Source organism: Vreelandella sedimenti (assembly GCF_013416325.1).
Classification (GTDB): domain Bacteria; phylum Pseudomonadota; class Gammaproteobacteria; order Pseudomonadales; family Halomonadaceae; genus Vreelandella; species Vreelandella sedimenti.
Window position 1 is genome coordinate 18,463 of the sequence record NZ_JACCGK010000009.1, and the last position, 112,398, is coordinate 130,860.

General features: G+C 55.3%; 110 protein-coding genes, 4 pseudogenes and 1 riboswitch. Of the genes and pseudogenes, 61 read left to right on the forward strand and 53 right to left on the reverse strand.

The features are described 5' to 3' along the window. Window positions 1-81 precede the first annotated feature (81 nt). Window positions 82-768, forward strand: coding sequence for a deoxyribonuclease V (gene nfi, locus HZU72_RS11210; protein WP_180091916.1), 687 nt, complete (start codon window positions 82-84; stop codon window positions 766-768). Between the two features lie 24 nt (window positions 769-792). On the opposite strand, the gene HZU72_RS11215 is transcribed toward nfi, so the two are convergent. Beyond that, on the reverse strand, window positions 793-1,509 hold the full coding sequence (locus tag HZU72_RS11215) for a glutamine amidotransferase (protein ID WP_180091918.1): 717 nt from the start codon (window positions 1,507-1,509) through the stop codon (window positions 793-795). 135 nt (window positions 1,510-1,644) lie between these two features. On the opposite strand from HZU72_RS11215, the gene tpx reads away from it, so the two are divergent. After that, window positions 1,645-2,145 carry a thiol peroxidase gene (tpx, locus tag HZU72_RS11220; RefSeq protein WP_180091920.1) on the forward strand — a complete coding sequence of 167 codons (501 nt, stop codon included), beginning with the start codon at window positions 1,645-1,647 and terminating at the stop codon, window positions 2,143-2,145. Here the strand turns inward: tpx and HZU72_RS11225 are convergent. Then, entirely contained in the window at window positions 2,142-2,825 is a 684-nt protein-coding gene (locus tag HZU72_RS11225; RefSeq protein ID WP_180091922.1) for a gamma-glutamyl-gamma-aminobutyrate hydrolase family protein, read from the reverse strand. The two genes, tpx and HZU72_RS11225, sit on opposite strands and share 4 nt — an antisense overlap. A gap of 74 nt (window positions 2,826-2,899) precedes the next feature. Continuing rightward, entirely contained in the window at window positions 2,900-3,910 is a 1,011-nt protein-coding gene (locus HZU72_RS11230) for an amidoligase family protein (RefSeq protein ID WP_180091924.1), read from the reverse strand. Between the two features lie 127 nt (window positions 3,911-4,037). On the opposite strand from HZU72_RS11230, the gene HZU72_RS11235 reads away from it, so the two are divergent. After that, window positions 4,038-6,572, forward strand: a complete 2,535-nt coding sequence (locus tag HZU72_RS11235; RefSeq protein ID WP_180091926.1) for a mechanosensitive ion channel family protein — start codon at window positions 4,038-4,040, stop codon at window positions 6,570-6,572. On the opposite strand, the gene HZU72_RS11240 is transcribed toward HZU72_RS11235, so the two are convergent. Beyond that, window positions 6,489-6,920: a hypothetical protein gene (locus tag HZU72_RS11240; RefSeq protein WP_180091928.1), complete on the reverse strand. Its 432-nt coding sequence runs from the start codon at window positions 6,918-6,920 to the stop codon at window positions 6,489-6,491. The genes HZU72_RS11235 and HZU72_RS11240 overlap by 84 nt on opposite strands. Before the next feature lie 59 nt (window positions 6,921-6,979). Beyond that, the gene (locus tag HZU72_RS11245; RefSeq protein WP_180091930.1) at window positions 6,980-8,005 is read right to left on the reverse strand and encodes a J domain-containing protein; all 1,026 of its coding nucleotides are present in this window, start codon (window positions 8,003-8,005) and stop codon (window positions 6,980-6,982) included. Between the two features lie 111 nt (window positions 8,006-8,116). Here HZU72_RS11245 and HZU72_RS11250 point away from each other — a divergent pair, with 111 nt between their 5' ends. Both HZU72_RS11250 and HZU72_RS11255 read left to right on the forward strand, forming a co-directional pair. Then, window positions 8,117-9,547, forward strand: a complete 1,431-nt coding sequence (locus HZU72_RS11250) for a hypothetical protein (RefSeq protein WP_180091931.1) — start codon at window positions 8,117-8,119, stop codon at window positions 9,545-9,547. 165 nt (window positions 9,548-9,712) lie between these two features. Continuing rightward, window positions 9,713-10,402 (forward strand): CBS domain-containing protein, encoded by a 690-nt coding sequence (locus tag HZU72_RS11255; protein ID WP_180091933.1) that lies wholly within the window; start codon window positions 9,713-9,715, stop codon window positions 10,400-10,402. A gap of 246 nt (window positions 10,403-10,648) precedes the next feature. Here the strand turns inward: HZU72_RS11255 and HZU72_RS11260 are convergent, their stop codons facing one another. Then, window positions 10,649-11,773: an aminotransferase class V-fold PLP-dependent enzyme gene (locus HZU72_RS11260; RefSeq protein WP_180091935.1), complete on the reverse strand. Its 1,125-nt coding sequence runs from the start codon at window positions 11,771-11,773 to the stop codon at window positions 10,649-10,651. A 289-nt stretch (window positions 11,774-12,062) separates the two neighbouring features. Here HZU72_RS11260 and HZU72_RS11265 point away from each other — a divergent pair, with 289 nt between their 5' ends. From HZU72_RS11265 to HZU72_RS11280, 4 genes are all read left to right on the forward strand, one after another. Continuing rightward, window positions 12,063-12,842 carry a ThuA domain-containing protein gene (locus tag HZU72_RS11265; protein ID WP_180091937.1) on the forward strand — a complete coding sequence of 260 codons (780 nt, stop codon included), beginning with the start codon at window positions 12,063-12,065 and terminating at the stop codon, window positions 12,840-12,842. Continuing rightward, window positions 12,839-13,888 (forward strand): Gfo/Idh/MocA family protein, encoded by a 1,050-nt coding sequence (locus HZU72_RS11270; protein WP_180091939.1) that lies wholly within the window; start codon window positions 12,839-12,841, stop codon window positions 13,886-13,888. The genes HZU72_RS11265 and HZU72_RS11270 overlap by 4 nt, the downstream gene beginning before the upstream one ends. Before the next feature lie 55 nt (window positions 13,889-13,943). Continuing rightward, window positions 13,944-15,215: an ABC transporter substrate-binding protein gene (locus tag HZU72_RS11275; RefSeq protein ID WP_371829542.1), complete on the forward strand. Its 1,272-nt coding sequence runs from the start codon at window positions 13,944-13,946 to the stop codon at window positions 15,213-15,215. Between the two features lie 72 nt (window positions 15,216-15,287). Next, on the forward strand, window positions 15,288-16,277 hold the full coding sequence (locus HZU72_RS11280; protein ID WP_180091941.1) for a LacI family DNA-binding transcriptional regulator: 990 nt from the start codon (window positions 15,288-15,290) through the stop codon (window positions 16,275-16,277). Here the strand turns inward: HZU72_RS11280 and cdd are convergent. The 7 genes from cdd to HZU72_RS11315 form a co-directional block, all read right to left on the reverse strand. Further along, entirely contained in the window at window positions 16,274-16,681 is a 408-nt protein-coding gene (gene cdd, locus HZU72_RS11285) for a cytidine deaminase (protein ID WP_180091943.1), read from the reverse strand. The genes HZU72_RS11280 and cdd overlap by 4 nt on opposite strands. Before the next feature lie 28 nt (window positions 16,682-16,709). Beyond that, on the reverse strand, window positions 16,710-17,435 hold the full coding sequence (gene deoD, locus HZU72_RS11290; protein ID WP_008957683.1) for a purine-nucleoside phosphorylase: 726 nt from the start codon (window positions 17,433-17,435) through the stop codon (window positions 16,710-16,712). A gap of 29 nt (window positions 17,436-17,464) precedes the next feature. Beyond that, window positions 17,465-18,709, reverse strand: a complete 1,245-nt coding sequence (locus HZU72_RS11295) for a phosphopentomutase (RefSeq protein WP_180091945.1) — start codon at window positions 18,707-18,709, stop codon at window positions 17,465-17,467. Continuing rightward, window positions 18,706-20,061, reverse strand: a complete 1,356-nt coding sequence (gene deoA / locus HZU72_RS11300; RefSeq protein ID WP_180091946.1) for a thymidine phosphorylase — start codon at window positions 20,059-20,061, stop codon at window positions 18,706-18,708. The genes HZU72_RS11295 and deoA overlap by 4 nt, the downstream gene beginning before the upstream one ends. Beyond that, window positions 20,061-20,855, reverse strand: a complete 795-nt coding sequence (gene deoC / locus HZU72_RS11305; RefSeq protein ID WP_180091948.1) for a deoxyribose-phosphate aldolase — start codon at window positions 20,853-20,855, stop codon at window positions 20,061-20,063. Before deoC ends, deoA begins: the two co-directional genes overlap by 1 nt. Before the next feature lie 84 nt (window positions 20,856-20,939). Next, window positions 20,940-22,223 carry a NupC/NupG family nucleoside CNT transporter gene (locus HZU72_RS11310; protein ID WP_180091949.1) on the reverse strand — a complete coding sequence of 428 codons (1,284 nt, stop codon included), beginning with the start codon at window positions 22,221-22,223 and terminating at the stop codon, window positions 20,940-20,942. Between the two features lie 36 nt (window positions 22,224-22,259). Beyond that, on the reverse strand, window positions 22,260-23,105 hold the full coding sequence (locus HZU72_RS11315; protein WP_180091952.1) for an outer membrane protein OmpK: 846 nt from the start codon (window positions 23,103-23,105) through the stop codon (window positions 22,260-22,262). Between the two features lie 310 nt (window positions 23,106-23,415). Between HZU72_RS11315 and HZU72_RS11320 the strand changes: the two genes are divergently transcribed. From HZU72_RS11320 to cyoE, 6 genes are all read left to right on the forward strand, one after another. Further along, entirely contained in the window at window positions 23,416-24,198 is a 783-nt protein-coding gene (locus tag HZU72_RS11320) for a DeoR/GlpR family DNA-binding transcription regulator (RefSeq protein ID WP_180091954.1), read from the forward strand. Window positions 24,199-24,525: 327 nt separating this feature from the next. Then, window positions 24,526-25,533, forward strand: a complete 1,008-nt coding sequence (gene cyoA / locus HZU72_RS11325) for a ubiquinol oxidase subunit II (RefSeq protein WP_180091956.1) — start codon at window positions 24,526-24,528, stop codon at window positions 25,531-25,533. 3 nt (window positions 25,534-25,536) lie between these two features. Continuing rightward, window positions 25,537-27,513, forward strand: a complete 1,977-nt coding sequence (cyoB, locus tag HZU72_RS11330; protein ID WP_180091958.1) for a cytochrome o ubiquinol oxidase subunit I — start codon at window positions 25,537-25,539, stop codon at window positions 27,511-27,513. Then, on the forward strand, window positions 27,513-28,124 hold the full coding sequence (gene cyoC, locus HZU72_RS11335; protein ID WP_180091960.1) for a cytochrome o ubiquinol oxidase subunit III: 612 nt from the start codon (window positions 27,513-27,515) through the stop codon (window positions 28,122-28,124). Before cyoB ends, cyoC begins: the two co-directional genes overlap by 1 nt. A gap of 1 nt (window position 28,125) precedes the next feature. Next, entirely contained in the window at window positions 28,126-28,446 is a 321-nt protein-coding gene (gene cyoD, locus HZU72_RS11340) for a cytochrome o ubiquinol oxidase subunit IV (protein ID WP_022520636.1), read from the forward strand. Then, window positions 28,404-29,327, forward strand: coding sequence for a heme o synthase (gene cyoE, locus HZU72_RS11345; RefSeq protein ID WP_009287204.1), 924 nt, complete (start codon window positions 28,404-28,406; stop codon window positions 29,325-29,327). The genes cyoD and cyoE overlap by 43 nt, the downstream gene beginning before the upstream one ends. Before the next feature lie 276 nt (window positions 29,328-29,603). On the opposite strand, the gene pta is transcribed toward cyoE, so the two are convergent. Both pta and HZU72_RS11355 read right to left on the reverse strand, forming a co-directional pair. Beyond that, the gene (gene pta, locus HZU72_RS11350) at window positions 29,604-31,784 is read right to left on the reverse strand and encodes a phosphate acetyltransferase (RefSeq protein WP_180091962.1); all 2,181 of its coding nucleotides are present in this window, start codon (window positions 31,782-31,784) and stop codon (window positions 29,604-29,606) included. Beyond that, window positions 31,781-32,965 (reverse strand): acetate/propionate family kinase, encoded by a 1,185-nt coding sequence (locus HZU72_RS11355; RefSeq protein ID WP_180091963.1) that lies wholly within the window; start codon window positions 32,963-32,965, stop codon window positions 31,781-31,783. The genes pta and HZU72_RS11355 overlap by 4 nt, the downstream gene beginning before the upstream one ends. A 186-nt stretch (window positions 32,966-33,151) precedes the next feature. On the opposite strand from HZU72_RS11355, the gene HZU72_RS11360 reads away from it, so the two are divergent. The 5 genes from HZU72_RS11360 to HZU72_RS11380 all read left to right on the forward strand — a co-directional run bounded on the left by HZU72_RS11360 (window position 33,152) and on the right by HZU72_RS11380 (window position 37,427). Beyond that, complete coding sequence (locus HZU72_RS11360; RefSeq protein WP_180091964.1) at window positions 33,152-34,072, forward strand: EamA family transporter; 921 nt, start codon at window positions 33,152-33,154, stop codon at window positions 34,070-34,072. A 77-nt stretch (window positions 34,073-34,149) separates the two neighbouring features. Next, complete coding sequence (locus tag HZU72_RS11365) at window positions 34,150-34,662, forward strand: porin family protein (protein WP_180091965.1); 513 nt, start codon at window positions 34,150-34,152, stop codon at window positions 34,660-34,662. A gap of 235 nt (window positions 34,663-34,897) precedes the next feature. Next, a complete protein-coding gene (locus HZU72_RS11370; protein WP_180091966.1) occupies window positions 34,898-35,959 on the forward strand; it encodes an HlyD family secretion protein in 1,062 nt (353 codons plus the stop codon). Then, a complete protein-coding gene (locus HZU72_RS11375) occupies window positions 35,949-37,103 on the forward strand; it encodes a DUF2955 domain-containing protein (RefSeq protein WP_208458048.1) in 1,155 nt (384 codons plus the stop codon). Before HZU72_RS11370 ends, HZU72_RS11375 begins: the two co-directional genes overlap by 11 nt. A 138-nt stretch (window positions 37,104-37,241) precedes the next feature. Next, window positions 37,242-37,427, forward strand: coding sequence for a CsbD family protein (locus tag HZU72_RS11380; protein ID WP_180091967.1), 186 nt, complete (start codon window positions 37,242-37,244; stop codon window positions 37,425-37,427). Between the two features lie 90 nt (window positions 37,428-37,517). Here the strand turns inward: HZU72_RS11380 and thiC are convergent, their stop codons facing one another. After that, on the reverse strand, window positions 37,518-39,422 hold the full coding sequence (gene thiC / locus HZU72_RS11385) for a phosphomethylpyrimidine synthase ThiC (protein ID WP_235976077.1): 1,905 nt from the start codon (window positions 39,420-39,422) through the stop codon (window positions 37,518-37,520). A 31-nt stretch (window positions 39,423-39,453) separates the two neighbouring features. Then, window positions 39,454-40,137, reverse strand: coding sequence for a thiaminase II (gene tenA / locus HZU72_RS11390; RefSeq protein ID WP_180091968.1), 684 nt, complete (start codon window positions 40,135-40,137; stop codon window positions 39,454-39,456). Window positions 40,138-40,215: 78 nt separating this feature from the next. After that, window positions 40,216-40,372, reverse strand: a riboswitch (TPP riboswitch). Between the two features lie 205 nt (window positions 40,373-40,577). Between tenA and HZU72_RS11395 the strand changes: the two genes are divergently transcribed. From HZU72_RS11395 to HZU72_RS11415, 5 genes and pseudogenes are all read left to right on the forward strand, one after another. Continuing rightward, window positions 40,578-40,757: a tautomerase family protein gene (locus tag HZU72_RS11395; RefSeq protein WP_180091969.1), complete on the forward strand. Its 180-nt coding sequence runs from the start codon at window positions 40,578-40,580 to the stop codon at window positions 40,755-40,757. Window positions 40,758-40,950: 193 nt separating this feature from the next. Beyond that, the gene (locus HZU72_RS11400) at window positions 40,951-41,430 is read left to right on the forward strand and encodes a GFA family protein (protein WP_180091970.1); all 480 of its coding nucleotides are present in this window, start codon (window positions 40,951-40,953) and stop codon (window positions 41,428-41,430) included. A 110-nt stretch (window positions 41,431-41,540) separates the two neighbouring features. Further along, window positions 41,541-41,858, forward strand: coding sequence for an antibiotic biosynthesis monooxygenase (locus tag HZU72_RS11405; protein WP_180091972.1), 318 nt, complete (start codon window positions 41,541-41,543; stop codon window positions 41,856-41,858). Window positions 41,859-42,082: 224 nt separating this feature from the next. Next, window positions 42,083-42,154, forward strand: a pseudogene (locus HZU72_RS24300) (transposase); the annotation flags it as partial. A 254-nt stretch (window positions 42,155-42,408) separates the two neighbouring features. Continuing rightward, the gene (locus HZU72_RS11415) at window positions 42,409-42,993 is read left to right on the forward strand and encodes a hypothetical protein (protein ID WP_180091976.1); all 585 of its coding nucleotides are present in this window, start codon (window positions 42,409-42,411) and stop codon (window positions 42,991-42,993) included. A 212-nt stretch (window positions 42,994-43,205) separates the two neighbouring features. Here the strand turns inward: HZU72_RS11415 and HZU72_RS11420 are convergent, their stop codons facing one another. From HZU72_RS11420 to HZU72_RS11435, 4 genes are read right to left on the reverse strand one after another with little or no spacing between them, the layout of a single operon-like run. Continuing rightward, window positions 43,206-43,877 (reverse strand): DUF6064 family protein, encoded by a 672-nt coding sequence (locus HZU72_RS11420; RefSeq protein WP_180091978.1) that lies wholly within the window; start codon window positions 43,875-43,877, stop codon window positions 43,206-43,208. Next, complete coding sequence (locus HZU72_RS11425; RefSeq protein WP_208458049.1) at window positions 43,874-44,821, reverse strand: aldo/keto reductase; 948 nt, start codon at window positions 44,819-44,821, stop codon at window positions 43,874-43,876. The genes HZU72_RS11420 and HZU72_RS11425 overlap by 4 nt, the downstream gene beginning before the upstream one ends. Next, entirely contained in the window at window positions 44,818-45,231 is a 414-nt protein-coding gene (locus HZU72_RS11430) for a hypothetical protein (protein WP_180091980.1), read from the reverse strand. The genes HZU72_RS11425 and HZU72_RS11430 overlap by 4 nt, the downstream gene beginning before the upstream one ends. Before the next feature lie 37 nt (window positions 45,232-45,268). Beyond that, window positions 45,269-46,090 carry an aldo/keto reductase gene (locus HZU72_RS11435; RefSeq protein WP_180091982.1) on the reverse strand — a complete coding sequence of 274 codons (822 nt, stop codon included), beginning with the start codon at window positions 46,088-46,090 and terminating at the stop codon, window positions 45,269-45,271. A gap of 135 nt (window positions 46,091-46,225) precedes the next feature. Here HZU72_RS11435 and HZU72_RS11440 point away from each other — a divergent pair, with 135 nt between their 5' ends. The 3 genes from HZU72_RS11440 to HZU72_RS11450 all read left to right on the forward strand — a co-directional run bounded on the left by HZU72_RS11440 (window position 46,226) and on the right by HZU72_RS11450 (window position 48,687). After that, the gene (locus HZU72_RS11440) at window positions 46,226-47,038 is read left to right on the forward strand and encodes an alpha/beta fold hydrolase (RefSeq protein WP_208458050.1); all 813 of its coding nucleotides are present in this window, start codon (window positions 46,226-46,228) and stop codon (window positions 47,036-47,038) included. Window positions 47,039-47,158: 120 nt separating this feature from the next. After that, window positions 47,159-47,836 (forward strand): TVP38/TMEM64 family protein, encoded by a 678-nt coding sequence (locus HZU72_RS11445; RefSeq protein ID WP_328737005.1) that lies wholly within the window; start codon window positions 47,159-47,161, stop codon window positions 47,834-47,836. A gap of 167 nt (window positions 47,837-48,003) precedes the next feature. Further along, window positions 48,004-48,687, forward strand: coding sequence for a DUF899 domain-containing protein (locus HZU72_RS11450; protein WP_180091984.1), 684 nt, complete (start codon window positions 48,004-48,006; stop codon window positions 48,685-48,687). 255 nt (window positions 48,688-48,942) lie between these two features. On the opposite strand, the gene HZU72_RS11455 is transcribed toward HZU72_RS11450, so the two are convergent. Continuing rightward, the gene (locus HZU72_RS11455) at window positions 48,943-49,866 is read right to left on the reverse strand and encodes a LysR family transcriptional regulator (RefSeq protein ID WP_180091986.1); all 924 of its coding nucleotides are present in this window, start codon (window positions 49,864-49,866) and stop codon (window positions 48,943-48,945) included. Between the two features lie 112 nt (window positions 49,867-49,978). Here HZU72_RS11455 and HZU72_RS11460 point away from each other — a divergent pair, with 112 nt between their 5' ends. Continuing rightward, window positions 49,979-51,190 (forward strand): MFS transporter, encoded by a 1,212-nt coding sequence (locus HZU72_RS11460; RefSeq protein ID WP_180091988.1) that lies wholly within the window; start codon window positions 49,979-49,981, stop codon window positions 51,188-51,190. A 5-nt stretch (window positions 51,191-51,195) separates the two neighbouring features. Next, entirely contained in the window at window positions 51,196-52,227 is a 1,032-nt protein-coding gene (locus HZU72_RS11465; RefSeq protein ID WP_180091990.1) for an aldo/keto reductase, read from the forward strand. A gap of 209 nt (window positions 52,228-52,436) precedes the next feature. Here HZU72_RS11465 and HZU72_RS11470 read toward each other — a convergent pair whose 3' ends face one another. Continuing rightward, window positions 52,437-52,676 carry a hypothetical protein gene (locus HZU72_RS11470; RefSeq protein WP_180091992.1) on the reverse strand — a complete coding sequence of 80 codons (240 nt, stop codon included), beginning with the start codon at window positions 52,674-52,676 and terminating at the stop codon, window positions 52,437-52,439. Window positions 52,677-52,794: 118 nt separating this feature from the next. Here HZU72_RS11470 and HZU72_RS11475 point away from each other — a divergent pair, with 118 nt between their 5' ends. Further along, window positions 52,795-53,754: a LysR family transcriptional regulator gene (locus HZU72_RS11475; RefSeq protein WP_208458052.1), complete on the forward strand. Its 960-nt coding sequence runs from the start codon at window positions 52,795-52,797 to the stop codon at window positions 53,752-53,754. Window positions 53,755-53,941: 187 nt separating this feature from the next. After that, window positions 53,942-54,280, forward strand: a complete 339-nt coding sequence (locus HZU72_RS11480) for a low molecular weight protein tyrosine phosphatase family protein (RefSeq protein WP_180091994.1) — start codon at window positions 53,942-53,944, stop codon at window positions 54,278-54,280. A gap of 163 nt (window positions 54,281-54,443) precedes the next feature. Here the strand turns inward: HZU72_RS11480 and modF are convergent, their stop codons facing one another. Both modF and ilvC read right to left on the reverse strand, forming a co-directional pair. Beyond that, window positions 54,444-55,931: a molybdate ABC transporter ATP-binding protein ModF gene (gene modF / locus HZU72_RS11485; RefSeq protein WP_180091995.1), complete on the reverse strand. Its 1,488-nt coding sequence runs from the start codon at window positions 55,929-55,931 to the stop codon at window positions 54,444-54,446. A 103-nt stretch (window positions 55,932-56,034) separates the two neighbouring features. After that, window positions 56,035-57,507 (reverse strand): ketol-acid reductoisomerase, encoded by a 1,473-nt coding sequence (gene ilvC / locus HZU72_RS11490; protein WP_180091996.1) that lies wholly within the window; start codon window positions 57,505-57,507, stop codon window positions 56,035-56,037. Between the two features lie 243 nt (window positions 57,508-57,750). On the opposite strand from ilvC, the gene ilvY reads away from it, so the two are divergent. Both ilvY and HZU72_RS11500 read left to right on the forward strand, forming a co-directional pair. After that, a complete protein-coding gene (gene ilvY, locus HZU72_RS11495) occupies window positions 57,751-58,629 on the forward strand; it encodes an HTH-type transcriptional activator IlvY (RefSeq protein ID WP_180091997.1) in 879 nt (292 codons plus the stop codon). A gap of 351 nt (window positions 58,630-58,980) precedes the next feature. Continuing rightward, complete coding sequence (locus HZU72_RS11500; RefSeq protein WP_180091998.1) at window positions 58,981-59,625, forward strand: glutathione S-transferase family protein; 645 nt, start codon at window positions 58,981-58,983, stop codon at window positions 59,623-59,625. A 233-nt stretch (window positions 59,626-59,858) separates the two neighbouring features. Here the strand turns inward: HZU72_RS11500 and HZU72_RS23810 are convergent, their stop codons facing one another. Together HZU72_RS23810 and HZU72_RS11505 are read right to left on the reverse strand one after the other, a co-directional pair. Continuing rightward, window positions 59,859-59,990, reverse strand: coding sequence for a putative transporter small subunit (locus HZU72_RS23810; protein ID WP_235976079.1), 132 nt, complete (start codon window positions 59,988-59,990; stop codon window positions 59,859-59,861). Between the two features lie 88 nt (window positions 59,991-60,078). Beyond that, window positions 60,079-61,731, reverse strand: a complete 1,653-nt coding sequence (locus HZU72_RS11505) for a sodium:solute symporter family protein (RefSeq protein ID WP_180091999.1) — start codon at window positions 61,729-61,731, stop codon at window positions 60,079-60,081. Window positions 61,732-62,203: 472 nt separating this feature from the next. On the opposite strand from HZU72_RS11505, the gene HZU72_RS11510 reads away from it, so the two are divergent. Both HZU72_RS11510 and HZU72_RS11515 read left to right on the forward strand, forming a co-directional pair. After that, window positions 62,204-62,551 carry an SDR family NAD(P)-dependent oxidoreductase gene (locus HZU72_RS11510; RefSeq protein ID WP_328737010.1) on the forward strand — a complete coding sequence of 116 codons (348 nt, stop codon included), beginning with the start codon at window positions 62,204-62,206 and terminating at the stop codon, window positions 62,549-62,551. 151 nt (window positions 62,552-62,702) lie between these two features. Next, window positions 62,703-63,239, forward strand: a complete 537-nt coding sequence (locus HZU72_RS11515; RefSeq protein WP_180092000.1) for a YdeI/OmpD-associated family protein — start codon at window positions 62,703-62,705, stop codon at window positions 63,237-63,239. 86 nt (window positions 63,240-63,325) lie between these two features. Here the strand turns inward: HZU72_RS11515 and HZU72_RS11520 are convergent, their stop codons facing one another. Next, the gene (locus HZU72_RS11520; RefSeq protein WP_180092001.1) at window positions 63,326-63,994 is read right to left on the reverse strand and encodes an FMN-dependent NADH-azoreductase; all 669 of its coding nucleotides are present in this window, start codon (window positions 63,992-63,994) and stop codon (window positions 63,326-63,328) included. A gap of 139 nt (window positions 63,995-64,133) precedes the next feature. Here HZU72_RS11520 and HZU72_RS11525 point away from each other — a divergent pair, with 139 nt between their 5' ends. Next, the gene (locus HZU72_RS11525) at window positions 64,134-64,982 is read left to right on the forward strand and encodes a LysR family transcriptional regulator (protein ID WP_180092003.1); all 849 of its coding nucleotides are present in this window, start codon (window positions 64,134-64,136) and stop codon (window positions 64,980-64,982) included. A gap of 409 nt (window positions 64,983-65,391) precedes the next feature. On the opposite strand, the gene HZU72_RS11530 is transcribed toward HZU72_RS11525, so the two are convergent. Beyond that, on the reverse strand, window positions 65,392-66,222 hold the full coding sequence (locus HZU72_RS11530) for an aminotransferase class IV family protein (protein ID WP_180092005.1): 831 nt from the start codon (window positions 66,220-66,222) through the stop codon (window positions 65,392-65,394). Between the two features lie 79 nt (window positions 66,223-66,301). On the opposite strand from HZU72_RS11530, the gene HZU72_RS11535 reads away from it, so the two are divergent. Together HZU72_RS11535 and HZU72_RS11540 are read left to right on the forward strand one after the other, a co-directional pair. Further along, a complete protein-coding gene (locus HZU72_RS11535) occupies window positions 66,302-66,652 on the forward strand; it encodes a MerR family transcriptional regulator (protein ID WP_180092007.1) in 351 nt (116 codons plus the stop codon). 45 nt (window positions 66,653-66,697) lie between these two features. After that, window positions 66,698-66,856, forward strand: a pseudogene (locus tag HZU72_RS11540) (helix-turn-helix domain-containing protein); the annotation flags it as partial. 52 nt (window positions 66,857-66,908) lie between these two features. On the opposite strand, the gene HZU72_RS11545 reads toward HZU72_RS11540, so the two are convergent. Further along, window positions 66,909-67,697, reverse strand: coding sequence for a helix-turn-helix transcriptional regulator (locus HZU72_RS11545; RefSeq protein ID WP_180092008.1), 789 nt, complete (start codon window positions 67,695-67,697; stop codon window positions 66,909-66,911). 93 nt (window positions 67,698-67,790) lie between these two features. On the opposite strand from HZU72_RS11545, the gene HZU72_RS11550 reads away from it, so the two are divergent. After that, complete coding sequence (locus tag HZU72_RS11550; protein WP_180092009.1) at window positions 67,791-69,356, forward strand: MFS transporter; 1,566 nt, start codon at window positions 67,791-67,793, stop codon at window positions 69,354-69,356. A gap of 168 nt (window positions 69,357-69,524) precedes the next feature. On the opposite strand, the gene HZU72_RS11555 is transcribed toward HZU72_RS11550, so the two are convergent. Both HZU72_RS11555 and HZU72_RS11560 read right to left on the reverse strand, forming a co-directional pair. Then, entirely contained in the window at window positions 69,525-70,085 is a 561-nt protein-coding gene (locus HZU72_RS11555; RefSeq protein ID WP_180092010.1) for a manganese efflux pump MntP, read from the reverse strand. Between the two features lie 497 nt (window positions 70,086-70,582). Beyond that, window positions 70,583-71,542, reverse strand: coding sequence for an AraC family transcriptional regulator (locus tag HZU72_RS11560; protein ID WP_180092011.1), 960 nt, complete (start codon window positions 71,540-71,542; stop codon window positions 70,583-70,585). A gap of 507 nt (window positions 71,543-72,049) precedes the next feature. Here HZU72_RS11560 and HZU72_RS11565 point away from each other — a divergent pair. Together HZU72_RS11565 and HZU72_RS11570 are read left to right on the forward strand one after the other, a co-directional pair. After that, a complete protein-coding gene (locus HZU72_RS11565; protein ID WP_180092012.1) occupies window positions 72,050-73,237 on the forward strand; it encodes an efflux RND transporter periplasmic adaptor subunit in 1,188 nt (395 codons plus the stop codon). 6 nt (window positions 73,238-73,243) lie between these two features. Beyond that, entirely contained in the window at window positions 73,244-76,441 is a 3,198-nt protein-coding gene (locus HZU72_RS11570) for an efflux RND transporter permease subunit (RefSeq protein WP_180092013.1), read from the forward strand. Between the two features lie 20 nt (window positions 76,442-76,461). Here HZU72_RS11570 and HZU72_RS11575 read toward each other — a convergent pair whose 3' ends face one another. Continuing rightward, a complete protein-coding gene (locus tag HZU72_RS11575) occupies window positions 76,462-76,836 on the reverse strand; it encodes an aldo/keto reductase (protein WP_235976081.1) in 375 nt (124 codons plus the stop codon). An 11-nt stretch (window positions 76,837-76,847) separates the two neighbouring features. Then, window positions 76,848-76,994: a hypothetical protein gene (locus HZU72_RS23815; RefSeq protein ID WP_235976082.1), complete on the reverse strand. Its 147-nt coding sequence runs from the start codon at window positions 76,992-76,994 to the stop codon at window positions 76,848-76,850. A gap of 36 nt (window positions 76,995-77,030) precedes the next feature. Between HZU72_RS23815 and HZU72_RS23640 the strand changes: the two genes are divergently transcribed. Continuing rightward, the gene (locus HZU72_RS23640; RefSeq protein WP_235976083.1) at window positions 77,031-77,315 is read left to right on the forward strand and encodes a helix-turn-helix domain-containing protein; all 285 of its coding nucleotides are present in this window, start codon (window positions 77,031-77,033) and stop codon (window positions 77,313-77,315) included. On the opposite strand, the gene HZU72_RS11585 is transcribed toward HZU72_RS23640, so the two are convergent. The 6 genes from HZU72_RS11585 to HZU72_RS11610 all read right to left on the reverse strand — a co-directional run bounded on the left by HZU72_RS11585 (window position 77,269) and on the right by HZU72_RS11610 (window position 81,805). Further along, window positions 77,269-77,550, reverse strand: a complete 282-nt coding sequence (locus HZU72_RS11585) for a sodium-dependent bicarbonate transport family permease (protein WP_180092278.1) — start codon at window positions 77,548-77,550, stop codon at window positions 77,269-77,271. The genes HZU72_RS23640 and HZU72_RS11585 overlap by 47 nt on opposite strands. 53 nt (window positions 77,551-77,603) lie before the next feature. Continuing rightward, a complete protein-coding gene (modC, locus tag HZU72_RS11590; RefSeq protein WP_180092014.1) occupies window positions 77,604-78,719 on the reverse strand; it encodes a molybdenum ABC transporter ATP-binding protein in 1,116 nt (371 codons plus the stop codon). Continuing rightward, complete coding sequence (modB, locus tag HZU72_RS11595; protein ID WP_180092015.1) at window positions 78,709-79,410, reverse strand: molybdate ABC transporter permease subunit; 702 nt, start codon at window positions 79,408-79,410, stop codon at window positions 78,709-78,711. Before modB ends, modC begins: the two co-directional genes overlap by 11 nt. Beyond that, a complete protein-coding gene (modA, locus tag HZU72_RS11600; protein ID WP_180092017.1) occupies window positions 79,407-80,195 on the reverse strand; it encodes a molybdate ABC transporter substrate-binding protein in 789 nt (262 codons plus the stop codon). The genes modB and modA overlap by 4 nt, the downstream gene beginning before the upstream one ends. A gap of 124 nt (window positions 80,196-80,319) precedes the next feature. Then, window positions 80,320-80,697 (reverse strand): winged helix-turn-helix domain-containing protein, encoded by a 378-nt coding sequence (locus HZU72_RS23820; protein ID WP_180092019.1) that lies wholly within the window; start codon window positions 80,695-80,697, stop codon window positions 80,320-80,322. Between the two features lie 148 nt (window positions 80,698-80,845). Next, complete coding sequence (locus HZU72_RS11610; protein WP_180092021.1) at window positions 80,846-81,805, reverse strand: sodium-dependent bicarbonate transport family permease; 960 nt, start codon at window positions 81,803-81,805, stop codon at window positions 80,846-80,848. A 109-nt stretch (window positions 81,806-81,914) separates the two neighbouring features. Here HZU72_RS11610 and HZU72_RS11615 point away from each other — a divergent pair, with 109 nt between their 5' ends. Both HZU72_RS11615 and HZU72_RS11620 read left to right on the forward strand, forming a co-directional pair. Next, entirely contained in the window at window positions 81,915-82,874 is a 960-nt protein-coding gene (locus HZU72_RS11615) for a LysR family transcriptional regulator (protein ID WP_235976084.1), read from the forward strand. Between the two features lie 152 nt (window positions 82,875-83,026). After that, complete coding sequence (locus HZU72_RS11620) at window positions 83,027-83,497, forward strand: GFA family protein (protein WP_180092025.1); 471 nt, start codon at window positions 83,027-83,029, stop codon at window positions 83,495-83,497. 76 nt (window positions 83,498-83,573) lie between these two features. Here the strand turns inward: HZU72_RS11620 and HZU72_RS24305 are convergent, their stop codons facing one another. The 5 genes and pseudogenes from HZU72_RS24305 to HZU72_RS11640 form a co-directional block, all read right to left on the reverse strand. Beyond that, on the reverse strand, window positions 83,574-83,981 hold the full coding sequence (locus HZU72_RS24305) for a hypothetical protein (protein ID WP_443089495.1): 408 nt from the start codon (window positions 83,979-83,981) through the stop codon (window positions 83,574-83,576). An 87-nt stretch (window positions 83,982-84,068) separates the two neighbouring features. Then, on the reverse strand, window positions 84,069-84,722 hold the full coding sequence (locus tag HZU72_RS11630) for a phosphoribosyltransferase (RefSeq protein WP_180092030.1): 654 nt from the start codon (window positions 84,720-84,722) through the stop codon (window positions 84,069-84,071). Window positions 84,723-84,749: 27 nt separating this feature from the next. Further along, window positions 84,750-85,422 (reverse strand): annotated as a pseudogene (locus HZU72_RS24200) (erythromycin esterase family protein). A gap of 4 nt (window positions 85,423-85,426) precedes the next feature. After that, window positions 85,427-86,086, reverse strand: coding sequence for an erythromycin esterase family protein (locus HZU72_RS23655; protein ID WP_208458056.1), 660 nt, complete (start codon window positions 86,084-86,086; stop codon window positions 85,427-85,429). Between the two features lie 143 nt (window positions 86,087-86,229). Beyond that, complete coding sequence (locus HZU72_RS11640) at window positions 86,230-86,958, reverse strand: CDP-alcohol phosphatidyltransferase family protein (RefSeq protein ID WP_180092032.1); 729 nt, start codon at window positions 86,956-86,958, stop codon at window positions 86,230-86,232. Between the two features lie 360 nt (window positions 86,959-87,318). Here HZU72_RS11640 and HZU72_RS11645 point away from each other — a divergent pair, with 360 nt between their 5' ends. The 4 genes and pseudogenes from HZU72_RS11645 to HZU72_RS23825 form a co-directional block, all read left to right on the forward strand. Next, window positions 87,319-88,338, forward strand: a complete 1,020-nt coding sequence (locus tag HZU72_RS11645; RefSeq protein ID WP_180092034.1) for a zinc-dependent alcohol dehydrogenase — start codon at window positions 87,319-87,321, stop codon at window positions 88,336-88,338. A 27-nt stretch (window positions 88,339-88,365) separates the two neighbouring features. Then, window positions 88,366-88,764: a 6-pyruvoyl trahydropterin synthase family protein gene (locus tag HZU72_RS11650; protein WP_180092036.1), complete on the forward strand. Its 399-nt coding sequence runs from the start codon at window positions 88,366-88,368 to the stop codon at window positions 88,762-88,764. Continuing rightward, window positions 88,761-90,713, forward strand: a complete 1,953-nt coding sequence (locus HZU72_RS11655) for a glycosyltransferase (protein ID WP_180092038.1) — start codon at window positions 88,761-88,763, stop codon at window positions 90,711-90,713. The genes HZU72_RS11650 and HZU72_RS11655 overlap by 4 nt, the downstream gene beginning before the upstream one ends. 22 nt (window positions 90,714-90,735) lie before the next feature. After that, window positions 90,736-91,641 (forward strand): annotated as a pseudogene (locus HZU72_RS23825) (lysylphosphatidylglycerol synthase transmembrane domain-containing protein); the annotation flags it as partial. A gap of 60 nt (window positions 91,642-91,701) precedes the next feature. Here the strand turns inward: HZU72_RS23825 and HZU72_RS23830 are convergent. Next, window positions 91,702-92,544, reverse strand: a complete 843-nt coding sequence (locus HZU72_RS23830) for a RibD family protein (protein ID WP_328737057.1) — start codon at window positions 92,542-92,544, stop codon at window positions 91,702-91,704. Between the two features lie 148 nt (window positions 92,545-92,692). Here HZU72_RS23830 and ribA point away from each other — a divergent pair, with 148 nt between their 5' ends. Next, a complete protein-coding gene (gene ribA / locus HZU72_RS11665) occupies window positions 92,693-93,796 on the forward strand; it encodes a GTP cyclohydrolase II RibA (protein ID WP_180092042.1) in 1,104 nt (367 codons plus the stop codon). Between the two features lie 18 nt (window positions 93,797-93,814). On the opposite strand, the gene HZU72_RS11670 is transcribed toward ribA, so the two are convergent. The 3 genes from HZU72_RS11670 to HZU72_RS11680 all read right to left on the reverse strand — a co-directional run bounded on the left by HZU72_RS11670 (window position 93,815) and on the right by HZU72_RS11680 (window position 97,057). Continuing rightward, on the reverse strand, window positions 93,815-94,618 hold the full coding sequence (locus HZU72_RS11670; RefSeq protein WP_180092044.1) for a creatininase family protein: 804 nt from the start codon (window positions 94,616-94,618) through the stop codon (window positions 93,815-93,817). A gap of 21 nt (window positions 94,619-94,639) precedes the next feature. Then, on the reverse strand, window positions 94,640-95,422 hold the full coding sequence (locus HZU72_RS11675) for an FkbM family methyltransferase (protein WP_180092046.1): 783 nt from the start codon (window positions 95,420-95,422) through the stop codon (window positions 94,640-94,642). 72 nt (window positions 95,423-95,494) lie between these two features. Beyond that, window positions 95,495-97,057 (reverse strand): OpgD/OpgG family glucan biosynthesis protein, encoded by a 1,563-nt coding sequence (locus HZU72_RS11680; protein WP_235976086.1) that lies wholly within the window; start codon window positions 97,055-97,057, stop codon window positions 95,495-95,497. A 238-nt stretch (window positions 97,058-97,295) separates the two neighbouring features. Between HZU72_RS11680 and HZU72_RS11685 the strand changes: the two genes are divergently transcribed. After that, a complete protein-coding gene (locus HZU72_RS11685) occupies window positions 97,296-98,894 on the forward strand; it encodes an alkaline phosphatase family protein (RefSeq protein ID WP_180092048.1) in 1,599 nt (532 codons plus the stop codon). A 79-nt stretch (window positions 98,895-98,973) separates the two neighbouring features. Then, a complete protein-coding gene (locus HZU72_RS11690; RefSeq protein WP_180092050.1) occupies window positions 98,974-100,383 on the forward strand; it encodes a mannose-1-phosphate guanylyltransferase/mannose-6-phosphate isomerase in 1,410 nt (469 codons plus the stop codon). Between the two features lie 8 nt (window positions 100,384-100,391). Here HZU72_RS11690 and HZU72_RS11695 read toward each other — a convergent pair whose 3' ends face one another. The 4 genes from HZU72_RS11695 to HZU72_RS11710 all read right to left on the reverse strand — a co-directional run bounded on the left by HZU72_RS11695 (window position 100,392) and on the right by HZU72_RS11710 (window position 102,588). After that, a complete protein-coding gene (locus HZU72_RS11695; RefSeq protein WP_180092052.1) occupies window positions 100,392-100,742 on the reverse strand; it encodes a DUF4870 family protein in 351 nt (116 codons plus the stop codon). 19 nt (window positions 100,743-100,761) lie between these two features. Continuing rightward, window positions 100,762-101,697, reverse strand: a complete 936-nt coding sequence (locus HZU72_RS11700) for a lysophospholipid acyltransferase family protein (protein WP_180092054.1) — start codon at window positions 101,695-101,697, stop codon at window positions 100,762-100,764. 2 nt (window positions 101,698-101,699) lie between these two features. Continuing rightward, window positions 101,700-102,089 (reverse strand): DUF4870 family protein, encoded by a 390-nt coding sequence (locus tag HZU72_RS11705; RefSeq protein ID WP_180092056.1) that lies wholly within the window; start codon window positions 102,087-102,089, stop codon window positions 101,700-101,702. A gap of 115 nt (window positions 102,090-102,204) precedes the next feature. Further along, window positions 102,205-102,588, reverse strand: a complete 384-nt coding sequence (locus tag HZU72_RS11710) for a glyoxalase/bleomycin resistance/extradiol dioxygenase family protein (RefSeq protein WP_064234599.1) — start codon at window positions 102,586-102,588, stop codon at window positions 102,205-102,207. Between HZU72_RS11710 and HZU72_RS11715 the strand changes: the two genes are divergently transcribed. The 9 genes from HZU72_RS11715 to HZU72_RS11755 all read left to right on the forward strand — a co-directional run bounded on the left by HZU72_RS11715 (window position 102,587) and on the right by HZU72_RS11755 (window position 112,360). Continuing rightward, complete coding sequence (locus HZU72_RS11715; protein ID WP_235976087.1) at window positions 102,587-103,273, forward strand: class I SAM-dependent methyltransferase; 687 nt, start codon at window positions 102,587-102,589, stop codon at window positions 103,271-103,273. The two genes, HZU72_RS11710 and HZU72_RS11715, sit on opposite strands and share 2 nt — an antisense overlap. 180 nt (window positions 103,274-103,453) lie before the next feature. Further along, complete coding sequence (locus HZU72_RS11720; protein WP_180092058.1) at window positions 103,454-104,827, forward strand: MFS transporter; 1,374 nt, start codon at window positions 103,454-103,456, stop codon at window positions 104,825-104,827. A gap of 123 nt (window positions 104,828-104,950) precedes the next feature. Then, window positions 104,951-106,738, forward strand: coding sequence for an acyl-CoA dehydrogenase (locus tag HZU72_RS11725; RefSeq protein WP_180092060.1), 1,788 nt, complete (start codon window positions 104,951-104,953; stop codon window positions 106,736-106,738). A 131-nt stretch (window positions 106,739-106,869) separates the two neighbouring features. Then, entirely contained in the window at window positions 106,870-108,498 is a 1,629-nt protein-coding gene (locus tag HZU72_RS11730; RefSeq protein WP_180092062.1) for an acyl-CoA synthetase, read from the forward strand. Between the two features lie 40 nt (window positions 108,499-108,538). Further along, window positions 108,539-109,387: a 3-hydroxybutyryl-CoA dehydrogenase gene (locus HZU72_RS11735; protein WP_180092064.1), complete on the forward strand. Its 849-nt coding sequence runs from the start codon at window positions 108,539-108,541 to the stop codon at window positions 109,385-109,387. A gap of 117 nt (window positions 109,388-109,504) precedes the next feature. Continuing rightward, window positions 109,505-110,278, forward strand: coding sequence for an enoyl-CoA hydratase/isomerase family protein (locus tag HZU72_RS11740; protein ID WP_180092065.1), 774 nt, complete (start codon window positions 109,505-109,507; stop codon window positions 110,276-110,278). Between the two features lie 100 nt (window positions 110,279-110,378). Further along, a complete protein-coding gene (locus HZU72_RS11745) occupies window positions 110,379-110,996 on the forward strand; it encodes a LysE family translocator (RefSeq protein WP_180092067.1) in 618 nt (205 codons plus the stop codon). Window positions 110,997-111,049: 53 nt separating this feature from the next. Continuing rightward, the gene (locus HZU72_RS11750; protein ID WP_180092069.1) at window positions 111,050-111,751 is read left to right on the forward strand and encodes a glutathione S-transferase family protein; all 702 of its coding nucleotides are present in this window, start codon (window positions 111,050-111,052) and stop codon (window positions 111,749-111,751) included. A 69-nt stretch (window positions 111,752-111,820) separates the two neighbouring features. Then, the gene (locus tag HZU72_RS11755) at window positions 111,821-112,360 is read left to right on the forward strand and encodes a YaeQ family protein (RefSeq protein ID WP_180092071.1); all 540 of its coding nucleotides are present in this window, start codon (window positions 111,821-111,823) and stop codon (window positions 112,358-112,360) included. The last annotated feature ends 38 nt before the right edge of the window (window positions 112,361-112,398 follow it).

Sequence of the window (112,398 nt, forward strand, 5' to 3'; positions counted from 1 at the left end):
CATTCACCATTCACCATTCACCATTCACCATTCACCATTCACCATTCACCATTCACCATTCACCACTTCAAGGAGGAAGCTATGTTATCACCACTACACGAATGGAGTTTGGCTCCGCGAGAGGCGAGGGTGCTGCAGTCGCAGCTGGCCAAGCGCTTGGAACTTACTGATCGCCTAGCGCCGATAACGCATATCGCTGGGGTGGATATTGGGTTCGAAGAGGGTGGCGAAATCACTCGGGCAGCGGTGGTGGTATTGAAATGGGATCCTGCCACCGCACCCGATTTAAGCGTGGTAGAACAGGTGGTTCATCGTGAGCCCACCCGCATGCCGTACATCCCCGGTTTGCTTTCATTTCGAGAAATCCCCGCCGCGCTAGGCGCGTTTGAAAAACTCAGCGTGATGCCAGAACTAGTGATGGTCGACGGTCAGGGAATTGCACACCCACGCCGGTTAGGCGTGGCGGCTCACTTGGGGCTATGGCTGGATTTGCCCACCATTGGTATTGCCAAGTCGCGCCTATATGGCCAACACGCTGAAGTGGGCGAGCATCGCGGCGACTGGGTGCCGCTCTACGCGGGGCAGGAAACCATTGGTGCCGTTTTGCGCTCCCGCACCAAGGTCAAACCCGTGTATATATCACCAGGCCACCGGATCACTTTAGAAACTTCGCTGACCTGGGTGTTGCGCTGCTTAGGGCGTACCAAGCTACCTGAGCCAACACGGCTAGCAGATCGACTGGCCTCGCGGCGTGATCAGCGCAAGTAGCCTTCGATTGCCAAGGGCTAAGGGCTATACAAACGCCAAAAAACGTCGCAGTAGGCTGGAGGCCTCGTGGCAGTCAGTAGTATTCGCCAACAGGGTGTCGGGCTCTTCGCCTTGGTCGCGTAGGGCGGCTCGTTGGCGTTCAAGGTAGGCGCGCATCACCGGCGACGTAAATTCCGGGTGAAACTGCACGCTCCACTGGCGCGGGCCGTAGCGCAACGCCTGGTGGGCGTCGTGGCTGTTATGAGCTAGCACCGTGCAGCCTTGAGGTGCCTGCATCACCGACTGGGCATGGGTCAGGTGGGCGGCAAAGCTTTCCGGTAGTTGGCTAAACAGCGGGTCTTGCTGGCCCGCTTGGGTGAGTCGCACGGTGCGCGTGCCCGACTCGCGGCCAGCCGGGTGGTAGTCACTCACGCCTCCAAAAGCGGCAGCCATTAACTGGTGACCATAGCAAACGCCTAGCATGGGAATGTCGTTTGCCAGTGCCTCCTGCAGCCACGGCTTCAGTGCTTCGCTCCAGGGGTCGGCCTCGCTGACCATACTGTGCGAACCTGTAATCACAATACATGCGAGTGTATTAAGTTCAGGAGCGCTGGGTTGGCGGGTTGCATCCCACACCTGTAGTTCTAAATGCGCGGGCAGCGCAGTGCTAAGCTGCTTTATAAATAGCGTTTCAAAATCACCATGCTGGTCGACAACTTCCGGAAAAGCGTCGCCGGTTTTAACGATCAATACACAGGCCATATCACTCCCTCGGTATGATGAAACGTAAACATTGAAAAAGGTCTTTCAGGAAGAGCGCAAAGGCGTGAAGATAGCCTACCATGGCTTCTCAGATGGTAAGAACGCATTAATTATTAACGTCATAAGGAGACAATAATGCAACAGATTACCCGCGCAGGCGAACCGCTGGATGTGGCTGGCACACTGCCTGCAAAAGGGCAGGCGGCACCGGCGATGACGCTGACCAACACCGATCTGCAAGACGTTACGCTCGCTACGTACGCAGGAAAGCGTAAAGTGCTCAATATCATCCCCAGTGTGGATACGCCCACCTGTGCTATGTCTACGCGTCACTTTAACGAGCTGGCGTCTAACCTTGCCGACACCGTGGTATTGGTCGTCTCAGCGGATTTACCCTTTGCAGCCAAACGCTTTTGTGGCGCGGAAGGATTGGATAACGTAGAAACGCTGTCTACTTTCCGCCACCCCGAGTTTCGCGAAGCCTGGGGCGTAGCGCTGTGCAACAACCCCATGGAAGGCCTTTGCGCCCGTGCAGTCGTCGTACTGGATGCCGATAACCGCGTGCTGCACAGCGAGCTGGTGAGCGAGTTGAAGAACGAGCCTGATTATGAGGCTGCCTTGGCGGTGCTGAGCTAACTCGTATGTCGTTTAGTATGCCGCTCTGACGCCCTCACCAGCGCGCGAATCAAGCGTTGCTGAGGGCGATTGAAAATCAACCACTCCGGGTGCCACTGCACGCCAATCAAGAAGTCGTGCTCCTGTGACTCAATGCCCTGCACCAAGCCATCCCGGTCGCGTGCAACGATTTCAATTCCTCTGCCCGCCTGGTAAACGGCCTGATGATGCAGGCTGTTAACCCGACACCAGGTAACCCCTAGCAGGCGGTGCAACTTACTTGCCCCCACGATATCAACGGTTTTGCGCGGCAGAACGGTGCGTCGCCGTTTTAGCCCTTCATGGGTGGTGTAGATATCAGGATCCAGGGTGCCGCCAAGATGCACGTTGATTAATTGTGCCCCTCGGCAAATACCCAGCACCGGTGTATGCAGCGGAATAAAACGTTCAAGTAGGGCTAGCTCCAACTCATCCCTTGCAGGGTCTAAACGAACATCTAATTGCACTTCGCCACCGTAGAGGTGGGCCTGAATATCGTCGCCCCCGCCAATGATCAAGCCGTCCAGGCTTTCCGGCTGCGGGCGCGAAGGTGATAACCGCAACGGCTTTCCGCCATGCCGCCAGACGGCGAACCAATCAAACCACCACGCTAAGTGGCTTTTTTGGTCAGAGGTAGTAATTCCGATAAGCGGCCGAGTCATGCGGATAGTTACTCACTGTGACAGGAAATGAAGAATGCTAAACGGGTTTTATATAGCTGGGCTCTACAACTCAATCAGTGTTCGCGGCGAAGCAAACGAACTAGTTTTTCTTTTACGCGGGTCAGCATCGGTCGGTTATGGTCGGCGATATACTCAGCGCAGCGAGCGAGTAACACCTCAGAATTAGCGGCAAGTTTCTCAACTTCCACCCAGCGATTCCACTCGGTCACTGAGCCCCATCCCGGCTGGGAAAGCTGAGCGTTGGGTAAGCGGTAGTGAAAGGTGGGGCGCGGCTTGGTAAGCTGCGTATGCAGCAATTCATGAGAGTGGTCGGGGCGTAAATAGGCAAATAGCGGCAGCATATCCAGCTCGCGATTGCGCGTGGGATTATGGTGCAAGTAGTCGTCAATCAGCGTGTCGAGGTCAGGCGAATAGCGGCTATCCAGTATTTTTAACGCATAGGCTTTGTGGAATGGATTCGCGTGGGGCAGCATCTCACGGGTAATATCGACTTTAATTTCGTCGCGCAGCCAGCCAGCCAGCAGCAGGTACGCACGCAGCATGGCTAGCAAGTAGTCAACATCGAAACGCTCCGCTTCAGGGTTTAGGTGTAAGCCAAACCCATACATCAGGCTGGCATCGGTGCCCTTAGCGCCATGCTCGCGTAGTGTCTCGAACAGCGCGTCTAAATCTTCCAGCTCATTCCAAGGTATCGGTGGGCAAACGATTTCGGTAGGCACTAGGCCTGTGACCATGTCGCCAATCAGCTCGCGGGTTTTTTGATGGAACTCGACTCGGCGCTGATGCTGATGACGTGCCCACTCGCTATCTTCTGGGTGAGGGTCGTCGACCAGCGATTTGTCGGGATGCGCGTACTGGGTGTCGAGCTCGATACCAAATTCGCCCCAGCGTGTATCCTCAACGAGTAGCCGATGGGGGCTTACCACGTTAAGCTCCCCGCCAAACAGCTCACGTACGATCATTGCAGTGTCTCGGGGCGGCAGGCCAGCGAATTCGATTTCAATACCAACTTGCCGGATTTTCCCCTGGCTGTTTAAGCGGTTAGGTGGAGCTTGTAGCGTCATCTCGGCGTCCTTGAGGTGAACGTTTAAGTCTTCAGCCTATCATAGTCACGCGTTGAGACTGAGCGTATTAATAGCGGCGGCAAATGATAAGCAGGACGCCATCTAAGCTAATTTTCAGGAGTAAGGCGTGCGACAGCACTGGTTAATCAATTCGTTAATAGGTTTTGTCTTGTTTGTATTGGCAAGCCTAGCAATGACGAGCATGGCAATCACTCAGGCCCAGGCGCAAACGGTGTCGCTGCCCGGTCTGAGCAGCGGTTCCGAAGAGGAAAGTGCTAACGTTAGCGGTGAAGAGTTTCAGAAGTCGCTCACTGACGTCATCACCATGCTTGAAAACGAAGAGCGACGCACGGAGTTGCTTAAATCGCTACGCGAGTTGCAGGTCACCGCTGGCGCTGCTAGTGAAGACGATGGCGTGGTGCATCAAGGACTGCTCGGCGCACTCGCCGATACGTTAAGTGACCTTGGCGATCAGGCCCAGTCAGGCGACTCGCCAGTTGATCAGTGGTCACGCCAGTTGGTTCAGGGTGTAGATGATTTGCGCGCGCTTAACGATGATGCCGACCAGGGGGAGGCGATTCGAGCGGTTGCCGAAGGGGCGGTGCTGGCCTTGGTTTGGGGCGTGCTGTTGGTGCTGATGATTGCCTTTGGGCGCCTGATCGCTACCCGGCGTGAGTGGCCGTTGGATCTGCCTCGAGACCCCAAGGGTTGGCTGATGGCAGTGCACTTTTTGCGCCGCATGCTGCCCTGGACACTGTCGTTTGCCATTACCTTGGGGATTGGCCAGGTGCTGCCCGATAGCCCTGGGCGTACGCTGGTATTGGTAGTGGCCTATATCTGCCTGTGTGGCCGGGCACTATCGGTGGTGTTTGAAACGGTCATCGCGTTCTTTAGCCGCGGTCACCGTTTTACTGCGGTTCAACTGCTTCAGCAGCATGCCCTGCGTGGCCTGTTTGTGATTGGTGCTTTGATTGCGCTTGGCGATGCGGTCAACTCCACTCGTCTCGTTGAAATGCTGGGTAGCGAACTGTCGAGCCTAGCCTCTGTTCTTTCCAATATGCTCGCGGCGTTGCTTGCAGCGCGGTTTATTCTCAAGTTTAAACGGCCCGTGCGCCACCTGATTTGCAACCGGCCCTTCAAGCAGCGGCGTGACGCCAGCACCGCGGTCGAAATGATTCGCTCCCTGGGGGGGCTATGGCACATACCCGCGCTGCTGCTGGTGAGTGGTTCACTACTGGCGATTTTTATTACCGTGGGCGATGTGGGCACTGCGCTGGCGCGCTCAATTATCTCCGCCAGTCTGTTGGTACTTACACTGGTAGTGACCGGGCTGCTGCGCCGCCAAGCGGAGCGGATGGGTAAGCGCCGTCACCGTCATCGTCAGAGCCAATATCGCAAACGCTTAGAGCGTTTCGGCTTTGTTCTCGCCCATATTTTCGCATGGATGGTGTTTGCCGAACTCTCGATGCAAGTGTGGGGCAGTTCGTTCTTTGGCCTGGGCCAGCAAGCAGTCGCTAGTGCCCGCATTGGGCAAGCGCTAGTCAGTCTTGGCGCCACAGTGTTGTTGGCGTGGCTGGTGTGGATTTTTGCCGATACCGCCATTCAGCGAGCACTAACATCGTCAGCCCGTTCACGCGGGCGGCGGGTCAATCAGGCCCGGGCGCAAACCATCACGCCGATGATCCGCAACGTCATCTTTGTAACCATTCTGATTATTGCCGTTATCGCCGGGTTGGCTAATTTGGGTGTCAACGTCACACCGCTGCTGGCGGGTGCCGGTGTGATCGGTCTGGCGATCGGTTTTGGTGCGCAAACGTTAGTGCAGGATTTGATTACCGGTATTTTTATCTTGATCGAAGATTCGTTAGCGGTCGATGACTTCGTGCAGATCAATAACCATATGGGCACGGTCGAGGGGCTGACGCTGCGAACTGTGCGGCTACGCGATTTGGATGGCATTGTGCACATCATCACCTTTAGCCGCATTGAGTCGATTCATAACATGTCCCGCCAGTTCGGCATCGCGCTGATGCGAATACGCATTCCGTTTGATATGAAAATCGACGATGCGATTACCCTGATGCAGGAGACTGCCCAGGAACTGCGCCGTGATCCGATGATGCGCCACTACATTTGGTCGCCGCTGGAGATGCAGGGTGTCCAGGGCTTTGAAGATGGCTGCCCCATTTTACGCATGCGCTTTCGCACTGCGCCGGAGATGCAGTGGGATGTCTCTCGGGCGTTTAATCTACTGCTAAAACAGCGTATGGAAGAGCAAGAAATTGACCTGGGCGTGCCGCGCCTCAGTGTCAGTATGGAAGCGCGCTCCGAAGACCGCATGGAGGCGACCGCGGGTACTTTATTCTCTTTAGAAGAGGGCTCGCAAGAACAAGCCGTGCAAGAAAACACTCCGCCTGAGAGAGAACAAGGCAAGCATGAAGAGACGCAAGCAAGTGACGTCAATTCACAGGAGCATAAGAAACCGGCACCTCCGAAGCCCGCGCCGCGCCCGACAAAAGCTGAGATTCGCCAGGATGAGCAGGCGCGCAAGCACGATAATACGACTAATCGTGCTGCGTCACATCGGCAAAAGCCCCAGGCACAGGGCAAGCCCCAGAGCGATTCCTATGCCAGCCCCGGCGGCGAACACGGCGATGAGTAGCCACGGTCCCCGCCAGCGGCGCCAACGGTTGTACAACGAGACCGCGTGGCTAACGCGGTCGACCAGTTCGTCGTGACGGGAAATGGCGTGATCCGGCGGCAGCGAAAAATCGTTGGCGACATCGCCCTGCCAGTGGGCGCCGTGGCTAAGCCCCAGGCGCGCTCGTAGCCTACCGATATCGCTGACGGTGTCGTGCAGCGTGTCGTAGGTTTCGCGGCGTTCGGCAACCGCGAACACCGCCTCGGCATCCTGGCGTAGCGCGCTATGTTGGCAGCTAGCCACGGCTTGACTGATTTCTTGTTCGTTGGCCTCGGGGGAAACCGCGAGGCGCTGGTACAAATCGCGCATAGGGTCAATTTATTCTCATGGGCCAGCGCATCCTGCGAAACGTCTAGCGTTACATGGTCTTAGTAAGTTTGCATCAAATAATCATAGGCGTTTTTAATACGCTGAAACCGCGCTGAGGCCAAGGCGACCTGTTGTTCACTTTCCGAATAGAAGCGGTCTGGATGGTGGAGCTGCGCCATCCGTCGATAGGCGTGGCGAACCTCTACCCGGGTGGCACCTGGGGTAAGTCCCAGCACCGAAAGCGCCCGTGTGGTGCGGTCGGGCGGTGGCGGTGAGGCGCGCTGCTGGCGACGAGAATCTTGCTGGCGAGAGCGTTGCTGGGAAGAGTGATCGCGCGAGCGGCGCCGTTCGCGCTCGGCCTGTTCGCGCTGCTGTTGTTGCTGTTGCCGCTCCTGCTCCTGTTGGCGCGTCTGGTCACGCTGGCGCTGCTGTTCCTGTTCGCGGGCTTGGCGAGCCTGCTCCTGACGCTGCTGTTTCTCCTGCTGTTTTTGTTGCTTCTGCTGGTGGCGTCGCTCTTTCTGTTGTTGCTGCTGTTCGGCCCGAGCGTTGGCCTGTTGGTGGTACTGCTCGGCGGCCTCGGCTTCGCGTGCTTTTCGGGCATGATAATCTGGGTCGTGCGCCTGCCAGTAAGCATCACGGCTGGGGTCTTCGGGAATGGCAAGCGGTGTGCCGGTGAGCTCTTTAAACAGAGTATTCAAGGTCATTGGTGCGATACTTAGCAGGTCGGCCAAAAAGCGCAAAATATAGTGGTTGGCCAGGGACAGCTCGCCGTCGTCAGTGGCGACGGTAATTGCTTGATGAATAACGCTCAGGCTGCGTTCTGTGCCGCATTCTTTGCGAACCACCTCGGCAGCTAGTTGGATCGCTTGCAAGTCTTGGCTACGGGCAATACTCATTACTGGCCCCAGCTCATGCCCGTGGCGAAACTGTGCGGTCACCTGAGCCAGGCGACGGCGCCGCTGCCCCTCTGAAACGTGTTGACGGTGCACCAGCACCCAGGCCAACAGCAGCAGGGTTGCCGTATCCACTTGGCTACGGCTCTTTAATAGCAGCAGCTCAAAGGGTGAAAAACGGGCAATGGACATTTCCTAGCTCCATAGGTGAAGAGGTGAGCAGAGGGGTGGCTTTAGGCAGCACCATGATCAAGTAGCCATGGTATATCATCGCGTTAGGCAAAGGAGTAGGAGATTGATGAGTTGATCAACGTTGAGCGTAAAAACAGCTTTCAGCTGCGTCTTACCCGGCGGCTCAAGGAAGAGACATCGCATAACCTCGACGTCTATCTTTTTGTGCCTGGCGATTTGGGATTAAGCACCCAGCTTATCTCAGAAGAAGCCTTTTATCATGCCGCTATCAATGTCTCGCGCACCTACTACAGTGACGAGTATCTCTTACCGCTGGTGCACAGTCGGCTGGCCAGCCGTAATCGGCTCGGCAGTGACTCGTATCGGTTGAGCTTGAGTCTCTACGCCTATCAATACGTGGAAGCGATGGAGCGCACTACTCGATCAATGTTGGTGAGTGCCAATAAGCTGCGCCATGCTCGCCAAGAGGAGCGCGAAGAGAACAGTGAGGTGCAAGAGAGTGCCGTTGCCCTACGTGACCAACTGCATGAGATGATCGACTTGAGCGACGGTATTCTCAAGCGGCTGCGTCGCCACCAGCCCGATGACGAAAGTTTATATAAGTACTTTGCCAATATCGATAACTACCTCTCCTGGTTTACCGAGCAACAGCTGCTGGCGCTGGTGGCACACATGCCCCGCGGCGGAGAGTTTACCGATATTCGCCGACGTTTTATTAGCGTGTGCCACCGGGAGGGCGAGTATCGCCGCGAACAGCAGTACAACGCCGAGCGGGTGATGGCCGACCCCACGCGGATGTCGAATAAAATGCGCTTGTTGCGGCGCCTGATTGAGCACCCGATTACCCTGAAACAAGAGGCATTGGAACTGGGTGGCGGCGAGCAAAAAGCGGTCAAAGCGCTTGCCACTGCCGTGGTAATGGCCTTTGTATCGTTAGGCGTGCTGCAGTTGCGTAATGCTTTGGGAGATATCACCGCGCTGTTCGTATTAGCCATGGCGCTGCTCTACGCCATGCGGGAAGTGTTTAAGGATGATTTGCGCAATACCCTGTGGCGCTGGCTGCGTAAAGGCCGTCCCAAGTGGCGGCGCCAGTATTTAGACCCCACACGCAACGCCGTGGTGGGCCGCCAGTTGGAGTGGTTCGACTACAAGCGCTATGCATCGCTGGGCAATGATATCAAGCAGATGCGCCGCCGTACGGTAGCCCAGCGTGAAGAAGTGGTGCTGCACTATCGTTCAAGCTCACGTATGTCGCCTACGCGCTTTTTGAGCGGCTACGAGCATACCCGCGAAACGCTCAATCTGGATATCTCCATGCTTACGCGACTAATGAGTAAGGGCAAGCATCACATCTACCGTTTAAAAGATGGCCAAGCGGTTCGCGAGGGCGTCGAGCGCCGTCATCTGTTTAACTTAGTGATTCGGGAGACGGGCAGTGAAGATACTCCTTACTTGGCCCGCTGGAAGGTTGTCGTTAGCCGCTCGGGCATTGTCGATGTCGAGAAGGTCGAAGAGAGCAGCGTGGTGAAGGAAAGTGAATAACTAAAGTGCCAATAAACTGCGCCAGGTCAACTCAGCCTCAATGCGTTCTTTGAGATCGCTAGCCAGCATGGGCAAATCTTCAGCAGCGAACTAGGCTCAAAGAACAAGCAGGATAATATGTATCTGCGGCTCAGTCTTTAAAGGTTGAGCGCAAGGAGGAGTACAATGCAAGCTATCGATATTATGACGCCCAAAGTGGTGAGTGTGGGGCCAGACGCTGAAGTACGTGAAGTTGCGCAACTGTTGCTCAAGCACCGTATTAGTGCGGTGCCTGTCGTAGATAGTGAGCGGCGGGTGATTGGCATTGTCAGCGAAGGTGATTTAATGCGACGGGTAAAAAGTGACAGTGACCACGGGCACTCCTGGTGGTTATCGCTGTTTACCGGCGGCAAGGATGCTGGCGACTATGTTAAGTCCCATGGTCGTAAAGCCCACGAGGTCATGACCCCGAATCCAATGACCGTCGAAGAGAACACGCCGTTGCATACCATTGCGCGTATGCTGGAAAAACATCATATCAAGCGGGTGCCTGTGCTACGTGATGGCAAGTTAGTGGGCATTGTTAGCCGCGCTAACTTGCTCCAAGGTATCGCCAATGCTGCAGTGGCGCCAACCCAGTCGCCCACGGATGATCGTCAAATTCGTGAGGCTATTCTCAAAGAAGTTGAGAATAATACCGGGGTACAAGTTGAAGGCATTAGCGTGATTGTGGATGGCGGTGCTGTGGAGGTATGGGGACTGGTCGAATCCCTTGAACAGAAGCAGGCGGTAACCGTTGCTGCGGAAAACGTGCCAGGGGTTACTCAAGTCGAAAACCATCTGGGCATGATGCCGCGGGGTGTGGGCTATATGTAGCCTTTTACAGCGCATCCCCAACGGTCTGATCAACTCTATGCGGGGGCGCTGTAGACCCATCCATGGACGCTAAATTCGTCATCTGACCGCCATGGATGGTGAAAATGCCGGAATTGTCGGGAACATTTTTCGGCCCTGGTCGAATAACCCCCGCTACGGATTGGTTCAGACCTTAGCAAATAGGTGTTGATGGGTTTGCCATTAATCTGGCCCGCTACTAAAATAGCGGGCTGTGTCTTCTTTACCTTAAACCACTGCTTTAATCGCCTGCTCTAAGCTGTTCACGCTGCGCTCTGTGTGGTGCAGTTTATCGAGGCCAAACAAACCAATGCGGAAGGTTTGGAAGTTGTCGCCCTCATCGCACATTAATGGTACGCCGCCCGCCACTTGCACGCCCGCCTGGGCAAGTTTGCCCACTAAGCCGCTATCGTCGCTATAGCACACCACCACACCTGGGGCTTCAAAACCTTCTGCAGCAACGCTCACAAAACCGTGGCGGTTAAGCATGGAGCGGACTTTCCGGCCAATCGCCTGCTGCTCCTCTTTTACCTTGGCAAAGCCGTAAGCACGGGTCTCCTGCATAATGTCCCGTAATTGCCGCAGTGCATCGGTAGGCATGGTGGCGTGGTAGGCGTGCCCGCCATTTTCATAGGCCTGCATAATGCTGTGCCACTTGCCCAAATCGCAGGCAAAGCTGTTGCTCTGGGTCTCACCTAAGCGCTGCGTGGCACGTTCCGAGAGCATTACCATGGCGCAGCAGGGCGAACCGCTCCAGCCTTTTTGCGGCGCGCTTACCACCACATCAATGCCGAGTGCCTGCATATCCACCCACAGAGTGCCCGCGGCAATGGCATCCAGCACAAACAGGCCACCTACCTCATGCGCGGCTTCGGCGAGCGCTTGAATATAGTCATCCGGAAGTAGCAAGCCCGCAGAGGTTTCGACTTGCGGGGCGAACACGACGGCAGGTTTTTCGCTACGAATCTGCGCGACGGCCTCCTCAATGGGAACCGGCTGAAAAGGCGAACGCGGGTCACCGGCATTCAGACGCCGTGCTTTAAGCACCGTGTGCTGGTCGGTTAAGCGACCCATCTCAATAATTTGCGTCCAGCGGTAACTGAACCAGCCGTTGCGAATAACCAAGGTTTTCTGGTCAACGGCAAACTGGCGCGCCACCGCTTCCATACCAAAGGTGCCGCTACCGGGCACGATAACGGCCGCTTGGGCGTTATACACCTCTTTCAGCGTGGCTGAAATATCCCGCATCACACCTTGAAACTGCTGTGACATGTGATTCAGCGAACGGTCTGTGTAGACCACCGAGTATTCAAGCAAGCCGTCGGGGTCGACGTTGGGTAGTAATCCAGCCATGGCGTTCTCCTGTTTTTAGAAACAGCCTGTCGTTAGGAACAGCCTGTTGTTAGAAGCAAATAATTAAACACGCATCGTTAGCCACGCTAAAGCGTGAGGTGGCGTTTCAGAATACGGATAACCTCGACGCGATGCCAATAGTGATGGCCTACATAGTCGAGGTGGGTGTAGCGACTAAAGATGTAGGTAGGTAAACGTTTACGTATTTAGAGTAAACGTTTACTTTGTAGCTTGGGTGCCACTTAAAGCTGCTTTGACGCTGTTAGGCCGCCATGGCTAAGGAGAAAATATGACCATTAACGTCACCGTGTGGGGTGAAAACGTTCACGAGCAAACCAATGAAGTTGTAGCAAGAATTTACCCTGATGGTATGCATAACTGTATTACCGAAGGGCTAAATGAAGCTGAAGGGCTCAATGCCCGTGCGGTCACTCTACAAGATCCCGAACAGGGTTTAAGTGAAGAGACTCTCGAAAATACCGATGTTCTGCTGTGGTGGGGCCACGCTGCCCACGGCGATGTGTTGGAAGAGACCGTCGATCGCGTGCAGGCGCGCGTGTTGCAGGGAATGGGGCTAATTGTGCTGCACTCTGGGCACTACGCAAAAATCTTCAAGCGCCTAATGGGGACGACCTGCTCACTCAAGTGGCGGGAAGCGGGAGAGCGCGAGCGGCTGTGGGTCGTTAACCCTGGTCACCCTATCGTTCAGGGCCTGGGCGACTATATCGAACTGCCGCATACCGAAATGTACGGTGAGCCGTTTGCGGTGCCAAACCCAGATGAAGTGATCTTTATCAGCGCCTTTGAGGGCGGTGAGGTATTCCGTTCAGGGCTGACCTACAAGCGTGGCAACGGCAAGATTTTCTACTTCCGCCCAGGTCACGAAACCTATCCGATCTATTACAACGAACAAGTAAAAACCGTGCTGAAGAACGCTGTGAAATGGGCGCGCCCGGAAGGCTCCCGATGGATCGATAGCAGCCCCAATATTCCTGCCGATCAGGCACCCAATCCGGTGGAAATCAAAGGTGAAGGGCTGCATAAACCTGGCGAGGAGGGCTTCAAATGATCCGTTTAGCGATTATTGGCGCTGGCAGTATGGCGGGTGAACACGCCAAGCACTTTAGCCGGATCGAGGGGGTGGAAGTAGTGGCGGTGTGCGATATGGAGCTGGCCAAGGCCCGCGACTTTGCTGGCCGTTATGGTATCCCCGATGCGTATGACGACCTAGAGGCTATGCTGGCGCGGGAGGATATCCAAGCCGTTAGCAACGTCACGCCAGATGGTGTTCATAAGCGCACGTCACTGGCCGCGATCACCGCAGGTAAGCATATCCTGTGCGAAAAGCCGCTGGCGACGAATGCGGATGATGCGCATGAAATGGCCCAAGAGGCGCAGACCGCCAAGGTCATCAATATGGTCAATTTTAGCTATCGCGATGCCCCAGCCATTCAGCACGCTCGTGCGCTGACTACCGCTGGGGCGATTGGTCAGGTTCGCCACGTAGATGCCAGCTACCGGCAAAGTTGGCTGGTCAGCAATGAGTGGGGGCGCTGGGATCAGGAGAGCCAGTGGCTATGGCGGCTCTCGGAAGCCCATGGCAGCAAAGGTGTATTGGGCGATGTGGGCGTTCACATTGTCGATTTTGCCAGCTTTCCAGTCGGCGATATTACTCGCGTTAACTGCGAACTGACTTGTTTTGAAAAGGCTCCAGACAATCGGATTGGTGACTATTTGTTGGATGCCAACGATACCGCGCTAATGCGAGTGACGTTTGCCAATGGGGCCAAGGGCACCATTCAAGCCACCCGCTGGGCGACCGGGCACCACAACTCGTTAACCCTGAGCGTACACGGCGATAAAGGTGCTATTCGCGTCGATTTAGACGCCTCAAAAGACGACGTGCAGGTGTGTTTGGACGATGATGTTCACCCGGCGCGCTGGAGCACAGTGAAGGCACCACCAACACCCAGTATCTATCAGCGTTTTGTGGAAAGCATCCGCAGTGGTCAAAACGACCAGCCGGACTTTGCCCGCGGCGCGGCGATCCAAACCGTTCTGGATGCCTGTGTTATCTCCAGTCAGGAAGATCGAAGCTTAGCCATTGTCCGCTAAAACAATTGATACAACGCTTTAACCACCTACCAATAACAAATAGAGGTGAATTGCCATGTTCCACACCCCACGTAAAGCGCTATGTATGTTAGCGGGCCTGGCCTTGCTACCTTTCGCGCTACCCGCCGATGCCGTCGAGATTACTATTGCCTGTGGTGATGGCGGTGAGGCAGATTTTTGCCCGGAGCTGGCACAGCGCTGGGCAGAAGCGAACGATCATCAGGTTAACGTTGTAACCACGCCGCCGTCGCCCACTGAGAAGCTCTCACTGTACCAACAGCTGTTAGGCAGCCACTCGCAAGATGTCGATGTGCTAATGGTTGATATCGTCTGGCCAGGCTTATTAGCCGAGCACTTGGTCGATTTAAATGAGTACCTGCCAGACAGCGCCACCGAAGGATTTATTCCCTCTTTAATGGCGAATAATACCGTGCAGGGAAAATTAGTGGCACTGCCCTGGTTTACCGACGCGGGGTTGCTTTACTACCGGCACGATTTATTAGACAAATACGACACCGCAGTGCCGCAAACATGGCGAGCACTGACCGACACTGCGCGACAGATTCAAACCGCTGAGCGTGAGGCTGGCAATCAGCGAATGCATGGGTTTGTATTTCAGGGGCGGGCCTATGAAGGCTTGACCACCAATGCTTTAGAGTGGGTAGCGAGCTACGGAGGCGGTACCTTTATCGATGAAAAGGGGCAAGTGACGGTAAATAATGTCAATGCAGTCAACGCATTAACCCTGGCCGCTTCGTGGATCGGTGATATTAGCCCCGAAGGCGTGCGTAACTATATGGAAGAGGAAGCCCGAGGCGTCTTCCAGGCAGGAAATGCAGTTTTTATGCGCAACTGGCCCTACGCATGGTCGCTAGGGCAAGCCGATGGCACACCGATTCAGGGCAAGTTGGCGGTGGCACCGCTACCCAGTGGGCCTGATGGGCAGTCTGTCGCGACGCTTGGTGGCTGGAACTGGGCTGTTTCGCGCTACTCAGAACACCCAGCAATTGCTGCTGATTTAGTCGCCTATTTAAGTGCTGCCGAGCAACAGAAATCCCATGCGATTATGTATGGGCGGAATCCCACTCGGCCTGCCTTGTATGAAGACGACGATGTCTTGGCCGCTCAGCCCTTTATTGGCGAGCTTTATCAGACCGTAATGAACGGCGTGCCGCGCCCGGCCAGCATCACCGGAGATGCCTACCCGCGGGTATCCAATGCTATTTTTAACCGCGTGCACGAAGTCCTTTCTGGTGACGTTGAGCCCAGACAGGCATTACAGCAGCTGGAAAGCGAGCTTATCCGTTTAGGGCGTCGTGGCTGGTAGTCTGTCGCAACGCCGGGCATTTTTCGGCACACTGGACGCCTTCCAGGTGAGAGACAGGGCGAGAAACAGTCGGTGAGAGAGAGTAAACAAAGCGCCCAAACGGCCACCATTCGAGAAATTGCCCGGCGAGCCGAGGTATCGATTGCCTCGGTTAGCCGGGCCCTGAACGGCAAGCCAGGGCTCAGTGACGCCCTGCGTGAGAAAATTTTGGCGATTAGTCGAGAAGTGGCCTACCAACCCAGCGCCGCGGCTCGTCAGCTAATAAGCGGTAAAACGGCGGTGGTAGGCATCTCTCTCGGCCGTCAGGATATCGAGCTGCGCCCTTACTATATCTTGCTCTACCAGCACCTTACCGTGGCCCTTCATCAGCAGGGTATGGTACCGGTATTCTTTAATCACCAGCAAACCGCCGAATTACCCGAACGCGCGGGGGCGGCTATTTTGCTTGGTGAAGCCCCAGACGATGAGCGCCCGGCACTGCTTAAGGCCACTGCTATTCCTTTTGTGCGCATAGGTGACGCTGGGGAGGGCTTTTCCGTCGCCCCGGACGATCGGCAGGGGCTGTATGAGATGACCCACCACCTCATTACCCAGGGTCGCCAACGGCTGGCCTTTATGGGTGGTGAGCTAGAGGTGCCGCGTCCCCATAGCCGTTTGGAAGGATACCGGCGGGCATTGGCAGAGGTGGGGCTTGCCGAACGCTTGATCAGCCTACCGCACCGCTTTGCATCGGATTCTCTTAACAGCTATCGCTATCTAAATCGCTATTTAGACAAAGAGGGCACTCAATCGCTGCCTTTTGATGCACTGGTATGCGCCACCGACGAACTAGCATTGGGCTGTGTGGCCGCGCTGGAAGACCGCGGGATTGAAGTGCCTGTTCAGGTCGCGGTGACAGGCTTTGATGACCTGCCCACCCTCGCCACTGGGCTCACCACCGTACGGCAGGATATTGCCGAGATAGCCGAGACGAGCATGGCACTACTGGTAGAAGCGAGGGCGGGAGAAGCGCCCCGGCACGTATCGCTGCCGGTGGCGCTGGTGTTACGGGAAACGAGTTAGCGCGGGGGTAGCTGTTCCGGGCCGAAGGCGTCGGGCAGTAGTGCTTCCATGGTGTAGGTTTTGAGCAGCTCTCCTCTGCCGGAAAGCACCTTGATCTGAGTCTCTGGCGTAGCGAACTCGCGGATTCGCTGACGACAATCGCCGCAGGGCGTACACAGGTGATCAGCTGGGCCCATAACGTAGACGGTCTTCAGCTGGCGTTGGCCTGCGGTCACCATGGCGGAAATGGCCGAGGCTTCAGCACACAGGCCTTTGTAGTGCGCCACCTCCACGTTGGTGCCGGCAAACTGCTGACCATCGGGAGTCACCATCACCGACGCTACCGGGTGATTAGAGTAGGGCACATAGGCGTTAGCTCGCGCGTTGAACAACTTTTGAACGATCTCTTCCGATACTTGATCCATCACTTTTCCTTTTGGCCGCTTCAACGCACTAAGCGCGGGCAGCGTCGTCGCGAAGTACTGTGTCCAGTGCAATCAGCATCATGTCGTCGAAAGTGGTTTGACGGTCGGCGCTGGAGAGCGAGTCGCCTTTCAGGATGTGATCCGACACGGTGCAGATAGTCATGGCGCGGGCGCCAAACTCAGCGGCGACGCCGTAAAGGCCAGCGGCTTCCATCTCGACGCCGACAATGCCGTAGCGCTTGAGCATTTCAGCCATTTCGGTTTGCGGGTTGTAGAACAAGTCTGCAGAGAAGATGTTGCCCACTTTGACCGGCACGTTTTTGGCCTTGGCGGCAGCCACCGCGTGCTGGGTCAGTTCGAAGTCGGCAATAGCAGCAAAGTCGTGGTCGTTAAAGCGCATGCGATTGACTTTGGAATCGGTGCTGGCACCCATGCCGATCACCACATCGCGCACGTTGACATCGTCGCGCACCGCGCCGCAGGAGCCCACACGAATCAGCGATTTAACGCCGTAGTCGGTGATTAGCTCTTTGGCGTAGATGGAGACCGACGGAATGCCCATGCCGTGGCCCATCACGGAAATCTCGCGGCCTTTATAGGTGCCGGTGTAGCCGAACATATTGCGCACGTCGTTGACCTGACGCACGTTCTCCAGGTAAGTATCGGCGATGTATTTGGCGCGCAGCGGGTCGCCGGGCATCAGGACGGTATCGGCAAAATCACCGGGAGCAGCGTTAATATGGGGGGTTGCCATCAAAGGTCTCCTTTAAGCGGTGCTAGTCGTTAAGCGGCGTCGGGTAGAAAGCTTTTGCCATCGGCCATGGCCGGTAGCAGGAAAAAGTCGGCCAGGGTTTGGCCAATATCGGCAAAGGTGCCGCGCTCGCCTAGTGGGCCAGGGGTAAAGCCGGGGCCGTGTACCAGAATGGGGATGTACTCGCGGGTGTGCTCGGTGCCGTGCCAGCTGGGGTCGCAGCCGTGATCGGCGGTGAGAATCAGCAGATCATCTTCGCTTAGCGCAGCCAGGAGCTTAGGCAGCTTGGCGTCGAAATCTTCCAGCGCGGCGGCGTAGCCCGGCACATCCCGGCGGTGGCCATAGACCGAGTCAAAATCGACAAAGTTGGTCATGATCATGGCGCGCTCGCCTGCGGCGCGTTGGCTGGTGCGCGCGATCTCTTTGAGTGTGGCGTCCATCAGTGCATCGTGACCGCTGGCTTTTACCTTGTGGGTAATGCCGCAGTGAGCGTAGATATCGGCAATTTTACCAATCGAGACCACTTCGCCGCCGGCATCATCAAGCTTTTGCAGCACGGTGGGTGAGGGTGGCTCAACGCTGTAGTCGCGACGGTTGCCGGTGCGGGCGAAGGTGTTGCTGTCTTCGCCGATAAACGGACGCGCAATCACGCGGCCAATGTTATAAGGCTCCAGCAGCTCACGGACGGTTTCGCAAAGCTTATAAAGCCGTTCAAGGCCGAAATGCTCTTCGTGGGCGGCAATTTGGAACACCGAATCCGCCGAGGTATAAACGATGGGCTTGCCGGTGGCTATGTGCTCTTCACCCAGGCGAGCGATGATCTCGGTGCCTGACGCGTGGCAGTTGCCAATCACCCCGGTGAGGTCGGCTTCTTGCACGATGGCGTCGAGCAGCTCAAGGGGGAAACTGTCGGTTTTATCCAGAAAGTAGCCCCACTCAAAGCGTACCGGCACGCCGGCAATTTCCCAGTGACCGGAGGGGGTATCTTTGCCGCTGGAAATTTCTTTGGCGTGGGCGTAAGCACCTTCCAGACTATCCGGCAGCGTGACGCCTTCGGCAACGCTGTCCGTGGCATCGCGGTGGGCGTGAAATAGCCCCAGCTTGGCCATATTGGGCAGCTTGAGTGGCCCGGAACGATTGGCGTTATCCGCCTCGCCACGGGCGCATGCGGCGGCGATATGGCCCAGGGTATCGGAGCCTTCATCGCCGAAGGTCGCAGCATCCGGAGCGGCGCCAATCCCAAAGGAGTCAAGTACCAGTACAATCGCGCGGCTCATAAGGCTTCTCCACGGAAAGTGTCTTGTAGCAGGGTGTCGGCGCTGGCCGTACCTTCGCCAATCGTAAATGCCGCGCGCAGCTGTTCGGCGGCGCGCTCGGCAGCGGCTGCACTGCGGGCGTGAACCATGGCGATGGGGCACTGGCTATCCACGCTCTCGCCGATTTCGACGATATCCGTAAAGCCGACGCTGTGATCGACGCTGGCATCGTTGCGCAGGCGACCACCGCCCAGCTCCACCACGCTCATACCTACAGCGCGGGTATCAATACGCTGGACCACACCGGCTTGCTCGGCATACACGGGTTTAATCACGTCGGCCTTGGCCAGGTAGTGCTCCGAGCGTTCCATAAAGTCGCTGGGGCCACCGAGCTCGCGCACCATGCTGGCGAATACTTCAGCAGCTGCACCAGAGGTTAGCGCCTTTTCAAGCTGAGTAAGTGCCTCTTCGCGTGAACCGGCGAGTTTACCGGCAATCAGCATTTCCACTGCCAGTTCACGGGTGACTTGCATCACGCGGCTGTTGGGGCGGTCGCCGCGCAGTAGCGCCAAGGTCTCGACGATTTCAACGGCGTTACCGGCGCAGGGGGCCAGCGGCTGGCTCATATCGGTAAGCAGGGCAGTGGTGGGCGTACCCGCTTGGGTGGCCACATTGGCGATGCTTTTTGCCAGTTCGCGGGATTTTTCCGGCGTGGGCATAAACGCGCCGCTGCCGACTTTTACGTCCATCACCAGCGCATCCAGTCCTGAGGCCAGCTTCTTGCCCAAGATAGAGGCGGTAATCAGCGGAATCGATTCCACGGTGGCGGTCACATCGCGCACACCGTAGATGCGTTTGTCGGCGGGGGCGAGATCACCCGTTTGGCCAATAATCGCCACGCCGGTGGATTTCACCACCTCGCGGAAACGCTCAGGGGCGGGGTAGGGGTCGTAGCCGGGGATCGATTCGAGCTTATCCAGGGTGCCACCGGTATGTCCCAGGCCGCGACCAGAGATCATTGGTACAAAGGCACCACAGGCAGCCACCCAGGGGCCGAGCACCAGCGAGACTAAATCGCCCACGCCGCCAGTGGAGTGCTTGTCGACGATCGGGCCGGGCAGGTTTAGGTCGCTCCACTGCATCACGTGCCCGGAGTCGCGGGTGGCGGTGGTCAGCGCGACCACTTCTTCACGGTTCATGCCGTTGAGAAACACCGCCATGGTGAAGGCACCAATCTGGGCGTCGCTGATGCGATCATCGGCAATGCCCTGCACAAACGCCTTAATCTCTTCCGCGGGCAGCCGCTGGTTATCACGCTTTAGGCGAATCAACTCCTGAGGGAGCAGAGTGTGTTTAGTCGCGTTGGCAGACATTAGTAACCTCCGTCAGTGGTGGCCGCGTTGGTGTTGCCGGTCAACGTAGCCAGCAGATTGCCCAGCAGGCTAGAGGCACCAAAGCGGAAGTGCGCGGGCGTCGCCCAACCTGAGCCCATAATATCGTTGGCAAGAGCCAAATATTCTGCTGCGTCTTCGGCGGTTTTGACACCACCTGCTGCTTTAAAACCAACGTCTTGGCCACTGGCCTTGATGGCTTTGAGCATAATTTCTGCGGCTTCCAGCGTAGCGTTAACGGCTACTTTACCGGTCGAGGTTTTAATGAAATCCGCGCCGCCTTCAATAGCCAGTTCGCTGGCGCGTTTGATCAGCGCAGGCTCTTTGAGTTCGCCGGACTCAATGATCACTTTGAGCAGTGCTTGGCCAGCGCAGGCAGCTTTGCACATTTCTACCAGCTCAAGGCCGGTCTCTTCGTCGCCTGCCATCAACGCGCGGTAGGGAAATACCACATCAACTTCATGGGCGCCGGAGGCAACCGCATCGCGGGTTTCACGGGCGGCGGCCATAATGTCGTCGTCGCCATTAGGGAAATTGGTGACCGTGGCGATCTTCACCTGCTTATTTAGCTTGTGAGCCGTAAGGGCACGTTGGGCGGTGACAATAAACTGTGGGTACACGCAGACCGCGGCAGGGGTTCCAAAGGGCGTTTTTACCTGCTGACAAAGCGCTTCAATGGTGCTGTCCGTGTCGTTGTCGTTCAGGCTCGTCAGATCCATGAGGGTGAGTGCTTGGCGGGCGGCTTGGACGATATGGGGGGAGGCGGTCGCAGTCATGGAATTCTCACAAATCAGTAAAAGATAAAAACGGGCACTGCGGATAAAGCCGCAGTGCCCGTCACCTTCAGTAAGCCCGCTGCGTTAAGCAGTGGCGTTACTTAGGGCGATAAAGAAGCCAGCTATCGAGGCCGACATCAAGTTGGACAGTGTACCGGCCAATACGGCTTTGACGCCAAAACGAGCAATCTCTTTGCGACGGGTAGGGGCAATGCTACCCAGGCCACCCAGAAGAATCGCAATGGAGGAGAGGTTGGCAAAGCCACACAGCGCAAAAGAGAGGATCGCCATGGTGTGCGGTGTCATCATCTGACCCGTCGCAGCCACCACCTGTTCCCCATCAATGTAAGGTGCCAAATTGATGTAGGCGACGAATTCGTTGACCACTAATTTTTGGCCAATGAATGAGCCAGCCAGCGTTGCCTCTTCCCAGGGTACACCCAACAGGAAGGCCAGCGGGGCGAACAGCCAGCCCAAGATCAGTTCCAGACTCAGCGATTCAAAGCCCACCCAGCCGCCAACACCGCCTAAAATGCCGTTGACCAACGCAATCAGCGCGATAAAGGCCAGCAGCATGGCGCCCACGTTGGCGGCCAGCATCAGACCTGAGGTGGCACCTGATGCCGCAGCATCCAGGACGTTGGCAGGTTTATCTTCCTGGGCTTCAATCTCTTCTTCCACCTTGGAAACGCTGTCGCTGTCGGTAACGTCTTGGGTTTCCGGCATGATCAGCTTGGCGAACAGCAGCCCGCCCGGTGCCGCCATAAAAGAGGCCGCTACCAAGTACTCCATGGGAATACCCAACGCAGCGTAGCCCGCCAATACTGAACCGGCGACCGACGCCAGACCACCACACATAACGGCAAACAGCTGTGAAGGTGTCATGCGGGCGATAAACGGACGCACCACCAACGGTGCTTCGGTCTGGCCGACGAAGATATTTGCCGTTGCAGAAAGCGACTCCGTGCGCGAGGTGCCCAGGGCTTTTTGCAGGGCACCACCTAAGATGCGAATCACCCACTGCATAATGCCGATGTAGTAGAGCACGGCGATTAGCGAGGAGAAGAAGATAATGACAGGGAGTACTTTGATCGCAAATACAAAGCCGACATTATCCACATCGGCTAAGCCGCCGAACAGAAAGCCGATACCGTCGTTGGCATACACCAAAATTTGGCTAACGCCGGAGGAGATGGCCTGTAGTACCGCTTGACCAAACGGCACATAAAGTACAAAGGCACCAATCCCCGCTTGGATAGCAAAGGCGCCCAGCACGGTACGTAGCCGGATAGATTTACGGTCGTAGGAGAAGATCAGGGCAATGGCCACCAGAGTGACCATGCCAACCAAGCTCATAAGGAGTGTCATATGGAGATCCTTCGAGTCCGCGAGGGTTAACCGCGTTTAAAGTAAGTTGAGCTTGACGGAGTAGATCATCGCATTCTGATAATCGTTGGGGGTGCCCAACTTATTGTCAGAGTAGCGATACTGAATGCCAGTGGTGATCAAGTCACTCGGATGCCACCATAGGCTCAGTGCACCGTTGGTGCCTACACTGCCCGCTGTATCGCCCACGTAGTTCTGCTCCAGATACTCATCGTCGCGACCAAAGGTCTGTTCGTGCCAGTTGGTGACGCTGAAGTTCTGGTTGAGTGCAGTGAAATCATAACCCGCGACCCAGCCTGCCATATAGCCGTTCATGCCGGTATAGCTGTTACTTTGTACCCGTGCAGCACCAATAAAGGGCTTAAACCACAGGCCATTGTCGAAGGTAGTGCGGTAACCCAAACCAAGAATCTGATCCTGCTCGCGGCTGTCATAACCGTAATCGCGGAAGTCATACAGGTGGGCGTAAATCGACAGTGGGCTATCACCCAGGTAAATGTGTGAGGTCACTTTACCCGCGGTGCGGAAGTTGTCTTTACCACCGCTGGACTCGTCGAACTGGTCGTTGGTGGGGTTCTCGAAATCAAAGAAACCGTAGAACTCGCCCCAGCTAAAGCCAGCGCCGCCTTCGATTTCGAGAAACATAAAGTCGCTTTTCGCCGCGTTAGAAGCGGTGCGTGCTTCGGTGCCGTTTGACCAGTCCAGGTAGTTAACCGAAACATTGGCGAATGACCAAAGCCGATCAAGGGGATGCGGCTGAGCAGCCTCTTCTGCCATTAGCGGAGTAGTAAGTATGGCCCCTAATACGCCAGCGCCAAGCGCGATCTTAGACGAAGGGGGACGAGAGTTTATACGAGCAGTCATGAGAGCCTCAACATTGGTTGTCGCGGAGCCATTTGGGTGTGGCTATCCGAGGTTATAGTCGTGTGGGCTGGCTTTAATGTTAAAATTATAACATTTAGTGTTATTTTTCTAACGGTGATTTGCAAGAGTTGTCACATCAACGCTATTTAAATGTCATATGGCTCTCATTGTGACACTAATAGCACCAATAGCCGTCGTAGCAGTGGAAATTACGCCGCAGCTCGCTCAGCATAGAAGTGAAAATGGACACAACACCTATGCTCCAGTTGCGAAAATCACAACAAGAGGGGTTTGCCAGGAGATGCCCACCATGAATGGCCGTAGTGCGCTGCGCCTTGCCAAGCTTCAGGAAGCGCTTGCCAGTGGCGGCACTCTTCATCTGCGCGATGCCGCAGAGCTATGCGATGTTTCCGAAATGACCATCCGTCGCGATCTGACGACTCAGGACACTGCCATTAGCTTGTTGGGTGGACGCCTAGTGATGGCGAATTATCCTGGCGTAACGCCTATTTATGACTTGACCGAACAGCAGGCTAGCCACTACCAAGCCAAGTATCGGCTTTGTCAGCGGGCGTTAGCCTACATAGAAGAGGGCGATACGCTGTTTATTGACTGCGGCTCAACGCTAATGCCGCTGCTGAGCCAGTTAAGTCATTTCCGAGAGCTGACGGTAGTGACCTATGCGCTTAACGTTGCCAATGCCGTCGCCGCCCTGCCCAACGTGCGCTTGGTGCTACTGGGCGGGCTGTTTTATGCCACCTCGCAGTCATTCGGTAGCGACAATATGACTGCTGCTATCGAGCGGTTAGGCATTAATAAGGCGCTGATCTCCGCTGCAGGGGTGGATTTAGAGCGTGGTGTTAGCTGCTTTCACTTTCACGAAGTGGCGCCTAAACAGGCTGCCATTGCCACCGCTATGCAGTGCCTGTTGGTGGTAGATGCCAGTAAGTTCAGCGTAATTCGACCGGCCTATTTCGCTGCTCTGGACGATTTTGATGTGGTGGTTACCGACGAAGAGGGCGCCCCGCAGTTGCTTAAAGAAAATGGCCGCGTTGTACCTGAGATAGTGGTTCCCTCCGTCACAGTGGCGTAAGCGATTTCCCCTTGCTCATCCCAGTCAATACATTGGGTGCGGCAATGCGCCACTTCTTTCATGATCTCGATCAATAGAAAATACTTTAGTCTTAGCTGTTTCAGCCATTTTGGTGAGCTAGCGAGACTCGCCGCCAATTCCCATTCGGTGGCGCATATTTTTCCTGGAGCAACGACGCTCACTGCTATACGCAATGTTTTAGCGGCGTTTTATGAGCATGTTTTGGGAAGAGTATGGGGTGGTAGTTAGCCTGCTATGCTTTTGGTCGTGTGGCTGGCTAGCGTTTCAATCAATCTGTTGTTTTTAAACCCTGAATGAGATCACACCATGCAACGACGCTCACTTTGGCGCAGGCGAGGCACGCTAGTACTCCTTGCGCTGTGTCTGTTTCTAGCAGGCTGTAGTTCAGCACTGCTAGACCCAAAAGGCCAGATTGGCGCTGAGCAGCGAACGCTGATTCTGACCGCCTTTGGCCTGATGTTGATTGTGGTTATTCCTGTGATTGTCATGACGCTGCTGTTTGGCTGGCGTTACCGGCGTAGTAATAGCCTGGCTAAATACACGCCTGATTGGGCGCACTCCAACGTGATTGAAGCGGTGGTGTGGATCGTGCCCTGTGCGATTATCGCCGTACTCGCCCTGTTGACCTGGAAGACCTCCCATAGCCTTGATCCCCACAAACCGCTGGAAAGCGATGTGGCGCCGATCGAAATACAGGCGGTGGCGCTTGATTGGAAGTGGCTGTTTATCTACCCCGAGCAGGGTATTGCCAGTGTTAACGAAGTGGCCTTTCCGGTAGATACACCGGTGCGCTTTAGGGTCAGCTCAGGCTCAGTGATGAACGCTTTCTTTATCCCCCATCTTGGCAGCCAGATTTATGCCATGGCGGGCATGGATAACGATGTCCATCTCATCGCCGATGAAATTGGTAGCTACCCTGGTCGTTCCACCAACTACAGTGGCGCGGGCTTCTCTGGCATGACCTTTGAAGCCAAGGTGACCAATCCCGCGGATTTTGACGCCTGGGTGGAAACGGTACGCGCTGCTCCACAAACGCTGACCTACCCAGAAGGTTATGAAGCGTTGGCGGAACCTAGCGAATCGAATCCGGTTGAGTACTTCTCAGCCATCTCACCATCGCTGTATGAAAGCATCTTACGAAGCTTCCATACCGGCGGCGAGCATCAGATGGGCGGCGATCATGCTGACTCCCACGATGGCGAAAATGAGAAGACTGCCGATCACGCGGCCGAATCAGGTCATGTCACTAACAACCATGCTAGTCAGGATAATGCCATGCGCAGCCATTCCTCTAGCGTAGAAGTGGGAGGTTAAGCCGTGTTTGGAAAACTCACGTTAGAGTCAATTCCCTACCACGAGCCGATCATCATGGTCGTCGCGGCCTTTATGGCCATTGGTGGGATCGCACTGTTTGGTTTAATCACCTATTACCGTAAGTGGGGCTGGCTGTGGAACGAGTGGTTTACCTCCGTTGACCATAAAAAGCTCGGCATTATGTATTTCATCGTCGCTCTGGTGATGCTGCTGCGCGGCTTCTCGGATGCGATAATGATGCGCACCCAGCTGGCCATGGCCGCCGGGGATGCAGCGGGCTATTTACCCCCTGAACACTACGACCAGATCTTTACCGCCCACGGCGTGATTATGATCTTCTTTGTCGCCATGCCCATGGTTATCGGCTTGATGAACCTGGTGGTGCCGCTGCAAATTGGTGCCCGCGACGTTGCTTTCCCTTTCCTGAATAACTTAAGCTTTTGGCTGTTTGCGGTCTCCGCGATACTGGTCAATATCTCGCTGGTGGTGGGCGAATTCGCCAAAACCGGCTGGCTCGCTTACGCGCCGTTATCGGGGATCGAGTTTAGTCCCGGGGTGGGGGTCGATTACTGGATATGGGCGCTGCAGATATCCGGGATAGGCACGACGCTTACCGGTATCAACTTCTTCGTCACCATTATTAAAATGCGCACCAAAGGCATGACGATGTTCCGCATGCCGATCTTCACCTGGACCTCGCTGTGCGCCAACGTGCTGATCATTGCTTCCTTCCCAATTTTGACCGCGACCATCGCGCTGCTAACGCTGGACCGCTATTTGGGCATGCACTTCTTTACCAATGATTTTGGCGGCAACATGATGATGTACGTCAATCTCATCTGGGCCTGGGGCCACCCGGAAGTTTATATCCTGATTCTGCCAGCCTTCGGCGTGTTCTCTGAAGTGATTGCGACCTTTGCCCGTAAGCGGCTGTTCGGCTACGCCACCATGGTGTGGGCGACCATTTCGATCACCTTGCTCTCGTTTGTGGTTTGGTTGCACCACTTTTTCACCATGGGGGCGGGCGCCAACGTCAACGCCTTCTTCGGCATTATGACAATGATCATCGCCATTCCTACCGGGGTGAAAGTGTTCAACTGGCTGTTCACCATGTTCCGCGGCAGCCTGGAACTCACTTCGCCGGTGCTATGGACGCTGGGCTTTATTATCACCTTTACCCTAGGCGGTATGACCGGCGTTATGCTGGCGGTGCCCGCGGCTAACTTTGTGCTGCATAACAGCCTGTTCGTTATTGCGCACTTCCACAACGTTATTATCGGCGGCGTGGTGTTCGGCATGATGGCGGGGCTTACCTATTGGTTCCCCAAAGCGTTCGGCTTCACGCTCAGCGAAAAGTGGGGCAAACGCTCGTTCTGGTGTTGGTTTATCGGCTTCTATGTCGCCTTTATGCCGCTCTACGTGCTGGCCTTCTTTGGTGCCGTACGCCGCATGCAGTCTTATCCCAACACTGAATGGCAGCCGTGGATGATTCTGGCCTGGGTAGGCGCGGTAATCATTATGCTGGGCATTGTCTGCACCATCATCCAGTTCTGGGTGAGTATTCGCGACCGCAAACAGAACGCTGATGTCACCGGCGACCCCTGGAATGGCCGCACCTTGGAGTGGTCAACCTCTTCTCCAGCGCCGTTCTACAACTTTGCACGTCTGCCGGAAGTGGGCGATATCGACAGCTTCTGGTCGCAAAAGCAGCGTAGCGAAGAGCAGCTTGAAGAAGCCCCCTATACCGATATTCATATGCCGCGTAATACCGTGGCCGGGCCAGTTATCAGCTTCTTTGCGCTGGTCATCGGCTTTGCGCTGGTATGGCATATCTGGTGGTTAGCTGCTGTTGGCGCCGTGGGGGTCTTTGTGAGCTTTATGGCACGGGTGTTTAACGACGATATCGACTACTACGTTCCCGCCGCTGAAGTTGAGCGAATCGAACGTGAGCATCAACAACGCGTGGAGGCGCAAGCGTAATGGCAACGGATACGTTACATCACGGCGCAACGGCCGAGCCTCATGAGCATCACGATGCTTCGGGCACGAAGCTATTTGGTTTCTGGGTCTACTTAATGAGCGATTTGGTGATCTTCGGGTCACTGTTCGCCACTTACGCCGTGCTGATGAAAGGCACGGCGGGTGGGCCAACTGGCGCTGATATCTTTGAATTACCTTTGATCCTTTTCGGAACCTTTGCACTGCTGATCAGTAGTTTCACCTTCGGTATGGGCGTTTTGGCAATGCATGCCAACCGTGTTGGCCAAGTGAAAGTGTGGCTGATTATTACCTTTCTACTGGGCTTGTGCTTCCTGGGGATGGAAGTCTATGAATTCCAGCATCTGATCCATGAAGGGTACGGTCCGGACCGTAGCGGCTTTTTATCCGCCTTCTTTACCCTAGTAGGTACTCACGGGTTGCACGTTACGTTTGGCATGATCTGGATTTTGGTGATGTTGGTACAGCTGTCGACCAAAGGGTTGAACGCTATGACCCGGCCGAGGATTTTGTGCCTAAGCCTGTTCTGGCACTTCCTCGATATTGTCTGGATCTGTGTCTTCTCATTCGTCTATCTGATGGGAGTGTTGTGAGATGAGTGCAAGTTCAACCAATGCCCATGGCAGTGTTAAGTCGTATGTGACAGGACTGGTATTGTCGCTGATACTGACCATTATCCCTTTCGCGGTGGTGATGAGTGGCGCTTTTAGCGTATTGGCTACCGTGATTGTGATAGCCGTGACTGCGGTGTTGCAGATACTGGTGCAACTGGTCATGTTTATGCATATGAGTACCAAAGCCGACGAGGGCTGGAATCTGATGTCCTTCGTCTTCACACTGACGATTCTCGTCCTAGTGGTAGGAGGCTCGCTGTGGATCATGCAGCATCTGCATCTCAACATGATGATCGGCTAATCTCAGCGCCCAGCCGCTGGAGGGATCTACTCGAGCTGACCAAGCCGGGCATTATCGGCGGCAACCTGATTGCCACCCTGGGGGGGTATTTTCTCGCCGCCCAGGGGCAGTTCGAGTGGCTCAGCTTTGTCTCGGTCATGGTGGGGATTGCATTAATCATCGCGTCAGGCTGTGCGTGTAACAACGTTATTGACCGCGATATTGATGCATTGATGGCGCGTACGCGCCATCGCCCCCTGGTCAGAGGGAGCATCTCTATCACTCAAGCGCTGGGCGTTTCGGCGCTGCTGGGGGTGTCGGGGGTGGTGTGTCTGGCGCTGGGCACCAACGGGTTAACCGTTGCCTTGGCGGTCATTGGCTGGGGCGTTTATGTGGGGCTTTATAGCCTCTATATGAAGCGCCGCTCGGAGTACGGCACCTTGGTAGGCAGCCTCTCCGGCGCCATGCCGCCGGTGGTAGGCTACTGCGCCGTGACCGGTCAGTTCGACAGCGGTGCCATTATGCTGCTGGTGATTTTCTGCCTGTGGCAGATGCCGCACTCCTATGCGATTGCGATCTTCCGCTACGCCGATTATCAACGGGCATCGATTCCGGTACTGCCGGTGGTGCGCGGGGTGAAAATGGCCAAACACCATATCCTTGGCTACATTGTGGCGTTTATTCCCGCCTCGCTGGCGCTAGGGCTGGCCAGCCAAGCGGGCGCGGGATATCTGTGCGTGGCGCTGACCATGGGCGGCTACTGGCTCTACTTGGCGCTGCGAGGCTATCGTTTAGACGACGATGTGCGCTGGGCCAAAAAGGTGTTTGGCGTCTCTATCCTTACCATCACCGCGATGAGTTTAGTCATGGTGTTGGAATCGATGGTGCCGATGTGGGTGTAATTTATAATGCGGATAAGACAGCTCTGACCATAGGGTCGGTCTGAACAACCCTCCGCGGGGGCGCTTGTAAACCCCTCCGTGGGCGCTACTTTCGCAATCTGACCGCCATGGATGGCGAAAATGCCGGAATTGTTGGGAACATTTTCCGGCCTTGGCGAAAGACCTCCGCTACGGGTTGATTCTGACCTTAGTGATTGAGTGTTTTCAGGAATATAAAACGCCCCAAGCAGATAACTGCTTGGGGCGTTTTTATTGGGTATGGAAAGTTTCTGTAACTCAGCTTTCCCGCTGACTGGCCTGGATGGCGGTTAGCGCAATGGTATAAACGATATCGTCGACCAATGCGCCGCGGGAAAGGTCATTCACTGGCTTGTTTAACCCTTGCAGCATGGGGCCAACGCTCACGACGCGGGCACTTCGCTGCACTGCTTTGTAGGTGGTATTGCCGGTGTTGAGGTCGGGAAATACAAACACGGTGGCTTTGCCTGCCACCGGCGAGTCGGGGGCTTTCTGTTTGCCCACGCTCTCGATAGCGGCGGCGTCGTACTGTAGTGGGCCGTCGATGGCTAAGTGCGGTGCGCGCTGTTTAGCAATGCGGGTGGCTTCGCGGACTTTATCCACATCCGCACCGGTGCCGGAGTCACCGGTGGAGTAGCTGATCATGGCAACGCGTGGTTCGATACCGAAGGCTTCAGCGGAGCGGGCGCTTTGTAGGGCGATTTCGGCCAGGGTTTCAGCGTCTGGGTCGGGATTCACCGCACAGTCGCCGTAGACCACCACCTGCTCGGGCAGCAGCATAAAGAAGATCGACGAGACCTGATTATACTCCGGCGCGGTTTTAATCAATTGGAAGGCGGGCCGCACGGTGTTGGCGGTGGTGTGTACGGCGCCGGAAACCAGCCCGTCGACTTCATCTAACTGCAGCATCATGGTGCCGAGCACCACGTTGTCTTGCAGCTGCGCTTCGGCGGTTAGCTCGTTGAGTTTGCCGCGACGACGCTCGACCATCGGGCCAATATAGTTCGCACGGGTGCTTTCAGGGTCAACAATCGTCAGCGATTCTGGCAGTGTCAGCCCACGGTTGCGCGCTACATTTTCGATATCGTCGCGCTTACCCAGCAGTACGCAGTCGGCAATGCCGCGGCGCTGGCAGATTATTGCCGCTTCTACGGTGCGCGGTTCATCACCTTCCGGCAGCACTACGCGCTTTTTAGCCAACTGGGCGAGTTTAACCAGCTGGTGACGAAACGCTGAAGGCGAAAGACGGCGGGTATAACCGCTGCTCAGGTGGGCTTTCAGCCACTCAAGATCCATATGGGCTGCGACGTAACGGGCCACCTGTTCGGCTCGCTCGAAATCGTCCATAGGGATTTCGCTACTTAGCTGACTGAGGTGCTGTGCCGTGGTCAGGCTGTCGGTTTCTACTGCCAAGACCGGTAGACCCGTTCTGAGCGCGGGGCGGCACATCTCAATCATGCTGTCGTTGGGCATAAAGCCGTTGGTCAACAGTACGCCCGCTAGCTGAATACCGTTCATGGTCGCCAGCGCTGAGGCCAGCATCACATCGTCGCGGTCACCGGAGGCCACTACCAGGCTACCTGGGGTGAAAATATGCAGCGCGTTGGCAGCACTGCGGGCGCAGAGGCTGGTGGAGAGTACCCGGCGGCTGGCTGCCTCGCCTTCGTTCAACAATTTGGCATTAAGTGCTCGGGCCACATCCAGAGTGCGCGGGGCGCTAAGCGTTTTGCTGTAAGGCACCACGCCAATCAGGTGGAATTTATCGGTCGCCAGGGAGGGGGAGTACTGGCGTAGCTCAGTGAGCACCGACGCTTCCAACTGCGGTTTGAAGGTGCCCGGTGCTGCAGAAAGATCATCTTCCTGAGCGTAGGGCAGGTTTTTCATGCGCATCAAAATGCCGCCCAGTGTGCGGCTGGAGCTAACCCCACCAAAGCTGCGGGCGTGCATATCAAGCTGCTCGGCCAGCGCCTGGGGTTTGTTTAGGTCACCGGTGCTGACAAGAATAATCCGCGCATTTAGCGCGTTGGCGAGCTGGGCGTTGGTTTGGGTGGCGTAGGTGGTGTGCTGGGTGGGCACTACGCCCTCTACCACGACTAGATCAAGGGTGCTGCCATCGCGGTGGGCCTGTTGAACAACCTGTTCATAGAGCTCGACGGCGTTTTCCATCAGCTCATCGGTTTGGTCGTCGCGCAGCAAACGCTCAAGGCGTGCCTGGGAAATCGGTGACGGCGGGCGCTGGTTAAGTGCTCGGGAAACCAACGCGGTGGATCGATCCAGGCCTGGGCCGTTCAGTTCGTTCTGCATGAACGGCTTTAAAAACCCGGCTTTCAGGCCGATGGTATCCAGCGCTTGAATTAACCCCAGACAGGCGGAGGTAAGCCCGACGCCCTGGCTGGTAGGCACTAACAGAATCGCTTGTGGCTGGTCGGGGTGAGTCATACACATGTCTCTAGGCAGTGGCGGGTTTCCATGGCAATGCGGCCCTCTTCATCGGTTGGAATCACCCACACCTGGGGGCCTTCATGGCTGGCGCCATCCAGCTTGCCCTCTTTGCCGCGGATAGTCTCTTCGTTAGCATCGTTATCCAACGCAAAGCCGAAGTGGGGCATCAGTGACAATACATTACGGCGCACGATGGGCGAGTTTTCGCCGATGCCGCCGGTGAAAATAACCCCATCGAGCTGGGGCAGTGCGCAGGAGAGCCCCGCCAGAGATTTAGCTATCCGGTAGCAGAATACCTCTACCGCCAGCTGCGCGGCGGCGTGCCCTTGTTCAGCGGCCTCCTCAATTTCGCGCATGTCGTTGGTTAACCCTGAAAGGCCCAGTAGGCCGCTCTCTTTATTGAGCACATCGTCGATTTTGTCTAACGACCAGCCCAGTTGGCGGTGCAGATGGGCGTGCAGGCCAGGGTCAACGTCGCCACTGCGGGTACCCATCACCAAGCCTTCCAGTGGGGTAAGGCCCATGCTGGTATCCTGGCTTTGGTTGTTCCACACCGCGCTGGTGGAGCAGCCATTGCCCAGGTGGGCAGTCAGCCAGCCGCCTGTGCCACGGCTACTCAGTTCGCCCGCCCGCTGGCTAACATAAGCGTGGCTGGTACCATGAAAGCCATAGCGGCGAATGCCATGCTCAGCATAGAGGCTTTCTGGTAGTGCGTACCGGTAAGCACGCGACGGCATGGTTTGGTGGAAAGCGGTATCGAACACTGCCACTTGGGGCAGGTCTGGAAAGACGTTTTGAGTCGCCGCAATACCCGCCAAATTCGCTGGATTATGCAGGGGGGCAAGCGCTGCGGTGGTTTGGATAGCCGCAATGACGCTAGCGTCGATGAGTGCGGCCTGGGTGAAGTGCTCGCCGCCGTGCACGATGCGATGGCCTACCGCCGCTGGTAATCGGCCCTCCATACGCTCAAGGATCGCGTTAAGTGCTTGGGTGTGGTCAGCACCAGGAAGTGGTTGGCTGAAACGGTCACCGGCGCTGTTTTTGCCCTTGAGGCGTGCATCCTCGCTACCCAAGCGTTCCGCTATGCCCTCAAGTCGCGGTGCCTGAGGGTCGGAATCAATCAACGCGTATTTAATAGAGGAGGAACCGCAGTTAATGACCAGCACCGGTGCGTTCATAAAAACCTTTTTGCTAGGAGGTTATTGAGCAAAGGGATAGACTTTAGTTTAACATGTTGCAGCGCGCAAAAGCAGCGTCAGGCTTTCGTTAGCCTTATAGACAAAAGCTTGGCATGCTGGGATCTTTGCCTACCTGGCTACTCGCCATCTTACACCTTCACTCCTATAACGAGCCTTACCGTTCTTATGTCAGCGTCCTCTTTTCCGAAACTACTGCCGCGCCATTTGGCCATTCTGTTAATGATGACCGTGGCCACCATGTTCGCCGCCAATCACGTTTCAGCTCGGCTGGCGTTTGATAATGGCACCGGTCTGTTACTGGCGGTATTAACCCGCTCGGGGGTGGCCTGCCTGATTTTAGTGGCGCTAGTCATCGTGCAGAGAAAGCGGTTGTGGCTGCCTGCGGGCTCTTGGCCGTGGCAACTAACCGTGGGGCTACTGATTGCGATCCAAAGCGTTAGCCTCTACTCGGCGGTAGCCAGACTGCCTGTGGTGATTGCACTGCTATTGGTCAATACCTTTCCTATTCAGCTAGCGCTGCTCAGTTGGGCATTGGGCGGCCCGCGTCCTACTCTGCGTAGCTGTCTGATCATGGGCACGATTTTAATCGGTTTACTGGTAGTGCTGGATATTCCCTCATGGATTGCCAGCGCTGATGGCATGGGGCCGGGTTGGATAGCAGGCATTGGTTTTGGATTAATGGCGGCCTTCGTATTTGCCTGTGCGCTGTGGGTTACCGAGCACCGCCTTGCAGGAGTGGGCAGCACCCTGCGCAGTCTGTTGACCATGCAAACAGTGTTTATTGTCATGATCATTGGCGGTATCGCCGGTGTAGTGCCAGGCGGAATGAGCCTGCCGGATAACAGTACCGGCTGGCTAGGGCTGACGCTGCTTGGTCTGCTGTATGGTTCGGCGTTTTCGACGCTGTTTATTTTTGTGCCGCGACTCGATATGGCACGCAACGCACCGGTGATGAATATCGAGCCAGTTGCCTCGCTGGTGCTGGGTTACTTCGTGTTGGGGCAAATGCTTAGCCCCGGCCAGTTGGTAGGTGGGGCAGTCGTCGTTGGCGGTATTGTCGTGCTGAGCTTATCCAAGGGACGGTAAATGTTTGCGTTCTTCATAGTTATGAATCACAATACAAATGTGTAAGGAAACACTGTTTTTTAACTGAGGTGCAAGCTATGAAAATGTCCATGTTGTCACTTACATCGGCGGTACTCCTGGTGGGTGCAGGCGCATTTGCAACCACTGCTCAAGCACAACAGTCTTTCGATTATCCGCAAGCTTACCTGGGCGCTGATGCCATGTTCTGGAGCCTGGACCCAGACAGAGGCTCTTCCCGTGATGACGTAGGTTTACGTCTGCGCGGCGGTGCCCAGTTCAATGACTACTTTGGCATTGAAGGTCATTTAGGTACGGGCGGTTCCGACGGTGGTGCCGAATTAGACTATGTAGCGGGTGCTTATGCTAAAGGGATTATTCCCATAGCACCTGAAGTACGTCTTTATGGCCTAGCCGGTTTTACGGAAGTAGAGTTTGACCGCGGCGACAGTGAAAGCGACTTCTCCTACGGCGCAGGTGCTGAGATGGATGTCGCCAGAAACCTCTCCCTCAGCGCGGACTATATGCGCTACCTGGATAAATCAGCTTACTCCTTTGATGCTGCAAGCGTAGGTTTACGTTACCGGTTCTAAACCCTTAGCGTAAAAGCGTAGCGAATGACTAAACCCCATGGCCTTTATGCCATGGGGTTTTTTTGTTTTATAAACTTGTAGAGAGCGTTTATGTAGAAGTAGATAGACATATGTATATTGTTAGCGCGCTAATTAATTGTTAGACTAAAGTCCCCTATGCGATTCCCTACACGATGCGCGCCCGTTGAGAAGCGCTGACCAGGTGGTTTCCTGGTGGCTAACAAGTGAGCTCTGCATGACCCCCGATCAAATATTTGCCCGATGGGTGAGGGTAGCCCTTGCTACCTTTGTACTGCTTTTTATCTATTTTCTGGTGGCCGATAGCTTTATGCCCATGACGCCCGAGGCGAGAGTGATGCGGCCGGTAACGCGAATAGCGCCCGAACTCAGCGGCCCAGTGAGTGAGGTGCTGGTCAGTAATCACCAGCATGTAGCAAAGGGCGATGTGCTGTTTCAGATCGGCCAGGCGCCGTTTCGATTAGCCGTTGAGCAGGCGCAGCTTAATCGCGAACAGGCTGAGCGGGAGAATGCCCAGTTGGAAGCAGAGCTTACCTCTGCCCAAGCGGAGTTGGCATCCGCAGAGGCGACGGCTGCTGAGCGTCGGGGAGAGCTTCAGCGTGCTGAAACCCTTGTGGCGCAGCAGAGCGTATCGCGCCAACAGTACGAACAGCAGGTGGCTGCTGAGCGTACCGCACAGGCCAGTGTGGCGGCAGCCAGGGCTAAAATCGTCAGTCTGGAAGTGCAACTGGGCGATGTCGGCGAAACGAATCTGCGTTTGCGCCAAGCAGACAATGCGCTTTCCAAGGCGCAGTTGGATCTTGCTCATACCCAGGTGCGCGCCGCGCAAGCCGGACGTGTTTCCAACCTGCAGCTAGACGTAGGTGACTACGTTCAGGCGGGGCAGCCAGCGGTAGCGGTAGTAGCGGATGCGATAGATGTCATTGCCGATTTTCGCGAAAAGAGTCTGCGTCATGCGGCACCTGGTGACGCAGCGCAAGTAGTGTTTGATGCTTGGCCAGGTCAGGTATTTGATGCGCAAGTACTCGCCATGGATGCCGGTGTTCGTGAAGGACAGTTGGCTGCTGATGGTCAACTGGCTGATATTCCCACCACCGACCGCTGGATACGCGATGCCCAGCGGATGCGTGTACACCTAGTGCTAACTCAGCCAATCGCGAATTTATTACCCAGCGGCGCCCGCGCCACGGTGCAGCTTCAGCCAGGAGATACTGCTTTGGCCAAACCATTTGTATGGTTACAGGCACATCTGATCAGTTGGTTGCACTATGTTTATTAAGAGCTGGTTTATTAAGAGCTGGTTTATTAAAAGCGCGTTTATTAAGCGCCTGTTGTTTACACCGTTTCAAGGTTGGTGGGGGAGGCATGACGAGGCTAATGCCAAGGGAACTGCTCGCCCGGTGTTAACCCAAAACGGCCTGCGTCAGTGCTTGCGGGTGGCCGGTGGTGGCACGCTGGGGTTTGTGGTCAGCCAGCTTATGGGGTGGAACTACGGGGTGTTTTTTACTGTTTTCCCGATGTTCTTGCTGGGCATGGTGCCGATTCTGAATGGCCATATTATTCGCCAGTTTTTAGCCAACGTATCACTTAACGTGCTTGAAGTCAGCCTGGTGGTGGGGCTGCTCAAGCATATGCCGTTAGTGATGACCCTGGTGGTGATGGGCATTTTTCTTTTCCGCTTTAACCTGATGGCGAAAGGGCCGCTGTTTCTGTTTGGCGCCAACGGTGTGCTGACGCTCAGCATTTTGCTTCACTTCGCCAGCTACCCCAGTGTGGACTTGAGCGATTTACTGGCCTGTAACCTCGTCGCCAGTGGTTTGGCGGTGTTTATTGCCATGCTGATGCATACGCTGTTTCCCGACGTGGAAGCCCGCAAGCCGCCACCAAGGGGTACCAAAACACCCTCGCAAATTCGCCATGAAACTTTAATCGGTGGATTAACCGCCACACTCTCATTTGTCGTGTTTCAGATTTTCGACTTGCAGGGGTCGCTTTCTGCGCAGATGGCGACCATCCTGGTGCTGTTTACGCTGGGGTACTCTGGAGCGAAAGTATCAGCCGGTAAGCGAGCCATAGGAACCCTACTAGGGTGCAACTTGGCCCTGTTGATGCAACTTTTCTTATATACCCAGAGCCACCATTTTCTGCTGGTGATGTTGCTCTACTGGCTGGGGTTAATGCTTTTCGCTCGGGAGCATATTCATGAAGGAGGCGGTTCAGGGATTGGCTTTGGTGGGCTGACCACCCTGGGGATTCTGTTTGGCCAGTCGCTAGGCCCGCAGCAGGACCTGGTGTATAGCGCACTTTACCGCTTCTCTTCCATGAGCGTGGCACTGGTTCTTACGCTTTTGGCTATGGCTTCCCTGCACTTCGTGTTGAACCGCTGGGCACCAACGCGTTTACCCGCCAGCAACCCGGCATAAATAAACCTGCCATAAATTAATTAGCGCAACTTTTTTAATAAAGGCTACTCTGATGAATGTGTCGACGTGTGATTAACCGTGCTACTCGCACCTTTCACACACGGCGTTTTCCCTACTAACGGATTAGAGGTGTTCGTCATGGCAACTGGCAAAGAAGATAAAGCGAAAGGAACGGCCAACAAAGCAGCGGGAAAAGTGAAAGAAGCCGCGGGCAAGGCAACAGGTAGCACTAAAACTGAAGCCAAAGGTAAGTCCCAGCAGGCTAAAGGCGAACTGCAAAAAGGCAAAGGCGACGCCAAGGAGAGCCAGAAAAAACAGCGCTAGTCATGTAGTACTGATACCACAGGGGGCTTTGGCCCCCTGTGGGCGTTTAAAGCCGATAATTAGAAGCTTATCCTTTGCTTTCCAAAGTGTTCATACCTCTTGATACAGTTCACTGCCTTTGTTGCGAAACTTCTCCGCCTGTTCTTCCATGCCTTTCATCACCGCTTCCTGATCGCCGTTTAGACCGTGTTCGTTTGCATAGTCTCGTACCTCTTGGCTGATCTTCATGGAGCAGAACTTTGGCCCGCACATGGAGCAGAAGTGCGCCACCTTGGCGGAGTCTTTGGGCAGGGTTTCGTCGTGGTACTCCCGGGCAGTATCCGGGTCTAGCCCCAGGTTGAACTGGTCTTCCCAGCGAAACTCGAAACGCGCTTTGGAGAGTGCATTATCCCGCCGCTGTGCGGCAGGGTGGCCCTTGGCGAGATCCGCCGCGTGGGCGGCAATCTTGTAAGTAATAATGCCGGTTTTGACGTCATCTTTATTGGGCAGGCCCAGGTGCTCTTTCGGCGTGACGTAGCAGAGCATGGCGCAGCCAAACCAGCCGATCATCGCTGCCCCTATGCCAGAGGTAATGTGGTCGTAGCCGGGGGCGATATCGGTTACCAGCGGACCTAAGGTATAGAAGGGCGCTTCGTCGCAGTATTCCAACTGCTTATCCATATTCTCTTTCACCAAGTGCATGGGCACGTGGCCGGGGCCTTCGATCATCACCTGCACATCGTGTTTCCAGGCAATATGGGTCAGCTCACCAAGGGTTTTCAGCTCCGCCATCTGTGCTTCGTCATTGGCATCGGCCACTGAGCCAGGACGCAGGCCATCACCGAGGGAAAACGCCACATCGTACTGCTTGCAGATCTCGCAGATCTCTTCGAAGTGGGTGTACAAGAAGCTCTCCTGGTGATGGTACAAACACCACTTGGCCATGATCGAGCCGCCGCGGCTGACAATGCCGGTGACTCGCTTGGCGGTGAGCGGCACATAGCGCAGCAGTACGCCCGCGTGAATGGTGAAGTAGTCCACGCCCTGTTCGGCCTGCTCGATCAGCGTATCGCGGAAGACTTCCCAGGTGAGGTCTTCGGCCACGCCTTTGACCTTTTCCAACGCCTGATAGATAGGCACCGTGCCAATCGGCACTGGCGAGTTGCGCAAAATCCACTCGCGAGTTTCATGGATATTCTGCCCGGTAGAGAGATCCATAATGGTGTCAGCGCCCCAGCGGATCCCCCAGGTCATCTTATCCACCTCTTCTTCAATAGAAGAGGTCACTGCGGAGTTACCCAGATTACCGTTAATTTTGACCAGGAAGTTACGGCCAATAATCATCGGCTCGCTTTCTGGGTGGTTGATGTTATTAGGAATAATTGCCCGCCCGCGGGCCACTTCGTCGCGCACAAACTCTGGCGTGATTTCTTCCGGCAAACTGGCGCCAAAGCTCTGGCCTTTGTGCTGGTGGCCCAGAATACGCTCCACCTCCGCCGTTCCTAGCGCCTGGCGGCGCTGGTTTTCGCGCAGGGCAATAAACTCCATTTCCGGGGTAATAATGCCCTGGCGGGCGTAGTGCAGTTGGGTCACGTTTTTGCCCGCTTTAGCCCGGCGCGGAGTGCGGGTTAAATCGAAACGTAGCTGGGCAAGAGTGGGGTCGTTGGCGCGTCGGTTGCCGTAATCAGACGTGGGGCCGGTTAAGAACTCGGTGTCGTCCCGCGCTTCGATCCAGGCCCGGCGCAGTGCCGGCAGGCCACGGCGTAGGTCAATCTGGGCGTCGGGGTCGGTGTAGGGGCCGGAAGTATCGTAAACCAGCAGCGGCGGGTTCTCTTCATCGATGCCGGTGGTTTTGGTCGGCGAAAGGGTGATCTCACGAAACGGCACGCGGATATCCGGCTGGGAGCCTTCGATATACACCTTCCGCGAAGCAGGCAGCGGCTGAATGGCGGCGGCATCCACCTGGGCGGTTTCGGCTAAAAAGTGGCTAGTTTTGCTGGTTACGGTCTTAGACATTACGGTCGTTTCCTTGTGTTGTTTTGCTGAATTAGTTGGTGAGGTCTTGGTCTATCAGCTCTAGGCCCATCTGCCAGAAGTCGATTTCCAGGCGGGTAGCGTCGCGGAAGATCTTGCTCAGTTCGGCAAAGCGGGCAGGGGTAGCGTCGGCAAGGCGAGCATTCAACCATTCAAGCTCCGCCTGCATGGCGACCTGAAACTCCTCGCCTTCGTACATGGCAATCCAGGCGTCATAGGGGTTTTGCGCACCGCGCAGGGTGGATGGTTGGGCGTTCAACCAGTTGGCAATTTCGCCGTAGCCCACCAGACAGGGGGCTAGCGTCACGTGCAAATCCAGCAGGTCGCCACGGTTGCCGGTATCCAATACATAGCGGGTGTAAGCCAGCGTGGCTCTGGCTTCGGGGAGTTCGGCCAGCTCCTGCTCGGAAATCCCCCACTCCTGGCAAAAGCCCATGTGGAGGCCTAACTCCACATCCACAATGGCTTTCAAGCCTTCATGGGCTTGGCGAAGATCAGCGAGGGTGGGGCTTTTATAGGCAGCCAGCGCGTAGGCGCGGGCGAAGTGAATCAAGAACAGGTAGTCCTGCTTCAGGTAGTGGCGAAACGACGCCTCGGGCAGCGTGGCATTGCCCAACTGGCGTACAAAATCGTGCTCAATATAGGCGCACCAATCTTGCTGGCAAGCGGTGGTGAGATCAGTAAAGCGGTAGCCCATGATGCCTCCGGTGGTAATGATCCGGAGGGAGGCGAGAAAGATCGAGGGAATGGCGCGGAAAGGTGGCGTGAAATGAAGCCAAGGCCATCGCTTGATCCCTACGCCGGTACCCGCGCAGCTCGTTATATAAGCAGCGCATTAGCCGGATCAGGTTCAGCGGGATCAGCGCTTGGAAGCAAAAAAGCTAGCCCTGCGCCATCTCAGCCGGATTTCACCGGCACCCCGTCAAGCTGTTCGTTGGTGGAGTGTAGGAGGGGGGCGGAGGAGATGCAAGGGGGAGGTTGATACTGCCGAATTAGGCTTTGCTTGGTTGTGAGAGAGTGGAGTAAAGTCAAGATAGAGTTGATAGAACTTCAATGGAAGAGCCGCAGGTTTAATAAGATTGCTCAGCGTGCCTCATTTAAACCTATATATGCCTTTGATTTTATTAGGAGATCTATATGCCAATCGTAACCGTTCAGCAGTCTCCAGGCAGGACTAAAGAGCAACGTGAGCTCTTAGTGAAGCGGATAACCGAAGCATTTTCAGAAGCATATGGAACCAGCCCTGAGGCAGTAACAATCTTCCTTAACGAATCCAGTAGCGATAGGTTTTCTCAGCGCGGAGGCTATAGCGCTTGACCTCAGGGTGGCCTTGACTCGTTCCATCAGTTTCTTAGGAGCGGCTTGTATTTACATACAAGTTTTGTTGAGTAGGGCAAAACGCGCAAGCACGCGAATTTTGGATATGTTGCCAAAATTGGCTTTTCTGTCAATAGAATCAATGTGATAGAGTCGAAATTGGCGGCAGTAAAACCTCAATCAATGTGCCGTCGTGTTTATTGAGGTTTTGCAGTTAGGCGTACAATCATTGTTCGGCAGCAACTGGATCGACATGACTGAAGATATAGTTTCTATTAATTCTGGCAGGTGCCGCTGCGGAAAATATCGATTCCGTGTATTCGGAGAGCCTTTCTGGGTTTCGTACTGCCATTGCTCTGATTGCCGTAAGGCTACGGGGGCGCCAGTTGCCGTTTTCGCAGGTTTCAAGAGCGACGAGGTGAAACTCTTTGGAGAGAAGGCCACCACTTACAAGTCGATACCTGAGGTCAAGCGCCTATTTTGTTCACGTTGCGGGACACCGATTGGGTATCAGGACGCCCGACTACCGGGCGAAATTTACTACTACATCGGAGTGTTGGAAGAACAATCGAAAGTCGTTCCGCAGCTACATGCCTGGATATCGGAACGGTTGGACTGGCTAAGTATCGCTGATGATCTGCCGCGCTATCAGCATTTCAGCCGGCCGCGGTAGAGTGATCGGATATAGGCGCATGCTGCCAAACGCGGCGCTCAAGCCGACGTTCGCAAGTTTGCGTAGCTCAGCTTTGCGTTATGCGAACCTAGATATTGGAGTAAATATACATGATTAAGAGAATATGGCATGGCTGGACAAACCATGAAAATGCCGACAAATACGAGAACCTTCTTAAGAATGAGATATTTCCCGGTATTGAGGCAAAGAATATTCATGGCTATTCGAACATCCAGTTGCTAAGAAGAGCACACGAGTCTGAGGTGGAGTTCATTACGATTATGGACTTTGAATCTTGGGAATCCGTGAAAGCCTTCGTAGGAGAAGATCCGGCTAAGTCGTACGTTCCGGAAAATGCGAGGAAGGTTCTCTCAAGATATGATGAAAACTCACAGCACTATGAGGTTCGAGAGAATCGCAGCTACTAAATAAATTGTTTGTCAATCTCTCAATAAGCGCGCATAACAAACAAAAACAGTTCACCTCTGAAAGGCGCGGTCAGACGCCCTCCGCTATTCTGCGGGCGCTGCTGTTTTGGGCGTTGAGGCTGTAGAAAAAACCGCTGACGGCTAAGCTCTGGCAGGATCGAGAAAACAGACGAGGAGTGTTCAGTAGGCCGCGCTTCAAAGCTTAAAGCTACAATCAGAACGCCATGGTGGTGATCAACTACCAAGATCAGCTCCAGCCTGGCACCTTTGAGCACGCCGTCCACTCCCTGGTTGAACACGCACCTCACCAGGAATAGAACAATGCGACCACTTCATCCTCAACCGTAATCGGATACTGGCGTGTCGATGGAGCATCCGGATTGTACCAGCAAGAGGCCTTTCAGAAGGATGAACGGTGCTACGCACTTCCCAGCTACAGGGTGTGCGTTTCGGGATAGAGTCCCAGTGGCCTTTACAGACTTTCAGGGAGCGATTATTCATAGTTGTACAAGTTACTCTACAGTAGGTTTTTATTTTTCCAGGAGGCACCATGCCCTTTACCAAACGCGGTGCAAATCTCACCGTCACCCTGTTAGCAAGTTTGCTGGTCATCACCTTGATCACCGGCTGCTCGAATCCGTCCTCGGACGCAGAGGAAGAGGCGGCGCAACCGTCGTCGACCCCGCCATCAGCCGAGGCGCCCAATGATTCCGACAAACAGGAAGGTGCCGCTCCCTCGGGGCAGACCCGGGGGGGTGATGGTTCCGAGATTACGCTGAATGCTCTCACGGAGGAGGACATGAACGAGTCCAGCCTTCCCGGTGAGCTGGGTTGCCAGTTCACCACGGATGACAGGGAGGTTTTACTGATTGCCATGGGCAATGTGGGGTCGTCCGATGCAGCGCAGGGGGTGGTCAAGGTCGCCGGTTATGTGGAGCGCGTGTCGGCACCTGGTGGTTTTAATGGCATTACGGAGTCTCCAACCTTCAATGGCAAGGGCAAGACCGTCCACATTGAGGTCACCGGTGATCCCTCTGAAGGCGAGGAGTCGCCGCCAAGGCCGGCGATGTTAACGTATGACCGGGCCGACGGCGCTCAGCGTGACTGGCAGGGCGAGTGGCGTTGCGGGCCTTAAGGTGCTGGGTGTCAAAGCGAACCGTAGCCGATACTGAGCGGTAAGCGGTAACTTATAATCAGCCAAGCACGGCGATGCCTTGTTCGTTGCGGCTTCGCCTCCACTAACAAGGCTCGCATGCTGCAGCGTTAGATGCGGAGCTTTTCAACTGAGGTGTGTCATGACACAAAAAGTATTGGCATACCCTTTGAAATGGCACTGGTGCTGCTACGTTATCGCTTGGGTTTGATGCTTTTCCAGACCAGCCCAACCAGAGTGATCGCCAATACGGCGAACAGCACGACGGAGCCTGTTGAATCCAGTGCCTGCAGGGTCAGGCCTGAAACGACCAGCCAGAGCGCGGGAATGATGGCGGCGATCCAGAGGGCAAAACCCCGGAGCATGATAAGCGCCAAGCCCAGCGTGGTCACCGCCGTGGGGTCGGCATGAATGCCGAACACTTCCGTCTGGTACCAGGAACCGCCGCTCAGTGGCGCCATCAGCGGCATTAATATCAGGCCGAAGAGGGCGATGGCTATTCCCATCACGACGGGCGGGCTTGTTCGGCTCGGAGTTTTATCCATTCCCCATCCCGTTAGCGCTATCACTACCAGCAGCACGGCCTGGGCGATGAAAGTGTCGCCAGCATAGCCGCCGGCCCAGTTGAGCGCTGCGTAGCGCTGAATGAAAAACGCGACGGCGACAAAGGCCCAGAGCGGGGCGGGTAGCAGGCAGGCGAGTCGCGTGCGGTGTTTAAGCGCCAGTGCCAGGGTGGCGGCGCCCAGGGCGAGGGTCAGTAGATGCAGCGGCCAGAAGGTTTCGCCCATGCGTTCCAACAGGCGAAAGTAAACCTCCGCAGTGAAGGGAATAAAGTCCTGCAGCTGGTAGCTTGTCCACTCGTTCATAGCGACCCGATATAGTCGGTCATCCGCTGCCGGGCGTCGGGCGAGGGCATGGGGGAGTGGCCGGCGCGCATGTTCTCGCGCATGTGCTCGACTTGGGTGGTGGCGGGTATCGCGCAGGTGATCGCTGGGTGGCTGACGATAAACTTCAGCAGGAAGTCCGCCCAGGTTGTGCAGCCGCATTCCTCGTTGGCCCACTCGGGCAATGGCGCGTCACGGCGCTTGAGGTTCTTGATCAGGCTGCCGCCATCGTAAGGCCGATTGGCGATCACACCGATGCCCCGCTCTTCTGCCAGGGGCAGTAGCCGGTTTTCGGCCTCGCGGTGGGTGATGTTGTAGGTGAGCTGAACGAAGTCGATATCCTCTGACGTCATGATCTGCTCGATCTCGCTGTGGCGGCGCCCGTGCGAGGTCGTGATGCCGACATGGCGGATGTTGCCTTCGGCTTTCATCTCCTGCAGCGCTGCCAGGTGCTCGCGCCAGTCAGCCAGATTGTGTACCTGCACCAGATCGAAGTGCTCCACCTTCCAGCGCTCTTTAAGCTCGGCCACCTGCTCGCGGGTGGAACCACCGGCGGGGCTCCAGACTTTCTCTGCGGCAAACAGGCTTTCGGGCGTGCCCAGCTGCTGCAGGGCATAACCCATCACATCCGGCGCCGAGCCATACATGGGCGAGGAATCGATCAGGCCTCCGCCATGATCGAAGAATGCCTTAACCACTTCGGTACGCGCATCGAGCAACTGCGGGTCGTTGCCGACATTGAACGTTCGCCAAGTGCCCATGCCGATGACAGGCAGCTTTTTGTCAGTGCCCGCAAAGGCCTTCTGGCGCATTTCGCCCTTGTCGGCAAGAAGCGATGCGGTTGGGAGCGTCACGGCGGCGAGCGTGGCGCCGATGAGCTTAAGGCTTTGTCTGCGGGTGATGCGATGCTTGATGCGATAATTCATAGCGGTCGCTCCTTCCGGTTTTTTTGAATCGGCACCGTGGCAGCCAACACCAGCACAAAGCATGTCAGCACAAATACCTTATTCACAAACCAGTTGGTGCGCCAGATCGACCATTCAGGGTCGGCGAGAAAACGGACGAACAGCGTGCAGATGATAAGGATTTCAATGACGGACATGCCTACCGCCAAGGCGCGCGTATAGCGTGGTCGCTCAAGCAGCGCCCAGCCCAGCCAGACGTGCGCCAGCGGCCATAGATCCCAATAGATATAGCGTGCCCAGGGCTCGCCGTATGCCAGCGCGTAACCAATGGGAAACAGGTATTTGATGAACAGCGTCCACGCGGCAAGTATAAACAGCAAGTGGGCGAGAAAGCGGATCCAGGCATTGGGTTGTTGGGCGGGCAGTGACATGACATCGCTCCAGTGCTGGGCCGTTAATGGCTCGTCCTCACACCATCTGCAAAGACTGCTTGCGCGCTGGCGGAGGATAGGCGGCGTCGATCTGTGCCAGATCATCGCCGTCGAGTCTGACATTATCCGCCTCGGCATTCTGCTTGAGGTGATCCAGATTCACGGCCTTAGGAATTGCAATCACGCCGGGGTGGCGCAGTGCCCAGGCAAGGGCGACTTGCGCGGTGGTGGCGCTGTGTTTGTCGGCGATGCGTTGCAGGGCAGCGTCATGCAGTAGAGCGCCGCCTTGCCCGATGGGGCAATAGGCCATGAGCGGCATATTTTGCTGTGCTTGCCAGGGCAGCAGGTCGTATTCAATGCCGCGTGCTTCGGGGTTGTAGAGCACCTGATTGGTGGCGCAAGCTGGCGCGTCGAGCTCTGCTAAGTCGTCAAGGTCAAAGTTCGACACACCCCAGCGCAGAATCTTGCCCTGCTCGCGCAGCCGCTCAAACGCTTCCACTGTTTCGCTCAGCGGGTACTGGCCGCGCCAGTGCAGCAGGTAGAGATCGATAGTGTCGGTGCCCAATCGACTCAGGCTGCGCTCGCAGGCGTCTTGAACACCCTTGGTGCTGGCGTTGTGCGGGTAGACCTTGCTGACCAGATACACCTCATCGCGCCGGTCACGGATGGCTTGGCCAACGACTTCTTCAGACCCGCCCTCGGCATACATCTCTGCGGTATCGATCAACGTCATGCCCAGGTCCAGGCCTTCACGCAGCGCCCTGACCTCAGCCTGCCGCTGCCCGGCATTCTCGCCCATATGCCAAGTGCCCTGGCCGATACGGGGTACGCTTTCTCCGCCTAGTTCGATCGTTTGCATAGTCTCTTCCCGGTTGTGATGCTGTTCCGACTCATGTTCATTAAATGCAGTAACCACCCGAAGGAGTATAAGCTACCAATCAACCAACACGGCAATCCATCGGACGCTCCTTGAGTATGCTCAACGAGCGACATAATGTTGAGAATCTTATTGAGCGAGGAAATTGAAATGACGCATAGAAAGCAAGCGGTCGTTCTTATTCACGGTTTGTTTGGCTCTTTGAACGATCCGAAAATATTGGCAGAGTTCGATCAAGTAGAGGTGCATGCGCCTGACTTGATTGGCTACGGCGCGCTTTCCCAGCAAGAAACAGCAGGCATCGATTTACTCGCTCAAGCGGAACACGTTGCTAAGTACATTTTAGACGCCGGAATTGAACAGGCTCACATCGTAGGACACTCGGTAGGAGGCGCAATTGCAGTTTTGCTGGCAGATCGTTTTCCAGAGCTAGTGGCGTCTTTAATCAGCGTGGAAGGAAACCTCACTATTAAAGACGCTTTCTGGTCTGCCGAATTGGCCTCTATGCCGATAGAGAAAGTTGAAGAAATAGTGGCCGGTTATAGGCACGCGCCATCTGATTGGTTCGCGAGCGCAGGCGTGCCTATTACGGAATGGACGTCGCGTTTAGCTACCTCCTGGCTTTCCAATCAGCCCGCCACGACCATAAAAGCGCAAGCTAGTGCGGTAGTCGAAGCGACGAAGCCAAATTCTTATCTCCAAACCCTCTCTCGCCTTATCGATTCCGGCCTTGCCGTCAGTTTAATTGCTGGCTCTCGGTCGCCTGATGGATGGGACGTACCTGAATGGTTGACTCGCACATGCACGATGCGAATCAACATTGCGGACACAGGGCATCTAATGATGGCGGAGAGTCCGGCTCGATTTTCGAGCGCTATTCAAACGTGTGTCGCGTACAACAGGCCAACAGGCCATAACGTAGTGTCTTAAACTACTGCGCCTTCTTACTATGCGGTTATTTTTACTAGTTACCGCACCGAAGGTGACAGCAGATATGCAGATATGGCGGCCCGCATGACACCATAACCTTGGATAAAAAAATGAGAGTTCATGATGTTCGAAGATGGTTCGCTAAACCGCTCCTGGCGCTGGGTGGCGATTGGGGCCACGTTACTCATGGCCAGCTACATATGGATGTGGCATTCCCCTGAAGTCCTTAACCTGCGGCGTTGGGTTGGCGAGGCCCCGTATCATCCTCTGGTGGTTATCTCGGTGATCATGATAATGGCGGTGACGTTGGGGGTTGGCCTGCCGGGCGGTATCGGGCTGTGGCTGATTGCGCCTTTTTATACGCCATTGGCGGCGACACCGATGCTGATTGTCGGTAGCGTAGCGGGGGCGCTCGGTGCGTACTATCTGTCCTATCGTTTCAGCGACCGCTGGACGCCCACTGGGCGGGCCTATTCGGTGTTGGTACAGTTGGAAAAACGCAGCGATTTTTTAACGCAGTGTGCCTTGCGTGTACTGCCGGGTTTTCCTCACGCGATAATCAATTTTGCCGGTGGCCTGTTGCATTTGCCGTTGATGACCTTCGTGATGGCGGCCCTCATCGGCCTGGGGATGAAGTGGGCCGTTTACGCCAGCGCTATTTACGGAACACTGGAAGCGGTGGAAAAAGAGAAGGCTATCGGCCCAAGTGTGATCCTACCATTAATTGCGCTAACGATGCTGTTTCTCGCCGGGGCTTGGGTCAGACGAAAAATAATGCCCGGTGACTATTCACCCTAGCAGGCACGCGAGCCTAACTTGAGCTACGTGCCTGAGGGCATGAGCAACGTTTGTGATAGCCGTTTGGATAATGCTCGGTTGGCGCGTTTAGTCTGGCGCCATGCATAGCGCTTTTGGGTAGGTTGACTACGCTATTATATCGAAGCTGGTTAGTGAGAGTCTCTAAGATGCCATCCAACAAGTCTTCTTTACCGCCGGTCGCCTCCCTTGAAGAATGGGAGGCGGCTCTCAGTCAGTTGCTCATTAAAGAAAAAGAACACACCAGGGCACGCGATGCCTTGAGCGCTGAGCGGCGCAAGCTGCCCATGGTGAAAATGGAAAAGCCTTATGTCTTCCAGGGCGATGAGGGCAGCGTGTCATTCCTTGACTTGTTCGCTGGGCGGCGTCAACTGATTGTTTACCATTTCATGTTTCCCCCCGATTGGAAGGCGGGGTGTGATGGGTGCTCGTGGGTGGCCGACGCCATGACGCACCCGGCGCACCTCCATGCACGTGATACCTCGTTGGTCATGATGTCACGCGCTCCGCTAGAGAAAATCAATCAATATAAGACGCGCATGGGCTGGACAATTCCCTGGTACTCCTCTTACGGAAGCGACTTCAACGAGGATGTTGGCGCAACGACAGAGGAGGGCGAAAGGCATGGCGCGAGTGTCCTCCTCCGCGATGGAAACGACATTTATCGCACCTACTTTACCGGTGCCCGTGGCGTCGAATATTTAGGTAGCCACTGGACATACCTGGATTTGACGCCGTTTGGTCGCCAGGAAACCTGGGAGGACTCACCGGAAGGTTGGCCACAGACGAAGCCGTATGTGTGGAACCGCCGCCACGACGAGTATGACGACTGAAATGTGTATGCGAGCTAATCAACCATTGAAGTGAGGTGTTTTTTGCAGATCGTGCATGCGCCTGTCGGAGCGTGCGCTGATCGAATTATGGCGTGTCTCACTGAAGCCTTTTCGACAGTTAAAAATGTCTAAAGAAGAGCTATGACAAAAATAGCTAATGTCCCTGAGCCCCCATGCTATGCGGTTATTTTTAGCAGCCATCGCACTGAGGGAGACAAAGGAGACGCGGAAATGGCTTCTTCGGATTATTGTCGCTTACTGTTTTTCCCGCCGCAATGCCCAGACAGGATGTTCAGCGAGCCGCTCTTCCAGAAACGCCACAAACGCCCGCACCCGAGGTGGCACTAGCTGCCGTTGGGGCATCACCGCGTAGATACCGGTTTCCGTTAACCGGTAATCCGGCAATACCACGCTCAATTGACCGCTGCACAAGTATTCGTGGATGTGCCACACCGAGTGCTGCGCGATGCCCAAGCCGCCGAGAACCGCCTCGGTGAGCATTTCTCCCTGATTGCTGCGTATGCGGCCGCCTACCTGTACCGCCTCGCTTTGCCCTTGTTTGTCGGTGAGATGCCAGATGTCCTGCCGACGCCGATTGCTGGAAAGCACCAGGCATTGGTGATCGACCAGGTCGCTGGGGCGTTGCGGGGTGACGTGGTGGGCCAAGTAGTCGGGAGAGGCACACAATACCCGCTCGTCGTCGGCCAGGCGCCGGGCCACCAGGCTCGAGTCTTCCAGAATGCCGATGCGAATGCCCAGGTCATAGCCTTCGCCGACCAGGTCGACCACCTGATCCGTCAGGCTGACATCCAGGTTCAAGCGGGGGTAGCGGTTAAGGAACTCGGGCAACAGCGGCGAAATGTACTGACGCCCGAAGGAGTGGGGTAGGGTGACGCGCAGGGTGCCGGTGACCTTGTCGGCGCTGCCGCGTAGATTCTGGGTGAGTGCTTCCAGACCCTCCACTAGATCGCGGCCCTGTTCCGCCAGCGCCAGTCCCTCGGGGGTGGGGTGGAGGCGTCGGGTTGTGCGGTGTAGTAGTCGTACATTGAGGCCCTTTTCCAACCGCTGCAGACGTTGGCTGGCCACGGCCACCGAGAGGTCAAGGCTACGGGCGGCGGCGCTGATCGTTCCCAGATCCACCACGCGAAGAAAAAGGGCGATATCGCTAAGACGATCCATGATGGCCTCATTATCAATAAAATCTTGAAAGTTATTGAAGATACTAAAGGTATCAAGGAGGGTGAGGCGGGTCTAGCATTCGTCTCATCACTCCCTGATGGACGTTTTGATAATGACTTCAGCCTCTTCGAGCCCGATCCCTTGGGCACTCTACGCTTTGACCATTGGTGCCTTTGGCATCGGCACTACCGAGTTCGTGATCATGGGCGTGCTGGAGCAAGTGGCCGCCGACCTGGAGGTGAGCATCCGCCAAGCGGGCCTGCTGATCTCCGGCTATGCCCTGGGGGTGTTCGTGGGCGCGCCGTTGCTCACCATTGCTAGTGCCCGCTGGCCTCGCAAGAAGGTGCTTGTGGCGTTGATGGTTATTTTTACCCTCGGCAACCTAGCCTGCGCGCTGGCTCCGAACTACTCGGTGTTGATGGTTGCCCGGGTGGTGACCTCCCTAGCACACGGCACTTTTTTCGGCGTTGGTTCGGTGGTCGCCACCAGTCTGGTGGCGCCGGACAAACGGGCCGGTGCCATCGCCATCATGTTCACTGGCCTGACCGTGGCGACGCTGCTGGGCGTGCCCGCCGGTGCCTGGTTGGGGCACGAATATGGCTGGCGCACCACCTTCTGGGCGGTCACCGGCGTGGGCGTGCTGGCGACCCTGGTGATTACTCTCATGGTGCCCCACGAGAGTGGTGGCGGCGAGGAAATGGGCTGGCGCGACAGTCTGGCGGTGATCGGCCGACCGACAGTGGTGTTGGGGCTGCTGATGACGGTGCTCGGCTTTGCCGGGGTGTTCACTGTGTTCACCTATATCCAGCCGATGCTGACGGGCATCGCCGGTTTCTCCCAGGATGTGGTGTCGCTGATTCTGCTGGTATTCGGCGTCGGCATGATCATCGGTAACCTGCTCGGCGGACGTCTCGCGGATCGTGGGCTGGCACCGGCCCTGATAATCACATTGGCAGTGCTGGCGGCGGTGCTGGGCCTGTTTCCTTTTGCGCTCGGCTATCAGTGGACAACGGTGGTCTTCGTCGGCCTGCTGGGCATGGCCGGTTTCGCGACGGTGGCGCCCTTGCAACTGTGGGTACTTAACCGGGCGGAAGGCGCGGCCAGCCTGGCGTCCAGCTTCAATATCGGTGCGTTCAATCTGGGCAATGCCATTGGTGCGGGCTTGGGCGGTGTGGTGATCGAGCGCAGCGGCAGCTTTACCGCCGTGCCTGGCGCCGCCGCACTGGTTGCTCTTACCGGGCTGGCGGTGGCCGTTTGGGCAATCAAGCGAGAGCATGGCGAGTCCATTGGGCCCGCCCCGGCAATTTCCTGCGAACAGGAGTGAGTGTGATGGAATATCGTTATCTAGGGCGGTCTGGTTTCAAAGTGCCTGCATTGGGGTTTGGAGCTGGCACCTTTGGTGGCAAGGGGCCGCTGTTCAGTGCCTGGGGCAATACCGATGTTGAGCAAGCGAAGCGGCTGATCGATATATGTCTGGACGCTGGGGTCAATCTGTTCGACTCCGCTGATGTTTATTCCGACGGTGCATCGGAAGCGATCCTTGGTGCGGCGATCAAAGGCCGTCGTGACCGGGTGATCGTGTCCACGAAACTGTCACTACGCAGCGGGGAGGACGCCAATGACGTGGGAAGCTCTCGACACCACTTGATCCGCGCCACCGAGCGCGCACTAAAAAGGCTGGGAACCGATTATATCGATGTGTTGCAACTGCATCACTTCGATGCCATGACCCCGGTGGAGGAGGTGATGTCCGCACTGGATGATCTGGTGCGGGCAGGCAAAGTTCGCTTCCTTGGGGCGTCCAATTTCTCTGGTTGGCAGTTGATGAAGTCCCAGAGCGTTGCCGAGCGTTATGGCTATGCGCGCTTCGTGGCGAACCAGACGTATTACTCCCTGGTGGGCAGGGATTACGAGTGGGAGCTGATGCCATTGGGGCAGGATCAAGGCCTGGGCGCTCTGGTGTGGAGCCCGCTGGGCTGGGGCCGCCTGACCGGTAAGATTCGTCGCGGCCAACCACTGCCCGCCGGGAGCCGTCTTCACGAGACCGAAGGGTTCGCGCCGCCGGTGCCGAACGAAAGACTGTACCGGGTACTGGACGTGCTATTCGAGATCGCTGACGAAGTCGGCAAGAGCGTGCCCCAGGTAGCGATTAACTGGTTGCTGCGCCGTCCTACGGTGTCATCGGTTTTGGTTGGTGCCCGGGACGAAACCCAGTTACGGCAGAATCTCGGTGCGGTTGGCTGGCGCCTTGACGAGTCTCAGGTTGCACGATTAGACGTGGCGAGCGCGGTAACCCCGCCTTACCCCTATTATCCCTATTGGAACGGCCAGTTTGCCGAGCGTAATCCACCCCTGGTATGACTGAAATTCACTGAAACTGAGAAAAGGGGGCTCAGGCGCCCCGCCCGAGCATTGATATGCCATGAATGCTTTGGTATTTCAAAAAACACGATGTTTGGGAGTCTTTAAGAGCATAGTCAGCGTAGTCACAGTGATAGCTTTCCACTGTGGCCCAGATCCACGGCGAAACTACGCGTATTAGTCGCATTGGAATTCGCTCAAGCGGTGACTCATCGCCGACGCCATAGCTTTTCAATACGTCGTATCATTGCCTGAATGACCAGTCGCCGAGCCTCGTTCTGATCCAGCTGAACACGCTCAAGATCAATGCCTCCCCGGCCATCGCGATATCTGGAAGGGATGCTTTCCTTGAGCGAATCGTCGGCACTTCCTTTTGGCATGCCATCTTTATCGCCGCAGGGTAACGAGACGTGGCGTTGCAAGTTCTGCTCTTTTCTTGAGTTCAACATGTTCCTGACCTCTATTGCGTCGTCCCAGGTGACGGGATGAAAGCGTGGTTTCATAGGTTCAGGTTCATGCTAATCTTGTTCTAAACTGCAAGGTATTCCATAAAAGCGAGCATTAACTTTGCAAAAACGAACAGGCAAGAATCTCCGGCAACCTCCTGCCATTCCACAGAATACAAGGAGCCATCTGGCCTGGAATGACTTTGAGGTTGTCCTGGCAATAGCGAATGCAGGCTCTTTGTCTGGTGCTTCACGCGCTCTGGGCGTCAGTCACGCCACGGTTTTCCGACGGCTGGGTGATATCGAACAGCGTCTGGGGGTGTCTCTTTTTGAAAGAAGTCGAACCGGCTACCGGCCAACGCTTGCTGGAGAAGAGCTCGCCGACACCGCCAAAATAATGGATGAAGCAGCCTTGGCCGCCGAACGTAAAGTCGCCGGGCGCGACTTGGCGCCTAGTGGGGAAATCTGGACTACCACTACGGACTCTTTGTTGATGGGACTGCTCTCGCCTTTGTTCACGCAATTTCAGCACAAATACCCAGGCATCTTGCTGGACGTCGCCGTATCCAACCAGTTGTTCAACCTGACACGCAGAGAAGCTGACGTCGCCATCCGTCCGTCCAACGCTCCTCCTGGAGACCTGATTGGGCGACCGCTGACCGCTATTGGACAAGCTGTCTACGGACACCGAAGCTTTAGTCTGACACCGGGGGCTTCCGTCAAGGCTCTTGCTAGCCAACCTTGGATTGGTACCGGCTCACGACTGCAGGATTCAGCACTGGATCAGTGGATGGACTATAATGCGCTGAAAACGGCCTGTGTCTATCGTGTCGATACTCTGGTCAATATACTCAGCGCTGTTCGCTCCGGTATGGGGTTGGCCGTTCTGCCCTGCTATCTTGCTGACGAAGACCCAGACATTATCCAGCTCACTGAGCCCATACCCGAGTTGGAATATGGCTTGTGGTTTCTAATGCACCCGGATCTACGTGGCGTAGTGAGGATTCATGCGTTTATGGACTTTCTGACAGAAGCTGTTCGTGCACAGAAACAGCGCCTGGCCGGGCCGCCATTACGCTAGCTTGGTTCGCTAATGCAGTACATGGACTGCCCCTGGATTTTACGCAGGTCGCGAAGGAAACATTCAGGAGAGACAAGCGGATTAATAGCCAGATTTCATGCTTAGCCTCTGATCGCCAGCGTTCTGCATAAGCATGCTAGGCAGTACAGCGACCATGCGTCATTACTGTTCTGCCCAAGGAGAGCCTATGAATCTTCTATTCATCTGCAGTGAAAATAGGCTACGCAGCCCGACGGCTGAACGTGTCTTTTCAGCTTATCCCGGTATTCAAACAATCGGCGCTGGCACGGGTTCGAGTGCTAAAACCCCAGTTTCCTGGGGCTTGATTGAGTGGGCTGACATTGTCCTAGTGATGGAAAAGAGCCATCGGGATGAGGTCGCCAAGACGTACAAGGAATTGCTGAAGGGGAAGCGGCTAGTCTGTCTGGATATTCCTGACCACTATGAGTTAATGCAGCCCGAACTCATTCAATTACTCAAGGAAAGGGTTCCAAAGTATGTGCGATTAGCGACAGTCGAAAAATAGCTAGGTTAGCCACAGGGACCACTACCCTGGCAGCTAACCTTACGATCAGCTCGGGTAAAGGTTGAGCTACTACAGCATCTAGACAGTCAACGCCAAGTTGAGTGCCAAGGGGCGCCGTCGGTGGCCTAGCCGTCACGTAGACTGGCGTCAGATACCCCCCGCGCTAGTGATTCTTTTCCAGCCCTAAATAATGCTCTATGCCTGTTATCTGATCTTCCGCGTGGTGGTTGACGTAGAGCACGGTGGTTTCTGAGCCTTGGCAGATTTTTTCGATCAGGGCGAGGACGAGTTGGCGGTTTATGTCGTCCAGGCCAAGGCAAGGTTCATCTAGAATCAACAGGGGCGGATGTTTGACCATGGCGCGGGCAATGAGCAGCAGACGCTGGTCGCCGTACGAGAGTTTGTTAAACGGCTGGTCGGCGCGATCTTGCATGCCCAGTAGTTCGAGCCATTGGTCGGCAATTTTTTTCTGGCTGTCGGTGGACTTGGTGTACATGCCGATGCTGTCGTAGAAGCCGGAAATAATCACATTTTTGCAGCTGGTGCTAACGCGGTATTCCCACTGCAGGTTAGTGGATACATAGCCGATAAACTGTTTAATCTGCCAGATGCTTTCGCCGTTACCGCGCTGGAAACCAAACACGAAAATATCGTTGGTATAGCACTGCGGATGGTCGCCGGTGATCAACGATAAAACGCAGGTTTTGCCGCTACCGTTAGGCCCACTCAGTTGCCAATGCTGGCCCCGTTCTATCGTCCAATCGAGCTTATCGACAATCACGGTGTCGCCGTATTGGATGGTCGCTTGCGTTAGTTTTACTAATGGCTGGCTCGGGTCAAGAGCGGGGAGCTTATTGGTGGGGTCGGCCTCTGGCACGCTTAGGTCAGTGGTTTTCAAATGCAGTAATTGGTAGAGCTCATTGAAGGCGGTGTCGTCCTGACGGTCTACCGTGAGCTTCAAGCGGCCTATGTCGCCACTCTGTTTATCCCCACGCTCTTTATCCTCACGTTCTTTATCTAAGTAGGCCACATGGGTGATGAAGTCGGGCATTTCATCAAAGCGATTCAACACCATGACCATGGGAACGGTGTCGATGAGAGAGGCTAGATGTGCTTGCAGCATGGCGAGGGTGTCTACATCCAAGCCATCGAACGGCTCGTCTAAAATGAGTAAATCAGGCTTGTTGGCCAGTGCGCGAATCAGCATGACTTTGCGGGTTTCACCGGTGGAAAGCTTGCGAAACGCGCGCTCAAGCAGCTTGCTTAGGCCAAACTTTTCGACCAAGGCTTGGGCGAGTTCAGCTTCTTGGCAGTGGTCGAAAATCATTTCGCTGACAGGGGTGCCGAGTGAAATGACGTCCATAATGTCGGCGTCGTCTTTCTTCAACTCTTGGGCGATGAGCTCTGCCTGAGCTTCAAAAGAGACGATTTCCACGTTGTTGGGAAGGCCTTGAATGCTTCCGCTCTGGATATCGCCAATGCCCGCGAGCGCAGCCGCTAGGGCGGATTTACCCGCGCCATTGGGGCCAGTGATAACCCAATGTTGTTCTGGCGTAATGGTCCAATCAATCTCGCTTAGTGTGAAACGATCTTCAAAGCTGACCGTTGCTTTTGATAGGCGAATATTGTCTAGGCGGGTTAACGAATCCATTACTCTCTTCCTTACGCTGTTCGAGGAACCAAAAAAGCCGAGCATATCGTGATGATATCTCGGCTTTTTTTGCGGCTTAAACGTCTATCGGTTAATCAGGCGATTAAACGATTTTTTTCATGTCAGCCATGTAGCCGCGAAGGACCGAGCCCACGGCTTCTACGGGGTGTGAACGAAGGGCGGTGTTAACTTCGATCAGGCGTGCGTTATCAACGCCGTTGTCGTCTAGCGAAAGCCCTTTACCGATCACATCGGATTTGATGCCTTTCATAAAGCCTGCCAACAGCGGTACGCAGGCATGGTTGTAAAGGTAGCAACCGTATTCCGCGGTATCCGAGATAGTCGCGTTCATTTCGTACAATTTCTTACGCGCGATGGTGTTCGCGATAAGTGGCGTTTCGTGTAGCGACTCGTAGTAAGCCGATTCAGCGATGATGCCCGCTGCTGTCATGGTTTCGAAAGCAAGCTCAACGCCGGCTTTCACCATAGCGACCATCAAAATGCCGTTGTCGAAGAACTCTTGCTCAGAGATTTCTACATCGCCAGCGGGTGTTTTTTCGAAATTCGTTTCAGCCGTTTCGGCACGCCATTTTAGAAGGTTCGCATCATCGTTCGCCCAGTCTTCCATCATCGTTTTAGAGAAGTGGCCACTCATGATGTCGTCTTGGTGCTTGTTGTACAGCGGACGCATGATGTCTTTTAGCTCTTCAGAAAGATCGAACGCTTTGATCTTCGCTGGGTTAGAAAGACGATCTAGCATGTTCGTCACGCCGCCGTACTTCAGCGCTTCGGTGACTGTTTCCCAGCCGTATTGAATCAAACGTGAGGCGTAACCTGGGTCGATACCTTCTTCGATCATCTTGTCGAAGCAAAGCAGGGAGCCCGTTTGCAGCATGCCGCAAAGGATCGTTTGCTCGCCCATCAGGTCGGATTTAACTTCCGCGATGAAAGAGGACATCAGCACGCCCGCTTTATGGCCGCCAGTACCGACCGCGTAGGCTTTGGCGAGCGCAAGGCCTTCGCCTTTGGGGTCGTTGTCTTCGTGAACAGCGATCAAGGTGGGAACACCGAAACCACGCACGTATTCAGCGCGAACTTCAGAGCCAGGGCACTTCGGTGCCACCATGATGACGGTTAAGTCGTCGCGAATTTTCATGCCTTCTTCTACGATGTTGAAACCGTGAGAGTAAGACAGGCAGGCGCCTTCCTTCATGAGCGGCATCACCGTGTTCACTACTGAGGTGTGCTGCTTATCAGGGGTGAGGTTCAAAACAACGTCTGCAGTTGGGATCAACTCTTCGTAAGTACCCACCACAAAACCGTTTTCAGAGGCGTTTTTCCAGGACTGGCGCTTTTGCTCAATGGCTTCAGGACGCAGTGCATAAGAAACATCTAGGCCGCTGTCACGGAGGTTCAAACCTTGGTTAAGGCCTTGTGCGCCACAGCCGATAACCACCATTTTTTTGCCTTTTAGCGCTTCGACGCCATCAGCAAACTCAGCGGTGTGCATGAAGCGGCATTGCGCTAGCTGAGCCAATTGCTCGCGTAGCGGTAACGTATTGAAATAGTTAGCCATCGTTAGCATCCTAATTTTATGATCAATGTGTCGGTGTAAGGTACACCGATATTAAAAAGGTGACACCGTCGCTAGGGGGAAACGCTAGCGCCATGTCAGTAAGAGCATGTGATGAGAGGTAATGTATAGAAGAGTGACTCTTTCTTAAATTGATATATTTGCAATAACACGTCCCATTTTTCGCAACTGTCGGTTAGTATTCGGACATCGCCACAAGCGCAGTCGCGGAGCGTCGGTCTTATTATGAATATTAAACTTTTAAAACAATTCCTTGCCCTGGCAGAAACGCTGCATTTCGGACGCGCCAGCGATGAGTGTCATATCAGCATTTCTGCGCTGTCGCGCAACATTCGTCATTTAGAAGACGAGCTGGGTGTACCGCTGTTTAATCGCGACAATCGGACTGTGGCATTGACCCAGGAAGGCCAGAAATTTCTTAAATACGCGCGCGATACCAGCAGCCAGTGGAACTTGATCCGCCATGAGTTAACTGACAACTCTGATCAATTAAGCGGTGAAATCAGCTTGTACGGTTCAGTCACCGCGAGCTACAGTTTCCTGTACGAGCTGCTGCGCCGCTTTCGTATCGCCTATCCTGCGATTGAAATAAAGCTGCGCACGGGGGATCCAGAACACGCGATTGCGCATGTTCTGGACGGTAAAGAAGACCTCAGCATCGCGGCACGCCCCGCAAACTTACCTCGCGGGTTAGCATTCAAGCCCATTGCCACGTCACCTTTGTTATTTATCGCACCACTTGAGCAGCAAGTACCAAATATTCCCACGACTTCGCCAACCGCAACCGAAGAGTGGGCGAATATCCCGATGATTTTATCTGAAAGCGGTGTCTCAAGAACGCGCGTGGACGAATGGTTTCACCAACGCGATATTGCCCCGCGCATTTATGCACAGGTCACGGGAAATGAGGCGATTGTAAGTATGGTGAGCTTGGGCTTCGGCATTGGCGTAGTGCCAAAAATTGTGCTCGATAACAGCCCATTGATGGATCGTATCCGGGTGCTTGATGTGAAGCCTGAGCTGGAACCCTACGATATTGGTTTGTTTACCTTAAAGAAAAACTTAAAAAACCCGCTGGTCGATGCATTTTGGAGCTTGATGTAGGCCTGTAAGCCACGGCAGTCCTTTGCCGCACCTATTTGCCTTACCACTGTTCATTTATGAATAGCTACGTCACACCAGCTCGAGCTTATCGCCTCGTGCAACGTCAATATCTGTTGTCTGCGAAAATCTATCGAGGCGTGTCTTGGTGTTTAGCAGTTAGAAAGACCTGACGATAAGGTCAAATATTGTTGAAAAATACTTGCTCATCGCGCTGTTTATGGCGGGCACCACTGTGAATAAGAAAATACATCAGAGCTTGTCGATTTCGCTCACTCTCGAACGACTAGGTAATAGTTTGGCCATTGGTCTGCTGCCTCGCTTTGAGCAGCAGCTTTCGTGAGGGAGTTGATGATGATTACTATGTATGGATTTGGAAAAGTAACGCCACAGGTAATTGGGATTACAAGGGATTTACGTGTGCTGTGGGCGCTGGAAGAGTGCGAATTGCCTCATCAGGTTCATGGGCTCGATGACTTTGCTGGGGAACTACATGGCGCTGATTATTTGGCAATCAATCCATTTGGTAAAGTGCCAGCTATCGATCATAACGGCGTTATTATTTTCGAATCAGGCGCCATTGTTATCTACTTGGCGGAACAATCAGGAAGGCTTCTGCCGACGAGCGAACCCGAGCGCATCAAAGCGCTGCAATGGACGTTTGCTGCACTGGATACAGTTGAACCACCCATGACCCAAATTGCGGTGATTGACTTGTTTGAAGCAGATGCAGAGTGGGCAAAACTGCGACGTCCGGCGCTCGTGGAGATGGCTAAGGACTACCTTGAGGTCATCGATGATGTGCTCACCGGCAAGCATTATTTGCTTGGCGACCAGTTCACCTACCCAGACATTCTAATGGTTGCTGCATTAAGCCAGGTACAGCATACAAACCTTCTAGATATGTTCCCTAATGTGACTACCTACTTAACGCGCTGCCACGATCGGCCAGCGTGGCATAAATGCCTCAATGCGTACAGTCGTCGCTTGGCAGGGTAAGTAGTCTTCACCGTCTTGGCCAAGTTTGTCAGTACTGGCACGACTCGAAGTTGTTCATGGAATACATAGGAGAGTGAGGTAATGGCAACCACTAAATAGCCGCTACCAAGTATCGTATCTTCAAAAAGGCAGGGGATGGTTGGTCAGACCCTTCTCGTTAAAGGTGGCTACAACCACGGCAGTCCTTTGCCGCACTTATTTCCCTTACCACTGTTCATCTATAAATAGCTACTTCACACCAGCTCGCGCTTATCGCGTCGTGCAACGCGAATGTCTTTTACGGTGGCTACGCCGATGATCGCAAAAATGGCGAGTGATATTAGTGGCCAGATCAGAACATATAACGCCAATATAAAGGTTTGCATATTCTTTCCTTTTGTCTGACTGGTGCGCTATAGCGCACCAGTGGTTTAACGGATTTCGGCTTATCTCACAGGGCTTCTCTTAAAGGGCTTAGCTCTGGCTAGCCGTCTTGGCCGGATCGTAGTTGATCACTTTCTGATCGATCTGCGAGAAGTCGAACTTGCTGGAACTCATCAGGCTGACGCCGATACAGACAATGGTGCTGACGCCGTAAGCCATTAAGGAAGCCAGGAGCACGGTGTAGTCCCGCAGGAATCCGACGCAAAAGTAGGCCAGCACAATGGCGCTGAGTGCGCCGAAGATCACCCCGACCCTGCGCCCGCAGAACCCAAAGGCCATCAGGCCGAGCACCACACCACCACCTACGGCGGCGAGTAATTCGAATAGCCCGCCGACAACGCCGACCAAGGGCATCAGCTCAAAGCGTGCGACGCAGAACATCACCAAGCCCGCGATCACCGCCGAGGTGAAGGCTGTATTAGTAACGCGATCCCAGAAACAGCTGGCGATGACCGGGAACACAATTGCACCCCACAGTGCGCCAACGAAGACCAGCATGATCAGAATATCCATCGAGAAGCTGGCGAGAATCACCCCGATCAGCGTCGCGACGATCATGGTTAGCCTGCCGATAAACAGCATTTTGGTCGGGTCAGGCTTGTGTTTGGCGATGTTCTTGCCGTACACATCGGCCATCACTATCGCGGACATGGCGGAGAGATCCGAGTCAGCGGTAGAGGAGAGTGAACCGATCACCAGGATAAAGAACAGCCCGATAAACACCGGCGAGAGGTACATTGAAACCATCTGAGGAATCAGGTTGTTCATGTCACCATCAATCGGCTCCATGCCGGTCATCAATGCCATCAAGCCGATCATGCCAAGGCCAATGACAATGGCACCATAACCAATGGTCGCAGTGATAAAGGTTGGTTTGATATGGTCTTCACGCACGGCGAATAGGCGTTGGGAAATGGTCTGGTTGCCGATGGCGTATGCCAGCACCGCTACAAAGAAGGGCGCACCTTGATTGAGGATCGCGTCCATCGAGAACAGATTGGCTTGTTCTGGCGTAAGGAGGCTCATGCCATCTGACAGCGTTCCCGGGCCGCCGAGAGCAAACATTACCGCTGGAATAATCAGGATGGCCACGGCCATCATCGCCATTAGCTGGGCGAAATCCGTCAGCACCGAGGCGCGGAAACCTGACCACAGCGTGTAGGAGAGAACCCCGGCCCCGGCAATCACCACACCGGCCTGGAATGAGAGGGGGGAAAGCACCGAGACCAGCGCGCCAGAAGCGGTGAAGTTAACCATCAGGCTGATGATACTGCCCAGGATGTTAGAAGAAGCAAGTATCAGTTGGCTGGAAGAGCCGTGCCGGGCATGGATAAGCTCACCCAGGGTGTGGGCGTTGGGCGCCAGTTTGCGAAAGCGGCGGCCAAAGGGGTAGATGAACAGGATCATCAGTGCGCCCCACAGCCCGTAATGCAAGGGGCCGGAAATGCCGTAGGTATAGCCCGAGGTAGCGGCGCCGTAGAACGAGGCCGCCCAGATCCAGGTCGCGGTCATGCTGGCAGCGCCAAGGCCAAAGCCAATCTGGTGATTGGAGACCATAAAGGCGTCGGTATTTTCCTTTTTCTTCTTAATCAGCAGGGTGAGCAGGTAAGTGCCGCCGTAAAAAGCCACCAGTAAAGCGAGCACAGTCAGGGTCGAGAATTGATAGAAATTTTCTTCGTTCATTGAATACCCATAGGCTTTGCAGCCCTAGCATCCTAAATAGCAACCACAGTTCCCTTGACGGAGTGGCCGCGACAGGACGTAAGCAAAAAACAGAACATCTTTCTAGGTATGTCTGTAGCGAGATGAGACTGCGGTTGGCAGCCTGGTAGAGCAAATGTCAGGCGTTGGAAGCGCCTTAAATAGAGGGGCCGGATCAAATGCGCGCAGAAAGCTGCAACAAAGCGCTGAGAGGATCGTCCGGATGGCTACCCTACGCCTTTAAGCGTGAACAGTACAGGTGGATGCCCGCTGCGCCAGAAATCGGAAGGCGAATTGGGTATGCTGTGCGCTTAAAAGGCGTAGGCATGTTCAGTACTCGTGTACCAGCGAAATGTAGCAAGTTTCGGGTCGGCGCCAGGTAAGCAGCTTCTTATTATCCTCGCTGTTGATGGGGAGGTCTCCCTATCTCTGAACAGTGATGGAGATTACAAAGATGGGTGCACTCGAAAATAAAGTTGCCATTGTTACTGGTGCCAGCGCAGGCATTGGAAGAGCGACTGCCCGGCTTTTCGCTAAGGAGGGGGCTACTGTAGTGGTAGCGGCCAGGAGAGAGGCAGAGCTGGATGCGTTGGTCGACGCTATAAAAGAGGAGGGTGGCCAAGCGTTAGCGGTTGCTGGCGACGTCGGTGATGAGTATTTCGCCAGAAAGCTCGTTGACGAGACGCTCGCGAGGTTTGGTCAATTGGACGCAGCATTTAACCAGGCAGGCATTTTAGGCGCGATGGGGCCGGTGCCCGAGATGTCATTGACCGATTGCGGAGTATCAATCAATCGCGTCTGAAGATAGGGCCTCTCTCTGACTATAATCAGGATTAGGGGGCCATGAGCTATGCAGCAGCACCATGCCACAGGCAGCCCGCTCTGGAGGAGAAGCTGCCCCTTTTGCTTGGAGTGCTGTTAATTGCCACATTAAAAATAGGACACAAAGAGCTATGACATCTCAGTTTAAAGCAACGCTTCTTCGTCCGGCCAAGCAGGATAGCGATAATTCATGGGCTTTTGTCTTGCTGCCCAAAAGCGTGAGTGAGAAGCTCCCACGGCGAGGCAGGACAACGGTAGAGGGCACCCTCAATACTTATGCCTTCCAGGCTACTCTTGAACCGGACGGCCAATTGAGCCATTGGTTGCGGGTAAGTAAAGAGCTGCTTGAATCGGCAGGCGTTAACAGTGGCGACGATGTCACCTTTGAGATTACGCCCGTAGAGCAGGAGCCTGAACCCGAGGTTCCCGCTGATTTGCAGGACGCCCTTGCAGCGTCTCCAGAAGCTCAAGCTGTTTGGAGCGATACCACGACGATTGCTCGCCTGGACTGGATTCATTGGATTACGTCCGCCAAGCAGTCCAAGACCCGAGCGAAGCGGATTCTCGATGCTTGCGACATGCTTGCTTCTGGAAAGCGCCGCGTTTGCTGCTTCGATCCATCTGGCTATTACAGTAAAGCGTTTAGCCCACCTAAAACGGCAGGTTAGCGTTGCAGCCTCTGTATTGCTGTTCAAGATTAATAGCTTTTAAGCAGGGCAGCGCATATTGCACTGCCCAGCAACTGCTTAAAAATTTATTCTTTGCTAGCCAAGTCAGTTGCTAGCAATCCGGCATTTTTAAGCGCATTGGCAACTGATTTCTGATGCCTTTCGTCCCCAAATTCTTGGTACTCTGACGTTATTTCATAAAATGACTCGACACCCAAGTACCTGCCCAATGTTTTTACATGCGGCCCGAGATGATTCATATGCTCACGCTCACCTCCTGGACCAAACCCAAACTCTCCGCATGAGGTCACTAAAATAAGTGTTTTTCCAGACAAAATTGGCTCTATAGGATGGTCACCACGAGACAAGTCAAAGCTAAATGTTTTATTTATGCGCATTACTTGATCGAACCACGCTTTAAGAGGGGCGGGCATGCCGTAGTTGTACATAGGTGATGATATTAAGATGACATCCGCTTGAGATAGCTCACCAAATAGCTGATCTGATAAAGCCAGTTTTTCGCGTTGCTCAGAACTTTTTCGGTCATCCGGAGTAAACACAGCGCCTATCCAGTCTTGGTCAATGAAAGCTGGTGGATTTAAGCCAATATCACGATAAATGTAATTATCTGTACTTTTAGCAGACCTCCATTTATCAACAAACTGCATAGCAATGCGCTTTGATATTGAGTTGTGGTCGGGGTTTGGGTTGGACGTCTTGCGTACGCTGGCATCTATATGAAGTAATGTGTGCATAGTGGGCTCGACTGATAGTGATGTGGAGTGGCTATGCTGCCTTTTTGCCAATACTGCGACAAATGAATAAACTGGCTCGATAGATGAGTAAAACTTACCTAGTGAGAAACGGGTTTGAGTCCAAAATGGGGGGCTGGCGGTGAATGCTTCATTGCAAGCGATTAAGGTGTTTGAAGCAGCAGCTCGGCTGAGGAGCTTTAAAGATGCCGCTGAGGAGCTGTCGATAACGCCAGCAGGTGTGTCGCACCACATCAGCAACCTTGAGAGTAGGTTGGGAGTGCGGCTGTTTAACCGAAAAAACCGGAAAGTGATATTAACTTCAGAGGGGCACCAGCTCGCTGAGGCAACAACAGCAGGTCTGCAGAGAATTCAGACTGCGCTAGATAATATAAAGTCAGGGGCATCACGACTGAATGTTGATACCACTTCATCCTTTGCTGCCCTGGTATTAATTCCATTATTACATGATTTCAATAAAACCAATCAAAATATTGATGTTGAAATATCAACAGGTGAAGTGGTGGCATCTAAAATTAATGCCCTCTCTATCCGTTTGGGAGACGTAACCCGTGTTGATGAGTCAAGCTTATTGAAAAAAGAACGTTTTAACGTATATGGAGACTCTTCTTTTATTAACTCCATTACAGCGGATAAGCCTCCTGTTGTCTATCTGACTAAGTGGAAGAATAGTAAGTTGCCGGATTCACCTTGGGCAAGCTGGTTAATGAAAAATGAGGGGTCTCTTCCAAACTTTGAAATAAGATATTTTGATCAGGAGCTCTATGGCGTGTATGAAGCTATTGCTGGGAAAGGGCTGGTGTTTTGTTCAGAGACTCTGGTTTCTGATTTTGTGAAAGCTAACACATTGCAGCCAATGTCGTATCAAGGCGTTGATTCAATGCTGTGTTACTACATCCCGACCCAAAGTTGGCAGCATAGCGCCAAAATGCAGGCCTTTGTCGATTGGCTTAAGTCTAAAGTTAATTGAATTTCACATTGTGTTTGCTAAGTTTGCTCTTATAAGAGTGAGTAAGGCATGGCAATTCAACACAGACAAGCGAGCCTACATGAAGCTCATGAGACCCTTGAAAGCCTTTTGTTAAATAAAGATGCGCTTATCAGCATTGAGCGAGCAACTGGTCTGTTGATTGCAACGTTTGAACGGAAAGGCCGTGTTTACTCTTGTGGTAACGGGGCAATGTGCAATGCACTTTGCCGAAGAGCTTGCTGAGACAGCGCTGGGAAATCGATGGTGTTGTCTCAGACTCCGCACTATATGGAAGACTTGTAAGTGATGAGCCGCCGACAGAATCGGCATAATCAATGTCCTTCCATAGAGCATTGTCGCGGCTCCAAACTTTTATTCCGATAATCTAAAAAGCAATCAACGTGGACCCCTACAACACACTGTTGGGCTCAGCCTGATAGGCTTTATGAAGCAAGCTGATGAACGGGGTTGCTTCTGCAAAAGCAGTGTCTTCAAAAGCAGTGGTAGCAATGGCAGTGACTGCGATCCCAGGTGTCCATGAATTCATCACCGCGGCACCGGACAGTTCCTGAAGACGCTCAATGGTGATCTTTTCGTGACGCTGGGGAATACCTAGACGATCCAATTGACGTTGGATGATGCTCATCATCGTGCCCTGCAACATTGTCGCCTGTGGCCAGATAACCGCCTCACCGTCCCAGAAGACAAGGTTCCAGATAGTTGCCTCGCTCAATCGCCCGTGGCGGTCAACAAAGGCTGCATCGTCGAAGCCGTCGCGTATGGCCTTATGCAGGTAGTAGGTTTTGCCAGCCTCACCAACGTGCTTGATGGAGGCTAGGGCTCTTTCGTGCTTCACTACGCTTAGTCTCAGCGGGCCTTCCGGCCCATTTGACGGCGCACCAGTGCGTACCAGCACGGCGGGTTCTGTATTCATGCTGGCTGCGGTGAATTCGCCATAATGCGAGAACACGGTAACCGTCAACGACTGGTCCTCCGGTCCTTCATCGATGGCCGTTTTGATATAGAGCTTCAGTTGGTCATCGGGCAGCGCTATGCCGAAAAACGCCATGGATGCTTTCCGTAGGCGATCTAAATGAAGATCCATTCCCTTGACCTTGCGGCTTCGCACCTGCATGGCCGTGAAATGGGCAAACCCTGCAAAGGCCAGGGGTATCAACTCTGAAAGAGTGGCGGGCTGCCCATTAATATGGGCCTGAAAATTGCTAGTGTTAGTGGACATGGCAGTGACTCCCAATTGAACTTGCAGTGAGGAATCACTACGCTAAACCCTTACAGCACTGTAAGAGTCAAGAGAGCGAATGAAAATAGGTGAACTGGCTAAACGCACCGGGGTGAGCATCCGCATGCTGCGCTACTATGAAACGGAAGGTTTGCTTAAGCCAAAGCGTACCACTAATGGGTATCGTCATTACGCGCAGGGTGAAATCCGGACTGTCGAACGGATCAAACTACTCGGTTCAGCAGGCATGACTCTAGCAACCGTCAAGCAGTTCCTACCGTGTGTGAGAGGGGAGGGCCCAGTCTTCGAGCCCTGTGACGAACTACGCAATGTCCTGCACGAACAAATTGATATCGCCGACCAGAAAGCGGCGAAACTGGCCCAAAGCCGTGCTATTTTGGAGAGTTTCCTGTGCGATATAGAACGGTGATGAGCCGATGGGTAACGGAAGTGTTAAGGGGTATATGCGCGGGTAAAAATGTTTCAGGCTCGACAGTGGATAGCGCGAGACAATATGCGCATTGCCGTGGCCGCTAACCGGCTTGGCTATGACTCTGAAGCCTCATTCAGTCGCGCGTTCAAACGCATTATTGGACACCCGCCGAGTGGAGCACGTGAAATAGAGATCGTGTGATGGTGAAACGTTCTCTTCAACATCCAGCGAAAGAGGATGGCATAGGAACGATTTAGCTGTCGAAGTAAACAACCATCTTTAAGTGGCGGTGCTCATCAACGATTAGCGTCTCATGGGTATAGGTATGATGCACGCCACCTGTATCAAGGAGGCTGCTGATTCCTCGAATATACCCCTCCATATTTGAAGCATCCCACCAGCGCCGAAAGTCTGGAGACAACTGACTAAGTTCGTCGATCAGCGTTTGCATGATCGGGTCTTCAGGGGCGACAGCTAAGTCACAACGAAACTGTGCCAGCATATGCGCTGCATCCTGTTGCCAGTCGGGGAGGCGACGCCGCAAGTCGGGAGCTGTAAATACCATCCTTAATAGATTGCGCTCAGACCCTCCACGGGTGCTGAACTGGAGTAGCTCATCAGCCTGGGTATTCCAGCCAATCACATCCCAACGCAGGTTCATGACATAGCTAGGTCGAGTCAGCTCATCCATCAGAGATTGAATCCGGGGAGAAGTGTGCTGCTCTTGATACGCTTCTGCCGGTGGTGCCCGCCGGTGTGCCAACAGAAAAAGATGGCAGCACTCGGCGTCATCCAGTTTCAGGGCACGGGAGATATTGAGCAGGAAGCGTTCGGAGACCTTAATGTCACGGCCCTGCTCAAACCATGTGTACCAAGTCAGCCCTACCCCGGCGAGTGCCGCAACCTCTTCTCGCCTTAGGCCTGCGGTACGCCTTCGCCCGCTGGTGGGAAGCCCGACGTCAGCGGGCGTCAATTTACGGCGGTGCCGCAGGATGAATTCCGTGAGATCACTCTGTGTTCGCTCAAGCCTGGAATGCGCCATGCTATTACCTTTAGTAATAGGATAATTGGCTATATTGTAACCCCATAAAAGGTGTCTGAAAATGTCTGCTTCCATGATGAAGTTGGAGGCGGCATGTCATTAAAATGTGATGTTCACACCCCTTTTTATGCTGATGCAGGCGGACGGCTCCATAACAAAGCTGGCATGAAGGAGTGGTTGGGGCTTGCGGTACTGGCGCTACCCACCATGCTGCTAGGGCTCGACGTAACTATTCTCTATCTCGCGCTTCCTGCCTTAGCGGTAGAACTGCAACCGAGCAGCACCCAGGCACTGTGGATCATGGACGCTTACGGCTTCATGATCACTGGCTTCTTGATCACTATGGGCACGCTAGGGGATCTGATTGGCCGACGTCGACTACTGATGATGGGCGCCTTTGCGTTTGCGACCGCATCTGTGTTTGCAGCTTATGCACCAAGTTCCGAGTGGCTAATTGTGGCGCGGGCAGCGCTAGGTATTGCCGGGGCAACCCTGATGCCTTCTACGCTAGCCCTAATAAGCAATATGTTTTTTGATCTGCGTCAGCGGGCTCTGGCGATTGGGATCTGGGCAACTATGTTCGCATTAGGCATGGCCTTGGGGCCCGTGGTCGGTGGGTTACTGTTAGCATCTTTCTGGTGGGGAGCCGCTTTCCTAATTGCCGTGCCCGTCGTCATCATCTTGTTGTTAGCTGCCCCGTTACTGTTGCCGGAGTACCGTAACCCACATGCAGGCCGCCTGGATCTTTTGAGTGTCCTGTTGTTGTTGATAGCAGTTTTGCCAAGTATTTATAGCATAAAGGAATTCTCCAAAGCGGGTGTAACGCCCGTGGTATTGGTTACGCTTTCTGTGGGTGTCGTAGGAATAATGCTCTTTATACGCCGACAAAAGCATCTTCTCGATCCACTTCTTGACCTCAAATTGTTTGCCAGTAAAACGTTAACTGCCGCACTTTTCATACTTCTGATAGGACTGGTGGGCGTTGCGGGAATGATGCTCTTAGTCACTCAATATCTTCAGCTAGTGGCGGGCTACACGCCGCTGGTTGCTGGGCTGTGGATGGGGCCTCCGGCGCTGATGATGGTGCTGGCCGGTATACTTGCACCACTCTTTGCGCGACGTATTCGACCAGCCTTTGTGATTGCGATAGCCCTTGTTTTTTCAGGCATTGGCTGCGGCTTACTTGCGCACGTCCACTCAAACGCCGTTCAAGTAACCCAGGTTGTAATGGGGTTTTCGCTGGTCTACCTGGGGTTGGGTACGATGGCGGCACTTGGCACAGATTTGGTGGTAGGGGCCGCACCACGGGAAAAAGCAGGTTCCGCATCAGCGATGTCGGAAATGGTTCAAGAATTAGGAGTGGCGCTTGGCGTGGCTCTTCTCGGCAGCTTGGCTGCTCTGTTGTATCGAGTGAAAATTGCGAATGTGATTCCTGACGGAGTATCACCAGAAGTGCCCACTGCACTTGGAGAAAGTCTATGGGCAACAATGGTTATCTCTGATCAAATCTCTGCAGGGTTACTTGAACAAGCACAAGCTGCGTTTACGCAAGGTATGAATATGGCCGCTACGGTGAGTGGTGTTGCCTTCATGGCGCTAGCGTTTATGTCAGTAGTCACACTTAGGCATGTGGAGGTCATTGGTGAAGAAAGATTATAAGGAACCTCTGATTAACTATTACGCTTGCCTATACGGCGTTAAAAATCGCCTCGTGCGCGAGTCCGATCAAAATGCTCATTTACTGCTAGTAAACTCCGCCTTTTCGTTGATTTTTGCCTTGTCTAGCCTGCGCTCATTACGTTAATCAGAGGCGCCATAAGTTACGCGTTAAAAAAACGCCGTATGCTCTGCCAGCACCGCTAAACCAATCCCGATTAGCATAATACCGCCAATAAGTTCTGCCCAGTGACCGACAAACTTGCCAAGCCTATTGCCCAGAAAAGTGCCTATAGAGGCCATTACCGTAGTAGCGAGGCCGATAGCTAGGCTGGTGGCGATGATATTGGCATCGATAAAGGCGAGGCTGGCGCCCACGGCCATGGCATCAATACTGGTCGCCGTGGCGGTTAACACTAATAGCCAGAGTGTTTGTTTGCGCTGTTCTATCTTGTCATCTTTTTTGAGCCCGGCATACATCATATGCAGGCCAATAATTGAAAGTAGCGTAAAGGCCACCCAGTGATCCCAGGCTTGCACATGCTGCTGGGATGCCTTGCCCGCTACCCAGCCGAGTACCGGGGTAATGGCTTCGATCACACCAAAGACCAGGCCAATACCGATGGCGTGACTATACCGTGGCTTTTGCAGCTCGGCGCCTTTGCTGATGGAGGCGGCGAAGGCATCCGCCGACATGGATACGGCCAGAAACAGCAGGGTAATCGGTGTCATGGAGTGTGAACTCGCTCGCTGGAAAAGTACCGCGCACTTTTACCCAGTGGCAGAGTAGTAATACTATGCTTGAGTGTAAGAGTCGGGTATTCAATAGCGATGAATCCTACCACGATTTATTAAACAAACAAGAAAAAGCCTTAAAATAAAGTTTGTAATAGTGAACTAATATAGCCTTGGCTAACAATGTGTTGGTTAGCTGATTTTCTTTGCTGTTTATATGTTTGGGGGTATCCATAACAAAAAGTGTGCCTGTTTCTTTTGAAGTTTTTATGGTGCCACGAAACGTTTTTGATATAAGGCTCTATGGTCGTGATTATTGCTTTTTTGTTATATATAAAGATATGTAAGGCCGGTTTTTTAAACGGTTTAATTCGGTTGATGGAGGAGCGGTTTTAATGGCTAAATGGATGAATATATACATAGCTAAGTACATAAATAGCTAAATAGCCGTTATCAAAATCATCGAGAAAACCGGAAGCCGATCACTCTGGAAGTCATGCAGGCTGCGGTGCTGCTCCCGCTGCCCGCAGTTGAATGACATCAGCCCTGGGTGGCGCGCCGAACATGCGGCTGTATTCGCGGCTGAAGTGGGATGGGCTTTCATAACCTACCCGGTAGCTGGCGGTGGCTGCCTCGAGCCCCTCGGCCAGCATGAGTCGTCGGGCCTCGTGCAGGCGGAGTTTCTTCTGGTACTGCAGGGGCGACATGCGTGTGACTTGCCGGAAGCTATGGTAAAGCGTCGATTCACTCATGTTGGCGGTTGCTGCCAGTTCACGGATCTTGAGCGGTTGCGTGTAGCGCTCTTTAAGGGCGTAGATGACCCGCGCAATCCGGTTGGCCTGGGAGTCGGAGGCTGCAAACCGGCGCATGTGAGGCCCCATGTCGCCCATGAGTGCCCGATAGATCAACTCCCGGCGGGCCAGAGGGGAAAGCACCTTGATATCTTCTGGGGTGTCGAGCAGGCTCAACAAACGATAGAGCGCGCCCTGCATACGTTCATCCATGGGGGCCGATTTTAATCCGCAGTCCGTCTCTGGGCAGATAGAGTCATTGCCCGCAGGCGGGGCTGTGTCGCCCAATTCCAGTATCAGTCCTGCTACCTCCTGTGGTTCCACCGAGACCTTGACCGCCAGGAAGGGTTTTTCCGGGGTGGCATGGTCAATCCTGCCTACCACCGGTAGGTGAACGGCGCTACCCATATAGCTGGGCCCGGTGTAGACGATCTCCTTGTCACCCAGTAGCACGGTCTTGCTGCCTTGAATGACAAAACACAGGCACGGCTCGTATACCGCACAGTGAAAGCTGGTAGGGGCGTCAGCGCGCACCAGTTGCACTTCGGCAATCGCCGTATCCTGAAGCTCTTCAAGAGGGCTCCAGCGACGGGCAACGCTGATTAACTGTTGCGATAGGTTGTCGCTGAGCTGGACAATCTGCTCAGGCAAGATAGTGGTCAATGGCTTTCCTCCCTAGTAGTTCGCAGTATATGCCTTCGATTTATAAATCGTAGGCTTTTTCATTTGATTCTGCAGGATCAGGCAAGTACCCCGTAGAAATCGACAACCCGCACCAGCTGTCACCTGACCGTCATACTGTGCAAGTCCGAAAATCGTTCGTTTGTTTGATTTGGCCTGCTTATTGGGCCGCCCTCTGCCCGCGACAGAAACGGGCAAGCTTTCCGCAGGAACACGATACCTCCCACGCGCTCATGCCACCTATTGTAGGTAGCGTCTGATGGGCGCTAAGCCCGCAGCCTGGTGCTGCGGGCTTGCCTGTCCTCCGTATGGCCAGAGCGTCTTTCAAGAACGCTGCCGATCTGAGGCTTCCCCTCACGGTAGAAGCCGTAAGGCAATGTCGAAATGGATCGTGCTGAACCGACTAATTAAACGCCAACCGCCAACGCGGTGAGGCGTTATATAACGAATGCTGCTATCGGCGTCCGATAGCCACTGGAGCAAGTAATCATGGGAAGTCTGTCTCTAAGAACCCGCTTTGCAAGCAGCCGGGCGATATTCCTGTTCCTGCTGCTGATAGCCTTGCTTACCGGCTGTGAAGCCAAGAGTGAGGAGGCGGCTTCTGCATCGCCCCCGCCACCCCCAGAAGTCGAGGTGGCAGAAGTGACCGCTCAGCCAGTGGTGTTGAGTGAGTCATTCACCGGACGGGTGGAAGCGGCTGAAACGGTTGAACTAAGGTCGCGAGTCAGCGGCTATATCCAGGAAGTCGCCTTCGAGGAGGGAGAGCTGGTAGAGCAGGGAGATCTGCTGTTCTTGATCGATCCACGTCCATACCAGGCCCGTGTTAATGCCGCCCAAGCGGATCTTGCCCAGGCCAGGAGCCAGCAGGCTCAGGCTGGCAGTGAAGCTGAACGCGCCCGGGTGTTGCTGGGGCGTCAGGCCATTTCCCAGGAGGTGCATGACCAGCGTCAATCGGCCCTGAGTAATTCGCGTGCCATGGTCGATGCCGCTGAGGCAGCGTTGCAGACCGCCGAGCTTGATCTTGAATACACCCGCGTTACAGCACCGGTCAGTGGACGTGCCGGTCGGGCGATGGTCACTCGCGGTAACCTGGCCAACGCCGATCAGAGCCTGTTGACCACGCTGGTCACCATCGATCCGATCCACGTCTACTTTGAGGCGGACGAGCAGGCCGCGTTTGCCAGCCATGCACTGCTGAGTGGAGAGGAGTCGAACAGCCTGAAGATCGAACTGGGTGGCGACGCCACGCGGCAGTTCACAGGCACCCTGGACTTTATCGACAACCGTTTGAACCCTAACACCGGCACTCTGCAATTCCGGGCGCTGTTGGCCAATCCCGATGGCCGCATTCGTCCTGGGGAGTTTGCGCGCGTCGAAATGCCGGTAGCGCGGTTGGAGCAAGCGCTGTTGGTGGATCGCAAGGCGGTTCTGACCGACCAGGATCGCCGCTACGTCTATGTGGTGGATGAGAACAACCTGACCGAGCGGCGCCAGGTCGCCACCGGGCGCCAAGTGGACGAACGCACTGTCATCAGCGAAGGGCTCTCTGCTGGTGATCGGGTGATCGTCAACGGGGTGCAAAAAGTCTTTATGCCGGGTATGGAAGTGAGCCCACAAACGGTGCCCGCCGCCCCGGCTGCTGACGCCCAACCCGCCATTGCTGCCAGGGAGGACTAGACCGCCATGAATTTCTCGCGTTTCTTTGTGGATCGACCGATTTTTGCAGCGGTGCTGTCGATCATCATTCTGGCGGTGGGACTGATCTCCATTCCCAACCTGCCGATCAGCGAGTACCCGGATGTCGTGCCGCCCTCCGTGGTGGTGCGCACGGTCTACCCTGGCGCTAACCCGAAGGAGATCGCCGAAACGGTCGCCACGCCCTTGGAAGAAGCCATCAATGGCGTCGAGGACATGATGTACCTCAAGTCCGTGGCGGGCTCCGATGGTGTGCTGCAAATGACCGTCACCTTCCGCCCTGGTACCGATGCCGAGGAAGCCGCCGTTCGGGTGCAGAACCGAGTCAGTCAAGCCGAGGCCCGGTTACCGGAAGCCGTGCGTCGTCAAGGCGTCACCACCCAGAAGCAGTCGCCTACGTTTCTGATGGTCGTTCACCTGACCTCTCCCAGCGGTGAATACGACACCCTCTACCTGCGCAACTATGTGCGGCTGAATGTTCGTGATCGTCTGGCCCGGCTCGAAGGGATCGGGGATGCGCAAATCTTCGGCGGAGGGGACTACGCCATGCGGGCGTGGCTCGACCCTGATCGCATAGCCGCCCGCGGCCTGACAGCCAGTGATGTGGTGGGGGCCATGCGCGAACAGAATGTGCAGGTTTCCGCCGGGCAGTTGGGAGCCGAACCCATTGAAGAGAGTGATTTTCTCACCCTGATCAATGCCCAGGGGCGGCTGGAAACAGTGGAGGAGTTTGGCGACATCGTGCTGAAGCGCGGCGAGGGCGGAGAGATCCTCAGGCTTTCGGATGTGGCACGGCTGGAAATGGGGGCCGGGGACTATACGCTGCGCTCGCAGTTGGACAGCAAGAACGCGGTGGGTGTGGGGATATTCCAGGCACCGGGTGCCAATGCGCTGGAGATTCGCGAGCAGGTCGTCGCCACCATGGACGAGTTGTCCGAACAGTTCCCGGAAGGCGTGGAGTATGAAGCAGTCTATGACACCACGATCTTCGTTAATGACTCGATTGACTCCGTGGTGAAGACGCTGCTGGAAGCCGTGCTGCTGGTGGTGCTGGTAGTCACGCTTTTCCTGCAGACCTGGCGTGCCTCCATTATCCCTCTGCTTGCGGTACCGGTATCGGTGATCGGCACTTTTGGGGCGCTCTACCTGCTGGGGTACTCCATCAACACGCTGACTCTGTTTGGGCTGGTGCTGGCTATTGGTATCGTGGTGGACGACGCCATCGTGGTGGTGGAAAACGTGGAGCGGAATATCGAGGAGGGCCTAAAGCCCCAGGCTGCCGCTCATCAGGCCATGCGGGAAGTATCCGGCCCTATCATCGCCGTGGGGCTTGTACTGTGTGCGGTGTTTATCCCCATGGCCTTCCTGTCGGGGGTGACCGGTCAGTTTTATAGCCAGTTCGCGGTCACAATTGCCATCTCCACAGTGATCTCCACCATCAACTCGCTGACCCTGTCGCCCGCGCTGGCTGCGATGCTGCTTAAGCCCCATGACGCGCCCAAAGACCGACTCACCCGAGTGATCGATAAGCTGTTTGGCTGGATTTTCCGTCCTTTCAACCGTTTCTTTAACGCCAGCTCCAACCGGTACCAGGGGGGCGTGGCCCGCTCCCTGAAGCATCGTGGCGCGGTGTTTGTAGTCTACGCGCTGTTGCTGCTGGGCACTGGCGTGATGTTCAAGGCGGTGCCACCCGGGTTTATTCCGGTGCAGGACAAGCTTTATCTGATTGCGGGCGTCATCCTGCCGGAAGGGGCGTCTCTGGAGAGAACCGACCAGATGCTTCAGGACGTCGTGGACATCGCCATGGAAACCGAAGGTGTGGAGCACGCCATTGCCTTTCCCGGCCTGAACGCGCTGCAGTTCACCAACACTTCCAACACCGGGGTGGCCTTTCTTACCCTCAGTGCCTTTGGTGAGCGCAGCCTAAGTGCTGCGGAGATAAACGCCCGAATCAACCAGGGTATTGGCGGCTTGAAAGAGGGGTTTGCGTTCTCCTTTATGCCTCCACCGATTCTGGGGCTAGGCAATGGTTCGGGGTTCCAGCTGTTCATCGAGGATCGCGGCAATCTTGGCTATGGGGCGCTGCAGCAGGCGGTCAATCAACTCCAGGGCGCGATTGCGCAAACGCCGGGAATGGGGTTTCCGATCAGCAGTTATCAATCCAATGTGCCGCAGCTGGATGCAGAGGTGGATCGGCTGAGAGCCAAGGCCCAGGGCGTACCCTTGACCGAACTGTTCGACACCCTGCAGACCTATCTTGGCTCGACCTATGTGAATGACTTCAACCGCTTTGGGCGCACCTGGCAGGTGATCGCCCAGGCGGACGCCCCTTACCGGGCCAGCGTGGAAGATATCGCCCGGCTGCGTACCCGTAATGATCAGGGGGAAATGGTACCCATCGGCACGATGGTGAACATCACGCAGACCTTCGGCCCGGATCCGGTGTTGCGCTATAACGGCTATCCGGCGGCGGACTTGGCTGGCGAATTTGACCCCCGCGTGCTCTCATCCGCCCAGGCGATGGATGCCATCAACGCCCTGGCAGAAGAGGTGCTGCCACCGGGCATGGCGCTGGAGTGGACCGACCTGAGCTATCAGCAATCCACCCAGGGTAATGCGGCTCTAGTGGTCTTCCCGCTGTCGATCCTGCTGGTATTTCTGGTGTTGGCGGCCCTCTACGAGAGCTGGACGCTACCGCTGGCGGTGATTCTGATCGTGCCCATGTCGATGCTCGCGGCGCTGATTGGTGTCTGGTTTGGCGGGGGTGACAACAACATCTTCGTGCAGGTGGGACTAGTGGTGCTGATTGGCCTGGCCTGTAAGAACGCCATCCTGATCGTGGAGTTCGCCCGGGAGCTGGAATTGCAGGGCAAGGGCGTAGTGGAAGCGGCCCTGGAAGCCTGCCGGTTGCGGCTGCGGCCGATCATCATGACCTCGATCGCCTTCACGGCGGCGGTGTTGCCTTCGGTAATCGCTACCGGCGCAGGTGCCGAGGTGCGGGCGGCGCTAGGTACGGCGGTGTTTGCTGGCATGATTGGGGTGACGCTGTTCGGCCTGTTCCTGACCCCGGTGTTCTATGTGGCGCTGCGCAAGCTGTCCGGCCCACTGGTTAGTCATCACAGCTCAACTCTGGCCACCGATGAGAACGCCAGCCCGGGTGAGTTGCCAGGAGGAAAGCATGCCTAGGATACTCGTTCGAAGGGGCACTACACCATGGGCGGATTGCGCTCGGCAAATTGTCCGTTCCAGTATGGGTAATACGGGTAGGGTGGGGTCACCGCACTGGCGGCATCGAGTTGTGCGATTTGCTCGCTGCCAAGTTGCCAGCCGACTGCACCGAGGTTCTGTCTGAGCTGTTCCTCGTTGCGCGCACCGATCAAAACGCTTGAGACTGTTGGTCGCTGTAGTAGCCAATTGATCGCGATCTGGGGAACTGTCTTGCCAGTTTCCTCGGAGAGCGCGTTGAGCACATCGATGATGCGATACAGCCGTTCTTTATCGACCGGTGGGGCAAAACCTGCTGTATCATTTAAGCGGCTACCGTCAGGAAGGGGTTGTCCACGACAGATGCGACCGGTCAAGCGTCCCCAGCCTAGTGGGCTACAATTGCACCGATGCCTTGATCCTGGCCCAACGGTATCAATTCCCACTCGTAGTCGCGACCAACCAATGAATAATAGGCCTGGTTGGCTATAAAGCGCGAGTGGCCATAATGCTCGGCCGCGGCCTGCGACTTCATCAGTTGCTAACCAGAGAAGCTGGAGGCGCCAAGGTAATGATGTTCCTGCGTATTCTTGATTTGGGTTCTATCAGTGCGGCTGCGCGCAGTCTGGATTTGTCGGTGGCAGCCACCAGCCAGCGGCTTCAACGTCTGGGGTGCGATCTGGGTGTGCGCCTGTTGTACCGCACCACCCGTCGGCTACACCCAACGCCTGAAGGCATTGCACTTGTCGAGCAGGGACGCGGGCTGACCGAGGATATGGAGGTGTTAGAGCAGTCCCGATATTTATTACCTAGCCAGCCATCCCCAAAGGTGATGATAGAGCAGAATGCCGATTAGAACGTTGAAGGGGGAAGGTGAGTCCCAGTGACGCCAGCATGGCAAGGCCAATGTTGGCGTCAGGGATAGTGGCGCGAATGGTGACGGGGAGGCGATATAAGACGCGCCGACGGTAAAGGTAGCCCAGGATAAAGGCTGAGCCAGCGGGTAGCCAGAACCAGAACGCTACGACGATAGAACTGGTAGCAATAATATTGGCAGCAATGCTGTTGACCGTGGCTGTTAGGCTTAGCAGCTACGGTGCTGAAATTACTCTATGTATCCACGTTACTTAGTTAGTGTTAATTGTTAAAGCGGATTAAACGATACGCTGCGAATTAACGCTGTAACTTCTTTGCCAATATGAAGCCCCATTTCGTCCCATGATTTTCGGGTCAGGCTTGCTCGCAAGTGAAAGCGACCCATCCGCAAACGTAGCTCTACAGAGTGGGATGTTTCAGGCAATACTGTGGTGTCTTCTATGGTAACTGGAAGCTGATTACGATAGCTGGTGTCTTTAACGGCAGAAGTAGCAATCGCGATATCCCGCGCCAACACCCGGACTCGTATACAACTTCCAATATTAGCCTCCGTGCCTGGTAGTAGCAGTTGGTGTGTGTTACCCAATGTAATGCGTGTCAGATGATAGTGGGTATCGTGTTCGATCACCTGCCCCTCTAAAATCGAAGCGGCATCGAACCCTCCCAGTTTCTGCGTTAAATCGAAGCGTTGCAGCAGATGATTCAAGTGGTCGCTGGCGACAATACGTCCTGATTCCATTAGCACGAGATGGTCGGCAATCGCGGAGATTTCTTCCGGATCGTGGCTTACGTACATCACCGGGATATTAATTTGACGCGTTAAGAGAGCAATAAATCGCAGTAACTCCTGCTTACGCGCCCCGTCTAGCCCGGTTAGGGGTTCATCCATCAGTAGTAGCTGCGGGTCGCTGAGCAGTGCTCGGCCTATGGCTACCCGGCGTGCTTCGCCACCGGAAAGCGTGCCTGGCATGCGCGTCAGTAAATGGCTGATGCCAAGTAGTTCGACAATCTCATCGAAGCGGGGTGGCGCCTGCTTGGGCATGCCGTAGGTTAGGTTGCCTCGCACGCGGTAGTGGGGAAACAGCCGCGCTTCCTGGAAGACAACGCCAATGCGCCGTTGGTGGGCCGGTACGTTTTGGCGGCGCTGGGTGTCTAGCAGTATCTGGTTGCCTAGCTGGAGCTTACCCGTGTCTGGCCGGTCAAGCCCTGCAATAATACGCAACAGACTGGTTTTTCCACTTCCCGACGTGCCGAAAATACCGGTCACGCCCTTGGCAGGTAGCGTTAATTCTGCCTGTAGATGAAATCTGCCAAGGCGCTGTTCAACGAAGAGCGATAGCGATGAGGTGAGCGACGAATTGTGGGTGGTTGGGTTAATAGGCATCACGTTCCTGTAAACGCTGCTGGGTACGACGCGCCAGCCATTCAGAGGCGATTAATGAAAGCAGGGCGATAATGATGGCAAGAATACAAAGTCGGGTCGCGGCGGTTTCCTGGCCGGGCGTCTGGATCAGCGTATAGAGTGCCAGGGGCAGAGTGCGCGTTTCGCCGGGAATGTTGGAGGCGAAAGTGATAGTAGCCCCAAATTCGGAAAGTGCGCGGGCAAAAGCCAGCACGGTGCCCGTTAGCAGCCCAGGTACCGCCAGCGGCAGCGTGATGGTGGTGAACACCCGCCGGCGGTTAGCCCCTAGCGTGCTGGCAGCCGCTTCGAGTTTGGGGTCAACGGCCTCAAGGGATAAGCGCAGTGCCCGCACCAGTAGCGGAAACGCCATCACGCCGCTGGCAACGGCTGCCCCCTGCCAAGTGAATGGCAGAGATACGCCTAAGCTGCTGTAGAGCCATTGGCCAATTACCCCTTGCTTGCCCAAACCAACTAACAGTAGATACCCCACAACCACGGGTGGCAGTACCAGTGGTAAATGTATTAACCCATCTACCAAAGCTTTACCGCGAAACTGATGGCGGGCTAGCCACCAGGCAACGGCAATGCCAGGCGGCAATATCCAGGCAACTGCCGCCAAGCCAATCAATAAGCTTAGGCGAATGGCTTCCCACTCCGCTGGGGAAAGCGTCACGGTGCGCTAATGCTCGTATCGAAGCCGTGCTCGGCAAAGATGTTGAGGGCTTCTTCACTGGCTAGCCACTCCCGCAGTGCGATGGCAGCGGCATTTTGCTCGGCATCAATCAGGGCGATGGGGTAGGTAATAGGATCGTGGCTAGTGGCTGGAAATAACCCAAGTACGCGCACGGCATCGCTGGCAAAGGCATCGGTTTGATACACCACGCCGACCGGTGTTTCTTCGCGTTCTACGAGCGCTAACGCGGCGCGCACATCGTTGCCACGGGCTAGGCGCGGTGCCAGGGCTACCCATTCGCCCAGGGTTTCCAGCGCTTGCTGGGTATAGATGCCGGCTGGTACGTGGTCAGGGTCACCCACGGAGAGACGGTCGCGCTCGCCTAGCAGAGTTTCAATAGCGGTGCCTTCCCCAGGGGTAAATTGCGCTGGCACGCTATCGCTGGCGCTGACCAGCGCTAGTCGATTTTGCAGTAAGTCACTGCGCTGCTGAACATGAATGTTCTGCTCTTCTAGCCAGTCCATCCATGTCACATTTGCCGAAAGAAAGAGCTGTGCGGGGCTACCGTTGGCAATTTGTCGAGCAAGCGTAGATGAAGAAGCATAAATCGAGGTCACATCAACGTCATGGTGTGCTTCATAAACGGCAATGGCATCGTTTAAAGCATCAGTGAGCGACGCGGCGGCAGCGACCTGAACGCTCGTGTTGGCGAATACCGATGCGGTAGGCAGGCTAAATAGAATGGCTGTGGCGAGTAGGCGACGATGAAAAACTGAGCTAGACATGGGTTGATCTCCGTTATTTCCATTTGGATATAGCGGAGGTTACACAAAAGTGTTACGGCGCTCAACGTAAATGTGAGTGAGGAGAAGGCCCAGCATTGTTTAATTGCCATCAAAGAACATGCCGCTAAGGTTCAAGAGCGGGGCGAGGAGATAGCAGTGAGAGCAGAGCCTGGGCATCATTAGAGTGCTCCGGCGTAAGTTGACTTTCCAGCGCACGGTAGTGAGTGATCACCTGCTTGCCTAGCTCAGTCAGTTGAGCCCCTCCGCGCTCATTGCCACCAGAGCTTGTAGTAACGAGTGGTGACGGGAAGTGGCTATTTATAGTCTCCACGAGCTGCCATGCTTTTTTATAGCTCATTTTAAGTGAGCGCCCAGCGGCTGAAATAGAACCCGTCTGGTCGATCTTCTCTAACAGGTCTGCTTTGCCTGGCCCAATGACCACATCATGGTGTAGCGCTAAGCGTAATTGAAAGGTAGGTTTTGGATGGTGGGTGCGTGTCACTCAATGTCTCCAGCGTATGAACATGTCTTGCTTTGTTAAGCTAGTTTAGCAGTGCACCCCTGCACAAGGCCTATTAATCCAGACGATAATGCCAAGAGGCCGATCATCATGACACCCATCACCTTCACCGCCGCCGTGGGGGCACCCCTTACCCAGCCAGCCATCCCCAAAGATGATGATAGAGCGGAATGCCGATTAGAACGTTGAAGGGGAAGGTGAGCCCCAGTGACGCTAGCATGGCAAGACCAATATTGGCGTCAGGGATAGCGGCGCGAATGGCGACGGGCGCGGCAATGTAAGACGCACTGGCGGTAAGGCTAGCCAGAATAACGGCTGAACCAGCGGGCAGCCCGAGCCAGAACGCCATCACCAGCCCTAAACAGGAGAGCGCAGCGGGCGCTGCCAAGGCGAAGATGATCAGACGGCTGTGCCCCCAGCGTAGGCTGCGCAAAGTCTCTGCGGCTACCAAGCCCATCTCCAGCAAAAAGAGCGCCAGAATGCCTTTGAAGGCGTGGGTATACAGACCGGTAACCGATTCACCAGCATCGGGGCTGTATAGCCAGCCGATAAGCACACCGCCCACCAACAAAATTACGCCTCGATTGGTCAGCGTCTCGTGCCACAACCCCGACGTTTTACGCAGCTCTGATGTTGTGGCAGTGGTGCTCTCGCGGCTGAACCGCCGGTAGAGCGAGAGCCCCAGCATAATGGCCGGTAGTTCAAGCAGTACCAGGTAAAGCGTAACTTGGCCGCCGGTAATCAGGCTATGTGCTTCAACATAGGCCAACGAGACCGCGAAGGTGCCAGCACTCACCGAGCCGTAGTGGGCGGCAAGGCTGGCGCTGTCTGCGAGAGAGAGCCGCACCAGGTAGCGAACCACCGGAAAAACGATCAGTGGAATTAAAATCCCCAGCAGGGTGACCCCGGCCAGTTCGATCAATAGCGCGGCATTCAAACTGCCGTGCAGGGCCATGCCGCCTTTAAGGCCAATGGTCAGCATTAGCAGCAGGCTCAGGATGTCATAAGCGGCTTTGGGAATGCTGAGATCGGAGCGCACCACACCGGCGACCACACCTAACACAAAAAACATCACCACTATATCCGGCACGGAAAATCTCCTTAACGGGGTTTTAAAGCGGCTACTTTAGCGACCCAAAGAGATTGATGAAAACAAATAAAATTTATACAGTCATAGATAATTATCTATGGTATTGGTTATGAAAGTACGTCAACTTACCTTTCGCTTGCTGCAGGTCTACGCCGACGTGGTACGCACAGGCTCACTTACGGCCACGGCAAATCGACTCCACCTGACCCAGCCAACGGTATCTCAACAGCTAAAAAGGCTGCGGGAAATTGTCGGCGAACCCATTGTGCGCCAGGAAGAAGGGCGCGTAGTGCCCACTGAGGTTGGTCAGTCGCTGTATCAGCTAAGTCAGGACTTACTTAGCCGCGCAGATGTGTTTAGCCAGTACCTGGATGAATACAATAGTGGTGGGCGTGGTCGCTTCAGTATCGGTTTGGTGAACACCGCACAGTACGTGTTGCCCAGGCTTCTGGGGCCATTTAGTCAGGCTAACCCACAGGTAGACGTCACGGTGGAAGTTGGCAATCGCCAGCAGATGCTTAATCGTTTTGAGCGCCATGAAGACGATATCTACGTATTTAGCCACCCACCTACGGACAACGCCGTATTGGCTGCGCCTTTTCTGAGCAATCCGCTGGTAGTGGTGGGGCCGGAGCATTGCCGTTGGGCCGGTGTGAAAGACCTTACGATGGAATCACTTAAAAATGAGCGTTTCCTACTGCGAGAACCGGGTTCCGCGACTCGACGCACCTTCGATGCCTGGTTGTACAGTACGGGCATTGAGTTGCGCTCCACCCAGCAGATCGCCAGTAATGAGGCAATCCGGCTAGCGGTGGCATCGGGCATGGGCCTGGCGGTGCTGTCGCGCCATGTCGTCGCAGATTCGCCCAATGGCGTTCAAAAGCTGCCGTTGCAGGGTTTTCCGCTCAAAAGCCGCTGGCACTTTGTGGTGCGTCGGGAGCGACGCCTACCGCCCGCCGCCTATCGATTTTTGAGCTTTGTACAAGGTTCACTGACCCAAGCGTTTGACGAACCCGAAGGGGAAATGGCCGTGGCTGAACTGCTGCAAGTCTTGAAGGCTGAGCGCTGATGCGTTTACTCACAAACAGCGTCTATCATTCCCGTTGAAAGCGACGGGGGCCCTATGCGCTAAGATGTTAAGAGAGAACTTAAGAACGCGCTCGGTTCATGCAGTCGCGCTTTGATACTCGTTTTGGGTAACCGCTGCAAACGGAGGTAACTATGCTGCTCAAAGGATCATGCCACTGCCAGGCAGTGACGTTCAGTGTGAAGTCACCTCACCCCTATCCTTTTAATCGCTGTTACTGTTCTGTGTGCCGCAAAACGGCTGGCGGGGGTGGGTATGCAATCAACCTCAGTGGAGAAAGCAAAACGCTCAACGTGAGTGGCGATGAGCACATCTCAGTCTATCGCGCGGTCATCAACGGCGTGCAAAGCACAGGAGAGCGGCATTTCTGCAAGCACTGTGCCACGTCATTGTGGGTTTACGACCCTGAATGGCCCGAGCTTGTGCATCCCTTCGCCTCGGCGATCGACACTCCTTTACCCACACCTCCCAAGCGAACACACATGATGCTGGGAAGCCGGGCCGACTGGGTCGAGGTCAATGGGCAGTTCCAAGATAAATGCTTCGACGAATACCCGGATGAAAGTCTTGCTGAATGGCACCAGCGCCAGGGGTTGGAGTGTTAGAGTTCATGTTGCGCCGCTTTCTGCGCTTGTGTTGCAAGCTCTCTGTTCTACTCTTTTAGACGAGTTCTTCAGGAACTCAACATGCGGTTTGCCGCGCCTGTTTAGGTAGCAGGCCGTGTGTTCGTTTGATGATGAGGAGGGTAGAAAGATGGAATTTGAAAAATATAAGTCGTGTATTGAAGCGTGCAATATCTGCGCGGTCTACTGTGATTCTTGTGCCACTGCCTGCTTGCAAGAAGATGATGTAAAAATGATGGCTGAGTGCATCCGTTTGGATCGTCAATGTGCACAGATATGCCGCTTGGCAGCCTCCTTCATGGCCCAGGGGAGTGAATACGCCAAGGAAATCTGTCGGATATGTGCTGATATTTGTAAAGCGTGTGGTGATGAGTGTGCCAAACACGATGTTAAGCATTGTCAGGAGTGCGCCAAAGCGTGCCATCATTGCGCCAATGAGTGTGCTGCGATGGCTGCCTAAGGCCACATAAAAGCCTAATCAATTAAACAAGGCCAGCTTTCATACACAGTGAAAGCTGGCTTTCTTGTATTTTAATCTATATCAAAGAATGCGTTAAAAAGAGTGAATCTTCTGCAATAGGGAGATCACTTCGTCATCGCTGGTTTGGGTAAAGTCTTGGTAGTGAAGGCCAACGGCGATATATGGCTCGGGAGTAGCTAAACAGATCAAATCGTCAACCTCGGTAATCAATTCATCCAGCGTGGACTGCGGGGCGAGAGGCACTGCCAGGGTAACGGAAGCGGCTCCTGCTTGGCGTAGTGCTCTGGCGGCAGCTTTAGCTGTTCCACCGGTGGCGATACCATCATCCACCAATAAGACGTGACGTTCGCTAACATTAATGGGCGCCTGATTACCCATATAAGCCTGACGACGACGGGTTATCTCGCTTAGTTGGCGCTGAACTTCAGCTTCAAGATAATTTTCAGAAGGCTGAAAAAACTGCAGCAAATCCGGTGTCCACAGCACTTGAGGTGGGTCACCATCGACGACAGCGCCTAGCCCAACTTCGGGTTGTCCAGGTGCACCAATCTTACGCACGATGACCACATCAAGCGGAAGTTTAAGTGCTCTCGCTACCTCGTAGGCAACGGGTACACCCCCGCGGGGTAATGCCAGCACTAGGTCATAACGCGCATCGGATAATACATAGGCAAGCTTTCGTCCGGCTGCGCGTCGATTATCAAAAAGTGATTGTTGCGTGTGCATGTGTGTGGCTCCTAAGCGCCAAGCGGCCTAAACCCCAAAAGGATATGTGTCGGGTACTCCCTGGGGTCTTGCGCCCGGCAGTGGCGTCACTGCGGTAGTCTCGTTGAACCACACATAGGCATCGAACTGCTCCGCTAGCGAGGCCTTGAAGTAATGGCTGTAGTACTCGCTTTCAGGACGATAGATAACACCAATAGCACGCTCTAAGCGTGTTTGAGTTAAGTGTTCCCGAATATTAGAGTGTTGAGGATTGCGCAGATCAATGAGAGCTCGTGGCAGCCGTGTTTCATGAAAAATTCGTTCAAAGGAGTCTGCTCGTGACGGTACGATCTGCTTGACTTTCATCGGCGAATCCCAGTCGTCAGCCGCGGCTACGCTCCCAGTGTGTGCCGAAACCGATTAAAACTGCTTGATCCCTATAGGCGGTGCGGCATAGCTCGCCGATATTGAATTGACCCTGCCAGCCCATCTCAGTGGCAGACGCATTACCGATATGGGAATTATGCGCCCAGACCACCACCTTAGCGTCTGAACCTTTGGCTTCTATAACCTGCTGTAGCGTATCGAACATGTGGTGGTCTCGTAGGTTCCATGACTGGGTGGAACCACGGTACATAAGCCGATAGTACTGTTCGGCGGCTCTCACTACGCGGGCGTTCTGGGTGGCGTTGAAATAGGCTTCCTCGCTCTCCTTGGCCATGTACTCAATCCGGTGTGCCAGTAGCGCCTGCAGTTTGCTCAACCACCGCCTCTTCGCATGTATCTTGTGCTTCTTGAAATACGTCGTAGCCGTACAGGGCTGGTTCGCTTTGCCAGGGCGTTAAACAGCCATAACGTTGGCGGGCCGCTTTAGCGGCCTCAGGGTCAATTTTGTCCAGATAATCCAGCACAGCGAAAAGGGATGCGTGCAGTGAGTAGATATCCAGCCCACGAAAGCTGGTACGTTGGCTGAAAGGCAGCTCGGCATTATGTTGGCGCAACCATTCGGTAAACGTAGCCACTTCTTCGTTGTGCCACATCCAGGAAGGAAAACGTGTGAAAGCCTGCCGGCCATCACTTGCTGCAGCGCGATGCCGAATATGGCGGTCAATATAGGAGGCATCGGGCCAATCCGCTTCAACCGCTACAATATTGAAATTGTGTTGTTCGATGAGTCGGCGCGTTATGGCGGCGCGGGCGCGATAGAATTCAGAGGTTCCGTGGGACGCCTCACCTAGCAATACAATCTTGGCATCGCCGAAACGATCAAAATGAGCGCCGAAAGCATCTTCCTTTTGCAAACTTGGCAGCGCTTCGCAAGCAGTGGTGATGGCCTGGGCTGTTTGCTGAGCGGATGAATAAGGTGCTGTTGTCGAGTGATCCATAAGAATCTCCCGGAACGCGAAAAAGCGAAGAGATAGCTTGATAATTACTGGTGTTTTGAAAATTACTATAGTAAGGAAGCAACAGCCTATTCAAGCGTATATCGCTCTAAACCTCAAAGCAGTTACCTATAAGATGCAGTGCGCTAGGAGCGCTGTGTTTTTCGATACAACCACCACACGTCAACACCAAACGAATAGAGCAATGAGATCAATGCACTAATGGCCAGCAGGCTGGCGACTAGGTGAGAGGTTAGCGGCGTTAATGCTAGCAGTAGCGCCACCACCTGCCAGACACAAACGGCCTTGCGGCGAAAACTTGCAAACAGCGGTTTTGAGAGCCACGGGAGCTGCCAACTGGCGGCGATAAACAGGTAGCGCATTGCGCCTATCAACAGCACCCAAAGTCCCAGCGATTCCAGCCTCAGCAAACCTGCACACAGTAGCAAAATCAGCAGGGCATCCAACTCCATATCAAAGCGGGCACCGAATCGGGTGTGGCTTTTAGTGCGCCTGGCAATCCAGCCGTCAATGCCATCCAGCAGTAGGGCGATCACCGCGATCGCCAGCCACTGCCAGATGGCTCCTACAAAGGCATTGGCGGCGAGCGCACCTGCCACTAATGCAACCACAACCGCACGCACCAACGTGACCCGGTTAGCCCAACCCAGTGCGCCGTGGGGCCAGAAGATGATGACCAGAGCGGAAATAAACGTGTAGAAGGCAAAGGCCACCCACCAATTGGCCGGAGTGGCCATTAAAAGTGGTAAGCCTTTGCCTACAGCAATTAGCAGCAAGCCGCCCAGCAGTAGCTCTGCAGCGCCATAGAGACGTTTAGGCAGGGTGTACGAAGAAGCGTTGGAAAAAAGCGGCATGGTGGCTCACGAAGCGGCGTCGCTGTCCGCAGTTGAAATAAATGATGCAACTATTTTTATATGTACCATTCTTGTAGAAGAAGGTAGGGTTGTCCATAAGATCAAGAAATAGACGGGTTAGTTTCAATTGTTCCAAATGGTTAATCGAATATTTTCTTTTCACCCGCTACGCTAAAGGTGGTGAACCATTGAAAACTGTTCTGCCTAGGGCCATGCAAAGCATGGTCACACATTACGCTAGGGGACTGAGTCACACGAGGTGTCTCTTACTCCTAACTTGCAGCGCAATGGTGCCAAGCCACATTCAACGGAATGAAAGAGAGCCCGGTTCAAGTGGGCTCGTAACGAAAAGGAACGCTCATGTCGGCGCCTAACGATGTTGGCAATGCCCCCAATGCCGCCAAAAAAACCTGGGCCACTGCCTTCTGGGTGGTCAACCCAGAACAAGGCGAGCTGCGGCGTGAACAACTTTGTCCTCCCACCCAGGATGAGGTGCGTGTACGTACCTTGTACAGCGGCATCAGCCGCGGCACCGAATCGTTGGTGTTCAATGGTCGTGTGCCTGAAAGCGAATTTTCGCGCATGCGTGCGCCCTTTCAGTCGGGCGAGTTTCCTGCTCCGGTCAAGTATGGCTACTGCAGCGTTGGCCGCGTCGAGCAGGGGCCAAGCGCCCTCATGGATAAAACCGTTTTTTGCCTGTTTCCCCACCAGGATCACTACATTGTACCTGCTTCGGCGGTGCTGGAAGTGCCCGCCAATGTGCCTGCTAAACGCGCCGTCTTGGCGGCCAATATGGAAACCGCCATTAATGGTGTGTGGGACGCAGAGCCGATGCTGGGTGAGCGAATCACCATCATTGGCGCCGGTGTCGTCGGGGCGCTGGTAGCGTACCTGTGCGCCCAGGTGCCCGGTGTTAACGTCCAGTTAGTCGACATTAACCCTGAGCGTCGCCAGCTCGCCGAGCAGTTAAGCGTAGCCTTCTGTACTCCCGAACAAGCCCTTCATGACCAAGATTGCGTGATCCACGCCAGCGGCCAGTCCGCCGGTTTGCGCCAAGCACTGGCGTTAGCGGGCAGCGAAGGGCGCATTATCGAAATGAGCTGGTTTGGCGAGGGGGATATTGCGATCCCGTTAGGCGGGGCTTTTCACTCCCAGCGGCTGACGCTCAAGGCCAGCCAGGTAGGTCAACTGCCGCCCAAATTACGCCCACGCTGGGACTACCAGCGCCGCCTAAAATTAGCGCTAAGCCTACTGGTAGACGAGCGGTTGGATGCGCTAATCAGCGGTGAAAGCGACTTTGCACAGCTGCCCACGCTTGCCCCTCGGCTGTTTGGTCGCGGAAGTGTGGAGCTCTGTCACCGTCTGCGCTACTCCTCGTAACCCATTTACTTCTCATTTGGAGTTTTTATGTTCCGTTTATGTGTCCGTGACCACTTTATGATCGCCCATAGCTTTAATGGTGAGGTCTTTGGCCCTGCCCAACGCACCCACGGCGCTACCTATGTGGTCGATGTGGTTTTCCAGCGCCCCGAGCTGGATGAGGACGGCCTGGTGATCGATATCGGCCTTGCCAGCGAAACGGTAAAATCGGTACTGGCGAATTACAACTTCTGTAATTTGGATGAAGTGCCTGAATTTGCCGGTAAAAATACCACCACCGAGTTCATGGCCAAGGTGATCTTTGACCAGCTCGCCAAGGCGATTAGTGAGGGCAAAATGGGCATCACCGCCAAAGGGATTACCCATATGGAGATCAAGCTACATGAATCCCATGTGGCCTGGGCAAGCTATGAAGGCGCGCTATGAGTAAGCGGTTTACCCTTATCGTTGCCGGTGACCCTGCTCAGCGTACCGGCGGATATATTTACGACGCCCAAATTGTCTCAGCCCTGCGTGACCAGGGATGGGAAATTGACGTCATCGGCTTGGCAGGCACGTTTCCTGATGCGGATGCCGAGGCGGCAGAAGCGCTCACTCAGGCCCTAGGGTCGCTTCCCGAGCAGGCGGCAGTGGTGATTGATGGCCTGGCCATGGGAGCGCTACCGGAGGTGGTGGCCCAACATGCCCAGCGGCTGGAAATCACGGCGTTGCTGCACCACCCCCTAGGCGATGAATTGGGCCTTGATGAGGCTGATCAGCAGCGCTTTCATCGCAGCGAGTTAAACGCGCTTGCCCACGTGGCGCGGATTATCGTCACCAGTCACTTTACCGCCCGGCGCTTACCGGAGCTGGCGGCCCACTATGAAATGCCGCTCAATCCCCGTGTCACTGTGGTTGAACCGGGCGTTGCCCAGGCGCCGATCAGCCCCGCAGCAGAGCCGGGTGAGCTACTACGTTTACTATGTGTGGCAACGTTAACGCCGCGCAAAGGGCAGGATATTCTGGTAAAGGCATTGGCGGGCGTTAGCGGCGATCACTGGCAGTGCGACTGCTACGGTGGCGCTAGGGATGCCACTTTTACCCAGCGCGTTCAGCAACTGATTGATCAAAACGGCTTGCAAGGTAGTGTTCGGCTACACGGCGAGTGCGATGGCGCTACGCTGGAAGCGGCCTATCGCAGCGCCCACGCGCTGGTACTGCCCTCCTGGTATGAAGGCTACGGCATGGTGGTCACCGAAGCCCTGGCTCACGGCCTGCCGGTAATTACCACCACCGGTGGTGCGCTTCGCGATACCTTGCCAGCAGGCGCCGGTTTGAGCGTTGAACCGGGTGACGTCGATGCGCTTCAAGGTGCCCTAAGCCGTTTTTGCCATGATGACGAGCTACGCCAACAACTGCGCCAGGGAGCCGCCCAGGCCCGGGATGCGTTAAGCGACTGGCAAGAAGCGGGCGCTAAGTTTGCCGCGGCGTTAACTTCGCCCGCCGATTCTCCAAATTTACGCCCAGGCAGCCAGTTTGCGTCCGACTGGCTGACGCTGCGAGAGGCGGCTGATGTCGATTCCCGTAGCCAGCCCTTGGCTGAGCTTGCCGCGGAGTGGCTGAGCGCGTGTACGCAGGCGCCGCTGATAGTGGATCTTGGCTGCGGCCGGGGCAGTAATATGCGCTTTCTGGCGCCGCGCCTGAATGGTCACCAGCGCTGGAAGCTGATCGATCACGACGCCATTTTGTTAGCCCAGGCGCGCCAGCGTGCTGCCGGATTAGGCAATAGCCAAGGGCAGCCCGTGGCCGTTGAGACGCACTGCGTATCGTTGGAACCGCTTGCTGAGGTGCCGCTCGACGATGCGCACCTCGTCACCGCGTCGGCGCTGCTGGATCTGGTCTCCCAGCAGTGGATCGATGCTTTTGTGGCTCGCATTGCCGGGCAGCAACAGGCGTTGCTGATAGCGCTAAGCGTGACCGGTGAGTGGCACTTTATTGACCCTCAAGGTGCGCCGGTGCTGGATGACGAAGACCGCTGGCTGCTAGCGATGTTTATGGCTCACCAGCAGCGCGATAAAGGTTTGGGTGATGCGCTGGGCGGACAGGCGCAGGGGGCATTAGTTGCCGCGTTAGAGAGTGCTGATTACCGCATTGAACAAGCTGAAACACCGTGGCAGCTTGCTGCTGGTAGTCAAGTACAGCAGCCGTTAATGATGGCGCTACTCGAAGGCTGGGCTGAAGCCGCCACCGAGCAAGCTCCGGAAGCGGCAGCGCGCATTGCCACTTGGCTACAGCAGCGTCAGCAAGCGGTGGCCAATGGCGAGCTGGGTATTCGGGTGGGGCACCGCGATCTGTTTGCCACGTGCCTGCTTTCCACGCCCAGGGTAGAGGCCTAAGCCTATGGGGCCTGTTAAGGGAATGTTCACTCGGCTAAGTGCTTGTTCTAAAAAGCTAGCGTGGCGAAACCCATGGCTTCGCCGCGTGGTGGTTAGCATAGCGTTGCTGAGTGTGGTGGCGTTGTGGGTGGAGCCCCAGGCGATTGTGGCTGAGGTTCAGCGCTTCTCCGCGGAGTGGGTCGTGCTGGCGTTAGCCATCAGCACGCTACAGGTTATGCTCTGCGCCTGGCGTTGGCAGTTCACTGCGGGGCTTATCGATGTACCGCTACGGTTTACATACGCGCTACGGGAGTACTACCTGGCCCTGCTGGTCAATCAGCTGTTGCCCGGCGGTGTATTGGGCGACGCCGGGAGGGCGCACCGCCATGCCACCCAAGCGCAGTCTAGGGGGCGCGCCTGGCGAGCGGTGATTATCGAGCGCGCCTCAGGGCAGGTCGCCGTGGTGGTGTTAACGCTAACCGCGCTGCTGCTCTCACCGCTCTGGCATGCCGCGCTGGGTGAATCAGTGATCACAGCGGTGGGGTTAAGCGCATTCGCCGCTCTTGCGGCGCTCATTGCCAGCGGCCTGCTGCTGCGCCAACGTTTTAGCCATTGGTTGACAAGGCTGCCGAGCTGGTGTCAAGCCCTGGCTCACGATGTAAGGCGTGGTTTGTTGCGACGCGGCGTGTGGCCCCAGCAGTTGCTGTCTTCGCTGGTGATTGTATTGAGCTATGGTCTGGTAACGGTCTGTGCGGCTCGGGCGATTGGCGTTGAGCTACCGTCGCTGCAAGTGCTGGCGCTGACACCGGTACTGCTACTGGCCATGCTGATCCCGTTTTCGGTAGCCGGATGGGGGTTGCGTGAAGGCGCCGCTGCCGGGGTCTGGGCGCTGGTCGGCCTGCCACCCGCTCAAGGGGTGGCGGTGTCATTGGCCTACGGTGTGCTGGTGTTGTTGGCGAGCCTACCGGGGATCTGGGTGGCGCTGAGTCGTCGTGAAAAAGCGCAGCCTTCAGGCGGTGGCATCCCTCAGTCGCAGGTCGAACAGCGTGTCGTCACCGCAGCGGAAAGTTCGCGCGGGCGGGCGCAGCGCACTCTCAAGGGTCTCAATGGGTGTCATTTGCAGCCCTGGCCTGCCGGAGCCGATCAGCAGCGGGGCGACCAGCAGATGCAGTCGGTCAACGGCTCCCGCTTCGATAAACTGAGACACCGTAATGCCGCCGCCCTCTATCAACACCCGCGGCAGGCCCTTCTCGGCCAGCAGGGTGACAACATCTTGGGGGGTGAACTGACCGCTGGCGTTCAGCGGCAGTACGCAACGTTCAATGTGGGCCAGGCTCGTCGTTGTTTGCAGCTCAGACCTTACGTCAGGTCCCACGACATGCAGCGTCGGGGCGCTATCGGTGTTCAGCAGCGCCAAGTCGTTGGGAATGCGACCGCGTGGATCCAGCACCACCCGCGTCGGGTTAGTGCCGCTAACATGGCGCACGGTCAACTGCGGGTTATCGGCGCTGGCGGTACCCGCGCCGACCACTACCGCGTCGACCAAAGCACGCAGGCGGTGCAGGTGAACCAAGCTTTCATAGCCGTTGATGTAGTGGGAGTGGCCGCTTTCCGTGGCAATGCGGCCATCCATACTCTGCCCCAGCTGCGCCAACACCCACGCCGGTCGATTGGCCAGCAGGGTCAGGCAATCGAGCAGCTCGCGCGCCTCAGCGGTGACCTCTTTGGCCGTTTGCCACTCACCGGTTGGCGACACCTTAATCGCCACATCGCTAGGACGCCGATGACGCAGTGCCAACAGCCAATTCCAGGCATCGGCCAGTGCAATCGTGTTGACATGGGATCCGGGCATAACGCCTCCATGCTAAAAGATTCGCTTCATCATGCGGGCGCTTCTTGGTTAAGCGCAAGCCGTTCAGGGCAGCCATCTATTCAGTTCAGAGCAAATAGCTCAGCGCAAGCGTGCGCCATCCCCCTCGTAAGGAAGCCAGGAGGCCTACATGTACCAGATTGAACGCGCTATTTTCGACATCCGTCGTGGATTGCCAGTGGTGGTGAATGCCAGTGGGCAGCGTTTGCTCGTGCAGGCGCTGGAAGGCAGTGAATCGGTCGAAGCGCTGGCTTTGCTAGCGGGCGAGCGGCCTTCGCTGGTGCTTACTCGTCACCGCCTGGCGGCGATGGGCATGAACTTGTCCGCCGAGGCCGCCAGCCTGCCGCTGACAGCCCACATTAGTACCAATGAGCTGAATGGCTTGGCCACGGCGGAAACGCTTTCACAACCCGCGGGTGGATTGCTTAGCGGGTTAAAGCCCGCCGGAATAGCCGAACTAGGCGCCGTAACGCTGATGCGTCGCGCCCTGCTGATTCCCGCAGCGCTCTGCGCTTTTGTTAGCCAAGAGGCTATAGCGACTATTGAGCAGCAGTTGGCAGAGGGACGCCTGCTGCAAGTCAGCGCTGAAGACGCCACACAATGCCTTGCCGGGGCGCCGGGCATGCTCAAGCGGGTGAGCGAAGCGAATATCCCCCTCGATAATGCTGCCGACAGCCGCTTTGTGCTTTTCCGTGAGCCAGATGGCCTGCGCGAGCACGTTGCAGTGGTGATCGGTAAGCCAGAGCGCTGGGAAGGCGCGGTGCCGCTACGCCTGCACTCTGCGTGTTTAACCGGTGACCTGTTCGGCAGTTTGCGTTGCGACTGCGGAGAACAGCTGCGCAATGCCGTGGCGGATATTCAAACCATGGGCGGCGGCGTGCTGCTCTACTTGGCCCAAGAGGGGCGGGGCATTGGCCTAGCCAATAAGCTGCGCGCCTATACCTTACAGGATGGTGGCCTGGATACCGTGGATGCCGATCAAGTACTCGGTTTTGGTGACGATGAGCGCCAGTATGCGGTGGCGGTGGATATGCTCAATGCGCTCAATATTGACCAAGTGCAACTGCTGACCAACAACCCCTTGAAGATGGAAGCGTTGCGCCAGGGCGGTATTGACGTGGTCTCACGCCAGGCGCTGTACGGCAGCGTTACCGACCACAACCAGCGCTACCTTAATGCCAAGGCAACTCGAGGCGGGCATCTGTTGGAAGATGTGCTCAGTGGCCAGCGTTAAACGCAAAACGGTCGCGAGCTAAAGCTGCCTCCCACTTGTGCTGCGAGTTTGGTTGGTTAGCGGTGGTAGCTGGGCGGTTTCCGTCACTACGGCCGCTAGTTGGCGGGCATAGTGTTGAACCAGCCGTTCACCTAGTTCCGCGCTGGCTTGGCTGGCATCCCCCGCCACTCCTTGGGTGCTTAAGTCTTCCGCCAGCCAGGCAAAAGCTGCAGCACCTTCTGCGCTCACTAATGCATCGCCTTGGGGCGCTGCAGGTGGGGTGGCCTGATAGCCGTCCAACTGCACCAGCGCGGGCGCTAAATGGTGCATCATCGCGGTTTCGAGCAGCCCGCCGTGTAAGCCGTAGCGCAATTCTTCCGCATCAATGGCACCCTCTAACGGCGGTAGTCGGGTATAGGTCGTTTTTACTACGCGCATGCTATGCCGCCGTCGCAGGGTTAACCCTGCCAAATCCATCACCGCCTTATTGCCACCATGGCTGTTAAGCAGCACCAGGCGGCGAATGCCTGCGCGAGCTAAGCTCTCTCCGTAGGCTTCAAGAGTGGCAACGGCCAGCGGTGCGGGCAGGCTGAGCGTGCCGGGGAAGCTGGTGTGCTCGTCGCTGGCGCCCACCGCAATCGGCGGTAGGCAGATTACGTTCAGGTGGGTATCTAGCTTCTCCAGCATAGCGGCTTGCAGCCCCTCGCCAATGGTCAAGTCGGTGGCTAAAGGGAGGTGAGTGCCGTGCTGTTCAATGGCCCCGAGCACCAGTACCGCTACTGGGTCGCATTGGGCGAACTCGGCTAACTGCGGAGCGGTGAGGGTTTGCCAGTGGTGAATCATAAAATGAGAAGCCTTTAGGTATTAAGCATCATGTAGAAGTAACTGATGGTCTGAGCGGCAGGCGTACAGGTCACCGGAAGGCAATCCTTCGGCCCCTGCGCTTAGCCACTCGCTAACCGATTGTGTCGTTTGCCACTCGGCCCAGCGAAAGTGGCGCTGCTCACCAGCTACCACGTTGTAGCGGTACTCGCCAAGGCGGCTTAAGTGGTTCACGCAGGCATCGTTTACTTCCAGGGCGCCTGCCACAAACTCCACTGAAAGTGCTGCCACCGGGCAGCTTAGCCCCGCCAAAACCTCCGCCTCAAAGCCTTCAACGTCGATTTTAATAAAACTAGGCTCGCCATACTCGTCAATTAACGCATCCAGCGTGGTCACCGGCACCCGTAAACGCTGCTCCCAACGTACCTGACTAAAGCCTGCGTTGCGTTCGCCTATCTGCTCACGCCACTCTGTGGCCAGGGTGGAAAGGGTCGGGTTGCTGGGGCTGATCGCTATCTCAGCAAAGCCCACCGTAGGGCCCGCCGCCATCGGCAGCAAGGTAATGGTCGGCGGCTTTACCAGGCGTTTAAACCATTTGGCGAGGTCGGGCTGGGGCTCCAGCGCCACCACCTTGGCGCCAAGCGCATGAAAAGCCGCGCTACGGTCGCCTAGGTGCGCGCCAATATCAAAGGCAACGGTGCCGGGTTGTATAAAAGGCTGATAGAGGCGCTGGAGGCCGCGTTGACGCCCAGGCCGCCAATAAATAAACAGCGAACGGGCTAGCCCACCCGCGCTGCGCAGTCGTTGAAGCGCCATGCGCTGCATTAGTTGGGCTCTCTGAAAGGACGTGCCTTGATCCACACAGGTGCTGGCGATATAAGATTTGCTTGATAAGTGCTATTCGTCATCGGGATACCACACGTAATTCCAGGTCTCGCTAACTGGTTCGCCGTTTAAGGTGAGTCTTAGGCTAACATCGCTGGGTTGATCGCTGGCGGGTAGCCGGAAGCTGGCTCGCCAGCCATTGTTGGGCAGCGCGGTGACCTGGGGGAGCAGTACCTCACCGTGTTGGGCGCTAATATCTAACTTGACGGGCTGGTCGGCGGTGAGCTCCTCTAAGGCGCCTCCCTGAAAGTCGACAATAAACTGGCGCTGATCTTGTGAGGCAGAGTCCGCTTGCCCCGGCACCGCCGCATTGCCATGACGAGTGCGAATGGCGCGGCCAAGATTATGCGCGTCAGGCTGAGTGTTCAGCGTGTGAGTGAGATAGTGCAGGCGGCGGGATTCGCCAGCATCCAGGGTATCGTCCGCCACCCAGTAGGTGACGATATTGTCGTGAGTCTCATCAGGGGTAGGGATTTCGACAAGTTCCACGTGGCCCGGCCCCCAATCATCCAGTGGCACAACCCATTGGCTTGGGCGACGGTGATACTGTGCTTCGGTATCCAAGTAGCGGTTAAAATCCCGCTCCCGTTGCATTAATCCAAAGCCTTGAGGGGAGTCGTCTACAAAGGCGGATGTATGCAGGTGAGATGGGTTACTCAGCGGGCGCCAGATCCACTCGCCGCTACCGGCATGTATCAGTAGGCCATCGGAGTCATGCACCTGTGGACGAAAATCGTCCGGCCGCTCGCGGCTTGCCTCACCATAAGTGAACATACTGGTGAGCGGTGCAACGCCCAGCTTGGTAATATCTTGCCGGGCAAACAGCTCCGCTTCGACCTCGACCTGAGTATTCTCACCGGGTTGGATAACAAAGCGATAGGCGCCGCTGACCGAGGGGCTATCCATTAACGCCAGCAGTTCAATCTGTTCGGCATCAGCCTCGGGCTTATAGAGCCAAAACTCGCGAAATGCCGGGAACTCTTCGCCATCTGGCGAGGCGGTATCGATCGCCAGCCCGCGGGTAGAGAGTCCGTAAGCCTGGTCACGCCCCACAATGCGGAAGTAGCTGGCACCGAGAAATACACCAAATTCGTCGGAGTAGTCATCGCTGTTAAGAGGGTAGTGGAGGCGGAATCCTGCATGGCCGCTGCCGGCTAAGTCTTGCTCTTTCAGTGCGGCGGCGTTGCCATCGTAGGTGTAGTCCTCTGCTGAAAAAGGCAGGGACGTTACCGTGTCGTTTTCGATAACGTTCAAGGCAATCGGGGTTTGAAACAGAAAGCCGCTATGAAATAACTGTAGGTTAAAAGGACTCTGGTCTTTCCAGTAGGCGCGTTCGGGATCAAAGCGAATTTGCCGGTAGGTATCGTAGTCAAGCTCACGCAATGCCTCTGGTAAGGTCTCTTCCGGGGCTTGGTAGGTCTCTTGAGCAAGCTGTTTGGCGCGTTCAATAACCTGCCTGAAATGCGCATCGTCTGCGGCAAACGCTGGCAAGGTCAGCGTACAGCCAATGAACACTATCCATTTGCCAGGCCACCACTTGGCAACCGGCCTCTTACCAACTTCATTACAATGCATGGGCGAAATCCTTTCCGGTGAGGGCCTGCAAAACGCCTGGCCTAAAGCCAAGCAAAGCGTGAAATTTTTACACAACAACTATACGATAAAATATTACAGTACATGATTATTGCGCTTTTCAGCAGCCTTATTCCTTGCTCTCTTATCTTGCGATTGGGTACCGCTACTCAACGAGACTGAGCGCTGACAGGTTCTATCTTTGACACTGTAAGCTAAAGTAAGCACAAATGAGGGTGCGATGAGTCGATTATTACTAATGCTTCTAACGCTGAATTTCTTACTCATCGCGCCACTCTGGTGGCGTTTTGGCGAGATCAGCTCATATTTGCTCGCTTGGGAGGCGCTTATCATTGCGCCGCTCATGTTGCTGCTCCCTGTCGGCCAAGCGCGCCGCATAGTGTCCATCGGACTCGTTAGTTGGGTGATGTTGGCAACCGCCGCTAATCTAGGCACAGCCGCCACCCAAATGGCCTTTGCCCGGCCGCTTAACCTCTATCTTGATGTACCTTTGCTGCGCTCAATTTATCACCTGCTCGTAGGTAATGTAGGTCAACCGTTGGCAGTTTGCGCAATGCTGCTGGGGGGTGCCTTGCTGATCGCCATCGCCCTGGTTTTGGCACACCTGATGATGCCACCCGTTGCTTACTCTGTTAAGCGCCTGTCTGGCGTGGTCGCGTTAACGCTGCTGGTCACTGCCTCTACCGGGGCAGCGCTTGAACTCAATGGAGTACGGCTGATAGAAAGCGCGCGCTTGCCAGCGGTCGATACCACGCGTTTTCAGTGGCAGCAAATTACCGATACACACGCCGCCCGCCTCGCCTTTACTGCACAGCTGGAGGCTGCACCAATGGAGGCGCGACCACTACCGGGATTGGCGGGGCGCAATGTACTGCTCACCTTTATTGAGTCCTACGGTATCACGGCGCTGGAAAACCCACGTTACTCCGACGTTTTACTGCCTACTCTAGCCGAGATGCAACAGCGCTTGGGGGAGCATGACCTCCACGTGGTCTCTGGCATGTTGGCCTCACCCATTCGTGGTGGGCAGTCATGGCTAGCCCACGCGACAGCCCTCAGCGGCCGCTGGATCGACAACCAGCTGTGGTATCAACTGATGTTGGACAGCGGCCACTCCACTTTGATCGATGATTTTCGTGCCACTGGTCAGCGAACCCTCAGTGTGATGCCCGCCATTACCCTGGCGTGGCCGGAAGGGGAAGCCTACGGTTTCGATGAAATTGCCGCAGCGAAAGATATCGCCTACGCCGGGCCTGCTCTCAACTGGGTAACCATGCCGGATCAATTCACTCTCGATTACACCCAGCGCTACTTGCTAGGTGAGACACCGGTGTTTGCCCAATTGGCACTGATTTCAAGCCATGCCCCTTGGACGCCGATTCTGCCGGTAGTGGACAATTGGTCATCCATTGGCGATGGGCATATTTTTGCCCCCTGGGAGGATGCCGGTGACCCACCAGAAGTGCTGTGGCAGGACATTGAGCGCATTCGTGACCACTATGCCTGGTCGGTGGACTACGCTGTGAAAGTCACCGGCCGGTGGGCCGAACGTGTAGTGGATGACAATACCTTGATGATAGTGCTGGGGGATCATCAAGCCGCGCCGTTGATTACCGGTGACGATGCCAGCGCGGCAGTACCGGTGCATATTATTAGTGGCGACCCTGAGCTATTGGCGCCCTTTATAAAGCGTGGCTTTGTTCCTGGCACGTTGCCTACGCTCGAAGAGTCGAGCGACGCACCAAGAATGAGCCAATTACGCCACTGGCTGCAGGCCGATTTTGGAGAGTTAGCAGTGGATGTAGCCACGGATGTGTAACAGGAATGACTGCTGGGGCAAGTGTTACCTCTGATTCTCGATCAGTCACCGTTTCAAACACAATGACAAGGACGCAGCAATGATTCAGCCAGTGATTTTAAGTGGCGGCAGCGGCACGCGGCTCTGGCCGCTTTCCCGAGAGCAGATGCCGAAACAGTTTTTGCGCTTCACTTCCTCCCAGAGTCTGCTCCAGCAAACCCTAAGCCGCTTAGCTGGGCTAACCGACACAGCGCCAATGCTGATGGGGCATCATAGTCACCGCTTTTTAATGGCCGAACAGCTGCGCGAAATGGATCAAGCCGCTACCCTGGTGCTTGAACCTGAAGGCCGCAATACCGCTCCGGCGCTTGCTTGTGCGGCGCTGTTGGCGCGTCAGTCCGGCGATGATCCGCTACTGCTAGTGCTCCCGGCTGATCATGTGATTGGTGATGTCCAGGCGTTTCAACATAGTGTTTCACTGGCCGTGTCGTTAGCTGAAGCGGGTTTCCTCGTAACTTTTGGCGTTGTGCCCACACAGGCTGAAACGGGTTACGGCTATATAGCGTGCGGGGAGCCGCTGGAAGGAGGTCATCATCTGGCGGCCTTTATTGAAAAACCCGATGCCAAGCGGGCGACAGCGTTAGTAGACAGCGGCGATTACCTATGGAACAGCGGCATGTTTCTACTTCGCGCTTCAAGCTACTTAGGTCAGCTAAAACGGCTCCAGCCAAATATGTTGGAAGCCTGTGAAGAGGCAATTAGCAGTGCGCATCATGATTTGGATTTTCTACGTTTGGGTGAAGCGGCGTTTCGCCGCTGTCCTGCAGACTCCATCGATTACGCGGTGATGGAGCACTGCGATCGTGCTGCGGTAGTGCCATTGGCTGCCGCTTGGAGCGATATCGGCAGTTTCGATGCGCTATGGTCAACCGTTACGCCTGACGCGGCGGGTAATGCTACCAAAGGCGATACGTGGTTGACCGACACGCAGGATTCGTTGGTGTTTGGCGAGCACCGCTTGGTGGCTACACTGGGCGTGAATAATCTGATTGTCGTGGAGACATCGGACAGCGTACTAGTGGCCCACCGTGATCAGGCGCAGCAGGTAAAGCAGTTAGTCACATCGCTTACCCAAGCGGGACGTAGCGAACCCTGCACGGCAGCCCAGATCCAGCGTCCCTGGGGCAGCTTTCAGGCCATGGACAGAGGCGAGCGTTATCAGGTCAAACGCATTACCGTTAAGCCTGGTGGGCGTTTATCGCTGCAGCGCCACCATCACCGGGCTGAACACTGGATCGTGGTGAGGGGAACAGCGCAGGTAACCCTAGAAGAGAGTCGCTTTTTGGTAACTGAAAACCAATCCACCTATATACCTATTGGGGCACTGCACCGTCTGGAAAATACCGGCAAAATACCTCTTGAACTGATCGAAGTGCAGTCGGGGAGTTATTTGGGCGAGGACGATATCGAGCGTTTAGATGATGTTTACGCCCGTGACAGCCATGAATGACATCTAACTCACCAAAGCCAGCTATTAGGGCGTGCCGGTGTTAGCCCTTTGCGAACATCGACCCAGCCGAGTACGCAGCGCACGCCAAGCCATACCGCTAGTAGCGGCCAGAGCAGGGTGCCGACTATCACAATGCTTAGAAGAAAGGCGATGCAGGCATAGAGCGTGCCGATCCAGAAGGTGCGGATCAGATACCGGTAGTGCTGCTGCAGCCACGGTGCGGCGTCTTTGCGGTAGACATAGGCGATCACCACGCCGATCAGTAGGGTGATATTGGCAGTGACAATACCCGCTAAGTAAAGCGCGTAAATAATCTGCGGCGCGCGTATTTCATCGCGGGGAATAGGGAGTTGTGCCATCAGTTCTCTCTTTTTCAGCCTAATAAAGACGATAGTCGCGGAAGTTGGCTAATTGCTGCTGCTCCTGCACCACTTTGCGGTAGCGCTTGTACTCCCATTGATACTGTGCGGGCGCTAAGGCAATCGCACTCTCGACGCTGGCATTGACGCCTGTGGCAGACTGTACATCATTGTCGCTATAGACCCGTGCGTCGGCATCCAGAAAATGGATCTCAAACCCTTTACCAGGAATACGTAGCGCGACGCCGGTGACTACCCGCGCCTGGGTGCGGGCGACCAATTTCGGGAGCAGGGTGGCGGTGTAAGCCTCGCGACCAAAGAAGGGCGCAAAAACGCCGCTGCCCCAGTCGGGCTCCTGGTCAGGTAGTATGCCAATCGCTTCGCTGCGTTTAAGGGCTTTAAGTAATGCCGCAACGCCGCGGGGGTTGGTGGGTACCAAACTTGCCCCCATGCGCTCTCGGCCATGACGAATGACGGGATCAAGGGCGGTGATTTTGGGAGGCTCGTACATGGCGGTGAAAGGAAAATGGCTCGATAGCCAAAAGTTAAGCACCTCCCAGTTGCCGAAGTGCGGGGCAAGCACAATCACGCCGCGGCCTTCGGTGCGGGCGTTATCGAGTTTGTCGCGACCGTGCACCGCTAAAATGCTGCTCTCTACCTTGTTTGGTTCCGCCATCCAGGCGTGCCCCAGTTCCAGCATCGTAGCCGTGGAGTGGCGTAAACTGTGCTGACCGAGAGTTTTACGTTCAGCAATGGAGATATTTGGGTAAACAACCGCTAAGTTGCGATCGGTTACCCAGCGCTCACGCTTATTAAAGCGGTAAACCAGGGGGCCTAGCGCCGAAGAAATACGCCACAGGCGCGCAAGTGGCCAGCGTGACAGTTGACGCCACAGCCAGCTGATCGCACTGGCTTTGGAAAAACGCCTACCGTTATTAGCCCCCTGTGGTGTCATCGTTAAATCAACCAAGTGTCTACATTGGAGGGCGCACGTTTCTCTTGTAGCCCTTTGAAGCCTTTAACACAACGAATGATCAGCCAAACTGCTAACGGTAGCATAAGCAGGAAACCGATCAGAATCGCGGATAAGAGCAAGCAAACGAGCCCGTATACCATCCCTATCCAAAAGGTACGAATTTGATAGCGGTAATGCTCGTCAAGCCACACAGGGCCTTTGCCTTTATAGACGTAGGCGATAACTACACCAATAATCGAGGTAAAACCAAGTATAAAACTGGCTAGATAGAGGGCGTAAATCACCATGGCCATGGTTGTGTCGGGTTGGGAGCTCTGCTCTCCGTTGACGACTTGGCCGCCGAGTGGGGATTCACTTTCGTTATCAAGCATAACGTTTCCTTTCGATAAATCTGTATAAGTGCTGCAGCGAGAGATGATGCCCATTGCATATCAGTGCGCGCTATTTAAGCGCGATATATAATACCTTGATTCATTAGACTTAGCATTAACGCGAAGTGGGGCGGCAAATCTCTAGCAGGTTGCCGTCCGGGTCACGCAGGTAGATGGATTCAATCGGGCCATTGGCGCCTTGGCGGGCGACGGGGCCTAGCTCTACGTCTATCGCCAGCGCATCTAAATGCTGCTTGAACTCATCCAGCGGCAGCTGGCAGCGCAGGCATAAGTCCAGGCTGCCAGGGGTGGGTGTGGCTGAAATGGGGGCAATATCGGTGTCGGTTTGATGTAGGCGAAGCGCCGTATCACCGAGCATTAAATCGACCCGTTGGGCGTCGCGATAGCGCACGTCTAAGCCCAAAACACGCGAGTAAAAATCGACTGCGCGACCCATATCGGTCACGGTTACAACAAGATGATCCAGACCTGATAGCATGCCACCTTCCTTAATACGTAACGATAAGCCAGAGAATACGATGATGCGCTGCTGTCCGCTCTGTGTGGAGCCCACTACTGCGCCCTACCACCGGGATCGGCGTCGTGACTACTACCAGTGTGCCACGTGCAAGCTGGTATTTGTCCCCCCTGAGCAGCATTTAAGCGCCACTGCAGAAAAGGCCGAATACGATAAACATCAAAACTCGCCGCATGATACGGGATACCGGCGTTTTTTAGGGCGTTTATTTACCCCGCTGTTAGCTAAACTCGAACCCAACGCCCGCGGTCTCGATTTTGGTTCAGGGCCAGGGCCGACGCTGTCGGTTATGTTCGCAGAGCAGGGGCACCCGATGGCTATTTACGACCTTTTTTACGCCCCCGATGCCTCAGTTTTGACACAAATATATGATTTTATCACCGCCACAGAGGTTGTTGAGCACTTGGCGCAGCCCGGTAAGGTGCTTACGCAGTTGGCAGCCCAGCTCGCGCCAGATGGCTATCTGGGGTTAATGACCAAGCGCGTCACTTCGCCGGAGGCTTTTGCCCGCTGGCACTATATTAGCGACCCCACCCATATCAGCTTTTTTAGTGAGGAGACCTTCCGTTGGTGGGCACACAAGAATAGTTTAGTAGTGGAATTTCCTGGGCCAGACACGGTTATTCTACACAAAACGCTAACGTGAATAATTGTAACGTTAGAAAAGCATTGACTTTACCCCCTTTGGGGCAATAATTGCGCGCCGCTATCCCGGCCTGACTCGATGTGCCAGGTGAGATGACGGTTCCTGTGGACACGCTGAGTAGCGTTTTTACGCCTGTTTTCAGTCCTTGGTTTCACCACTTTTAGGCAAGACGAGGTTTTCATGTCGCGGCAACTGCTAGCCATGGCGCTGGCGCCCCTGTTAGGGCTCTTCATTCTCGGGATTGGCAACGGTTTTCTTGCCACCTTAATTACCGTGCGCTTGGATGCTGCCGGTGAGTCGGCCACGGTAATCGGTATTGTCTCGTCGGCTTACTTTATCGGTTTAGCGTTGGGCGCAATGGTGAATGACCGCCTGTTGCTGCGCATCGGTCATATTCGCGCTTACGGCAGTTTTGCCTCATTAGTAGCCGTCACGGTGCTGTTGCAAGGCTTGTTCTTCGATCCTTGGGCCTGGTTTGTACTGCGCCTTATCGGCGGCTGGGCCACGGTAGGGGTTTATCTGGTTATCGAAAGCTGGCTGCTCACGTCAGGCGACCAGAAGGTTCGCGGCCGCCTACTGGCGCTTTACATGATTTCGCTTTACGCCGCCGGTGTATTGGGCCAACTGCTGCTGGGTGTGACCAATGCCATGGGCGTCACTGCGCCCTTTATGGTGATTGGGCTATTGGCCTCGCTCTCTGTGCTACCTATGGCGATGATTCCTCGCGTATCACCGATTATGGAGCACGCCGAACCGCTTCCCCCGCACCGGTTGATCACCCTGACGCCCACCGGTGTGATGGGTAGTTTAGGCTCCGGGATGGTGGTAGCCGCAGCGTATACGCTGCTCCCGCTCTATTTACAGCGCATTGGCATGAGTGTCAGCCAAGTGGGGCAGATGATGGCAGTGGTGATTATGGGCGCGATGCTGCTGCAGTACCCGATTGGCCGCTGGTCGGATCGCCATGACCGACAAATGGTGCTGATTGGCATTAGCGGTTTCTGTGTGCTGATCTCGGCGGCGATGCTCTGGCTGCCGCTCTCTACGCCGCTGTTGGCGGTACTGCTATTTTTGCTCGGCGGTGGGGTGTTCGCGCTTTATCCGGTGGCGGTGAGTCACGCCGCCGACCGCGCACCCGCAGGGGCGCTGGTACGCATGAGCCAGGGCCTGTTGTTGATTAACTCAATTGGCGCCACGATCAGCCCGCTGATGATCTCCCCGGTGATGACTGTAATGGGCGATGCGGGTCTGTTCTGGGCCTTCGGCTCACTAAGTCTATTCTTCTTTATGTTCTTCTCCTGGCGGCGTAGCGTGCGTCCGGCGCCTGTGCCTGTGGCACCCTTTACACCGACTACGCCAATGACGGCAGCAGGCGCCGAGCTAGTGGTGACCGAAGAGTTAATGCAGGGGGCCCTGGAACACGAGCACTTAGAGGATCTCTCAGATGCCGTATGGGACGTCGACGCCGCTGAACCGGTGGTAGGGCCGCCCGCGGAAGATGAGAGCCATATCACTTATTATGATGATGTGGAGCAAGCAAGTGAGCGAAAATAAAGATGGGTGAAGACGCTAATCATAGCGGGTGATACCTTGGGCTAATGGTGTGGGCAAGAGAGTGTTACTACTATCAAGGGCACACTTTCAAACAATTGTTTAATTTTCAGCCCGAGGTTCGCTATGAATGTTTACGCCGCACCGGTACGCGATTTGCGCTTTGTGCTTGAAGAGCTATTAGCGCACCGTTCGCTCAGCCTGCCGGGCTTTGAAGAGGCCACGCCGGATTTGGTCGAGGCGGTACTCGAAGAGGCCGCAAAACTGGCCGGTGACGTTTGGGGCCCGCTTAATAAGATTGGCGATCAGCAAGGGGCCAAGCGCCACTCCGATGGCAGCGTGACGACGCCGGAAGGCTTCGCGACGGCTTACCAAGCGTATGTCGAGGGTGGCTGGAACGGTATTGGTGTATCAGAAGCATTAGGTGGTCAGAACCTGCCAGAAGTGGTTGCCAGTGCGGTGCAGGAGATGCTTCACGGCGCCAATATGGCGCTAGGGCTCTGCCCTATGTTGACTGCTGGCGCTATCGAAGCGCTGGCCCATCACGGCAGCGATGCACTCAAAGCGACCTATTTGCCCAAGCTGGTGGAAGGCACCTGGACGGGCACCATGAACCTGACCGAATCCCAGGCAGGGTCGGATCTCTCCCAAGTGCGTACCCGCGCGGTACCTGAAAACGACCATTACCGCATCAGCGGCCAGAAGATCTATATCACCTGGGGCGAACACGATGCCGCCGAAAACATTATCCACCTGGTACTTGCCCGCAAGCCCGATGCGCCGGAGGGCAACAAAGGCATCTCCCTGTTTCTAGTGCCAAAGTTCCTGGTCAATGAAGACGGCTCCTTGGGTGAGCGCAACGATGTCACCTGTGCCTCTATTGAGCATAAGCTGGGCATTCACGGCTCGCCGACGTGCACTCTGAGTTTTGGCGAAAATGGTGGTGCCATCGGCTATTTGGTCGGAGAAGAGGGGCGTGGCCTTAATCATATGTTTACCATGATGAACGAGGCGCGCCACAAAGTCGGTATTCAGGGCATCGGCGTGGCTGAACGTGCCTGCCAGCACGCCTTTGCCTATGCATTGGAGCGCCGTCAGGGGCGTTCTCCAAAAACACGTGGCGGCGCCGAATGCAGCATCAGTGATCACCTGGACGTGCGACGTATGCTGCTCTCTATGCGCTCACGCACCGATGCGCTGCGTGCGCTGGCGCTCTATTGCGCCGCCGAGTTGGACACTGCCCGCCACGCGGAGAGTAACGATGCCCGCCAAGCTGCCCAGGCCCGCGCCGATATCCTTATTCCGGTGATCAAAAGCTTCTCCACAGATCAAGCAGTGGATATCGCCTCCATGGGCATTCAAGTACACGGTGGGATGGGCTATGTGGAAGAGACCGGAGCAGCGCAGCTACTGCGCGATGCCCGCATTGCCCCGATTTACGAAGGCACCAACGGTATTCAGGCGCTCGACTTGGCGGGACGTAAACTCCAGCGTGACAACGGCGAAGCGCTCGCCACGCTGCTTCACGACGTTTACGCCACCGTGGAGCAACTCAATGCCGACCCCGCTTTGTCAGTGTTGAGCAGTGGCTTGGCCGCAGGGCTTGAGGATTTGAAAGCTGCCCAGGTAATTGTGCAGGAACAAGGCAGTGACCCTGAAACCGGCGCAGATGCGGTGCAGGCTTACGCAACCCCGTTCCTTAATTTGGCGGGCCACGTGCTGTGTGCTTGGCAAATGGGGCAGGCGGCTCTCAGCGCCCATGCTGCCCTTAACAACGGCAGCGATGATCCCTTCTATACTGCCAAGATGCGCAGCGCCGAATTTGCCATCACCCAATGGTTGCCGGTAGGCCGTGCCCAGCGCACGGTGATTGAGGCGGGTATGCAGTGCTTAAGCGATTTTGAGGTTCACTAACGCTAATTTTCAGCTTCACGCCGCCGCCCCTTGAGGCGGCGGCGCTGTTTCTAAGCGATCAAAACAACCATTTTAAACAATCCCTTAAAACGAACGCTTTCAATAACATCAACAAAAGTCAGGAGCCGACCATGACCGCTATCTTTGAGCAAGGCTTGCCCAAAACCGTTGCCAACCATGTGCCGCTTTCACCGCTTACCTTTATCGAGCGCTCGGCGTCGATCTATCCCGATTACCCGGCGGTGGTACATGGCAGTACGCGACGCAGCTGGAGCGAAACCTGGTCGCGCTGCCGCCAGCTTGCCTCTGCGCTCGAAAAACGGGGCATTCAGCCAGGCCAAACAGTGGCGGCGATGCTGCCCAATATCCCCGCCATGTTTGAAGCACACTTTGGCGTGCCGCTGGCCGGCTGCGTGCTTAATACGCTGAATATTCGCCTGGATGCTGAGGCGATCAGCTATATGCTGGAGCACGGTGAGGCGAAAGCCATTCTGGTCGATCCAGAGTTTGCTGAGGTCATCCAGCAAGCCGTTGCCAAACTACCCCTCAAGCCGCTTATCATCGATGTGGCCGATGTGGAGTTTCTTGGCGACACCCCGAGCATTGGGGAGGTGGAGTACGAAGCGCTGCTTCAAGAGGGTGACGCTGACTTTGCCTATCAGCTGCCTGCCGATGAGTGGGATGCGATCTCCCTCAACTACACCTCTGGCACCACCGGAAAACCCAAGGGCGTGGTCTACCACCACCGCGGCGCTTATCTCAATGCGGTGAGCAATATTATGGAGTGGGCAATGCCCCACCATCCGATCTACCTATGGACGCTGCCGATGTTCCACTGCAACGGCTGGTGCTTCCCTTGGACGATTGCCGCCAACGCCGGGGTTAACGTTTGCCTGCGTCGTGTCGATCCTAGAAAGATCATGCAGCTAATTGCCGTAGAGAAGGTCACTCACTTCAGCGGGGCGCCGATTATTCTTAATGGCCTGGTGAACCTGCCTGCGGAAGATAAGCATCAGTTTGAGCATCCGGTCAAAGTCACCACGGCTGGTGCCGCGCCGCCTGCCTCGGTGATTGCTGGGGTGGAGAAACTGGGCATCGAAGTAACCCACGTGTATGGCCTGACTGAAGTATATGGGCCAGTAACCGTTTGTGCCTGGCGGCAAGCGTGGGATGAATTGCCACTGGAAGCGCGGGCCAAAATCAAAGCACGCCAAGGGGTGCGCTACCACATGCTTGAAGCGCTGTGCGTGGCTGATCCGCTCACCATGAAGCCAGTACCTAAGGATGGCCAAACCATGGGTGAAATACTGATGCGTGGCAACAACGTCATGAAGGGCTATTTAAAGAACCCGGAGGCCACCGAGCAAGCGCTGGAGGGCGGCTGGTACCACACCGGCGACTTGGCAGTTTGGCATCCGGATGGCTATATCGAGATCAAAGACCGCTCGAAAGACATCATTATTTCCGGTGGAGAGAACATCTCGACCATTGAAGTAGAAGACGCCATTTACGGCCATCCCGCCGTTGAAGAGGCGGCGGTGGTCGCTAAGCCTGACGAGAAGTGGGGCGAGACGCCCTGTGCGTTTGTGAAGCTCAAAGTCGGTTACGGCGAAGTGACCGAGGCCGATATTATCGCCCACTGTCGCGAACATTTGGCGGGCTACAAAGTCCCCAAAACGGTTATCTTCAGCGAGCTACCCAAAACCTCGACAGGCAAGATCCAAAAGTTCGTACTGCGTGAAGAAGCTAAAAACCATTGATAAACCCTAGTGTAGTGATAATCGATAGAGGAGAGAGTGCATGAGCGACCAACTTATTGGCGTTGTAGGAGCCGGTACCATGGGGCAGGGGATCGCTCAGGTAGTGGCTGCTAGTGGCTTTAACGTGTGCCTTTACGATGTGGCCGAAGAGCAGCTTGGCCGTGCCAAAACGAACATTGATAAAGGCTTGGGTAAGTTGGTCGTTAAAGAGAAAATCAGCGCATCGGATAAAAGCGCCGCTCTAGCCCGTCTATCTACCACAACCACACTGAGTGCCCTAGGCGACTGCGCAATTATTATCGAGGCCGCACCCGAACAGCCTGAACTCAAAGAGACTTTGTTTCGCGATCTAAGCCGCTTGAGCAGCACCGCGATTCTGGCTTCCAATACCTCGTCGCTGTCGCTCACCCGCTTGGCAGCGGTGTGCGATCATCCTGAGCGAGTAGTAGGCATGCACTTCTTTAACCCGGTGCCAGTGCTCAAACTGGTGGAAGTGATTCGTGCCGAGCAAACCTCTGACGCTACCGTGGGCGAGATTGAAACCCTGGCTAAAGCGTTGGGTAAAACCGCTGTGCCGGTAGGCGACGCGCCGGGCTTTGCGGTAAATCGCCTGCTGGTGCCGATGATTAACGAAGCGGCATTTATTGTTCAAGAAGGCACCGCGACCCCCGAAGCGATTGACGACGCCATGAAGCTCGGCGCGGCTCACCCCATGGGGCCGCTGGCACTGGCGGATTTAATCGGGCTGGATGTGTGCCTGGCGATTATGGATGTGCTGCAAGAGGGCTTTGGCGACCCCAAATATCGCCCTTGCCCACTGCTTAAACGCATGGTCGCCGCGGGCTACTTAGGCCGTAAAAGTGGGCGCGGTTTCTATTCTTACGATTAGCTTGTGCTGAAGAGAAGAGTACGGCGTAAAGAAGTGATTGCCACTCAACCAAGCGTTCGCTAGGGTTGAGTGGTGTTCACTTTAATGTTCCATAACAAATCAAATAAGGAGTCCGCCATGATCGAAGCAGTCATCGAGAAGGTTGATAACGACGGGGTGGTGCGTCTGACCATCAATCGTCCCAAAGCATTGAATGCGTTAAACAGTGAAGTGCTTGCCGCACTGGAAGCGCACTTAGTAGAGCTTGAGGCTCACCCGAACCTGCGCGCCGTGCTGATTACCGGTGCGGGCGAGAAGTCTTTCGTCGCGGGTGCCGATATCACTGAAATGCGTGAAAAAACGCCCGAAGAAGCGCGGGCTTTTGCCAGTCAAGCGCTGCGTACTATTAAACGCCTAGAGACTCTCCCCGTGCCGGTGGTCGCGCTGGTGAACGGGTTTTGCCTTGGCGGCGGCTGCGAATTGGCGCTGGCCTGCGACTGGGCCGTAGCCAGTGACAACGCCGTATTCGGCCAGCCGGAAGTACTGCTGGGCGTCATCCCCGGCTTTGGCGGCACCCAGCGCCTGCCACGTCGCGTTGGCCCTGCCATGGCGATTGACCTGGTGACCACCGGGCGCAAAATCGATGCCCAAGAAGCGCTGCGTATCGGCCTAGTGAACCGCGTGATGCCGCAAGCGGAGCTGGAAAGCTACGCTGAAGAGCTCACCAAGCAACTCAAAGGCAACGGCCCTCAGTCAGTGCGTGGTGCCAAGCAGGCCGTTCACGATGGTATGGATCAGGATCTGGATAGTGCACTGGCACTGGAAACCAGCTTGTTCGCCTTCTGCTTTGCCGGTAACGAGCAGAAAGAGGGCATGTCAGCATTTGTTGAAAAGCGTAAACCTAACTTCTAAACCAGGTCTCATTCCAGCTTTACTTATTTAGGAGGTGGCGCTTACGTCACCACCGTTTTATTCTCGAAACCTAACCATTACCTTCAAGAGAATCGCCAATATGCAATGGGCCGCATTCATCCTCGCCGCGCTGGGTTTTGCCTATCTCCCTGGGCCTGCAATGCTGTATACCGCAGCGCAAACCCTGGGGCGCGGCCGACGAGCCGGATGGTTAGCGGTCATGGGTGTGCATATGGGCTGCTACGTTCATGTGGTGGCGGCCGCATTGGGGTTGGCGCTGCTGTTTGCAGCGATTCCGCCTGCTTATATCGCCATGAAAATCATCGGTGGGCTTTATTTACTCTGGATGGGGCTGAGGCTATGGCAGCAGGGCATTCGTGCCCATAATGATGAGGTGCCGCTGGCAACCACTAAACGCGTGCTTCGCGACAGTTTTTTGGTGGAGGTGCTCAACCCTAAAACCGCGCTTTTCTTTGTCGCGTTTCTGCCTCAATTTGTGCAACCCGAGAGCGCTATGCCGGTAGCGTGGCAACTGCTCTGGCTAGGTATCGCCACTAATGCGCTGTTCTCATCAGCGGATGTTGTGGTGGTCCTGCTGGCCAGCCCGTTACGTCAGTGGTTACAAAAATCCCATGGCTCCTCCCAGCTCATTCAGCGCATTGGTGGTGGTGTATTAATGGGATTAGGCGGTAATACGCTGGCTCAGGCGGCACGTTAAGAGCGGCTGTTTAATTGATCGGCTAATTCGATTTCCCACATCAGGAGCGCTGCATGTTTGATCTCTATATTGCCAACAAGAATTACTCTTCTTGGTCGTTGCGCCCTTGGTTGTTGATGAAAGCGCTGGAGATTCCGTTTAACGAACACCTGATGCCGTTCGAGGGTGGTTTGGGCGCAAGCCATGCCACCTTCATTCGCTTCTCACCTTCAGGTTTGGTGCCCTGCCTGATGGATGTGACGGACAAAGGCGAGCTGGCGGTGTGGGACTCTCTGGCGGTTGTCGAGTATCTGGCTGAGCAATACACTAACGTCTGGCCTACAGATAAAGCCGCCCGCGCCTGGGCGCGCTCAGCCACAGCAGAGATGCACAGCGGTTATAGCGCCCTGCGCGACGAGTGTCCAATGAACTGCGGCATGCGGGTGGCACTAAATAGCTTATCGGCCAAGCTCAAAGCCGATTTGGCTCGCTTGGATGTGCTATGGCAGCAGGGGATTGATCGCTTTGGCGGGCCATTTTTAGCGGGTGAGCATTTCTCAGCAGTAGATGCGTTTTATGCCCCTGTGGCGTTTCGCGTGCAGACATTCAACCTGCCGATTCATGAGAAATCCCAGGCATATGTCGAGCGCTTGCTAGCATTGCCCGCAATGCAAGCGTGGTATCAAGCCGCGCTCGAAGAGCCATGGCGTGAGCCCATGCACGAGGCCGATACGCTGAAAAATGGCACGGTAACGGCTGATCACCGCAAAGCTTGACCTGTCAGACTATTCACCAGAGACACCCACCATCGGGTACACTGACGCAAATTTCGTTTGGACATTTTCATGGCTCTTAGTGCAACACCCTACAAAGTTGATATCAATCTGACCGACCTGGATCGCGGGGTGTATGAAACGCTACGCTTTACCGTGGCTCGCCATCCGTCAGAGACCGAAGAGCGTATGACCGCGCGCTTGCTTGCTTATGTGCTGTGGTATAGCGAGACGCTGGCCTTCGGGCGTGGGCTTTCCGATGTAGACGAACCGGCGCTGTGGGAGAAAAGCCTAGACGGTCGCCTACTGCACTGGATCGAAGTGGGGTTGCCCGATGCCGAGCGGATTACCTGGTGCTCACGTAGGGCAGAACGTGTGTCGCTACTTGCTTACGGCCGGGTAGATCAATGGGAGAGTAAAGTGTTGCCCAGCGTGGCATCGCTGAAAAATGTGCACGTGGCTGGGCTGCCACAAGAGGCCCTAGCGACTATCGCTAAAGACCTGCCTCGGGCGATTAACTGGGCAGTAATGATCAGCGAAGGATCGCTGTTTATTACTGATGAAAACGGCCAACATGAAATCACTCCGCAGTGGCTGCTGAGCGACAGATAGTGATTCAACTAATTCATTAGCCTACAAACTTCCGTCTA

Excerpts from the sequence above, each read along its gene's own strand:
- HZU72_RS11535 (WP_180092007.1), top strand. The coding sequence starts at position 66,302 with ATGAAAATAGGTGAACTGGCTAAACGCACCGGGGTGAGCATCCGCATG.
- HZU72_RS11630 (WP_180092030.1), bottom strand. The coding sequence starts at position 84,722 with ATGCACACGCAACAATCACTTTTTGATAATCGACGCGCAGCCGGACGA.
- HZU72_RS11550 (WP_180092009.1), top strand. The coding sequence starts at position 67,791 with ATGTCATTAAAATGTGATGTTCACACCCCTTTTTATGCTGATGCAGGC.
- HZU72_RS11480 (WP_180091994.1), top strand. The coding sequence starts at position 53,942 with ATGAATCTTCTATTCATCTGCAGTGAAAATAGGCTACGCAGCCCGACG.
- HZU72_RS11355 (WP_180091963.1), bottom strand. The coding sequence starts at position 32,965 with ATGAACGCACCGGTGCTGGTCATTAACTGCGGTTCCTCCTCTATTAAA.
- cyoD (WP_022520636.1), top strand. The coding sequence starts at position 28,126 with ATGAGTGCAAGTTCAACCAATGCCCATGGCAGTGTTAAGTCGTATGTG.
- HZU72_RS11500 (WP_180091998.1), top strand. The coding sequence starts at position 58,981 with ATGATTACTATGTATGGATTTGGAAAAGTAACGCCACAGGTAATTGGG.
- HZU72_RS11215 (WP_180091918.1), bottom strand. The coding sequence starts at position 1,509 with ATGGCCTGTGTATTGATCGTTAAAACCGGCGACGCTTTTCCGGAAGTT.
- HZU72_RS11555 (WP_180092010.1), bottom strand. The coding sequence starts at position 70,085 with ATGACACCGATTACCCTGCTGTTTCTGGCCGTATCCATGTCGGCGGAT.
- HZU72_RS11735 (WP_180092064.1), top strand. The coding sequence starts at position 108,539 with ATGAGCGACCAACTTATTGGCGTTGTAGGAGCCGGTACCATGGGGCAG.
- HZU72_RS11680 (WP_235976086.1), bottom strand. The coding sequence starts at position 97,057 with ATGCATTGTAATGAAGTTGGTAAGAGGCCGGTTGCCAAGTGGTGGCCT.
- HZU72_RS11690 (WP_180092050.1), top strand. The coding sequence starts at position 98,974 with ATGATTCAGCCAGTGATTTTAAGTGGCGGCAGCGGCACGCGGCTCTGG.
- HZU72_RS11530 (WP_180092005.1), bottom strand. The coding sequence starts at position 66,222 with ATGTCCACTAACACTAGCAATTTTCAGGCCCATATTAATGGGCAGCCC.
- HZU72_RS11310 (WP_180091949.1), bottom strand. The coding sequence starts at position 22,223 with ATGACACTCCTTATGAGCTTGGTTGGCATGGTCACTCTGGTGGCCATT.
- HZU72_RS11435 (WP_180091982.1), bottom strand. The coding sequence starts at position 46,090 with ATGCAAACGATCGAACTAGGCGGAGAAAGCGTACCCCGTATCGGCCAG.
- HZU72_RS11450 (WP_180091984.1), top strand. The coding sequence starts at position 48,004 with ATGCCATCCAACAAGTCTTCTTTACCGCCGGTCGCCTCCCTTGAAGAA.
- cdd (WP_180091943.1), bottom strand. The coding sequence starts at position 16,681 with ATGGATCAAGTATCGGAAGAGATCGTTCAAAAGTTGTTCAACGCGCGA.
- HZU72_RS11225 (WP_180091922.1), bottom strand. The coding sequence starts at position 2,825 with ATGACTCGGCCGCTTATCGGAATTACTACCTCTGACCAAAAAAGCCAC.
- modA (WP_180092017.1), bottom strand. The coding sequence starts at position 80,195 with ATGTCTAGCTCAGTTTTTCATCGTCGCCTACTCGCCACAGCCATTCTA.
- HZU72_RS11440 (WP_208458050.1), top strand. The coding sequence starts at position 46,226 with ATGTTGAGAATCTTATTGAGCGAGGAAATTGAAATGACGCATAGAAAG.
- HZU72_RS23815 (WP_235976082.1), bottom strand. The coding sequence starts at position 76,994 with ATGAAGTCGCAGGCCGCGGCCGAGCATTATGGCCACTCGCGCTTTATA.
- HZU72_RS11445 (WP_328737005.1), top strand. The coding sequence starts at position 47,159 with ATGATGTTCGAAGATGGTTCGCTAAACCGCTCCTGGCGCTGGGTGGCG.
- HZU72_RS11295 (WP_180091945.1), bottom strand. The coding sequence starts at position 18,709 with ATGAGCCGCGCGATTGTACTGGTACTTGACTCCTTTGGGATTGGCGCC.
- HZU72_RS11270 (WP_180091939.1), top strand. The coding sequence starts at position 12,839 with ATGATCCGTTTAGCGATTATTGGCGCTGGCAGTATGGCGGGTGAACAC.
- HZU72_RS11460 (WP_180091988.1), top strand. The coding sequence starts at position 49,979 with ATGACTTCAGCCTCTTCGAGCCCGATCCCTTGGGCACTCTACGCTTTG.
- HZU72_RS11315 (WP_180091952.1), bottom strand. The coding sequence starts at position 23,105 with ATGACTGCTCGTATAAACTCTCGTCCCCCTTCGTCTAAGATCGCGCTT.
- HZU72_RS11620 (WP_180092025.1), top strand. The coding sequence starts at position 83,027 with ATGCTGCTCAAAGGATCATGCCACTGCCAGGCAGTGACGTTCAGTGTG.
- cyoC (WP_180091960.1), top strand. The coding sequence starts at position 27,513 with ATGGCAACGGATACGTTACATCACGGCGCAACGGCCGAGCCTCATGAG.
- HZU72_RS11740 (WP_180092065.1), top strand. The coding sequence starts at position 109,505 with ATGATCGAAGCAGTCATCGAGAAGGTTGATAACGACGGGGTGGTGCGT.
- HZU72_RS11275 (WP_371829542.1), top strand. The coding sequence starts at position 13,944 with ATGTTCCACACCCCACGTAAAGCGCTATGTATGTTAGCGGGCCTGGCC.
- HZU72_RS11265 (WP_180091937.1), top strand. The coding sequence starts at position 12,063 with ATGACCATTAACGTCACCGTGTGGGGTGAAAACGTTCACGAGCAAACC.
- HZU72_RS11425 (WP_208458049.1), bottom strand. The coding sequence starts at position 44,821 with ATGAATTATCGCATCAAGCATCGCATCACCCGCAGACAAAGCCTTAAG.
- modC (WP_180092014.1), bottom strand. The coding sequence starts at position 78,719 with ATGCCTATTAACCCAACCACCCACAATTCGTCGCTCACCTCATCGCTA.
- nfi (WP_180091916.1), top strand. The coding sequence starts at position 82 with ATGTTATCACCACTACACGAATGGAGTTTGGCTCCGCGAGAGGCGAGG.
- HZU72_RS11545 (WP_180092008.1), bottom strand. The coding sequence starts at position 67,697 with ATGGCGCATTCCAGGCTTGAGCGAACACAGAGTGATCTCACGGAATTC.
- pta (WP_180091962.1), bottom strand. The coding sequence starts at position 31,784 with ATGACTCACCCCGACCAGCCACAAGCGATTCTGTTAGTGCCTACCAGC.
- HZU72_RS11415 (WP_180091976.1), top strand. The coding sequence starts at position 42,409 with ATGCCCTTTACCAAACGCGGTGCAAATCTCACCGTCACCCTGTTAGCA.
- HZU72_RS11230 (WP_180091924.1), bottom strand. The coding sequence starts at position 3,910 with ATGACGCTACAAGCTCCACCTAACCGCTTAAACAGCCAGGGGAAAATC.
- HZU72_RS11515 (WP_180092000.1), top strand. The coding sequence starts at position 62,703 with ATGACATCTCAGTTTAAAGCAACGCTTCTTCGTCCGGCCAAGCAGGAT.
- ribA (WP_180092042.1), top strand. The coding sequence starts at position 92,693 with ATGTACCAGATTGAACGCGCTATTTTCGACATCCGTCGTGGATTGCCA.
- HZU72_RS23640 (WP_235976083.1), top strand. The coding sequence starts at position 77,031 with ATGATGTTCCTGCGTATTCTTGATTTGGGTTCTATCAGTGCGGCTGCG.
- HZU72_RS11380 (WP_180091967.1), top strand. The coding sequence starts at position 37,242 with ATGGCAACTGGCAAAGAAGATAAAGCGAAAGGAACGGCCAACAAAGCA.
- HZU72_RS11645 (WP_180092034.1), top strand. The coding sequence starts at position 87,319 with ATGTCGGCGCCTAACGATGTTGGCAATGCCCCCAATGCCGCCAAAAAA.
- ilvY (WP_180091997.1), top strand. The coding sequence starts at position 57,751 with ATGAATATTAAACTTTTAAAACAATTCCTTGCCCTGGCAGAAACGCTG.
- HZU72_RS23810 (WP_235976079.1), bottom strand. The coding sequence starts at position 59,990 with ATGCAAACCTTTATATTGGCGTTATATGTTCTGATCTGGCCACTAATA.
- tpx (WP_180091920.1), top strand. The coding sequence starts at position 1,645 with ATGCAACAGATTACCCGCGCAGGCGAACCGCTGGATGTGGCTGGCACA.
- HZU72_RS11725 (WP_180092060.1), top strand. The coding sequence starts at position 104,951 with ATGAATGTTTACGCCGCACCGGTACGCGATTTGCGCTTTGTGCTTGAA.
- HZU72_RS11675 (WP_180092046.1), bottom strand. The coding sequence starts at position 95,422 with ATGCAGCGCATGGCGCTTCAACGACTGCGCAGCGCGGGTGGGCTAGCC.
- HZU72_RS11375 (WP_208458048.1), top strand. The coding sequence starts at position 35,949 with ATGTTTATTAAGAGCTGGTTTATTAAGAGCTGGTTTATTAAAAGCGCG.
- HZU72_RS11470 (WP_180091992.1), bottom strand. The coding sequence starts at position 52,676 with ATGTTGAACTCAAGAAAAGAGCAGAACTTGCAACGCCACGTCTCGTTA.
- HZU72_RS11570 (WP_180092013.1), top strand. The coding sequence starts at position 73,244 with ATGAATTTCTCGCGTTTCTTTGTGGATCGACCGATTTTTGCAGCGGTG.
- HZU72_RS11465 (WP_180091990.1), top strand. The coding sequence starts at position 51,196 with ATGGAATATCGTTATCTAGGGCGGTCTGGTTTCAAAGTGCCTGCATTG.
- HZU72_RS11565 (WP_180092012.1), top strand. The coding sequence starts at position 72,050 with ATGGGAAGTCTGTCTCTAAGAACCCGCTTTGCAAGCAGCCGGGCGATA.
- HZU72_RS11420 (WP_180091978.1), bottom strand. The coding sequence starts at position 43,877 with ATGAACGAGTGGACAAGCTACCAGCTGCAGGACTTTATTCCCTTCACT.
- modF (WP_180091995.1), bottom strand. The coding sequence starts at position 55,931 with ATGGATTCGTTAACCCGCCTAGACAATATTCGCCTATCAAAAGCAACG.
- HZU72_RS11730 (WP_180092062.1), top strand. The coding sequence starts at position 106,870 with ATGACCGCTATCTTTGAGCAAGGCTTGCCCAAAACCGTTGCCAACCAT.
- deoC (WP_180091948.1), bottom strand. The coding sequence starts at position 20,855 with ATGACTGCGACCGCCTCCCCCCATATCGTCCAAGCCGCCCGCCAAGCA.
- tenA (WP_180091968.1), bottom strand. The coding sequence starts at position 40,137 with ATGGGCTACCGCTTTACTGATCTCACCACCGCTTGCCAGCAAGATTGG.
- cyoA (WP_180091956.1), top strand. The coding sequence starts at position 24,526 with ATGCAACGACGCTCACTTTGGCGCAGGCGAGGCACGCTAGTACTCCTT.
- HZU72_RS11705 (WP_180092056.1), bottom strand. The coding sequence starts at position 102,089 with ATGCTTGATAACGAAAGTGAATCCCCACTCGGCGGCCAAGTCGTCAAC.
- HZU72_RS11405 (WP_180091972.1), top strand. The coding sequence starts at position 41,541 with ATGATTAAGAGAATATGGCATGGCTGGACAAACCATGAAAATGCCGAC.
- HZU72_RS11395 (WP_180091969.1), top strand. The coding sequence starts at position 40,578 with ATGCCAATCGTAACCGTTCAGCAGTCTCCAGGCAGGACTAAAGAGCAA.
- HZU72_RS23655 (WP_208458056.1), bottom strand. The coding sequence starts at position 86,086 with ATGGATCACTCGACAACAGCACCTTATTCATCCGCTCAGCAAACAGCC.
- HZU72_RS11615 (WP_235976084.1), top strand. The coding sequence starts at position 81,915 with ATGAAAGTACGTCAACTTACCTTTCGCTTGCTGCAGGTCTACGCCGAC.
- HZU72_RS11695 (WP_180092052.1), bottom strand. The coding sequence starts at position 100,742 with ATGGCACAACTCCCTATTCCCCGCGATGAAATACGCGCGCCGCAGATT.
- HZU72_RS11320 (WP_180091954.1), top strand. The coding sequence starts at position 23,416 with ATGAATGGCCGTAGTGCGCTGCGCCTTGCCAAGCTTCAGGAAGCGCTT.
- HZU72_RS11430 (WP_180091980.1), bottom strand. The coding sequence starts at position 45,231 with ATGTCACTGCCCGCCCAACAACCCAATGCCTGGATCCGCTTTCTCGCC.
- deoD (WP_008957683.1), bottom strand. The coding sequence starts at position 17,435 with ATGGCAACCCCCCATATTAACGCTGCTCCCGGTGATTTTGCCGATACC.
- HZU72_RS11240 (WP_180091928.1), bottom strand. The coding sequence starts at position 6,920 with ATGCGCGATTTGTACCAGCGCCTCGCGGTTTCCCCCGAGGCCAACGAA.
- HZU72_RS11755 (WP_180092071.1), top strand. The coding sequence starts at position 111,821 with ATGGCTCTTAGTGCAACACCCTACAAAGTTGATATCAATCTGACCGAC.
- HZU72_RS11650 (WP_180092036.1), top strand. The coding sequence starts at position 88,366 with ATGTTCCGTTTATGTGTCCGTGACCACTTTATGATCGCCCATAGCTTT.
- HZU72_RS11510 (WP_328737010.1), top strand. The coding sequence starts at position 62,204 with ATGGGTGCACTCGAAAATAAAGTTGCCATTGTTACTGGTGCCAGCGCA.
- HZU72_RS11700 (WP_180092054.1), bottom strand. The coding sequence starts at position 101,697 with ATGACACCACAGGGGGCTAATAACGGTAGGCGTTTTTCCAAAGCCAGT.
- HZU72_RS23830 (WP_328737057.1), bottom strand. The coding sequence starts at position 92,544 with ATGCCCGGATCCCATGTCAACACGATTGCACTGGCCGATGCCTGGAAT.
- ilvC (WP_180091996.1), bottom strand. The coding sequence starts at position 57,507 with ATGGCTAACTATTTCAATACGTTACCGCTACGCGAGCAATTGGCTCAG.
- HZU72_RS11255 (WP_180091933.1), top strand. The coding sequence starts at position 9,713 with ATGCAAGCTATCGATATTATGACGCCCAAAGTGGTGAGTGTGGGGCCA.
- HZU72_RS11520 (WP_180092001.1), bottom strand. The coding sequence starts at position 63,994 with ATGCACACATTACTTCATATAGATGCCAGCGTACGCAAGACGTCCAAC.
- HZU72_RS11655 (WP_180092038.1), top strand. The coding sequence starts at position 88,761 with ATGAGTAAGCGGTTTACCCTTATCGTTGCCGGTGACCCTGCTCAGCGT.
- HZU72_RS11720 (WP_180092058.1), top strand. The coding sequence starts at position 103,454 with ATGTCGCGGCAACTGCTAGCCATGGCGCTGGCGCCCCTGTTAGGGCTC.
- HZU72_RS11750 (WP_180092069.1), top strand. The coding sequence starts at position 111,050 with ATGTTTGATCTCTATATTGCCAACAAGAATTACTCTTCTTGGTCGTTG.
- thiC (WP_235976077.1), bottom strand. The coding sequence starts at position 39,422 with ATGTCTAAGACCGTAACCAGCAAAACTAGCCACTTTTTAGCCGAAACC.
- HZU72_RS11745 (WP_180092067.1), top strand. The coding sequence starts at position 110,379 with ATGCAATGGGCCGCATTCATCCTCGCCGCGCTGGGTTTTGCCTATCTC.
- HZU72_RS11685 (WP_180092048.1), top strand. The coding sequence starts at position 97,296 with ATGAGTCGATTATTACTAATGCTTCTAACGCTGAATTTCTTACTCATC.
- HZU72_RS11245 (WP_180091930.1), bottom strand. The coding sequence starts at position 8,005 with ATGTCCATTGCCCGTTTTTCACCCTTTGAGCTGCTGCTATTAAAGAGC.
- HZU72_RS11670 (WP_180092044.1), bottom strand. The coding sequence starts at position 94,618 with ATGATTCACCACTGGCAAACCCTCACCGCTCCGCAGTTAGCCGAGTTC.
- HZU72_RS11710 (WP_064234599.1), bottom strand. The coding sequence starts at position 102,588 with ATGCTATCAGGTCTGGATCATCTTGTTGTAACCGTGACCGATATGGGT.
- HZU72_RS11715 (WP_235976087.1), top strand. The coding sequence starts at position 102,587 with ATGCCACCTTCCTTAATACGTAACGATAAGCCAGAGAATACGATGATG.
- HZU72_RS11455 (WP_180091986.1), bottom strand. The coding sequence starts at position 49,866 with ATGGATCGTCTTAGCGATATCGCCCTTTTTCTTCGCGTGGTGGATCTG.
- deoA (WP_180091946.1), bottom strand. The coding sequence starts at position 20,061 with ATGTCTGCCAACGCGACTAAACACACTCTGCTCCCTCAGGAGTTGATT.
- HZU72_RS11260 (WP_180091935.1), bottom strand. The coding sequence starts at position 11,773 with ATGGCTGGATTACTACCCAACGTCGACCCCGACGGCTTGCTTGAATAC.
- HZU72_RS11640 (WP_180092032.1), bottom strand. The coding sequence starts at position 86,958 with ATGCCGCTTTTTTCCAACGCTTCTTCGTACACCCTGCCTAAACGTCTC.
- HZU72_RS11360 (WP_180091964.1), top strand. The coding sequence starts at position 33,152 with ATGTCAGCGTCCTCTTTTCCGAAACTACTGCCGCGCCATTTGGCCATT.
- HZU72_RS11505 (WP_180091999.1), bottom strand. The coding sequence starts at position 61,731 with ATGAACGAAGAAAATTTCTATCAATTCTCGACCCTGACTGTGCTCGCT.
- HZU72_RS11365 (WP_180091965.1), top strand. The coding sequence starts at position 34,150 with ATGAAAATGTCCATGTTGTCACTTACATCGGCGGTACTCCTGGTGGGT.
- HZU72_RS11370 (WP_180091966.1), top strand. The coding sequence starts at position 34,898 with ATGACCCCCGATCAAATATTTGCCCGATGGGTGAGGGTAGCCCTTGCT.